Origin of the sequence: Mucilaginibacter ginkgonis (genome assembly GCF_009754905.2) — a bacterium.
GTDB lineage: Bacteria > Bacteroidota > Bacteroidia > Sphingobacteriales > Sphingobacteriaceae > Mucilaginibacter > Mucilaginibacter ginkgonis.
This window is the reverse complement of sequence record NZ_CP066775.1, coordinates 2,993,275-3,108,617: the sequence shown is the minus strand read 5'-3', so window position 1 is coordinate 3,108,617 and position 115,343 is coordinate 2,993,275. Positions and strand designations below refer to the sequence as shown.

The following is a 115,343-nucleotide window of genomic DNA, read 5'->3' as shown; positions in this document are numbered from 1 at the left end:
GGCAAAGCGTAGAACGCCATTTTTATAAAATTCCTCAACATTGTATAGTGCTGAACCGGAGTCGGGCTCACTAACAATCTGAATGATTTCTGCACTGTCTTTTGTAGATACCTCGGATAAACCATCACTTTTATAAAAATAGATGTTATGTGCTTTTTCTCTTATGGCAGGCTTTTGACCGAAACAGAAAAAAGCAAAGAATAATAATAATGTTGTGAAAAGATTTTTCATGTGGTTAACTGTCAACGTTGAATAGTCGTAAATTACAAGCGCGGCGGGCCGTAGCCAAAGCTCAAAGGTGCTGTATAATAAGACGAAACCTTTTTCCCGTAAAGTTCTGCCGGCAACCAATCAGGCGAAGATTTAAAAAAACCAAGAGCTTCCTCATCAACCCCGTTGTCTAACGATTTTACGATCTTAAAATCGCAAAGTTTGCCTGCCGCGGTAATCTCGAATTTAACAGCGACAACACCGTTTCTTTTATTTTGGTAAATAGAATTTCTAAGCCTAGAGCCAACGAACATCGAATAGGATAATGTTCCGCCCGGATATGACGCAGGCTTGATCCGCTCGGTATACTTATAATGCACGCCGGTTGAATCCATTGCATCGCCGGATACCAATTTACCCCTTTCATAAATTTCTGTAAAGGTAAAGCTGTTTTTCTTGTCAATGCCTTTCCACAAACCATTGCGGCGCATATTCTCAATGGGGCCTTCTTCAGTAACCGCTTTAAAATCAGGGCTGTATTTAAAAAAATATCCCTTGCCGTTCTCTAACGTCGCGTTACCCAGTGAATCATACGATGAAACGAAAAGGGAGTCACGTGTAGATTGCGTTGAGCTAAAAATATCAAAAGCTACCTTTTTAGGCTTGTATTCCATTATAGCGTAAAGTCTGCCGTTTGGGTAGTGCTCATATGTTTCGCCTAAAGGTTGGTTGGCTTTAAAAGTCCCGATAAAGTTTTTATGACCATTAGCATAAAATGTTATAGCCGGGCCTTCCAAAGTTAACGGATGAAGAGTAGATGATTTGCCGATAAACCTTGGCCTTTCATTTTTATAGAATTCTTCAACTGTAAAAAGCTTGTAGCCTTCGTCAGGGTCGGTCACAACCTGTATTATATCGGCACTGTCTATGATGGAAACAGTAGCATTGCCGCCAAACTTGTAAAAATATATATGCTGAGATTTTTGGTACACAGGCGTCTGTGAACAACAATTTATATACGCAAAAACCAAGGAAAAAAGATAAAAGCATTTCATAATTGCGCCGGTTTAGCACAACTAAGATAAACAATACTTACATGTTAACTCCAACACCAATTGTTAAAAACTGATAAATCGTTAACGCAAATTCAATCTGCACATTAAGCATATATTTGCAGATTAAGCAAGACCCCTAAATGAAAAGTTTAAACAATATTACATCTGTAAAAAAGCTCTGTCAAATAGCAGTCTTTATCCTGCTCGCTGCAGTAATAATTAGTTGTAAAAAAGTATCGTCTGTACAACTCGCCCAGCAACAACAGATTATTGGTAAATGGAGTATTAAAAATGCGATTGGCAGCTATACCGTTTTAGGATCAAACAGAAAAGACACGACTAAGTATACTGCCTCAGATTATTTTAATTTCAAGGCAGACGGCTCATTGACCATTGTAGAAACCAACACCACTTACAAAGGTAACTGGAAAATAAACAACAATAAATTGTATATCACCAACACCGGTTATATAGATTATGCTTCGGGGTTTGATCTGCCGGTGTTAACAGCCACAGACCTGCAATTATATTATACTGAAACGAATCCCACCAATACGCTAGAGCAAAAGCTTAACCTGTACAGATAGTCTTATTTGATTAATTTATTATCAGAATCAGGAAAAACCAAAAGCGGTTCGTATTTGCGGGCCTCTTCCATTTCCATATGGGCGTAGCTGATAATGATCACAATATCGCCCACTTGAGCCAGCCTGGCAGCTGCCCCGTTAAGACAAATGATACCGCTGCCGCGTTCGCCTTTGATTACATAAGTTTCAAAACGTGCGCCATTGTTGTTGTTAACCACCTGCACCTTTTCATTCGGGATAATGTTGGCGGCATCTATGAGGTCCTCATCTATGGTAATGCTGCCAACGTAATTAAGCTCGGCTTGCGTTACTTTAGCACGATGTATCTTTGATTTTAAAACCTCAATTATCATAGGTGCAAAGGTATAAATAAGTTGTTCCGCATAACATAAGCCATCATCAACGTAGTATCATATTGTCTATCAGCCTTGTGCTGCCAACTTTAGCGGCCGTGAGCGCAACTATATGAGCGGTTTGTTCGTTTGTGGGGCGCAGTGTTTCTGCATCCGCGACTTCAAAGTATTCCAGTTCGACACCGTTTTGGGCAGTAATCATATCCCGGCCTTTATTTAGCAGGTCTTTTAGGGTTTCGCCATTAAAGCTGTCTTTTATATACCACAAAGCTCTGCTAAGTATAAGGGCGTTTTGGTGCTCTTCGGCAGATAAGTGAATATTCCGCGAGCTCATGGCCAAGCCATCCGGCTCACGTAATATCGGGCACATGACAAGTTTGATCGGCAGCCTAAATATTTCTACCATTTTGTTGATCACCAAAAACTGCTGATAATCCTTCTGGCCGAAAAAAGCTTTATCGGGCTCAACCAGTGTAAAGAGTTTATACACAATTTGTGTCACGCCCTGATAGTGCCCCGGCCGAAACTTGCCCTCCAGCAAATGCTCCAGATCTCCAAGTTCTATATGCCATTGCTCATTTGCGGCATACATTTCTTCTATACCGGGCATAAACAATACATCACAATCCGCAGTTTTTAACTTTGCAATGTCAGTTTTTATTGGACGGGGATAGTTTTTAAGGTCATCAGCGTTAGTAAACTGCGTAGGGTTTACAAAAATGGTGCAAACGCTAATGTCAGTTTGCTGTTTGGAAATCTCCAGTAGAGACAAGTGCCCCTTATGAAGGGCACCCATTGTTGGCACCAAGCCAATGGTTTGTCCCTTTTGCTTCAATATCTTAAGATGTTTTTGAAGCGAATCTTTTGTGTAAAAAATTTCCAAGCCTTACGGTTTAAAAAAGTTGGCAAAGGTGTGCATTAGATTAAAATTATCCAAACTTAGTTGCATATATGGTTGATAGTTATTAACATATTGAGTATATTTGCAGACTCAAATTTTTGAGCGAAACTAAATTTAATTCTTAATTAGAGATGGGTAAATCTAAGCTTCTGTTCATAACTCATGAAATGTCGCCTTTTCTCGAGCTCTCAAAAATTTCTGAAATAACCAGGCAATTGCCGCAGGCCATGCAGGATAAAGGATTTGAAATCCGCATCCTTATGCCTCGTTTCGGAAATATCAATGAGCGCCGTAACCGCCTTCATGAAGTTATTCGTCTTTCGGGCATGAACATTATCATCAATGATAATGATAACCCGCTTATTATTAAAGTAGCTTCTATCCCGTCGGCTCGCATGCAGGTATATTTCCTGGATAACGAAGAATATTTTCAGCGTAAACACGTTTTTACGGATAAAGACGGCAAGTTTTATGCTGATAACGATGAGCGTATGATCTTTTTCTGCAAAGGTGCTTTAGAAACTGTTAAAAAGTTAGGCTGGTCGCCAGACGTAGTGCATTGTCATGGCTGGATGAGCTCTCTAGTGCCTGCATATTTAAAGAACACATATAAAGACGACCCTACGTTTAAACATGCTAAAGTTGTTTACTCGGTTTACGAAAATGAGTTCTCAGGTAAACTTGATGAAAATTTTGCGCACAAAGCTGTAATGAGCGATATGACCGAAGAACATACCGAGGTTTATAAAGCAGGTACAAATAACGCGCTGCATAACGGCGCTATATTTTACAGTGATGCAGTGGTATTAGCTAGCGAAAACATTGACGCTGATGTGTTAAATAATGTTAAAAACAGCCAAAAACCTGTATTGGAATTTGATTCGACTACAGATTATGAAAATTATTCCAACTTTTACGACGAAATAACCAGCGAAGAGTTGGTAAACGTTGCTTAAAGATATAGTGTATATGAAATTTTTCCGATTAGACTTATTAACCTTGTTGATAAGTCTTTTTCTTTTAAATAGCTGCAAAAACCAAAACAACCTTGGTTTGATAATCGATCCTTCGCAGCAGGTTAACGGCACGCTAACTGATACCTCGACACTTTGGACCAATACTGTTTCTGAAGATACCGTTGTAACATCCGGCTTAGCCAAAACACCCCTGGCTTATTTTAAGGATCCTATAATTGGAACATCTGAGGCAAATATTGCTGCCGCGATAAGTTTGCCGGGCAACGCCGGATATACGTTGCCATCCGGAACATTAACTATTGATTCAGCGGTTTTGATCCTGCGATATGCTGATGGATTTTACGGAGACTCTTTAACTTCAAAGTATAAAGCAAATATTTACCAGTTAGCAGAGAAGCCATCTGCTACAACTACTTATTACAATAATAAGATCTGGAGTGTAAGCAATGTTTTGCTGGGTTCGCAAACCTTTAATTCGCGTACTCATACGCCATTCAAGATCACAGACATTGTAACCGGTAAGCCGGATACGTTAAAAAGCGTGCCTGCGCAGTTGCGTGTAAAAATTAGTACCAACTTTATTGCAAGTAATTTATTTAATGCCAATTCTACCACTCTAGGTTCAAACACATTATTTCAAAACCAGGTTAAGGGCCTCTACATCACGCTTGACAAAACGCAGGCAGGAAATGGTGGCCGGTTCTTTATCAACGGCGATTCTAGCCGCATAGACGTTTATTATAAAGCCGTTAACCCAACAACGGCCGTTATAGACACCGCGGTAGTTAGTTTGCCTTTAGCACAACGTGCGGCCGAGATAAAACATACTTATACTACTGCGGTAACGGCAGCTCTAAATACTACTGCACCACAGGAAACCATCTATCTTGACGGGCTGGGCGGTTTACGGGCCAAGATCGCGTTTCCTTATATTAAAAACTTTCTAGCGACAGCAGGAGCAAATGCGGTTATCAGTCGCGCTGAATTGGTTATTACGCCGGTACCGGGGTCAAACATCTCTTATAAGGCTTTACCGAGATTAACTATGTACAGGTTTGATATCGCTAAACAGCGCATCGCAATACCTGATGCAACCGGCGGTTCTACAAGTACTCTCACAGATTCACGTTTTATAAGTGCAGGTGTTTTTGGCGGTATTTTTAATAATCTGGACAACAGCTATCATTTTATTATTACGGGATATGTCTCAGATCTCGCCCGCGGTAAAACTCCGGATTATGGGACCTATATTGCGCCAATCGATACAACTTCTCTAACAACCGTTCCTATTGCAGCTACGCCGCAGACCGCTGCGCGTACTTATGCTACAGGTGGCGTTACTAATAAGGCATCTGCAAATTTCCCTTATCGAATGAAATTGAATATTATTTATACCAAGGCTACGCAATAACATATGCGATAACAGCCATAAGCAAAACTTCTGATTTGGCTTGTAAATGCTTAGTTTAGCGAGCGTTTACAAGCCTTTTTGGTTTAAATATTATAATACAGACTACTATGTGCGGAATTGTTGGTTATATAGGTTTTAGGGATGCTTATCCCATTGTGATAAAAGGACTACACAGGCTTGAGTACCGGGGTTACGATAGTGCCGGTGTCGCTGTGCAAAATAATGGCCTCAAGGTTTATAAAAAGGCCGGAAAAGTAAGTGACCTGGAGAACTTTGTAAAGGATATTGATACAGACGGTACCGTTGCCATGGGGCACACTCGTTGGGCTACCCATGGCGCACCGAGCGACCGCAATTCACATCCCCATTCATCGGGCGACAGAAAACTTACCATTATCCATAATGGCATTATTGAAAACTATGCTGTAGTAAAAGAGGCCCTGCTTGCAAAAGGCCACGTCTTTAAAAGCGATACAGATACCGAGGTTTTGATACACCTTGTTGAAGATATCCGCAACGAAACCAATCTTGATCTAAATGAATGTGTGCGTCTTGCTTTAAACAGGGTAGTTGGCGCTTATGCTATCGTAATCATGAGCGTTGATGATCCCGATCAGATCATTGCTGCACGAAAGGGCAGCCCGATGGTAATTGGCGTGGGGAAAGGCGAATATTTCATAGCCTCTGATGCAACTCCAATTGTTGAGTATACCAAAAATGTGATATACCTTAACGATAATGAGATCGCTTACATAAAACGTGACGACTTGTTAATCAAGAGCATTGACAACAAAGTGCAAACGCCGTATATCCAAAAACTGGAGTTGCAGTTAGAGATGTTAGAAAAGGGCGGCTACGATCACTTTATGTTAAAAGAGATATATGAGCAACCACGCTCTGTGGGTGACTGTCTCCGCGGGCGTATTTACCCCGACAGGGGGCTGGTTCAATTAGGAGGGATTAAGGAATATGCGGAAAAACTTAAAAATATTGACCGAATTATAATCGTGGCCTGTGGTACGTCGTGGCATGCAGGCTTAGTTGGCGAATATTTGATCGAAGAATATGCCCGTGTGCCGGTCGAGGTTGAGTACGCTTCTGAGTTTAGATACCGTAACCCGATAATTACTGAAAAGGATGTTGTTATTGCAATATCGCAATCAGGAGAAACAGCTGATACGATGGCTGCTATTGAATTGGCAAAAGAACGGGGTGCCACAATATTTGGTATCTGCAATGTAGTGGGAGCATCAATTCCACGCCTAAGCCATGCCGGCGTTTATACACATGCCGGTCCGGAAATTGGTGTGGCATCAACAAAAGCATTTACGGCACAGGTTACGGCACTTACCATGCTAGCGTTTTATACAGCACAGCAACGCGGTGCTATTACAGAAAGCAAGCTGATTGAATACCTTACAGAGCTAAACAACATCCCTGCGCTGATACAAAAAACCTTTGCGGCGAATGATCACATCAAAACAATTAGCGAAGAATATAAAGATGCTTCAAACTGTTTATTCCTGGGTCGCGGAAGCTCGTTTCCGGTCGCCTTGGAGGGTGCTTTAAAGCTTAAAGAAATATCCTACATTCACGCAGAAGGTTATCCTGCTGCAGAGATGAAGCACGGGCCTATCGCCTTAATAGACGCGGATATGCCGGTTGTGTTTATCGCCACGCAAAATTCTTCTTATGAGAAAGTAATTTCTAACATCCAGGAAGTGAAAGCCCGTGGCGGCCGCGTTATTGCCATAGTAACTGAAGGCGATACAATTGTGCGCGATATGGCAGAACATACCATTGAGATACCGGAAGTGTCAGAAGCATTTGTGCCGCTTTTGGCAACTATCCCGCTGCAGTTATTGTCATATCATATCGCGGTTTTACGTGGCTGCAATGTAGACCAGCCAAGAAACCTTGCAAAATCAGTAACTGTGGAATAGGCATTGTTAATTGTTATAATCAAAATCGATATCTTTGAAAAAAGATATCGATTTTTTTATGACTGTTACCCAGTTAGAGTATGTTGTAGCCGTTGACACCTATCGCAGTTTTGTTGCCGCTGCAGAAAAATGCTTCGTAACCCAGCCTACATTAAGTATGCAGGTACAAAAGTTAGAAGATACGCTTGGCGTCAAAATATTCGACCGCAGTAAACAACCAGTAGTTCCTACTGAAATTGGCGAAGATATCATCGTTCAGGCTCGTGTTTTACTTGCAGAGCACCAGAAAATAAAGGAGATCATCACAGACAGGCAAAAGGACTTGGCTGGCGAATTGAAGATCGGGATCATCCCGACTGTCGCACCCTATTTGCTACCCAAGCTCATCAGCAAATTCATGGCGAAGTATCCTCAGGTAAAACTGATGGTATGGGAACAAACCACAGAACAGATCATTCATCAAATAAAATCAGGTGTGCTGGATTGCGGGATACTATCTACTCCGTTGCATGAGGCATCACTAACAGAAACGCCGCTTTTTTACGAAAACTTCGTGGCCTACGTTGCCAAGAACAGCCGCCTCGCTCCAAAGAAACATATTACTCCGGACGATATAGAAATGAGTGAATTGTGGCTGTTAAACGAGGGCCATTGCATGCGCGACCAGGTATTAAACGTTTGTCAGCGCCGCAAAAGCAGCCGTGGCTTTCAGCATCTGGAGTATAATACTGGTAGTATCGAGACCCTAAAACGTATGGTTGACCAAAACGACGGTATGACTATATTACCCGAACTGGCCTTAAGCGAACTAACGGAAAAGCAGCTCGACAAGGTGCGCTATTTCAAATCGCCGGAGCCAGCCCGTGAAATAAGTCTGGTAACACAAAAGAATTTTGTAAAACGCCGCATGATAGATTCGCTTAAGAACGAGATACTCGATTTTATCCCCAAACGCTTACGAACCAAAAAGAAGAAAGAGATGATAGATATTTAGAAGAATGGGGTCATCCCGAACTTGTTTCGGGATCCCTCCTGACTGGGATGTGAGATGCCGAAACAAGTTGGGCATGACTTGGTTTTTATACGCCCTTTATCAAATACCTATCTATCACTTTGCGCACTTCTGACTTATTTTTAGCTGCATCCCAATGCTCCTTGACAGATCTGTCACCAAGATCAAATAGATGTTCGTAAAGCACCTTTCCATCTTTCTTGCCTTCAATTTTTACTGTTGGATTTGCCGCGTAAACAGAATCCCAAACTAAACGGACATCATTCCAGTAACTTTGCTGGCTTTTCCACCATTGTTGCGCGTAGGAAAACTTAGCAGGGTCTGCCTTGGTAAACTCTTCGTAGCCTTTTTCCTGGGCCAGCAGCTTATCACCAGCAGGTGTGCGCACTATTTTCTTATTGTCCTGCTCAAACATCCAGCCATTACCTGTCAGATAAATGCGGTTGCCGCGGCGTAGAACATTATAATCGCTGCGCTTGGTAAACTCGCGGCGTGGCAAAGGCGAGTCTGTTTCGCTATGCCATTCGTGGCGGCCGTCAACATGTACCCATGTGCCAATTCCTTCATAACGCGGGCTATCATCCACCTGATAAACGCGCTGTACCCAGCGGCCTTTTACATCGGCTGCAGGCAACGTCACCCGTTTTCAAGTGTTGTCTTTATCAAACGATAACATAGCTGGGCTTTCATATTCCCAATCCTCGCGCCAGTGTTTTATTACGGTACTATCGCCAACAACCAGCAGGTGTTGTATTACGATTTTCTTTAGAGAATCTTCTGCAATTACAGCCCATTCATAACCCCATGAATTATATCTCGGATGATATTTGTACGCCGTGTCGGGCGCGAAGGTTTCGGCGTAATTAAACGTTACCTTGTAAAAACCTGCCAGTGCCTCAATGGCTTTGCGGTCTTGCTCAAACTTAGATTGTGCACTTACATAAGCTACTGATAGGCTAAGAATTACAGCAATAATTATTCGTTTCATGATTTTAGTTTAGAATGATTCTAAACACAAATGAACAAATAAAAAACAAATTGTCAAGATGTTATCTGATAGAAAGATAGGTGCATAGCCAAAAAGTCTATAATGCCCTTGTCTGCAAAGCCGGCTTTCTCCAAAACTTTTCTCGACCCGATATTTTCAGGCACAGTGACCGCGTAAACTAAGTCTACGCCTTTTTGATTGAAAGCGTAATCAACAATTCCCTTTGTTATCTCAGTCCCGGCGCCGTTTCCCCATAAAACTTTTCAAGGGAGTAACCCACCTCATGACCTTCTAAACTCTCCCGGCTGGGTAACAGCATAGCATTTGCGACCAGTTTGCCGGTCCGTTTATCTTCTACGCCCCAACGGCCCAGGCCCGGGTTGCTTTTATAAAAATCCAGATTGGCGTTGAAAATTGTTGACCATTCTTCCCTGCTTCGCTGAGGCAGATAAACTTTCACCTCGGGGTCTGTAAGTAAGCGAACGAAATCATCCAGATCTGCCGGAAGATATTCTCTGATTATAAAGCGTTCGGTCTCAAAAATGATTGCCATAATTGCTAAGCTAACCATTTAGCCGATTAACCTGTCAAATTTTTACCTTTGCCGCATGGCTGCTGTAAAACCAACCGTACCCAAAGGGACCCGCGATTTCTCGCCTGCCGAGATGGTGAAGCGTAATTATATTTTCGATACCATTAAAAGCGTTTTCCGCAAGTACGGCTATCAGCAAATAGAAACCCCAACGATGGAAAACCTTTCGACATTGACAGGTAAATACGGCGATGAAGGTGATAAATTGATTTTTAAAGTCTTGAACAGCGGCGATTATTTAGCCAAGGCCGATGCGGCGGCGCTTGAAACACGCAATTCTAACCAGGCCACCTCTTCAATTTCAGAAAAAGCCTTGCGCTACGATCTTACTGTTCCTTTCGCGCGCTATGTGGTAATGCATCAAAACGAGATCACGATGCCGTTCAAGCGTTTCCAGGTGCAGCCTGTTTGGCGGGCCGATCGCCCGCAGAAAGGCCGTTACCGTGAGTTTTATCAATGCGATGCTGATGTGGTAGGATCTGATTCATTGCTCAATGAAGCAGAATTTGTCATGATCTACGATGAAGCCTTATCAAACCTTGGACTTCAAGATTTTACCATCAAGATCAATAATCGAAAAATACTGGCAGGCATTGCAGAGATCATCGGCAAGCCCGGGCTGATCGTTGACATGACGGTTGCCATAGACAAGCTTGATAAAATTGGATTGAATGGTGTGGTAGACGAATTGCTTACAAAGGGTTTCACCAGAGAAGATATAGACAAGCTTGAACCGATCATCTTGTTAGAAGGCGGTAATTACGACAAACTAAACAAGCTTAAGCATGTGCTTGCAGCATCAGCAACTGGGCTAAAAGGTTGTGAAGAGATTGAAGAGATTCTTGAGTATATCAACAATATAAAACTAAAACGGGCTACATTGGAATTGGATATCACCCTTGCCCGGGGATTGAATTACTATACCGGCGCCATCTTCGAAGTGAAAACGAATGAGACGACTATGGGGAGCATAGGCGGTGGCGGCCGTTATGACGACCTTACCGGCATGTTTGGCTTAAAAGGCTTAACAGGGGCAGGTATCTCTTTTGGTGCCGACCGTATATATGACGTGTTGAAAGAGCTCGGCTTGTTCCCTGAAGGCAGCACCCAAACTACAAAAGTATTGATCTGCACATTTGACAAAGGCGGCGAGGTTTATGCGTTGCCGCTCTTGCAGCACCTTCGTGCCGAAGGTGTGAATGCGGAACTTTACCCGTCGGGAACTAAGATCAAAAAGCAATTCGACTACGGTAATGCTAAAAACATTCCCTACGTTATCGTAATAGGCAGCGACGAAATTGAAAGCGGCCATCTCACTTTCAAAGACATGCAGAGCGGCCATCAGGAAAAGCTGACTAAAGAGCAGATATTGGCGAAGGTGAAGTAATTAAAATATAATTTGTCATCATGAGTGAAACGAAGGATCTTATGCGTTTATGCAGTTACGCATAAGATCCTTCACTACGTTCAGAATGACAACAATTTCTATCTACAACCCGTTATGCCTTTCTTTTTCCTGTGCGTTTTGTACTAGCTCTACCGCATTATCTACAGCATCGCTTAGCGTGGTGATAAACGCGCCGGGTTTAGCCAGGCTTATGGTATATGCGATCGGATCCTGGTCAGCAGTGAGCCATTCAACAGGTATGTCGGGTTTTACCGAGCGTATACCTTCTTCCATCAGCCCTAAAATATTTTCACGCGTACGGCCTCTGGTATGATTTTCCTGACGAAGCAAGATATGGTCAAACATATCTGCTGCGATAACGCCCAACTCGCGAATATCGTCGTCGCGACGGTCGCCCGTGCCGGCAATCAAGCCTATCTTTTGCGGCGAATCAACTGACTTTAAAAACTCTTTTACACCGTGATAACCATCAGGATTGTGCGCAAAATCGACCATAAAGCGGAAGTCTTTAAAATTAAAGATGTTCATGCGGCCCGGGGTTTGCGCCGCGGACGGGATAAATGTAGTTAAGGACGTCTTTATCTCTTCAGTCTTGATGCCCCAAAGGTAGGCAGCGAGCGTTGCCGCCATCACATTTTCAATCATGAATGACACTGTACCGCCAAATGTAAGCGGGATAAGCCCTGTACGTTGTACGCGTATCTTCCAGTCGCCGCGTTGAATGGTTATGTATCCGTTTTCGCAGATACAAGCGATACCGCCCTTGGCGCAATGCGCTTTTATTACCGGGTTACTTTCGCTCATGCTAAAATAGGCCACCTTACAATCTGCACGCTTGCCTATCTTCACACAATAAGGATTGTCTGCATTTAATACACCCCAACCATCTTTTTTAACGGCGTTGATCACTACTTCCTTAACACGGGTAAGGTCATCCAGGTTATGAATGTCTGATATACCCAAGTGATCTTCCTGAATGTTGGTAATTACGCCGATATCGCATTTGCTAAATCCAAGGCCATTGCGCAGAATGCCGCCACGAGCCGTCTCTAAAACGGCGAAGTTTACGGAAGGATCTTTTAAAATAAACTCAGTGCTTTTTGGCCCGGTAGTATCACCTTTTAGCATCATGGTGTTTTGCACATAGATACCGTCCGATGTGGTAAAGCCGACCTGATAGCCCCCATTTTTAATGAGGTGCGCAATTAAGCGCGTTGTAGTGGTCTTTCCGTTGGTACCGGTGGTAGCAATGATAGGTATCCTGGCCGATTTGCCCGGCGGGTACAGCATATCTATTACATGGCCCGCAACATTTCTCGGCAGGCCTTCGCTCGGGGCGATATGCATCCGGAAGCCCGGGGCTGCATTTACTTCCAGCACCACGCCGCCATTTTCTGTTAGCGGCTCTTCCAGGTTCTCGGCCATGATGTCTATGCCGCAAATATCTAACCCTATTACCTGTGAAATGCGCTCACAAATGAACACGTTAAGCGGGTGTACATGGTCAGTAACATCTACAGACGTACCGCCTGTGCTCAAGTTAGCAGTTGATTTTAAGAAAACGATCTCTCCTGCCGGCGGAATGGTTTCCAAAGTATAATCCCTCTTTTTTAGGAGATCGAGTGTATCCCGGTCTACAGCAATTTCGGTCAGCACATTTTCATGGCCATAGCCCCGGCGCGGGTCAGAGTTTTCTTTGTCTATCAGCTGTTGGATAGTAAGTGCGCCATCGCCTTGCACATGAGCTGGTTTACGCAGCGCCGCGGCTACCATCTTATTATCTATCACCAGCACCCGGAAATCATATCCGGTGATAAACTTTTCGACTATTACCCTGCGCGAAATGCGGGCAGCATATTCAAAAGCTGCAATGGCCTCTTCTTCTGTTTTTACGTTGATCGTAGCGCCGCGGCCGTGGTTGCCATCCAATGGTTTAAACACCAATGGGAAACCAATTTTACGGATTGCCTGCGGCACTTCGTGGGCCGCGGTAATGGTCATGCCTTTGGCAACCGGGATGGCGTGTTCCTGTAAAATGCGTTTTGTCTCGTCCTTATTGCCCGCCAGATCAACGGCTATACTGCTGGTTTTCTCTGTCATCGTCGCTCGGATGCGTACCTGGTTTTTACCGTAGCCCAATTGTACCAGCGACTGATTGTTGAGTCTTATCCAGGGGATGTCTCTTGCAATAGCTTCCTCTACGATAGAACCTGTACTCGGACCGAGGCGTGTATGCTCGCGTATCTCGCGCATTTGCTGGATGTCTTTTTCCAGATCATATTCTTCGCCTGCGATCAGTGCTTCTGCGATTCGCACTGCCGACTCGGCCGCGAAAATACCCACCTTCTCTTCCAGGTAATTAAATACTACATTGTAAGTACCGGGCGTATGCGTTTCGCGGGTGCGGCCAAAACCCGTGTTCATACCCGCCAGGGTTTGTGTTTCCAAAGCAATATGCTCTATCACATGGCCCATCCAGGTGCCCGACTCGATCCGCTGAAAAAATCCACCAGGCACCCCGGGAGAACAACGGTGATTATATAAAGAAGGAATAAGCGCTTTAAGCCTTTCATAAAAACCATCTATCTTGTTGGTAGGCTTGTGCTCCATCTCTTCGAGATTTAGCCTCATTTGAATCAATTTTTTTCGGCTGGTGCTCCAGATGTTTGGGCCGCGAAGTACCTGTATATTTTCAATTTTCATAGTAGTTTGACAAGTGATGGTAGTAGTTATAATTCTAAAGCTACTAATTGGCGTAACGCGATAAAAACTTTTAAGCCAGAATTGCAATATTTGTTTTAAAACCGGCTGCTTTACCCGCTTTTTTTGTTAATTTGTAATAGAGGACAACAAAATGGCAGCACCCAAAGGGAAATTAATCATAATTGGCGGTGCGGTTGACATGGGTAGTAGTTTAGGCGCGCTTGAATACACCAATCAGCCGCTTAATAGACTTAAATTTTTCGAGCGCGGGATACTTCGCCGCATTATAACAGAATCCGGCAAAGAAGAAGGCGTACATGTGGAAGTAATTACCACGGCTTCGCAAATACCCGAACTGGTTGGCGTAGAATATATCCAGGCTTTTAATCAGTTAAACGTCATCAACGTAAATATCCTCGACATCCGCACACGCGAAGATGCCGGCAAAGAGGAATACCTTGAACGTATCCGCAAAGCAGATGTAGTGATGTTCAGCGGCGGCGACCAGCTGCGCCTCACCTCTATATTTGGCGGCACGCAATTTCTGCAGATATTAAAACAGCGCTACCAGGACGAAGCTTTCGTTATAGCAGGCACATCTGCCGGCGCCGCGGCCGCGTCAGCGAATATGATCTATCGCGGGCAAGCTAACGAGGCTTTGATAAAAGGCGAGGTTCAGATCACCGCAGGCCTTGGTTTCATAGACTCGGTCTTTATTGATACACACTTTGTACAGCGCGGCCGCATTGGCCGCTTATTTTATGCGGTTGCCAGTAACCCGGGTATCCTGGGCATTGGTTTGGGTGAAGACACAGGCTTGCTCATAACCGAAGGTTACATGATGGAAGCAATAGGTTCCGGGTTGATTATTTTGGTTGATGGACGCAACATTGTAGAAACCAATATTTATAATGTCGAATTGGGTTCGCCAATTTCTATAGAAAGCTTGCGCGTGCATGTGATGTCCATTTTTGACAAATACGATCTGGAGCAGAAAAAACTATTTATTAAAAAAGCTGTGCTTGTAGAAGACGGCGTTTATTTGCAGGCACCTGACAGGTAGCCTCACCCAACCCTCTCCAAAGGAGAGGGCTTGAGGTTGGGGATGTTAGTAAATTTTAGTTCCCTCTCCTTTGGAGAGGGTTAGGAAGAGGTTAAATGAAACTCATTATACACGGCGGATTTTTTAGCGAATCGCTTACCAACCAGGAAGTCAAAAAGGCGAAACAGGAGGCTTTGCGTGATATCGTGACCAAAGGTTACGAGTATTTACAAACACATACTGCTACGGAAACCGTGGTTTACACAGTTTCTTTGTTGGAGGACTGCGACCTCTTTAATGCAGGTACAGGCTCGCAGATACAAAGCGATGGGAAGATCAGGCTTAGTGCCGCATTAATGGATGGAAAAACGCAAAAGCTGTCCGGCGTGATAAATGTTGAGGACATAAAAAACCCCATCCAGGTTGCGGAAAAGTTGATGGCATTCCCTGACCGCGTGCTGAGCGGCACAGGCGGACAAGATTTTGCACGAGAACATGGCTTTGAACATTACAACCCCGAAATTTCGCAGCGCAGGCAGGAATACGAAAAGAAGCTTAGCGATTCCATCCGCTTGGGAACGGTTGGCTGTGTGGCGCTGGACGCTGAGGGGAATATTGCAGCCGGAACGTCGACAGGCGGCAAGGGATTTGAAATGCCTGGGCGCGTGAGCGACTCAGCGACAACGGCAGGTAATTATGCTAATCAATTTGCCGGAATCTCTTGCACGGGCGTGGGAGAGGATATTGTAAGCGCTTCCGTAGCGTCTACCATTGTAACCAGGGTTACCGACGGATTTACTATTGAAGCGGCGACTAAGAAAACGCTTGATGAAATGAAGCCTTACGATGGCTTTGCCGGCGTGATAGGTATTGCGAAGAATGGCGATGTTTTTCATGCCGACACACATCCGTACATGGTGTGGGCAAGTCATGATGGCAACGTGCAGGTTTTCAATTAGTAACTGCTATATTTACGTGTTGATGATAATTAATTAAGCAAACGATTTATTATATTTGCTTACTAATTAATTTGATTAAACCCAGGGCAAAAAATTTATGAAGGCAATCCTACTTGTTTGTTTTTGTGCTTTAACTATGTCTGCTTCGGCAAAAAATGAGCGTTACCCTCAGCTCAGCCCGGTTACGGATAATACCATTAAGGGATTTTCTAAAAAGGTAAATAAGGTCGTTAAATTAAAACGGACTTACCTTGCGCAGAGCGAGTACAGCTTAGAGCTTGCCGAAAATACAGTGATGAAAACCGCTCAGCATAATATGCGCTTTAGGGTTTATGACTTGGCTAGTTACAATTTTAGCGAGCTTGCACAATTGTATATTCAACAAGGCAGGTACTCAGAAGCCAAGTGGTTCTTTTTGCAAAGCAACATGTTATCGCGTCAGCAAAACAACGATAAGCTAACCATCAGTAACCTGCTTAATCTCGCTGAAGTTAAATCGAAGATAGGCGATTTCGTCCTTGCCCAGGACGACCTGTTCGAGGCGCGCGACATGGCATCGGCACATGGCTGGTTGACAGACGTGATCAGCGTAGAAAAAAAGTTGAAAGCCATTCAGCTTAGCCGTGTGCTCAACACCAAAACAGAGTTACGCTACGCCAGCAACGCCAAAGCAGAAACAGCGTCAGTAAACTGATAGCCATTGCTGCGCCACCGGCAATGCTTCTTGACAATATTTGAAACATTATAACGTAATATTGTATTAGTAAAAATGAGAGACAGCTTTGTGGCTGTCTCTTTTTATATACTTTAGCGTTTCATAGTTTCTTATCAATGTTTGATAACACCCTCGGTTTAAATACAGTAAAAGATATGTTCAAGAGATTTTATATGCTGGTTGTGCTGGGCGCCGCTCTGGCCTGCAATGCCGCTCCAAGCCAAAAAGTGCCTGTTACTACACCCGGAGATCTGCAGCCCGATGCGCAACAAAGCGTGGTATTAAAGGAAGTGGCTAGCCTCATCAGCCGTTATAATTATAAAAAGGTTCCGCTTGATGATTCTTTGTCCAAGATCATTTATAACCGTTACCTCAAATCTTTAGATGAAAACCACAACTACCTGTTAGCATCAGATGTAAAACAATTTGAAACTTATAAATTGAAACTGGACGATGACATTCAGGAAGGTAATCTCAATGATGTATTCCAAATGTTTAACGTGTACAAGAAACGTTATAACGATCGCATCAAATATTCACTTTCGCAATTGAACAACAAATTCGATTTCAACCAGAATGAGGACTTTGTTTACGACCGTGATAGCCTGCCTTTTGTCGCTTCAGAAGCAGACATGAATGTCTTGTGGACAAAACGTGTAAAATACGACTTGTTAAATCTTAGGTTGGCCAGCGCAGATGAAGCCAAAAATAAAGAGACGCTCAAAAAGCGTTACGAGAACCTGATAAGTCAGTTTAATAAACTGAACAACCAGGACGTTTTTCAATTCTTTATGGACGCGGTGACTAATTCTATCGATCCGCACACAACCTACTTCAACCCGGCAAATGCTGCGCAGTTCAATATTGAGATGTCTAAGACACTGGAAGGTATTGGGGCTACACTCGCATCGGAAAATGATTATGTAACTATAAAAAGTATTGTTCCGGGCGGGCCGGCAGACAAGAGCAAGCAGATCTATGTTGACGACCGTATAGTCGCGGTAGCCCAGGGCGCCAACGGCGAGTTTCAGGATATTATTGGCTGGAGGGTTGATAACGCGATAACGTTAATACGTGGCGCGAAGGGAACCTTGGTTCGATTGAAATTATTGTCAAAAGGAAAAAGCCTGGCAGATAAGCCACACGTGGTAGAGTTGGTTCGCGAAAAAATTGTGGTGCAGGATCAGTCGGTAAAGAAAGAAATTAAAACTTATAACGAGAATGGCCGCACGTATAAAATAGGCATCATAAATGTACCGGCGTTTTATATTGATTTTGCCGCTTACAAAGCCGGTGACCCTAATTATAAAAGCACCACCCGTGACGTTAAGCTAATCCTGGATACATTAAAGAGGCAAAACGTTGATGGCGTAGTAATGGACCTTCGCCAAAATGGCGGCGGCTCTTTGGTGGAGGCAATCGATCTAAGCGGCTTGTTCATTAAAACAGGTCCGGTTGTACAGGTTAGGGATGTAAAAAATAAAATTGAAGTTGACCAGGACGAAGATCCGGCAATAGCATGGACAGGTCCGATGGCAGTTTTAACAGACCGATTCAGCGCATCAGCATCAGAGATATTTGCAGGTGCCATGCAAGATTATGGGCGCGCTTTAATTATCGGAACCCAGACTTACGGTAAGGGCACTGTACAAAGTGTAATTGACCTTGACCAGGTGATCAGCCCATCGGTTAGCGACATGATCGCCCGTGTAACCAATAAACAAAAGGTTGCAGGCTCACAGTCTAAATTTGGTCAGTTGAATTTGACAATGGCCAAGTTTTACCGCATCAGCGGCGGCAGTACGCAGCATAAAGGTGTTACACCTGACATTAGCTTCCCGGCAATTATCCCATTGGATAAATATGGCGAAGATACCGAACCATCCGCGTTACCATACGATATGATACAGCCAAGCCCGTACAGCAAAGTGGGCGACTTTAGCGCCGTATTGCCAACTTTAAAGCAAATGCACAACAGCCGTATGGCAAACAACGTGAGCTATAAATATTTGCTGGAAGATATCGCCGATTTCAAAAAACGGGATGCTGAAAAAAGCATCACCCTTAATGAACAGCAATTGAAGCAAAAACGTGATGCCGACGAAGCACGCAGCCTTGAGCATGATAATCAGCGCCGGGTTGCGATGGGCTTACAGCCATTGAAAAAGGGAGCTCCGCGCCCTAAGAATGAAGACCTTGATTTCTTAAAATATGAAGCGGGCCAAATCGTTACTGATTATGCCAGCATGGGAAATAAGATGACCGCTGCACCAACAAAGGTCGATCCATAATAATAGTTTAACATAAACGAACACAGCCCGCAACTTGCGGGCTGTGTTCGTTTACAAGAAATTGGTTATAAAACTTCTTTGATCTTTTTCATCTGGTGGATGTGCCTTTGCGTATGCGCACTGGTAAAATTGAGCATTTCGCTGCGCGTAAGCTGACCTATGGTAGGGAATTCAAAGCCGGTACACAATTGAGTAAGGTCTTCTGTCGCGGCGATTTCTGCAAGTTTATCCAATATAGAAACGATCTTCTGCTCCAGATCATCTTTGTCATGATGGTCTGTCGATGGTTGCAATGCCGGCGCTGCCTCATACTTCGCCTCAAAATCAAGAAACATGTCCCGCAAAGTTTTTACATGCTGCTCCGGTTCGCGTGTTGATGGCACGGTATTGCGCATTAGTAACAGCGGAAGTCCGCGCATCGATTTATGGATGTGCTCAGCGGCCTGGCCCGCCGTCCAGCCGCCTATGCCCGGCACTTTATTAAACTGCTCGTCATCGAAATTATGGATCGTTTGTTTCAGATCTAAACTTACAGCTTTAAATTCTTTTGCTAATTTATTCATGGTGTTATGGTTTTGGCATGTTTGCTATATCCATCCAGGCAACTTCCCAGATGTGTCCGTCAAGGTCATTAAATCCCCAACCATACATCCAGCCGTAGTCTGTTGGTTGCCGCGTTGTTTTGCCACCTGCGTTCACCGCTTTCTCTACCATGCTATTCACCGCGTCTTTGCTTTCCGCAGAAAGGCAAACCAGCACTTCTGTAGTTTGGGTAGCGTCCGCAATGGCCTTATCGGTAAAGGTAGCAAAGAAAGGATGTGTTACCAGCATAGCATAAATGGTATCGCTGATCACCATACATGCTGCCTGGTCATTAGTGAACTGCGGATTAAAGTGATAGCCCAGGGCCTCAAAAAAAGACATTGACTTGTCAAGGTCTTTAACCGGCAGGTTAACAAAAATTTGAGTTGCCATATTTTTATTGTTTGGTATGATACAAATGTAAGTTGAGACCGATAATCGTGTAAGTATTGAACCCGACAAAATAACGGGTGATTTACGACATCAATAATGTGTTCATCGCCGCTTTAAAACTAATGTGCGTAAGCGCCGTTATTGCTATATGCCAAGAGCACCTTTGCTTGAATTTACGGACAGGGGCATCTATTGCGCTAAAGGGAAGTTTTACGTTGACCCGTGGAAGCCTGTTGATGACGCGGTGATTACTCACGCCCATGCAGATCACTCTTATCCCGGTCATAAGCGTTACCTGGCTCACCACTTATCGCGCGAAGTAATGCTCCACCGGCTTGGCGAGATAAACCTGCAAACGGTTGAATACGGTGAAAAGGTGATGAAGAATGGCGTGGAAATTTCCATGTTCCCGGCAGGGCATGTCATTGGTTCGGCACAAATAAGAATAGAATACCAGGGCGAGGTTTGGGTGGTTTCCGGCGATTATAAAACCGAGGACGATGGTGTTTGCGCGCCGTTTGAACCTGTACGGTGCCATCAATTTATATCAGAATGCACGTTTGGGATGCCGGTTTACCAATGGAAGCCTCAGGCGCAGATTTTCGATGATATGAACAATTGGTGGCGGCATAACGTGGAACGGGGGTTGGCTACCGTTGTAGCGGGTTACTCGCTTGGTAAGGCGCAGCGCATCTTACAAAACCTTGATCTCAGCATCGGCAAAGTATATACCCATGGTGTAATTGAAAATACCAATGAGGCGCTGCGAAGAAATGGTATCATTTTAAATCCTACGGAGCGCATCACCAAAGAGTCTATAAAAGATGAAGTACGTAAAGGTATCATCCTGGCGCCGCCTTCGTCTGTTGGTACGCCCTGGATGCGTAAGTTCGGGCCGTATAGTTTTGGCTACTGCTCGGGCTGGATGGCCATTCGCGGCGCGAAGCGCCGCCGAGCTGCCGACCGAGGCTTCGTGTTGTCTGACCATGCCGACTGGACCGGGCTTATCAGTGCCATTGATGCTACTGACTGCGAGTGTGTGTACCTCACCCATGGCTACACCGCCAGCTTTACGAGATATTTAAGTGAGATTGGTTTTAACGCCCGCGAGGTGCATACACTTTACGGCGCAGAAGATGATGAAGGTGAGCCTCCTCAACCTGCTGAAGGAGAACAAAAAGAAAGCACTGAATCTGATGTTGAACAAAAAGAGAGGGCCGGGGAGAGGTCGGGGATCGCATGAAAGCTTTCGCCCAACTTTTTCTCTCACTGGATGAGACCAACAAAACCAATGAGAAGGTTAAGATCCTGAAGGATTACTTTAACCGTGTGCCCGATACGGATAAGATGCACATGCTGGCATTGTTTACCGGGCGCAAACCACGCAGGCCAATTAACAGTACCAATGTGCGGTTGTGGGCTATTGAGTCGCTCAATATCCCTGCCTGGTTGTTTGAAGAGAGTTACCATGTTGTAGGCGATCTTGCCGAAACCATGGCATTGCTTTTTCCGCAGAATACAGAATCGACAAACAGTAAAACGTTAACTGAATGGATCGCGGAGATAAATGCCATCGCTGCAGCAACCGACGATGAGAAAAAAGCCTGGCTGCAAAACGCCTGGAATAATTTAGATACGCAAGAACGCTTTGTATTTAACAAATTGCTTACGGGAAGCTTTCGTGTGGGGGTATCACAAAACCTGGTGGTTAAGGCATTGGCCGACATTGCAGGCCTTGATACCAATGTAATGACCCACCGCATTATGGGTAACTGGGCGCCTGAGGACTACACTTATGCCCAATTGGCTGAGCCGCAGCAAGCCGCAGACGACATCTCCAGGCCTTATCCGTTCTTTTTGGCTTATCCCATCCAGGAAACTTCAACCGTGCAGAAATCCGTAGAGGATCTGCAAAACTCACTGGGCGATGCTGCCGACTGGCAGGCAGAATGGAAATGGGACGGTATACGTGCACAATTGATCAAACGCGATGGGCAATTATTTATTTGGAGCCGGGGCGAAGACCTGGCTACCGAAAAATTCCCCGAATTGCATCCTTTTATGCAAGCCTGGCCCAACGGCACAGTGATAGATGGTGAGATACTAAGTTTTAGGGATGGCTTGCCCCTGCCCTTTGCTGTTTTGCAAACGCGTATCGGGCGGAAGAATTTATCAAAAAAGATATTGGAAGACAGCCCGGTTTCGCTCATCGCATATGATTGCGTGGAATATGCAGGTGAGGATATTCGCTACAAAACCCAATCCGAAAGACGCGTGCTTTTGGAAGAGCTGCACGGCCAAACGCCTCATCCCAACATCTTCAATATATCACCGCTGATTACTTTCAATTCGTGGGATGAGTTGGCAGTAATCCGTGGACAATCGCGCGAGAAAATAGCCGAAGGTATCATGCTGAAACGCAAGAGCGCCACCTACCAGGTGGGCCGCCGCCGCGGGGATTGGTGGAAGTGGAAAATAGACCCGCTATCAGTAGATGCGGTGATGATCTACGCGCAAAAAGGCCATGGCCGCCGTGCAGACCTCTACACTGATTACACCTTTGCCGTATGGGACGGCGACAAGCTGGTGCCGTTTGCCAAAGCTTATTCAGGTTTGACTGATGCCGAGATCAACAAGGTGGATTATTTCATCAAACGTAATACGCTGGAGAAGTTCGGGCCGGTGCGTACAGTAAAACCCGAGTTGGTTTTCGAGATAGGATTCGAGGGTATTAATAAATCCAACAGGCATAAATCTGGCGTGGCGTTGCGCTTTCCGCGTATCTTGCGCTGGCGGCAAGATAAACCCAAAGAAGAGGCGGACAGTATAGATACGCTGAAAGCTTTATTGGGGGAATAACTATATCCATGAATTCTCAAACCTTACACATTCTCAACGGCGACGCAACCTTACCCGGTTTTATAGATTGCGGTATTGAGGGCGATACCCTCATCTGGCGGGAAACTTTGTCCGAAGGGCCGGTTGCAAACACACTGGATGCCGGGTTTTGGAAAATGCGTGCGCAATGGATCAGCAATACGTATAATGCTTCTGAGCAGGAATATTTTAACTGGGAAGCAACGGAACTGGCAAAGATCAATGAGCCATACGATGAGATAAACCTATGGTTCGAGTTTGATTTATTTTGCCAGGTGAACCTGCTGGGCGTAATGCAAATGCTTAACCAGCAAACCGACCTGTCAGAACGCGCGGTACACCTAATTTGCCCTGATACCGTTCCGGGCGTTGACAACTTCCGCGGACTTGGTCAGCTTAGTGGCGGGCAGTTAGAAACGTTATTCGATGACCGCATTCAGCTTACGGATTACGACTTTAAACTCGCTGCTGAAGCCTGGCAATTATATATCGCGGGCGATGCAGAAAATCTAAAGACCTGGCTTATCACGAATTCATTCTGGGGCAGCTTGCATGCGCTTAAACCGGCTATGGAGGCACATGTAAAACGCTTAGAGGTTAACGCTGCTGGGTATAACTACATCGAGCAAACGCTGCTGGAGATTTATAATAGCGGAATTACATCCCGGCCCGCCATCTATGAGGCATTTTGGAAAGATAACTCGATATACGGGATGGGCGATAAACAGATTGATATCTATCTCGATAAACTGGGGCTGTAAATGCTCAATTCACTAATCCGTCAGCTGATGGACGGGTGTAACATGTGACAGATTCTCTACCAAATACTGACTTATTGGTATCTGACGCTATCATGTCAGCGTTGCAAGAAGCTGATAATCAACCATGCATGATAATGTCATTGTTTCACTTTTGCCAAAATTCGTCAAAAAGTGTCACACATCTGTAACAGGTGTTACACTGGCAAATCAATGCCACTACCCTTCACAGACCTTCTGTCTTGTCAAACTGCTTTTTCTACCAGAGTGCGGAGCAGTTAGGCCATACCTGCTGACATTATTTAAAACGCATCTAAATAACGATTGCGCAAACCCAATATCCCTTTTGCCTGTTAAATTTTGTACATTCGCCGAATTAGTCCGATTGGAACTTTCCTGCCGGATTTTCTACGTTTTACTTTTAAAAATCAAATACAATGGCTTTTGATTTAGACATGATTAAAAGGGTTTACGATCGCTACAACAGCCGCATTAACGCGGCCCGCCAGGCGACCGGTAAATCACTAACCTTAACCGAAAAGATATTATACGCCCACCTTTCCGGCGGCGAAGCTTCACAGACTTACCAGCGCGGTACAGACTATGTAGACTTTGCACCAGATCGCGTGGCCATGCAGGATGCTACCGCGCAAATGGCGCTATTGCAGTTTATGCAGGCAGGCCGCCCGCAGGTTGCCGTACCATCTACAGTGCATTGCGATCACCTGATACAAGCCAAAATTGGCGCAGATACAGATCTTTCTACCGCGAAGGACATCAATAAAGAAGTTTATGATTTCTTGTCGTCGGTTTCTGATAAATATGGCATCGGTTTCTGGAAACCGGGTGCAGGTATTATTCACCAGGTAGTATTAGAGAACTATGCTTTCCCGGGTGGTATGATGATCGGTACTGACTCACATACACCTAACGCAGGTGGCTTGGGTATGATCGCTATTGGTGTTGGCGGTGCCGATGCCTGCGACGTAATGGCCGGCTTACCTTGGGAGCTAAAATTCCCTAAACTGATAGGCGTCCACCTCACAGGTAAATTATCAGGCTGGGCATCAGCTAAAGACGTTATCCTGAAAGTAGCAGGCATCTTGACCGTTAAAGGCGGTACCGGCGCTATTGTAGAATACTTTGGCGAAGGCGCGCGTTCACTGTCTGCGACAGGCAAAGGAACCATCTGTAACATGGGTGCAGAGATAGGTGCAACTACGTCGATCTTCGGTTATGATGAAAAAGCGGAAGCTTACCTGCGCGGTACCAAACGTGCTGAGATAGCAGACGCGGCTAATGCCATAAAAGAACACCTTACAGGCGACGAGGAAGTTTACGCGAATCCTTCCGCTTATTTTGACCAGGTAATAGAGATCAACCTGAGCGAATTGGAGCCACACGTTAACGGTCCGTTCACCCCCGATTTGGCTTGGCCGATATCAAAATTCGCGGCAGCGGTTAAAGAAAACGGCTGGCCCGAAAGGTTGGAAGTGGGCCTGATAGGTTCATGTACCAATTCGTCTTACGAAGACATCACCCGTGCGGCGTCTATAGCGCAGCAGGCAACAGATAAAAACCTGAAAGCACAGGCTGAGTATACCGTAACACCAGGTTCAGAACTGGTACGTTACACCGTGGAACGCGACGGATACCTGAACACCTTCGAGCAGATCGGCGGTGTGGTTTTGGCTAACGCCTGCGGACCTTGTATCGGTCAGTGGGCACGTCATACCGACGACCCTACCCGCAAAAACTCCATCATCACATCGTTTAACCGCAACTTTGCTAAACGCCAGGATGGTAACCCAAATACACACGCGTTTGTAGCCTCTCCGGAAATTGTCACCGCTTTCGCTATCGCGGGCGATCTAACTTTCAACCCGTTGACAGATACCCTGACCAACCAAAACGGCGAGCAGGTGAAATTTGACGAGCCGATGGGTATAGAGCTGCCGGTAAAAGGTTTCGCGGTTGAAGATGCCGGCTACCAGGCACCTGCAGAAGACGGCAGCACGGTTGAAGTGATCGTTGATCCGAATTCTTCACGTTTGCAACTGCTTGACCCGTTTGCGCCCTGGGAAGGTACAGACATTACAGGCCTTCGCCTGCTGATCAAAGCCAAAGGCAAATGTACTACCGACCACATTTCTATGGCCGGCCCGTGGTTGAAGTTCCGCGGCCACCTGGACAACATTTCTAATAATATGCTGATCGGTGCGATCAACTACTTCAATAACAGTCCTGACTCGGTTAAAAATGAACTGACCGGCGAATACGGACCGGTTCCTGCAACTCAGCGCGATTACAAAGCGCATGGCATTGGTACCGTTGTTGTGGGCGACGAAAACTACGGTGAAGGTTCATCTCGCGAGCACGCGGCAATGGAGCCACGCCACTTAGGCGTACGTGCCATATTGGTAAAATCATTTGCCCGTATCCACGAAACCAATTTGAAAAAACAAGGTATGCTGGGCATCACCTTCGCCGATACGGCAGATTACGAAAAAGTACAGGAAGATGACGTGATCGACATCCTGGGCTTGACCACCTTTACGCCTGGCAAACAGTTAGAAGTTGTATTGCACCATGCAGACGGTTCAACGGATTCATTCCCGGTTAACCATACCTACAATGCACAGCAGATAGAATGGTTTAAAGCAGGCGGCGCGTTGAACATTATCCGCAGGCAGCAGGCTTAACCCCAAATCGACCTCTCCCCTCCCGATAGCTATCGGGACTTCCGAAAGAGAGGGAACTAAGAATATCAAGCGCCTTTGCGAAAGCAAGGGCGCTTTGTTTTTAGGAATATGCCGCCGTGTTGCATTGGGGGCAAGTATAATCACCCGAATCAAAATCTCTATAAAATACTTCACGGCAAGAGGCAATTCTACATCTATAAGCCTTGGACCGAACAAACTCCTCAATTGTTAGCGTTGGGCAGGCCATATAAGCAAGTCTTATATCTTGAAAAGCATATTCATTTACCGCTTTTGCGTGCTTTCTACTTTGAAGACCGATTTTTTTTAAATAGCCAGCCGTCGTCCATGGATAAATTATGTTTCGCACTGCCGGTGAATCAGAAGCGACCTTATTTTTCACCAAATCTTCAATGGTAAAGGATACCCTGTTTGTTTTAGTTAAATACCGCAAATTGTTAGCGTTTGTAATCAGTTCTTGCGCTTTTTCTTTACAAAATATTTCCAATGATTGATTAATTACATCTTCAGTAAAAACCTTTGATGTTGGATCTGTTTTAAATTGTTCTGAAAGTATACGATTGCAAATTCTTATGCAATCTCTTGGGGAGAGTTCGGAAAACAAGATGATTCTTCCAAGCATTTTGGTTGAAGGTACCAATGACAGAAACTCAGTCACCTTACCTTTACTGTATGATTTAACCCTTTGGTTTAGCATTTCCTGCATTTGGCTCCACGTCCACTTTAAATCATATGGAAAAACTCTATCGGGACGGGCTGCTACCACAGTGTATTGTTTGATTGCATCCCACAAAAAAAATTTAAATGACACAAACGGCGTTTCAATCAACTCTAAATCCTTTAGCAGTACCTCAATTAGTTTAAAACTGGCTTCTGGGTTGTTTCCTGTTAGGCTCTGTTCATCAACCTTATCAATTAACACCATCAAGCTTTTGTAGCCAACTCTTCTAAGTAGAGAGGATATATTCATAAAGTTGTCTTTATGACTCATCACTAGTTTTTTATCAATCTCTACTTTTGATAAATCTATTTCTATACCCTTGGCCTTGGATATTTGTCTGATAATGTTAGCAATGGGTTCTTTAAAATTATTCCATAATCCAATTGCGTGATCACTAATTGTCTTCAGAGATGCTATTGCCTGATTCGGAAAAGATGCAGGTGTTTCATAAAGGTAGATCCGTGCTAGCTTATATATGTATTGTCTTTCAGTAAGGTTAAAAGCGAATGCAAATTTTAAATCGTCAGTTTCAATTCGACTGAAAAACGCAAGTAACATGAGGCGGTTTAGATAAGTCAAATGATATTGCAAATCAACGTGATTGATATCGACAACCTGACTTAAATCATGATTCGTATAGGTAATCGTTAAAATATCGTCCGTTAATTTCGCGCGTTTTTCAATCATAATGCGTTGGGCAGTTTTACCGCCACCCCTTGGAGCGTAAATTATATTAGAGACTGGATTATAAGGGTCTCCCCAAACATCTTCAAAGTAGTCTGGTTTTATAAAATATTCACTTAAAAATTCTACTTCCTTATCAGCATTTGAAAACTGAAAAGGATTAGATAGAAAGCCAAGCGATTTCCAATATTCTTCTAACGACATAAGTGTTTTATAAATTTAAATATACGAAGACACTTTTATAATCCATTAATGGCCTTTTCCAAATCCCTGATCAAATATTCAGGTTCTTCTAAACCTACGTACATGCGTATCAATTGATGCCGGCGGTTAGCAGGATCATAATCTTTAGCGGGCACCCCGGCAATGGACGGGATCACCAGACTCTCGTGCCCGCCCCATGATACGGCCATAAGGATATGCTGCAAACTGTTGCAGAATTTCTCGATCTTATCGAAAGATGAATCCTTCAAAATAAAGCTGAACAACCCACCGCAGCCATTCATTTGCTGGCGCGCAAGATCTGCCTGTGCAAAGCCATCCGCGAAAGGCCAAAGCACTTCGGCAACCGCGGTGTGTTTGCTTAGCCATTCAATAACAATCTTGGCCGACTCGAAGCTACGTTGCAGGCGTAGCGGGAGCGTGCGCAACCCGCGTATGAGCAGCCATGCCGCATGTGGCGACAGTGACGGGCCGATATTCATAAACTCATTATGAAATATCTTAGTAATGATTTCCCGGCTGCCGGTGACAACGCCCGCCACCACGTCTGAGTGGCCGCCGATATATTTTGTTGCCGATTGCGCTACCAGGTCGATCCCTAATTTTATGGGCTGCTGATATAATGGCGTGCAATAACTGTTGTCGATCATTGTCAGTATCCCACGCGGCTTTGCCAGCGCGGCAATAGCCGCCAGATCTTGAATATCGTAACTAAAAGTATTCGGGCTTTCCAGGTAAATGAGCCGGGTGTTGGGTTGTACGGCTTGCTCAAAGTTTGCTACATCCCGTCCGTCAATAAAGGTAGTGGTGATGCCAAATTTGGGCAGAAAATTATTGAACAGCTTTATCGTCCAGCTGTAGGGGTTTTCTACCGATATAACATGATCACCTTGCTTTAACAAGGAAAGGATCGGCACGGAGATAGCACCAATCCCGCTGCTGAAGACTAAAGCATCCTCGGCACCATCCAATGCGGCCAACTTTTTACGCAAGATATTCAGCGTAGGGTTATTGCCGCGCGAATACAGATCGGCATCAAACTCATTTCCTAAAGCCTTACGGAAGTCGGCAACGGTTTTAAACGCGAAATTGCTGGTTTGTATAATTGGCGGTGCGACAGCGTTAAAGTATTGGTCCCTGTCTTCGCCAAGTTCATTTAAAATATAAGAGAGTTCCATAGGCGTAATTAAGCCGCGTTGGCTTTCCTTTTAAAATACGTGCTGATGTAGTAAATGATCAATCCGGCCACGAAAACGCTTAAACAGATTAGCGCGGCAAAAGGATTGTCGGCAAAAATGTTGATGGTCACAAACCAGTAGCTGATGATAAATATAAGCGGTATAAGCGGAAACCATTTGATGGTATAAATTCCGGTGCCATCCAGTTCTTTTGTTTTGTTTCGCAGGATGAATATCGATACCGCGGCCATTGACAGACCTATGGTATCAAAAAACATTACATAGTTCAGCATCTTAGAAAAAGAGACGTTAAGCAGCAGCACGATGAGGATAGCCGCCACAAAAAAGCTCATGCCAAATTCCTGTATCTGGGTGCGTGGGTTTACGCGCATAAAGATCTTCGGCAGTACGCCGTCTTCGGCCATGGCGTAATAAACGCGCGGGTTAGACATCACGTTCACGTTAATGTAAGCCAGCACAGAGCCAAACATCATGATGGAGAAGAACTTATAACCGATGTTGCCGAACAACACCCCCGCCAAATTTGCCGCTAAGGCTGTGGTACTCTGCATACCGCCTAATCCTAAAACATGATAGTACGCGTAATTGATGCTCAGGTAAAGGAATATCACAATTAACATCCCTGCGGTTATCGCTTTCGGAATATTGCGTTTGGCATCTATGATATCCCCGCCAAAGTTGATGGTTTGCTGATAGCCGCCATAAGTAAAGAATATAGCGACCAGACTTAAGCCGAAGGATGTGATCAAACTGCCGTGATGTATCAACGGCTTAATGGCATTCGGCGTAACATTGCTTTTAAAGATCAGTGTACACAGCACTACGATCATGGCCACCTTTAAAATGGTGAGCACATTTTGTGTACGCGCGCTGGTTTTTATACCCAGAAAGTTAACGACATATAGAATAAGTACCGAGCCTATGGTCATGATCTTTACACCGGTATCATTTTGTAAGCTTGCCGGCATGATCATGGGGTTGATGTACTCTGCGCCAATGATGGCCACCGCCGCTACAGATGCAGCGTTGCTGATCACCAATACCCAATTGATCATAAAGGCGAACGCCGGGTGATAACAGTAAGAGAAAACTTTATAAAAACCGCCGGTATTCGGATAACGGGCGCCAATCTCTGCAAATGTTAACGCGCCGCAAAGGCTTACCAGCCCGCCGAAAATCCAGGCAGCGAAAAACACCCAGGTTTGGCCGGCGCGGTTGGCAACTTCATTGGCAGATTTAAAGATGCCCATGCCTATAATGAGGCTGACAACTATTATGGTAAGGTCAAACCGGTTAAGCCGTGGTTTTATACCCATTTATCAAATTGGTTAAAAATTAAAGTTTGTAAGAAAGTATTGCGAAACATTAAAACACTTATATTCGTTAAGGCTTTTGGCTCGCAGCCGATTACCTGAAAGTGCAATGAGACCTACTCTGAGGCAATTTAAACAAATATTTGTTATAGTGACCCTGCTTGTTACAGCAGGCATTGCCCGTGCACAAACCCAGCCGCTTAATCAAAGCAGGCAATTAAAATCTTTTATCAAGGCAACTACAGAAGCCGGCATTACTTTTAATCTTCCCGAAGGATTTAAAGAACTGAACAACCGTTTGCCTGATGATAATGAAATGGACTATGGAATGGCACCTGTAGGTTCTGATTTCGAAATATGGTTTGCAGTGCGTTCTTATAAAAAACTAGCCCGGCATTACAGAGGAATGGCCGACTCGGCTTATTTAAGCCTTGCCAAAGACCAGATCAGCAACTTTAGCGCTGATAATGATTATTTTGTGCGTAACCTTAGTCCGCGTATATTGAACCAGTACCAGGCAGATGAGGGCAAATCGTATCTGGTAAACTTGAACGATTCGGCAGAGACCCGCCATTACCGTTATGCGCTGATCATTGTACTGCAAAAAAACCGCACGGGTGCCATCACCGCTGTCTGCTTAACCAACGACAAAGGGGCTGAATTTTTTAAGGCGATAGATAAAGCGCGCGGCTGTATAAAATTCAAATCGTAAGCGCTGCCTAAGTTCGCCAAAGACCAACGGCAAACCGATTTATTTTCTAAATTTACCCGTTTTATATACCATTAGAATCTGCGCATGATAGTTGTTGGACAAGGTAAATTGCCCTTACAAGATTTTTCTGAAATAATTTTTCATCAACAAGGAGTAACATTAGACAAGGCCGCTCTGGAAGAGGTTGAAGCCAACTATAATTTTCTTAAAAGTTTCTCGTCAAACAAACTTATCTATGGCATAAATACGGGCTTTGGCCCAATGGCCCAATATAAAATAAGCGATGACAGCTTGCTGCAACTGCAATATAATTTGATACGCAGCCATTCATCCGGCAGCGGAAACTTATTGCCCACCCACTTGGTTAAAGCGCTGATGGTAGCCAGGCTAAACAGCTTTATTAAAGCCCGATCAGGGGTGCCGGCAAGGGTTTTGGAATTACTGACCCAGCTCATTAATAACGACGTGGCACCGTGTGTCTTTGAACATGGCGGCGTGGGTGCCAGCGGCGATCTGGTACAATTAGCCCATTTAGGTCTGGCACTTATCGGCGAAGGCGAAGTTATCTATAAAAATGAAGTGAGGCCAACAACGGAGGTTTTCGCCGAGCTGAATATCGCTCCGCTTGAGATTGAGGGCCGCGAAGGGTTGGCCATCATCAACGGTACCTCTGCTATGACCGGCATCGGGATGGTAAATATACTGCGTGCGCAGAAGTTGCTGAGCTGGTCGGTGTTGCTGTCATCAATGATGAATGAGATCGTCGAGGCTTATGATGACCATTACTCCTATGAGCTGAACGTGGTAAAACTGCACCCAGGTCAAAGTAAGATAGGCGCGCAGATGCGCGCGATATTGAAAGATAGTAAACTTATCCGCAGCCGGTCAGAACATCTATATAATCCCGATAACCTTAACCAGGAAGTGTTTGAAGACAAGGTGCAGGAATACTATTCACTTCGTTGCGTTACCCAGATATTAGGTCCTGTTTATGATACTATCCACAGCGCGGGCGTTGTGTTAGAGAATGAGATCAACTCGGTAAATGACAACCCGGTTATAGATCACATTAATAACAATGTATTTCACGGCGGTAACTTCCATGGCGATTATGTGTCCCTGGAAATGGACAAGCTTAAAATAGCTATAACCAAATTGTCTATGCTTTCCGAAAGGCAGTTGAATTATCTGCTAAATCAAAAGCTGAACCAGAAATTCCCGCCGTTTGTGAATTTAGGCGTGTTGGGATTGAATTTTGGTATGCAAGGCGTACAGTTCACCGCCGTATCTACCGTGGCAGAAAATCAGACGCTGTCTTTCCCGATGTATGTGCATAGCATCCCGAACAATAATGATAACCAGGACATGGTGAGCATGGGCTGCAACGCTGCTATTATGACCAAGAAAGTGATAGACAATACGTTCGAGGTTTTGACCATTCAATTGATGTCTATTCTGCAAGCGATCGACCACATGGGTTGCCGCGACCGGTTATCGACAGCATCTGCAGAAATTTATGACCGCGTGCGCGAAATATTCCCTGTTTTTGTTGAAGACGCACCGCAATACAAGACACAGAAAAATGTGCGCGAGTTTTTAGAGACAGCCACACCATTTATAGCACCAATAACCAACTAAGAAATGAAGTGCGCATTGGTAACCGGCGGATCGAGGGGGATTGGCAAGGCGATTTGCCTGCGCATGGCGGCGATGGGTTATCACGTGCTCGTCAATTTTAAAAGCAATACCACAGAAGCAGAGAGTACACTTAGCGCCATTCAACAAAATAACGGCACAGGCGAACTATTGCAATTCGACGTAGCCGATAAAGAAGACATTCGCGGTAAACTAGGTGGCTGGATAGAAGCGCATACAGGTCATCACATAGAGGTGCTGGTTAATAATGCCGGCATCCGTGGAGACAGTTTGCTGACCTGGATGACAGATGAGCAGTGGAGTGGCGTAATGGATACCAACCTCAACAGCTTTTTCTACACAACCAAACTTGTTCTGGAAAATATGATGATGAACCGTTACGGTCGCATCATCAACGTGGTTTCACTATCAGGTTTAAAAGGTCAACCGGGGCAAGCCAATTATTCGGCTGCGAAGGCCGGTGTCATCGGTGCCACCAAGGCACTTGCGCAGGAAGTAGGCCGCCAGGGAATCACGGTAAACGCCATTGCGCCGGGATTTATCAAGACTGATATGACCGAAGGCCTGGACGAAAAGGAGTTAAAAAATTTAATACCTGTAAGGCGCTTTGGTACGCCGGATGAAGTGGCCCATGCTGCGGTTTTCCTGGCTTCGCCCGAAGCAGGCTACATCACAGGTCAGGTGATCTCTGTAAACGGCGGACTATATTCTTAAATTATGTTTCCACAAGATGCCACTACTCTGATTCCGCAGCAGCAGCCATTTGTGATGGTTAACGGGTTGGTTTTTGCTGATGATAAAAGCGCTAAAACTTCGTTTGAAATTATTGGCGATAATCCGATGTGCATCAATGGCATTTTTCAGGAAGGCGGATTGCTAGAAAATATGGCGCAAACTGCTGCCGCATATGCCGGGTTCATTGCTAGTCAAAACAACGAGCCGGTTAAAAAAGGGTTTATCGGCGCGGTAAACAATTTTGAGGTTTTAAGATTACCTACACAAGGAGATCAACTTTTAACAGAAGTTAATGTAGTTGATGAGGTTATGGGTGTAACGGTTGTTTGGGGCAAGGTTTTTTGCTATAGTGAATTAATTGCGAGTGCAGAACTAAAAATATTTATTTCCGACTGATAGATGGCAAAGCACGTATACCTGGTTGCCGACAATATTTTCTCGCCCCTGGGCGACACCACCGCTGTAAACTTCGTGAGTATAAGAAAGGGCATCTCCGGCGTTCAGGTTCATGACCGCCCCGACCTTTCCGATGTTCAGCTCGCGGCATCTTTGTTCCCCAAAGAGCGGCAAATATTAAGCAGTAACGTTAATTACACCAAATTTGAACAGCTGCTGATCGCTTCGGTTCAACAAGCGTTAAGCGGCACAGGTATCGACCCCAAAAGTTCAACAACAGGGTTGATCATTTCTACAACCAAAGGCAACATCAGTCTGCTCGAGACAAACGATAATACGGCCGAACTTCAGCAACGCATATCCTTAAATACGTCTGCCAAGTTAGTGGCCGATTATTTCGGTTTTGGAACTCAACCCATCATAATTTCAAACGCGTGTATTTCAGGCGTGATGGCTATTATTACAGCCGCGCGGCTGATCAAATCCGGTGTTTATCAAAGTGTGGTTGTTACCGGGGCAGATGTTGTATCAAAGTTTGTTGTGTCGGGGTTTCAATCTTTCCAGGCTTTGAGCAGCGAACGCTGTAAACCATTTGATGCCAGCCGCAACGGATTAAATTTAGGCGAGGGCGCGGCAACGGTTATTTTATCCGGAGATGAAAAGTATGCAGGCTACATCAGGATAACTGGCGGCGCAGTATCTGACGACGCTAACCATATTTCAGGACCGTCGCGTACCGGAGAGGAATTGGAGTTTGCCATACAACAAGCCATGAACGAAGCAGAGTTAGCAAGCTGCGACATCGATACGATATCGGCCCACGGCACAGCTACACCCTATAACGATGATATGGAAGCAAAAGCCATTACCAACGCCGGTTTACAGCACGTGCCTACCGTCGGTGTTAAAGCTTTTTATGGCCATACGCTTGGTGCAGCAGGGTTGATCGAAAGCATACTTGCCGCCGAAAGTATGCGCCATAGCTTAATCACCGCGACTTTAGGTTTTGAGGAAACCGGGACATCGCCTATAAGCATCAACACGACTAACAAGACGGCAGAGATAAAACACGCGTTAAAAACGGCATCAGGTTTTGGAGGATGTAACGCTGCTTTAATCCTTAGTAAATAATGATGTCCGGCCAGCCACATATCACCGATTCCTGTACTATCAGCAATAGCACTGTTGTGAAAAAAGATGCTGTGGTCTTTGAGGAGATGCCAACCAGCACACATGAGTTTTTAGCGTCCCATTATAAAAGCCTGGGTATCAATTATCCAAAGTTTTATAAGATGGACAATCTGAGCAAGTTGGGTTTCCTTGCGGCGGAGGTTTTGTTGAGCGATACCAATATTAAATTTTACGCTGCAGAAGAGGTTGGTGTAATCTTATCCAACGCGAATTCGAGCCTCGACGCGGATATCAAGTACTGGCACTCTGCACAGGACGTACCAAGCCCTGCACTGTTTGTTTATACATTGCCCAATATCGTTATTGGCGAAATTTGTATCCGTAACGGTTTTAAAGGCGAGCATGCCTTTTATGTGACACCCGAATTCGACCAACAATTTATCTTTCAGCAAGCGCAATATCTTTTAAAAAGTGGCAGACTTAAAGCGTGCATTTGTGGTTGGGTTGAGGTGCTGGGTGATGTTTATGAAGCGAAGGTTTTTTTGGTGGAGAATAAAACCTAATAAGTTATTATCGCCAGTATTAATGAAGGTAAACGTAACGCTCGCGTATTTAAAGCTTGGCGTAATGGACAATGTAAATGCCGATGCTTGAGTACCTCAGCATGACATTTGTTAAATCTAACTTTTTGTCTCCTCTTCAGGTTCAAAGATCAGCGTAACCATCTTAGACTCATCGAGCAGTTCGTTGCTGATCTCCAGCAATTCATCGGCAGTGACAGCATTTATTTTAGCCATAACTTCGTCCAAAGAATCTACCCGGTTAAAATCAAGAAGGCTTTTGGTCATGGAAATCACCAAGCTCATTCGGCCCTCTTCGGCCAGCGCTATTTGTCCGCAAAACTTTTGTTTAGCCTGCTGCAACTGTATTGTCCCTAACTTATTGTCGCGCAGCTTTTTCAATTCTTTACCCACCAGTTTCAATGCCCTTTCTGCTTTTTCGGCATCTGTGCCAAAGTAAATGTTAAAGATGCCGGTATCTGTAAAAGGCACGTAAGACGATTCAATAGTATAGGCAATTCCGTATTTTTCGCGGATCTCCATGTTCAAGCGGCTGCTCATACCCATACCGCCCAAAAGGTTGTTCAACAGCAGCAAAGCGCTTTTAAGCGGGTGATTTGATGGGTATGCCTGCAAACCCATAATGCAATGCGTCTGATTGATTGGCTTTGCCGCCTTTACAAGCTGGGGCTTTGAAACCGGCGGGGCGACGCGCTTTTTATCAGGAACTGAGGAAGCCAGGTGACCGAAATATTTCTCTGCCAACTTAGTGAGTTTCGCAGGCGGGTATTTACCCGATACACCTATCACTATCTGCGACGGAAGGTAATTCTCTGCAATAAAGTCTTTGATATTTTGCTGCGATAGTGCAGACACACTTTCGGGCGCGCCTAATATATTGCAGCCCATGCTGTGCCCTTCAAATAAAAGGCCTTCGAAATCGTCCTGGATGGCTTCTTCGGGCTGATCAAGGTAAGACGCTATCTCATCAAGGATCACACCGCGCTCTTTTTCAATTTCATTTTCGGGGAAGGTAGAATGGAAAACAATGTCCTCAAAAAGGTCGAGCGTACGCTCTAAGTGCTCATTTAAAAAAGAAGCATGCACACAAGTGTATTCTTTAGTAGTATAAGCGTTTAAGTCGGCACCAACCAGTTCCAGACGGTTTAAAATCTGCGAAGTATTCCGTCGTTTGGTGTGTTTAAATATCAGGTGTTCAATAAAGTGCGCCAGACCGTCCTGGCCCGGCTTTTCATCGCGCGAGCCGGCATTGATAACGATGCAGCAATGGGTGATGTTAGAATTTACGGGATGATGCAGTAAACGGAGCCCATTCGGCAAGGTATAAACCTGGTATTCCATAATAAGAGTGTAAAGATACAGTTAATTGAGGGTGCAGGTTTATTTAAATAATAGCTTTGAATTATGAAAGTAAAGGTAGCCGACCTGGAGTTTGAAACGCTGATCACCCAATTAGAAATACAAAACCGTATAGAGGCTTTGGGCCGCGAATTGAGCCGCGACTATAATGGTAAAAGCCCGTTATTCTTAGGCGTGCTTAATGGGAGCTTTATATTTATGGCAGATTTGCTGCGTGCTGTGGATATCCCTTGTGAAGTTACGTTTACCAAACTCGCTTCTTACTTTGGCGGCACCACTACAACCCGGAACGTGCGCAGCGATATTGAACTGGCCGTAGATATTCGCGACCGGCACGTCATTGTTGCAGAAGACATTATCGACTCGGGCAATACTTTGGCTTACCTGGTAGAGCGGCTAAAAGTTTTAAAACCGGCATCCATCAAAGTTTGCACTTTATTGTCCAAACCCGATGCTATCGAAATACAAATACCTGAATTGGCCTACACCGGATTCGAGATAGCCAATGAATTTGTGGTTGGTTACGGCCTGGACTATAAAGAGCAAGGGCGAAATTTAAAGGAAATCTACAGGTTGGTTGGGGAATAGTTAAGCTGTTACTTCGCCCACTATCTCGCTCAACAATCCTACGGCGTCTGTAATGCTCATTACACCTTCTATACTAATGCGGAGCGTGTTTTTAACTTCTTTCATATTCACCCGGCGCGGGTTGTACTGCACATAGTTTAGCACCTGCTTAAAAGCTTCAGTTTCAAAATATGGCGACTGCTGGTTGCTGATGAAATAACCCCGCAGTACGTTTTTTTTAAGCGATATCTTTTCAAAGCCGATGGCTTTGCCCAGCCATTGCAACCGAACGGTGTTTAACAGATCCGTTACCGGTTGAGGTATCGGCCCGAAACGGTCATGCAACTGTTGCTCAAATGTCACAAGTTCGGCCTCGTTCTCCAGTTTAGATATTTCTGTATATAGATTATACCTCTCCGAAAGATTGGTCACATATTCGTTCGGGATCAATATCTCCAGGTCGGTGTCTATCTGCGTAAAAGAAATGAAAGGGCGCGGCTTCTCATCGGCAAATACCTCTTTAAACTCCTCGTCCTTCAACTCGTGAATGGCTTCGTCGAGGATCTTATGATACATCTCAAAGCCAATTTCTGCAATAAAGCCGCTTTGTTCTGCACCCAACAAATTACCGCTGCCGCGGATATCTAAGTCGCGCATGGCCACGTTAAATCCGCTACCCAGATCGCTGAACTCTTCGATAGCGCTCAAACGCTTGCGCGCTTCGGGTGTCAATGTTGAAAGCGGCGGACTTAGCAAATAGCAATATGCTTTTTTATTGCTTCGGCCCACACGGCCGCGCATTTGGTGCAGGTCGCTTAAGCCAAACATGTGCGCGTGGTTAATAATGATCGTATTAGCGTTAGGTATGTCAAGCCCGGCTTCGATAATGGTTGTAGCCACCAGTACATCATACTCATGCGCCACAAATTTGAGCATTACGTCTTCCAGGTCATCGCCCTCTAACTGGCCGTGCGCAATACCGATGCGCGCCTTGGGCACCAACTTACGTATCATGCCGCCTAATTGAGGCAGGTCGGCTACGCGGTTATGAATAAAGAAGATCTGCCCACCGCGGTCGATTTCCTGTTCAACCGCTTCTTTTATCAGCTTATCATTAAATACGTGCAGTTCTGTAACTACAGGCTGGCGATTTGGCGGCGGAGTAGAAATGATCGATAAGTCACGCGCGCCCATCAAAGAGAAATGCAGTGTACGTGGTATTGGTGTGGCGGTAAGCGTAAGTGTATCTACATTTACACGCATTTGCTTTAGCTTTTCTTTGGTTGTAACACCAAATTTTTGCTCTTCGTCAATGATCATTAGCCCCAGGTCTTTAAACTTCACATCCTTGCTTACCAGGCGATGTGTACCAATGATGATGTCTATCTTTCCATCTGCAAGTTTAGCCAGCGAGTCTTTGATCTGCTTGGTTGTTTTAAACCTGTTGATATAATCAATATTGCAGGGAAATCCTTTGAGCCTTTCTGTAAAAGTTTTATAATGCTGGGCAGCAAGAATTGTAGTGGGTACCAATACTGCAACCTGCTTACTGTCTGCAACCGCTTTGAACGCTGCGCGGATAGCAACCTCTGTTTTACCAAAGCCTACATCGCCGCAAATGAGGCGGTCCATTGGGTGCGGCGATTCCATGTCTTTTTTAAAATCTGCGGTAGCTTTTTCCTGGTCGGGGGTGTCTTCGTAAATAAAAGATGCCTCCAGTTCTGTCTGCAGGTAGCTATCAGGAAGAAACGCGGTGCCTACCTGCTGCTTTCGCTTGGCGTAAAGCTTTATCAGGTCGCGGGCTATGTCCTTAACTTTTTTTTTTGTTGTTTTCTTCAACCGCTCCCAGGTATCGGTACCTAACTTGTTCAGCTTTGGCACCGCCCCTTCTTTACCGCTAAACTTCGAGATCCGGTTTAGTGAGTTTATGTTTACATACAACAGGTCATTATCAGCATACAGCAAGCGGATCATCTCCTGCGTTTTGCCGTTCACTTCCACTTTCTCTAAGCCATTGTACTTGCCAATGCCATGGTCTATGTGGGTCACAAAGTCGCCGGGCTTTAATTCGCGCAGTTCTTTTAGCGTAATGGCCTGCGTGCGCTGATAACCTTTTCGTAGTTTGTATTTATAATAGCGGTCAAATATCTGGTGGTCTGTGTAGCAAGCCAGTTTTTGTTCGCGGTCTACAAAGCCCTCCCGAATAGAAATATTTATTGGCGTAAACTTAACCGATTTATCAAGGTCATCAAAAATGGCATATAAACGCTCTACCTGCTTGGCCGAATCCGTCAGGATGCAATTTTCAATATGATCTATCTCGTTATTCTTGATATTATGGATCAGCAGGCTGAAGTCTTTATTGAACGATGGCTGCGGGCGTATGTCAAAATTGATCTGCGCTGCATCGTTGTAAAAAAACTGTTTGCCAAATTCAACCACAGCAAAATCGCGAAGCTGGTCTGCAATCAATTTTTCGTCAGTGAAGCCATATTTAGGGTCGATCCACTCGGGGTTTTTTGCCTTTTCATCAGCATCTAAAGCTTTCCATAATTGAGTGGCTTTTTTATAACCATCCTGGATAATATCCAGCGTAAACTGCACATCCTTTATCCAAACCTGTGTAGACGGGTCGGCATATTCGAGCAAGGAGATGTTGTTCTGAGTTAAAAACTTCGACTGTACGTTAGGTACAATGGTGATGCTTTTGATCTGTTCTACAGATAGCTGGCTTTCAATCTCGAAGGTCCTTATCGATTCAATAAAATCCCCAAAGAACTCTACCCGGTATGGCAGATCGTGTGAAAATGAGAAAATATCGACTATCCCGCCGCGAACAGAAAATTGCCCGGGCTCATAAACAAAGTCGACGCGCTCAAAGTCATACTCGACTAAAAACTCGTTGATAAAATCGATGCTCAGGTTATTGGTGACGGAAATCTCCAGCGTGTTTTTTTCGAGTGATGCGCGGTCGATCACCTTTTCGGCAACAGCTTCGGGATAAGTGACGATCAGTTTGCCGTACTCTGACGTATGGTTCAGGTCATTCAACACCTCGGCACGGGCCAAAACGTTGCTGCTGTCGGGCTGGGTAAACTCAAAAGGCTTACGGTATGACGAGGGGAACAATAAAACTTCCTGACCAATAAGATTCTCAATATCAGCCTGAAAATACGCTGCTTCTTCGCGGTCGGGCAGCACAAAGACCATGTGCCGGTGCTGTAGAAACCACAAAGCTACCGCCACCGTTGCATCGCTTGATCCAACGAGCCCGCGCAGCTGAACCCGGGGATTTTTCGCTGCATTCAACGCTTTTGCCAGCGTTTGTACGCGCTCATCACCCTTGTAGCGCTCTAATATATCACGGATATTCAATTCGGTGCAAAGATACGGTTATCAGTTGTAGCAACAATAAACCGGCGTTTTTGTCTGTGGAAAATTGCAATTCATAAGTCCTATCTTTAACCAACCATGAAAATCATCAAATGCTTTATAACCATTTCATTGTTGTTCGGCGGCTTATTCACTGCTTCTGCCCAAACCAAAACCTCAGGCAATCCCATATTTCCGGGTTGGTATGCCGACCCGGATAACCTGATCGTTAACGACCAATATTGGATCTTCCCTACCTACTCCGGCGACACGATGAAGACCATCCAGCAAACAGGGCTCAATGGACAACAAATGATGCTGCAGAAAAACACCATTAACAAAGGCTATTTGAAGCAAACATTTCTGGACGCGTTCTCGTCTCCCGACCTGGTGACCTGGCAAAAACATTCGCATATATTGGATATTAAAGATTTTAAGTGGGCAGCCTACGCCATCTGGGCACCGGCTATCGTTCACAAAGGCAATAAATATTACCTGTTTTTCGGCGCTAATGATATTCAGAATGATAACCAGCCGGGCGGTATCGGTATCGGCGTTGCTGACAAACCTGAAGGCCCTTACCGCGACTACCTGGGCAAGCCATTGGTTGACAAGTTTTACAATGGCGCCCAACCTATAGACCAATTTGTTTTTCACGATACTGATGGCAAATACTACCTCATCTACGGCGGCTGGCGCCATTGCAACATTGGCCAGTTAACGCCGGACTTTACAGGTTTTGTGCCTTTTGCTGATGGCAGCATTTTTAAATCTATTACCCCGGATAACTATGTTGAAGGGCCTTACATGATCAAACGCAAAGGTAAATACTACCTGATGTGGAGTGAAGGCGGCTGGACAGGCCCCGATTACAGTGTTGCATATGCCATAAGCGATTCGCCGATGGGCCCGTTCAAGCGAGTTGGGAAGATCCTGAAACAAGACCTTGCGATAGCAACGGGTGCGGGGCATAATTCTGTAATGAACATACCCGGAACGGATGACTGGTACATGATCTATCATCGGCGGCCGCTAGGTGTAACTGACGGCAACCACCGCGAAGTGTGCATAGATAGAATGTATTTCGACAAGCAGGGCGACATACAGCCGGTTAAGATCACAATGGAGGGTGTGCCGGCGCGACGGTTAAAAATGAAGAGCAGATAAAACAATCTGTAAGTAAAAATTCTTTTTAGTGTATAATTTAACCTGCAACCTATAAATTGCATTAACTAACCACTACTTTACCATGAAAAACGCTATCATTTACGGTTTAATTATAGGCATTTTAAGCGGCGGCTGGCTGTTTGCCATGCACTGGGCCGGTTACGATACCCAGGCAGATAAAACCGCACCTTTTGAATATTTCTCTATTCTGATACCTGTTATTGGCTTATACTTTGGCGTACGCAGCTACCGCGAAAATGAAACAAACGGCAAGTTTGGTTTCCTGCAGGCTTTCGGTCAAAGCTTTAAGATACTAATTGTTGCAGGCGTTGTAGCCATTGCAATGGGAATTTGGTATGTAAGTTATATCGGCGGTCAGAAAACTAATACGCAAGATTTCTCGGGTCGTATATTCGCGGCGTTACTTATTGGTGTGCTTAGTGCCCTGGCAGCCTCGCTATTGTTAATGACCAAACCGGAGCAAGTTGATTAAACTGCTGAAAAATAATTTCGAACTGATATTCTGGCTAATGGCTATCGTGGCATTGGGAGTAACTAACCCCGGCAGCGATAGCCATTTCGTTTTATGCCCGCTGCGGTTAATGGGCATTACCTGGTGCCCAGGCTGTGGCATAGGCCACGCCATAAGTTACTTGATTCACGGCGACATAGGCAATTCGCTTAAAGCACATTGGCTGGGTATACCCGCACTTTTTGTAACATTTTATCGCATATGGTCTCTAATCTGTATACAAATCTTTAAATTTAAAGAACTTAAAACCTACAGCCATGAATAATAACCCATATGCTTCATTCCCCGGAGTAACCTTTGAAGAGATTAGTTTTTTAAGGCAAATGACAACCGGCTTAACCGAGTCGCAAAATCAAACGTTTTTAAATCTTTACTACGGTCGCCGTAAAAGTCCGCAAGACATATTGATATTCACGCTGATTGGTTTTATTGGTATTGCCGGCGTACAGCGATTTGTTGTAGGGCAGATTGGTATGGGCATCATTTATGTTTTCACCGGTGGTTTTTGCCTGATAGGCACTATCATAGATCTGATAAACCACAAAAGTCTTGCTAACGAATACAACCAAAAAATGGCTTACGAAAGTATTGAGATCGCCAGGATGGGTGTGTAATACCGGGTTTGTTTAATGAAACTTTCAGAACTAATCAATTACCTTGAAACCCTCGCGCCGCCGCAATACCAGGAAGAGTATGACAACTCGGGATTGATCGTTGGCAGGCCTGACATGGAGATCAGCCAGGCATTGATCTCGCTCGATTGTACAGAAGAGGTTGTTGACGAGGCCATAGCAACCGGCTGCCAGGTCATCGTATCGCACCACCCTATTGTTTTCAAAGGCTTAAAAAAGTTTAACGGCAAAACTTATGTAGAACGTGTTGTAGAGAAAGCCATTCGCCGTAACATTGCGCTTTACGCTATACATACCAATCTGGATAACGTTACCGATGGTGTAAACCGCCGCATTTGCCAGCGGTTGGGGCTCACTAACTGCCGTATCCTGTCGCCAAAACAAGGCATCCTCAAAAAACTTGTAACTTATGTACCACAGCTGCAAGCCAAACAAGTTCGCGAAGCATTATTTAAAGCAGGTGCAGGGCAGATAGGCGATTATAGCGAATGCAGTTTCAACGCGGATGGTACGGGCACCTTTAAACCCGGGGATAATACAGATCCGTTTGTGGGTACACCGGGCGAGCAACACCATGAAGCAGAGGTGCGTGTCGAGACGATCTATCCTGCAAGGCTGGAAAGTAAAATATTGATGGCTTTATTCCTGGCGCATCCTTATGAAGAGGTTGCTTACGACCTTTATCAGCTGACGAACCAGTACCAGGATATCGGTTCGGGGATGATCGGAGAAATAGAGCATGGCATCTCTGAAAGTGACTATCTGCGGCATATTAAGAACAGCCTCGACGCCACTGTGATTCGCCATACAGAACTCCGTGGCAAGCCGGTAAAAAAGGTGGCCGTTTGCGGCGGCGCCGGAGGCTTTCTGTTAATGCAAGCCATTGCCGCGGGTGCAGACATTTTTATTACTGCAGATTACAAATACCATGAGTTTTTTGATGCCGAGAAAAAGATAGTGATAGCAGATGTGGGGCACTTTGAAAGTGAGCAGTTTACGCAGCATTTATTGTATGAAAAAATTAAAGAAAAATTTGCTAACTTTGCCCTCCGCTTAACAGAAATAAATACAAACCCCATAAAATATTTTATTTGATGGAACAAACCGTAGAACAAAAGCTTAAAGCTTTATACGAACTACAAACTATACACACCAAAATTGACAGGATCCGCCAGGTACGCGGCGAGCTGCCAATGGAGGTTGCCGATTTGGAAGACGATGTTGCACAATTAGAAACACGTATCCAAAAAAGCAAAGCCGAGCTTGATGACCTTGAGGACGACATTGTTACCCGCAAAAACCTGATCAAAGATGCGCAGGCTAATATTAAAAAATACGAAACCCAGCTTAACGAGGTAAAAAACAACCGCGAATATGAGGCGATCTCTAAAGAAATAGAGATCCAGGGCCTTGATATCCAGGTGAGCGAAAAGAAGATTCGCGAGTTTGAATATGAGATAAGCAACAAAACGCAGGTTTACGAAAAAGCTGCTGCTGATCTAGAGGCACGCAAAACAGACCTTGACGTTAAGAAAGACGAGTTAGGTACCATTACTGCTGAAACACAAAAAGATGAAGAAGCTTTAAATGTTGAAGCAGAGAAAGCTACCGCTAATATTGAGCCCCGTTTGTTGACTGCTTACACCCGTTTACGCCAGAATGCAAAAAACGGCCTGGCTGTTGTAACTATTCAGCGCGATTCATGCTCAGGCTGCTTTAACCAGATCCCGCCTCAGCGCCAGTCGGACATCCGTCAGCGTAAAAAAATAATTGTTTGCGAACATTGTGGCCGTATTTTGGTTGATGAGCAGACAGCTCTGGAAACCGAAGCCGTATAATTAAAAAAATTATAGATTTAAGGCGTCCGTTAGCTAACGGGCGCCTTTTTTGTTTTCAAGTGGTTTGTCATCCCGCGCAGAGCGAGGGAGCTTATTCAGCTATGTCATGCTGAGCCTGTCGAAGCGCTACACGTATTCTTCGGCATCTCAAATTGCCCGGCCTTTATTAATATCTGCATGCCCAAAAAACTTTTAGCCCTTTTACTTTTTCTTGCAAGCACAACAACCGCCTTTGCCAACTTTGATTTTAACGCCAACTGCCAGCAAGCCTATACCAACATTTTAAGTCTTAAACTTAAACGCGCCCGTGTGCTTATCGATCAGGAAAAGGCCGCGCGCCCCAATAATGCCATCACCGTCCTGCTTGATAATTATTACGATTACTTCTGGCTGCTCACATCAGAAAGCAAAGCCGATTTTGACAGGCTAAAAGACAATAAATCTAAACGCTTGAACTTGTTGGAAGACGAGGACGACCATTCGCCTTATTACAATTTTTCATTAGCGCAGGTAAACTTGCAATGGGCATTGATCCACTCGCGCTTTGGCGAAAACACAACGGCAGGTTTTGAGATCAATCGCGCCTGGAAACTATTGAACGCGAACAATAAAAAGTTCCCCGGCTTTTTACCCGACGATATCCCAAGAGGCCTCGTTAACGTATTACTGGGTGCTTTGCCCGATGGCGCATTAAAAAGCGCGCTTAGCTTTTTCGGCGTAAAAGGCAATATTAATACGGGCTTAAATAGTCTGCAGCAACTGGCTTCAAAGTTGCCGCACACAAGCTATGCTATGTACTACGACGAACTGGTATTCTATCTTACCTATGTACAATCGTATGTGCTGAACGACCCGGCAGCGTATATCAAAATGCATCAATACATTGCACAGATGGATAGCGGCAGTTTGCTTAAAACTTATGTGCGCGCGTTTGTGAGCCTGCGCACCGGTCACAGTTCCGAAGCTATAAAGTGTTTGAACGAACGTCCCGACGGCGGGGAGTATCAGCCTTACCCTTACCTGACCTATCTGGAGGCGGTGGCTAAAATGAACCGGTTAGATAATAATGCCGACGATTACTTCCGCAGGTTTTTAGCAGAGAACAAAGGTGTCAGTTACGTAAAGGACACTTATTTGCATTTAGCATGGGACGCCGCGCTGCACGGCGATAACAAAGGCTATCAGAGCTATATTCAACAGGTAAAAGCAAAAGGGTATTCTTTCAATGACAAAGACAAGCAAGCATTAACAGAGGCCGCGAACCCTACGCCTAATGCCGACCTGCTTAGGGCGAGGTTATTATTCGATGGTGGATATTATGATAAAGCGCTGGATATCCTTGACGGTAAAAACCCCGAAAGCTACCCTTCAGCAGGCGAAAAGGCTGATTACTATTATCGTTTAGGCCGGGTTTACGAAGCTATGGGCAAAAATGCTAATGCCTTGCAGAACTATCAGCAGGCTATAAACACCGGCAAAGGTACGCCTTACTATTACGGGCCTATGTCTGCAGTAAAAATGGGTAACATCTACGAAGAGCAGAAAAATAAACCCGAGGCCACGCACTACTACAACATGGCTATTGCCTTTAAGAACCATCAGTTTGAAAACAGTGTGGAACAAAAGGCCAAAGAGGGCTTGAAGAGGTTGGGGTACTAATACGGACTGCCGCGTATTGGTGTCCTAAACTCAGGGCTAACATATCCAACCTTAGAACGTCAGCGCGCAGCTTCGGTGATAAATTGCTGCAGGGACTAGGCCTGCGGGGTTGAGGGCCGAAGCAGCAATTTTGCAGGGCGAAAGCCTTGTGCGGCAAAAGAAGCCTTGCGCTGACTTGGCACTTTTGGTTCTTTTGTTGCTAAGACAAAAGAACATAGCCTCACGGCGAATGAGCTCCAACTATATCTAAAATAGTAATCTCCGTCTTCGTACAGTTTAAAGTAATCCATTATATTTAGCCATCAATCATTCCTCGTCATGAAAAAAGGCCTGCTTATTTTTTTTATTTCCTTAACGGTACTTGCAACCAAAGCGCAGCAAAACAGCCAGTATATCCAGGTTAAAGATATGACTAAGATAAAACAACTGCGTGGTGCTACCATTTCACACAGCGGCAAATGGGTTGCTTTTACCGTTACGTCCATTGTACCTGATGAGAATGATAAAAAGGAATACAACTATCGCAATCAGATTTACCTCGTCCCTGTTGATGGTAGCGCCCCAGCAAGGGCCTTAACGGCGATCAGCAATAATAACAACCAACCAGCCTGGTCGCCGGATGATAGCAAGCTGGCATTTGTTCGCCTTACTAAAAACAAAACGCAGGTATTTATTATGCCGCTTAACGGCGGCGATGCCATGCAGCTGACTAACGACAGCCGCGGAGCCAACGCGCCGCAATGGTCCCCAGATGGTAGCAAGATATTGTATTCTGTAAATGTAAGCTATCCCGAAATGCTTAAGGATTCGGTCCTTAATCCGGGAAAAAAAGTACCGGGATGGTCTATGGAAATGCCGGGTTATAAAACAAACCCGCTGTCAACAAAAGCTAAACAAAACCCCGACGGCAACCTGGACGAGATACGTGCTTTCTTGACCCAGGACGAAGCTGATAACAAAGTAAAGGTGTTCAACAAACTCAACTTTGAAGGTGAAGCCTCAACGGAACCATACTTCGATTTTGGCCATTATATGCTCATAGACGCTAAGCCGGGCGCTGTAGCTAAACCGCTTACCTTCGGTTTCCATAGTTACAATTCGGCTTATTTTACACCTGACGGCAAAAACATCATCATGACCGGCGACGCGGACACGCTGGCCAATCCAGATCGTAACCGTGACAATACTGTTTACATGATGTCGCTTGCCGGCGGCACGCCTAAAGCGCTGATCAGGGAAGAAGGATCTACTGTAAGCAACGGCAGTGTTTCGCCATCCGGCAGGTATTTGGTGTACCAGGTTGGCAAAAATATGCAGATCAATGTCGCTAAATTAATGGTCTATGATTTTGAGAATCCGGGAAAAAAGATGGAGATACCTGTCGACAGGTCCGTCACCCAAACCGTTTGGGCCGCCGACAGTAAAAGCCTTTATTTTACCGCACAATCTAACGGTGGTATCCCAATTTATAAAGCCAGCCTGGCAAACCTAAAGCCTGAGCAACTATCATCTTTCGAAGCAGGTATGAGCAGCCTTGACATCGGCAAAGACAAAATAGTCTACGTAAAAACCGAAGTAGCTAACCCATTCGAACTGTATACCGCAGGCTTAAACAATGCATCGCCGAAAAGATTGACGTCCCTTAATGCGGAATGGCTGGCTGGCAAAAAACTCAGTTATCCCGAAAAGAAAATTTATACCAACAGCAAGGGTATGAAGGTGGAATATTGGGTGATGAAACCTACAAATTTCGACCCGGCTAAGAAGTATCCGGTAATGCTGCAGATCCACGGTGGGCCAACCGCCATGTGGGGACCGGGCGAGAGCACCATGTGGCATGAGTATCAATTCTTTTGCGCGCATGGTTACGGCGTAGTTTATTCAAACCCGCGCGGCTCCGGCGGTTACGGCATCGACTTTTTAAAAGCCAATTACCAGGACTGGGGCACAGGCCCTCAGGAAGATGTACTTGCCGCGCTTGATGGCGCGCTTGCCGAAGGCTGGGGCGATAAAGATAAAACTGTTGCTACAGGCGGCTCTTATGCCGGCTACCTAACCGGTTGGCTGGCGGGGCATACCAAACGCTTTACAGCGATATCGTCGCAGCGGGGTGTTTATGATCTCACAACGTTCTTCGGTGAGGGCAATGCATGGCAGCTGGTGCCGATGTACTTCGGCGGTTATCCCTGGGAAGAGAGCATCAGGCCGATATTAGCGCGCGAGTCGCCATTCACTTATGTGAACCAGATCACTACGCCATACTTAATGCTGCATGGCGAAACAGACTTACGCACAGGCATTGTTCAGGGCGAGATGATGTACAAGGCGTTAAAGGTTTTGAACCGCCCTGTTGAATATGTGCAGCATCCGGGCGGTACGCATGAGTTGGTACGCAGCGGTAATGTGCGCCAGCGCTTAGACCAGATGCTGCGTATTTATGAGTTCTTTGGAAGATATATTCCTGAGACAGTTAAGGCTCAATAACCTGCTATGTAACAATTAAATTGCGTGTGCGCCACAAGTGACACAACTGTTTAACTTGCATTCCCTTTTTAACATAATCTATATGAGGAAAATCTTTACCCTGGCTTTATGTGTAACCTGCGGAACTTCATTTGCGCAAACGCTGGGCAAACTTACTGTCGAAAAAATAATGCGCGACCCAAAGTGGATGGGTACGGCGCCATCAAACATCCGCTGGAGCGATGACAGCAAAAAAATATATTTTAACTGGAACCCCGAGAATGCCGACCGCGACGCGCTTTACAGCATCACCCCCACAGACATTAAACCGCAAAAAGTAAGCATTGATGAGCGCCGGGATGCCTTGCCCGGCAACGGTGTGTGGAATAAAAACCATACAGTTAAAGCCTACGAACACAACGGCGACATTTACTTAAGCAATTACAAAACGGATAAAACCACGCAACTAACCCGCACAACAGACCGCGAAAGCAACGCAGTTTTCAGCGGGGACGAAAGCCACATTATCTTCGTGAAAGCAGACAATTTGTATTCGATAAGCCTTGCAAACGGCCAATTGATACAGCTGACCAACTTCACCAAGAACGGGCCTACCGTTGCTGCGACTGCTGATGTCGTACAGGGACGCCGTGGCGGTGCAGGTGGTTTTGGTGGTGGCGCTGCCGGCGGGCCCCGCGCGGGCGCAACTGCTGCTACAGCAGGTGGAGAGACCCAGCAATCGAGATGGTTGAAGGCTGAACAACTTGAACTATTCGATGTGATCAAAGAAAAAGCGAAGCTGGATAAAGAAGAAGCTGCCGACCGCCGAAGTTTGCGGCCTAAACAGCTGCGCGAAATAGGCGTTGGCGACCAAACTGTTAATTCTGTTTTCGTTAGTCCTGATAATCGCTATATCACCTACCGTTTGATCAAACAGGCCGAAGGCGCTCGTATCACAGAAGTGCCTAATTATGTCACCGCAAGTGGTTTTACAGAAGATATTCCTAACCGTACCAAGGTTGGTTCGCCGCAGGCAACATCTGCATCATTTGTTTTTGACACACAGCGGGACACCGTTTACGCGATAGACACTAAAGACGTACCGGGCATAAAAGATCTGCCAGATTATGTTAAAGATTATCCAAAGCAGTTAGAAGAGCGCACTAAACGCAATGAAGACCGCAAGGTAGTTGTACATGGCCCTTATTGGAGTGAGGACAGCAAAAACGCCGTCGTTATTGTAACGGCACAAGACAATAAGGATCGCTGGATCATGAAACTAGATCCTGCTACCGGCAAGCTTACCCAGTTAGACCGCCAGCATGACAATGCATGGATAGGCGGCCCCGGTATTGGCGGTGGCGGATTCTCAGGCGGAAACGTTGGCTGGATAGATGATAACCGGTTCTACTTTCAAAGCGAAGCGAGTGGTTACTCACATATTTACACGATAAATGTCGCGACCGGTGAAAAGAAACAGCTAACCACCGGTAAATGGGAAGTGCAGCAGCTTGACCTGTCAAACGACCGTAAGTCGTTTTACTTCGTTGGTAATATGGAGCATCCGGGCATTACCCACTATTATAAATTATCTGTAAATGGTGGCACGCCCGTTAAGATCACCACTATGAAAGGCGGTAATGAGGTATCGGTTTCTCCCGATGAAAAATGGCTGGCTATCCGCTATTCGTATTCAAATAAGCCCTGGGAACTATACATCCAGCCGAATAAAGCGGGTGCAAAACCCATGCAGGTAACCAATTCTGTCACTGCAGAATTTAAGTCGTACCCATGGCGCGATCCGCAAATGATCACGTTTAAAAACCGTTATGGCAGCGATGTTTACGCGAGACTATATGTACCGGCAAACCCTGACCCGTCGCGCCCGGCAGTAGTGTTTGTTCATGGCGCAGGTTACCTGCAAAACGTGCACTATTGGTGGAGTTCATACTCGCATGAGTATATGTTCAATAACCTACTAGCCGACCAAGGATATACTGTGCTCGATATCGACTACACCGGCAGCGCAGGCTATGGCCGCGATTGGCGGACCGGTATTTATCGCCACATGGGAGGTAAGGATTTGACTGACCAGGTAGACGGTGTAAAACTATTGGTTGATAAATATGGCGTCAATCCGGCTCATGTGGGCTTGTATGGTGGCTCGTACGGCGGATTCATCACGCTGATGGCCATGTTCACTACACCCGATGTTTTTGCCGCGGGAGCAGGTTTGCGTTCTGTAACAGATTGGGCGCATTATAATCATGGCTACACAGACAATATTCTCAATGAACCATATTTAGATGAGAACGCCTATAAGGCAAGCTCTCCTATCTATTTCGCGAATGGTTTAAAGGGCAAGTTATTGATGTGCCACGGTATGGTAGACCAGAATGTGAATTTCCAGGACATTATAAGATTAACCCAGCGGTTGATAGAGTTGCATAAAGACAATTGGTCGCTGGCGCCATACCCGGTAGAGGACCACGGCTTTGTACAACCCAGCAGCTGGACGGATGAGTATAAGCGCATACTCAACATGTTTGACGAAACGCTAAAAAAATAATCATACGAAAAAGGCCGCCTCGATAAGGGCGGCCTTTTTAATATCTGATCAAAAACGATTAGCAGTACTGGTCAAACGCGTGAACAAGGTTATCGGCGATCATTTGTGCCGGGCGGCCTTCAATTTGATGGCGCTCGATAATGTGCACCAGTTTACCGTCTTTAAACAACGCCATAGATGGCGAAGACGGCGGGTAAGGCAACATATAATTGCGGGCAGCATCAACAGCGTCTTTTTCCATACCCGCAAAAACTGTAACTAATTTGTTCGGGCGTTTGCCATTCTTAGCTGCCATGCGCGCAGCAGGGCGGGCGTTCGCGGCAGCACAGCCACAAACAGAATTCACCATAACAAACGTAGTGCCTTCGCTTTCAACGGCTTCTTTTACAGCATCGGCATTCAAAAGTTCTTCAAAACCTTCGTTTGTCAACTCGGCCCTCATCGGGGCCACTAAATATTCTGGATACATCATCTTTTTTTATATTTGGAATACAAAAGTAACTAAACCGCTAATAAATATTTTTAGGCGCTAAAATATTAACATTAAGTTGACGTTATTTTTGAGCTTGCCCGGCAATGTGCAAGCGCCCCCTGATTAAAAATTTAGATTATTGTATGAACTTAAAACGAAGAGATTTAGGTGTGGACGGAGTATTTGATGAAAACGGATCTAACGCCAAAGTACTGCAAGTAAAAGCCAAGCATTTTAACAGATTAAGATTTACGCTGGTTATAGCATTTAGTTTAGCTGCCGGATTGACCTATAGTGTAAAACGTTTATATGATAACGGCGTAGCACAGGCCGAAGAAAATTACAGGCTTTCAACTCAGGTTGTGGCCCTGCGCAGCCAGCTGGATGCAGGCACTACACGCCTTGAGGCCTTGACAGCCGCTACAGATAGCAGCAACACAAAAGCATTAAGCTACATAGACGGTATACAAGGAAAGCTTAAAAAGATAAACGATTACCTGGGTCGCCGCGGATTAAAGAGCGTTTCTTTCAGAGGTGTAACGGCAAGTATATCAGCAAACCCTTCTAAGAAGGCATCAAACATACAGCTATATGCCAAGTATAACCGTTACCTGGAGCTATTGGTAAACAACGTTGCAATGGTGCCAATGGGTTATCCGCGTATCAGCAGTTTTACTTCTTTCTTTGGCTATAGAGGTAACCCATTTGATTTTGGCCGTAATGAATTTCACCCCGGTCTGGATTTCCGCGGGCAGGTAGGCGACCCGGTTAAGTGCACGGCAAGCGGCCGCATTGTCTTTACAGGTCGTGCGGGCGGATACGGTAATTGCGTGCGCATTCAGCACGCAAATGGTGTGCAAACATGGTATGGGCACCTGTCGCGTATTAGCGTTCATGAAGGTCAAAGTGTTACCGTTGGCGAGGTAATTGGCAAAGTTGGTTCAACAGGCCGCTCAACAGGTCCCCATTTACACTATGAAGTAAGGCGTAACGGCCGGGCAGTAAACCCGCAGCAATATCTTACCCTAAGCGAATAAATTGCGCTGCTTTGGCTGATGGTTTTATTTACAGCATGTTAATAACTAATTTTGCGGTAATTAAAATTGAAAAATCATGTCATCAGTAGAGACAACATTTGTAAAAAGTAAAGTTAAGGACCCGTCATTAGCTTCATGGGGCCGTAAAGAAATTGAACTGGCCGAGGCAGAAATGCCGGGCTTAATGGCGCTTCGTGCAGAATATGGGCCGTCACAGCCGTTAAAAGGTGCGCGTATTGCAGGTTGTCTGCATATGACCATCCAAACCGCTGTTTTAATTGAAACGCTTAAAGCTTTAGGCGCAGAAGTTACCTGGTCTTCTTGTAACATTTTTTCAACCCAAGACCATGCAGCTGCAGCTATTGCCGACGCAGGTATCTCTGTTTATGCCTGGAAAGGTATGAATGAGGAGGAGTTTGACTGGTGTATCGAGCAAACTTTATTCTTTGGCGAGGACCGCCAGCCGCTAAACATGATCCTTGATGACGGCGGCGACTTAACCAATATGGTTCTTGACCGTTATCCTGAATTAGTTGCAGGCATTAAAGGCCTTTCTGAAGAAACTACTACCGGTGTACACCGTTTATATGAGCGCGTTAAAGCAGGTACATTGCCAATTCCGGCTATTAACATCAACGACTCTGTAACTAAATCAAAATTCGATAACAAGTACGGCTGCCGCGAGTCATTAGTAGACGCAATTCGACGCGCTACTGACGTAATGATGGCTGGTAAAGTAGCTGTTGTTTGTGGTTATGGTGATGTTGGTAAAGGTTCTGCAGATTCTTTGCGCAACGCGGGTGTACGTGTTATCGTAACCGAAATTGATCCTATCTGTGCTCTACAAGCAGCTATGGAAGGTTATGAAGTTAAAAAACTGGATACCGCTATAGCTGAAGCAGATATAGTTGTAACTGCTACAGGTAATAAAAACATCGTTCGTGAAAAACACTTCCGCGCGTTGAAAGATAAGGCTATCGTTTGTAACATCGGTCACTTTGATAATGAGATCGATATGGCTTGGTTAAACGGTGCTTATGGCTTAACTAAGGTTGAGATCAAACCGCAGGTTGATAAGTACAACGTTGAAGGTAAAGACGTGATCATATTGGCCGAAGGCCGTTTGGTAAACTTAGGTTGTGCTACCGGCCACCCAAGCTTTGTAATGAGTAACTCATTCACCAACCAAACCTTAGCACAATTAGAGCTTTGGACAAACCCGGGCAAATATGAGAACCAGGTTTATGTATTGCCTAAACACCTTGACGAGAAAGTTGCCCGTTTACATCTGGCTAAAATTGGTGTAGAGCTGGAAGTACTTGATCAGGATCAAGCTGAATATATCGGCGTAACTGTAGAAGGTCCGTTCAAACCGGAATACTACCGTTACTAAGTAGAAATTGAAAATTCAAAAAGCGCGTCGGGAAACCGAGGCGCTTTTTTATTGGATGCAATTAACTTTCCAATTCCTTTTTTGTTGTCGGTTTCCCTATGCCTGTGGTTATCAGATATTTTAAGCTGTTTTGTATATACCCTGTCCAGGCATTTGAGCAGGCATCATAGCACTCGACGTATGGTTGTAATCCAACCTGCGTAAAGCGCATCTCCGTTCCATCTTCATGCGGGTTGATATCGAAAACAATGCGGCTGCCGGTCCATTCATTTTCATCCTCAATAAAAGTAAGTTTGCTGTCTGTTACCAGCCATACCACTTTATGATTAGGGGTCACTTCAACGATTTTTTGGTTTGAGTAATGTACATCCCAAAACCGGACGGAAAACTCATCGTTTAAATTTTCCGTTTGCCCGGTAACACCTTCGGTCCACCAGCCACGCACATTATTTATGGCGTTAAATACTTCTTCCGGACTTTGCTTAACTATAAATGCTGTTGTAAAATCGGCACTGCTCATTAAATTTTACTTAAAGTCAGCGGTATAAGATTTTGCGAACTGTTTAAGATCTGCCACCTGTACAGATTTGGTGCCGTGCATTAATGCAAACCTGGACGCACCTCCAAACACGTAAAGTTTATCCCCAACAACGGCTGCACCGGCAGCACGGCGCCCCTCAAAGTTAGAGTGCAGCTTGGTAAATGTTTTACTTTCAGTATCGTAATAACCCAGAAAGTTTTCCTTATCGTATCCGCCTATCACAAAAATGAGGTTTCTATACACAGCAACACTATTCGCTGATACGGCATCGGGCAGTTTACCCACGACAGCCCACTTGTTAGCTTTAATGTCATAAGCTGATATGGTGGTCGACATCCGTTTTAAGAACTGATCGTATCCGCCAAAAGTGTAGATCACACCGTTTACTAGCGCCCCGGCCGTTTCCAGGCTCTCGGGCATATCTGCCAGCTTGGTAAATTTCTGCGTAGCTGGCTCAAATTTGTAAGTCGAATTAATGGTGTGTTTGTCATCAGCCGTGCCACCCAAAATATAAATGTTGCCATCATATTCCAAGGCGGTGCCATAGGCGGACGCCATTGGGTTAGAGATGTGCAGCGTTGTAATTGCGCCGCTCGCCATATCTATCTTTTGCACTTCGCGGTAAACGGAGTTGCCGCCGAACTTTACCCCGCCAAAAACATAAGTAGTGTTGGTAGATGAGACATAAGCTGCCTCTGACTGCGCTTTATAACCCATACCGTTACTTACGGTTTTCCACTTTTGGGTTGCAGTATTAAATTCAAGGATATTTGAACTATACCCGCCTGCGTAAACAGCATAGCCGTTTATGGCGTAAATACTCGGTCCGCTGTTTACCACTGCCGGCCAAAGCAGTCGGTAAGGCATATTTGGCGCATCGTCAAATTTCAAAAAGGGTTGTGCCGGTTTTTGCGCAAAGCCTATTTGTACGATGCTAAAAAGCAAAAGTGCCGCGAGTGTTAATTTATGCTTTTTCATGAAGTATGGATTTATAAAGGTTACGCTCCTGGTTGATTATCAAGGAGCGTCTTCTAAATAAATTTAGACACCAATGCCGGCATTATCAAGTTTATATAGTCATAAAAAAGTCCGAAATACTAAAATTTCGGACTTGTATTCAGTTATCGTAAATCGGGAAGCGTTATGCCTTCCCCACCACTACCGCGGTACCGTAGGCAAGCACTTCGGTAACACCCTGCATAATTTCATTGGCATCGTAACGCATATTTATGATGCCATTGGCACCAATAGCTTGCGCGTGTTGTATCAGTAACTGGTATGCTTCTTCGCGGGCATTTTCGCAAAGCTCTGTATAAATAGATAGCTGCCCGCCAAACAGAGCCTGGAAGCCGCCTGCCATATTACCCAAAACACTGCGGCTGCGTACTGTTATGCCGCGTACAACGCCTAAATGTTTAATAACTTTGTAACCTTCTAAACCTGTACTGGTGGTTATTAATGTATGGTCCATGTTATGATTGTTTTTTATTTAGACAAGCAGCCTGTCAATATGTTACAAATCAATGGCTTCCTTCAAACTCCTCGTCTACCGTCTCGCGCAAGTCGTACAACAGCCACTGTTTTTTTGCGATGGATGGTGCTTTTTGTTGTAGCAATTTTATGAATTCTGCAACGCCTACGGGTTCATTCCCATTGCCATGTATCAATACAATGCTGCCTGCCTGTGGATGCTGGCCCTTGGCAAGCCATGCGTCTGTCCCTATTGGGATCAACCCGAAATTTGTGATCGCGTAAACCAGTTGCTGGTCTGATACCAGACCCGGGAAACGAAAGAATACAGATGGAAGCAATCCCTCTTTAAGCATCAGTTTTTCTGTTTCTAAAACTTCGTAGCTGATGTTGGTGCCCGGCTCTAGCAGGAAATTCTCTTTTAGCGGGCGGCTCGCACTTACCCTGTGCGTAAAAGAGTGGTTTACCCAAGTGATATAGATCTCTTGTTTTTGCTGTAACTGTTTAAGCCACTGCAAATCTGCCTGATGTCGCTGCATCCAGACGCCCGAAATAGACAGCGCAATGGGTACCGGGCGCTCAACTTTTTGAAAGCCGCTGATCATGTCTGTGAATATCCGCTTGTCCAGCGGCCTGTGAGACGGGCAAAGGTCTGCCGTAAGACTAATGCCCATCTCTGTAGGGATACCGCGCTCAATACCGGCATTCTGTATCATCACGGATTTTTTCTCTGCTTCGCCAAGTGCCCTTGCATACGCCGAATTCTTAAACATGCCGCGCAGTTGAGGCAAAGTCATCGGTTTGAATTGATAGGCTGCCGGCTCGTCGACTTTAGTTTGCAGCGTTTGAGGGTTGACCATCAGAAAATAAGGCTTCCCACGGTTCTCGAATTTTCTTAAAACAACCCAATCCTGCGGGGCATTGTGCGCCCACCCGTAATACACACTGTAATTAATTATATGCTCAAAATTGGCCTGACCACGGGCGTTTGAGAATATAAAAAATAGGACTAATAATAGTAAACATTTAAATCGCATAAGCTTGGATTGGTGTCATTTTCAAATAAACCAATCAGAAAAATGTTTGCGATGTTATATACTTGCTAATACATCAACCTTAAAAAAATTTCCGATGCCGATGACTCGCCTTTCTGTAAATGTAAACAAGATCGCCACGCTTAGAAATTCACGTGGCGGAAATAACCCCGATCTTTTAAAAGTTGCCCGCGATTGCGAAGCCTTTGGTGCGCAAGGTATAACAGTTCACCCCCGCCCCGATGAACGCCACATTCGCTATGCCGACGTTTATGCGCTTAAAGATATTGTAACTACAGAATTTAATATAGAGGGCAATTGCCAGGAACAGAAATTTGTAGACCTGGTGCTCAATATAAAACCGCATCAGGTAACATTGGTGCCAGATGCGCTTGGCCAGCTAACATCAAACCATGGCTGGGACACGATAGCCAATAAAGTGTATCTGACAGAAACCGTAAAGAAATTTAAAGATCAGGGAATCCGGGTTTCGCTGTTTGTTGACCCGCAAACAGAAATGGTAGAAGCTGCCGCCGAAACGGGTACCGATCGCATTGAACTGTACACAGAGGGGTATGCTACCAAATACACCGAGGGCAAAGAGGCATCCATTGCTGATTATGTTAAGGCGGCGCAAACGGCACAGAAAGTAAACCTTGGGCTTAACGCCGGCCACGACCTGGATTTAAACAACCTTGCGTACTTTGCAGAAAACATACCCGGTTTGCTGGAAGTAAGCATAGGCCATGCTTTGATAAGCGATGCCCTATATTTTGGGTTAGAAACTACCATTCAAATGTATCTTGCGCGCTTGTCGGGCATTAAAACTGCAGAAGAAATACCCGCCGAAGGCGAAGTGTAAACACATGGCAATAACTATGGTATTGTGACATAGCCAATTGCCTTTACCCTTGCAAAAACTTACATTTGCACTTTAAATTCAGAGGGTAACCCGCACATGAGTATTAACATCAATTATCAGGAAAAATTTCAGGGCAGGCATATTGCGCCAAACGAGGCTGACACCGCCAAAATGTTAAAAGCCGTTGGTGCAAGCTCGCTTGACGACCTGATAGATCAGACCATACCTGCAAAGATCAGGCTTAAAAAGCCATTGAATTTGCCTGCTGCTAAAAGCGAGTTCGATTACCTGAACACACTTAAACAAACCGCGTCGAAAAACCGGGTGTTCAAGAGCTACATAGGCCAGGGGTATTATGATGTAATAGTTCCGGGTGTTATCCAGCGAAACATCTTGGAAAACCCGGGATGGTATACGCAGTACACCCCTTATCAGGCCGAGATAGCCCAGGGCCGTTTACAGGCATTGTTGAATTTCCAGACAATGGTGATCAGCCTTACGGGAATGGAAATAGCCAATGCGTCTTTACTGGACGAAGGCACTGCCGCCGCCGAGGCCATGTTTATGCAGTACAGCTTGCGTAAAAATCAAAAAGCGAATGTGTTCTTTGTTTCCGAAGAAGTTTTCCCGCAAACTATAGACATCCTTAAAACCCGTTCAGAACCCTATGGCATCAAACTGCAGGTGGGCGACCACCGTACGGTTGAACTGACCGAGGATATGTTCGGTGCTATTGTACAATATCCGGCAGGTGATGGCGTAGTATATGACTATAAAGATTTTGCCGCTGCCGCTCATAGTAAAAACATCAAGTTAACTGTTGTTGCCGACCTGATGAGCCTGGTGCTGTTAACGCCTCCGGGCGAATGGGGTGCCGATATCGTGGTTGGTACTTCACAGCGTTTTGGAGTGCCAATGGGCTTTGGTGGCCCGCATGCCGCGTTTTTTGCTACTAAAGAAGAATATAAGAGGTCGATACCGGGCCGTATCATTGGCGTAACCATTGATAGCGCCGGCGACTATGCTTTGCGCATGGCTTTACAAACCCGCGAGCAGCACATCCGCCGCGATAAAGCAACTTCAAACATTTGTACCGCACAGGCCTTGCTGGCTATCATGGCCGGCATGTACGCGGTTTACCACGGTCCGCAGGGTGTAAAATTGATCGCCGAACGTATACATGGTTTATCTGTTTTGCTGGCCAAATCGCTAAACGCGCTAGGCTATCAGCAGTTAAATGATGCCTATTTTGATACATTAAAGTTTGACCTGGGCGATCTGGCAGGTCCTATCCACAGTGAGGCATTGAACAATGAGGTGAACCTGCATTACAAAGGTTCTGTAGTCACCATCTCATTGGACGAGACCACCAGCGTAAAGGACGTTGAGACCATAGTGCGCTTCTTTGCCAAAGTTAAAGGTAAAACCCTTAATGATGCCGGTTTTGAAAGCCTGCAGGCTAATATTGATACCATTATCCCTGCCGGCTTGCAGCGTACAAGCGAATATCTTGATCACCCGGTATTCAATTCGCATCACTCAGAGCATGAGATGCTGCGTTATGTCAAATCGTTAGAAGCTAAAGACCTTTCGCTTTGCCACTCTATGATAGCATTAGGTTCTTGTACCATGAAACTGAACGCCACAACAGAGATGGTGCCGGTTACCTGGGCAGAGTTTAGCAAGATGCACCCCTTTGCGCCGGCCGACCAGGTTGGAGGTTATATGCAACTGTTTAGCGAGTTGAATGACTGGCTGAGCGAGATCACGGGCTTCGCCGCCATGAGCTTGCAGCCAAATGCCGGCGCTCAGGGCGAATACGCAGGCTTAATGGTTATCCGCGCCTACCACCACAACCGTGGCGATACCCAACGTAACATTGCCTTGATCCCGTCTTCGGCGCATGGTACCAACCCTGCTTCGGCGGCAATGGCCGGGATGAAGATCGTTGTTGTAAAATGTGACGAGAATGGCAACATTGACGTTGCCGATCTTAAAGCCCGCGCCGAGCAATACAAAGACGAGCTGTCTTGCCTCATGGTGACCTACCCGTCAACCCATGGTGTGTTCGAAGAGTCTATCATAGAAATATGCGAGATCATTCACCAAAACGGCGGACAGGTTTATATGGACGGTGCTAATATGAACGCGCAGGTTGGCTTAACCAGCCCGGCAAATATTGGTGCCGACGTTTGCCACCTTAACCTGCACAAAACGTTCTGCATACCTCACGGCGGCGGTGGCCCAGGCATGGGTCCAATCGGCGTAGCAGCGCACCTCGTGCCTTACCTGCCCGGCCATGCCGTGGTAGATATTGACAAAGGCAAATCCATCCCGGCTGTATCCGCAGCGCCATGGGGATCTGCATCTATATTGATAATCTCGCACGCCTACATCGCCATGATGGGCGGTGACGGTCTTACTAACGCTACACGTTACGCCATCTTAAACGCTAACTATATCAAGTCGCGTTTAGAGCAGCACTACCCTGTATTGTACACCGGCTCGCATGGCCGTTGCGCTCATGAGATGATCCTGGATTGCCGCGCGTTTAAAAACTTTGGCATAGAGGTTACCGATATTGCTAAACGTTTGATGGACTACGGCTTCCACGCGCCTACGGTGTCCTTCCCGGTTGCAGGGACTGTGATGGTTGAGCCGACCGAATCTGAACCTAAGCACGAGTTGGATCGTTTCTGCGACGCGATGATCGCGATCCGTCATGAGATAGATGACGTTCAGAAAGAAGTGTCAGATAAAACCGATAACCCGTTGAAGAATGCACCACATACAGCTGCTGTAATTACGGCAAATGAATGGGAGCATCCTTATACCCGCCAGAAAGCCGCCTTCCCGCTGCCTTATGTGGCGCAGTATAAATTCTGGCCGTCTGTAGGCAGGGTAAATGACACTTACGGCGACCGTACATTGATCTGCTCTTGCCCGCCGTTGACAGATTACGAATTTGAAGAAAGCGAAGTTACCACGCCAGAATACGGCACCTGAAATCACCATATTATTTGCATAGCTCCCCTGCACAGGCGGAGCTTTTTTTGTGACACGATTTCGCGGGTGTTTCACTGTTTCAGGTGAAACAGTTGAAACAGGCGTTCCTTACTTTTAAGTATATGACAAGGTTTCGCTCTTTATTAATTATCAGCCCGTTACAGCGTTTACCTGCAAGCACTATTTTGTCAGTAGGCTGCTTTTTAGCTGACAAATTGGTGCCACTGAAACAGGTAAATTGCAAGGCAATTGTAGGGTACGAAGGATTTGTTGTTATCACATTATATTATGCTTTCGACAGGCTCAGGCTGACATGACGTATTATCGAGTTACACTTATTCAAATTGAATTAGTTATTTAAACAAGTCATTATGCTAACTTTAAATATGGGTTGCATATCTTATGATTTTTTAGCGAATAGTTTTTTTTTCGAAGAGACATTTTTAACAAGCAGTTTTAAAAATTATTCAGATAATGAGATAAAAAGGGAACTTGAAAATTATCGTAATTACATACTGTCGCATAAAAATGAAATCTTCCTTGACATTGTTTCAAAGCAATCATCTTTAAAGGTATTTTCTACAATAGACGATATTCCAGAAAAAACATTAACGAAAAGCGCTTTCTATATTGAACAATTTATTCTTGATGATCCGTTGTTTAAACTCGCTTATGAGAAAAGTGCGCAAAGTATTGTCATGGGATCCTATCTCGGCTATAAGAATGAAAATAGCCTTGATAGGAATAGCCTTGTAAAAGCACTTTTAAAGCTCAAAAAAATAACTCCAATGGTCTCAGGAGATTACGTAAAACTAATTCCTGCAAGTTGGGTATTTGAGCCTCAAGAGCATACTCCGGTTTATTATTCACCAGTTTTCTTTGAAAATGATTTGCCTCCAGCAATCCACCAGTTTTGCAAAGAAAATGCTGTTGTTAATTCAATGAAGGCAACTAGTAAAGGAGGCTGGCAGTTATTACATGAATTGGATTTTACGCCAGGCATTCACATTGGATTTGGTGACGATAAATTTAAAAATGGAATGATTTATCATTATTTCCTCCAAGAGTATCTTCCAACAGAGAAACCCAATGTTTTTGAAACAAGAATGCGATTGGCCGATTATCCTGTTAGTAAAGAAGAGTGGCAAGGATGGGTTAAGCAATCTATTAATAGAACCGCTATAAATCTAGTTGATAGAGTATATCAAGAGATTGGTATTGCTGAGAGTTTAAAGGCAACATATATTACCGAACAACAATTTACCGCCGATCTACTTATTAAGAGCTTTGATCACAAAGAAACACCGCAGTCTGTAACTGCCAAGCAGGTATTAAATCTAGATTTGCCTTTTATTGATAATGTTGATGTTCAGAAACTCATGGACATTCGCAACTACGATCAGGATGTTTTTACCAATTTTAGAATTGAGCTAGAACGCCAATTTCGCGAACTTCGCTTTGTTTCCGATGATAAGGAATTAAAAGAACGACAGGAAAATATTTTACATGAGTTAGGTGAAACCGGCGTAAAAAAGATTAATGGTAAATTATCTGCACTAAAAAAGAAATCATTACTAGACGGGACAATTTTAATAGGGGGACTGACTGGCTCTGTAATGACTGGTGGTTGGAGTCTTCTTGCGGCGGCAATTGCTGGCGCATCAGGATATAAAACCTATTTAGAGTATAAACAAAGCCTTAAAGAAAACCCATCCTATTTGCTATGGAAAGTTCTAAAATAATCTAAAGTGCACAATAATCCCCAATGTTCTTTTGCCTTCATTTATAGTGAGTGGTTAACTCTTTTCGCTGTTTAAAACGTCGACCCCATATTAAGCATGAGATACAATCGCGCGCAAGCCCATTCAGCCTACTGCTTATAAATATTCATCAGTTTTAGCAGCACACCATTGGTCCAGCCGAAACCGTCTTGCAAAGGGTATTCACCCCCGCCGCCTACTGATACGTCAACGTTTTCGATGTTATATTTTTCCAGCAGCTTACCTGTACTCTCAAATGCCGACTTGTTAAGCTTGATCCAGCGCAGGGCGGCAACTTCTGCTAATTTGTCTTTTCCATAAGCGCGCAGCCCCATTATGGCCATAAACTCCAGTGGTGCCCAGCCGTTCGGCCTGTCCCATTGCTCACCGGTATTAAACATGGTACAAGCTATGCCGCCCGGCTGCAGCAGTTTGTTTTCTACAGCAACGGCTATTTTGTCTGCCTGGTGGGGCGTTGCCACGTTGAAAAACAGCGGTGATGTTGTGGCGATGGTTAACCATGGCGATTTCTTGTGCGTTGTCCAGTTATAATCCTGATAAATGCCTTCGGCTTCGTTCCAGCAGAATTTCATCAGGCTCTTCCTACGCGCGTCTGCCCTTGCCAGATAGATCTTGCCGGTGATTGCATCTCCGCGAAGCGAATATGAGCGTGCCAGTACCTGTTCTAAATGATATAGTAAACAGTTTAAATCAACAGGTACCAGTTTAGTAGTTTGTATAGTAGTAAGGTGCTTGCCGTCAACAAACCATCGGCTGCAAAAATCCCACCCCGATTCTGCCGCCGAACGTGCATTCTGGTAATAATCGGCAGCCTTTTGCTTGCTTTGTTGTGCAGCCAGTATATCTTCGCGGTATGATTCTTCCCTTGGCGTGCGGCTTGCGTCACAATAACGGTTCAGGATAGAGCCATCGGGCATTTTAACCACATGCCTCAGCGCGCTATTTACTTTAACCCCGCCAACGCCATCCATCCAGTATTTGTATTCCTTTAATAGTTCCGGCAGATACTTCGTGATGGTTTTGTTGCCCTTGTGCTTGGCCAGTAATTCTACCATCAATGCAAAGAACGGCGGCTGTGAACGGCTGATGTAATACGTGCGCATACCATTGGGGATATGGCCGTAAGTGTCTATCACATAGGCAAAGTTCTTCACCATGTTCTCTATCACATCCCAGCGGCCGCTTTCCTCAAGGCCCTGCATGGTAAAATAGGTATCCCAGTAGTAAGATTCGCGGAAACGCCCCCCGGGAACAATGTAACGGTAGGGCAAATTAATGCGCGACCCTTCTTTGTCTTTATCCGCTTTGCGTTGCAATACGTTCCACAGGGTGTCAATGTGTTTTCTAACCCCAGCAGAAATGTCGCTCACAAAGCCCGAGGTTACTGATAGAGGTATTTCGAAATTCTGGTCGGCAAATTGTTTTAAGTTGAAACCGGGCGAATTTTTCAAACGGTTATAGTCGGCCAGTATTTCTTTGGCAGGTCGTTTAGGCATTGCATCGGCAAATGTTTTACCATCAGGATACAGGTGTGCCATTTGCACGGCGGCAAACAAACCCGGGAAAACCTCCGCAGGCGTCTTAACCTGGGCTTTAACATTAGTTAAAAATATAAAGGCAAAGGCAAGTGGTAATAATTTTTTCATCATTGTGTAATTGGCAAAGCAAAGTAAAAAATTGTTACAACAAATTAACTTAGGTTTATAAATCAACCAATTATGTATTTTAAGAGGATTTGTAACGGCTGGTATAAATAAAAACAAGCCATTTATTTGGTTAAGCCGTTAATTTTATCACTTTTGAGAATAAAACTTTTTAAACATTCTATACGTATAACCGCATATGAATAATGAGCAGCGGCCTGTGAATATTATGCTAGTTGACGACGACGAGATCAACAACTTTATTTCGGTGAAGCTGATCAAAAAAGCGGTTGTCAGCAGTGAGATCAGTTCGGCCCTTAATGGCAAACTGGCCATAGATAAATTGGTAGAACTTAAAAATCAGGGCCAGCAGCTTCCTGACTATATCCTTTTGGATATAAATATGCCTGTGATGAATGGCTGGGAGTTTTTAGACGAGTATAAAGCGTTGGATATCGACCCGGAATCGAAGACCAAAATATTTATCATTTCATCTTCGGTGTTTAGCAACGATATTAACAAAGCAAAATCTTATGCGCTGGTAAAAGATTTCGTATCGAAGCCACTCAACATAGATAAGATCAAAGAGCTTTTTGTAAAAGAAGAGCAGGCTTAAGCTGGTACAACTGTAAAGGCATCGCCTTGCATTTGTACTTTGCCGACAGGCATACGTTTAGCATGGTAAAATAAGCAGGTACGGTTATCCTCTGCAGCCTCATGTCCGTAAATTTCGCGCAATTCCATAGCCTTGCGTCCATTGTAATCATACTTGGCAATAAACTTCCTGATCAGTTGTTCGGGCTCAGGCAGTTCGTCTCCGCCAAAGAAAAATTTTGTATCACCTTCCTCAATCAAAAACACCTGGTGATAAGGGCAGTGTCCGCCTGATAGTTGATAAGTGATACCCGGCTTCAGTTCCCCGTCGCCTTCAACAAAATGCAAATCTGCAGAACGCTGCAAGGCATCAAATATATTTGTGTGGTATGACGATGACTTGCCTGAAAATGCAGTTTCCCATTCGCCCCGTTGTATCACATGCTGAGCCTGCGGAAATGCGGGTTCCAGCCTGCCGTTTTTTTCTTTAACTAATCCGCCCGAATGATCATAATGCAGATGCGACATCAATACGAGTGTAACATCTTCCGGATCGAACCCTGCGTTGCGGATGTGCTTATATAAAAAGAGTTCGCCATCTTCGGCCGCATAACCTAAGCCGCTATCCAAAAGAATAAGGTCTTTTTCTGTTTTGATAAGAAAGGGGTTTACATGTATGAAGATTGAACCCGGGCGGGATTTAAAATCGTCTTTCTCGGGGTCGAAAGGGATAAATTTCTTAGTCGAGTCTACAGAGTATGAACCTTCTTTGAGAGCAAAAACCGCCGCCATATCTTTTATATACTTTTTTGGGCTTACCTTTGTTTTTAATAAACCAGCCGCTAATTATATTTACTAAACCGTGGGCGAAGATATACAAAAACGATGGGCGCGGCTTAAAATGCCCGATGACGACGTGATACAGCAACTGGCTGAAGCACTAAGCATCGATCCCGTTTTAGCAGCCCTGCTTTTACAGCGCGAGATCAAGTCTTTCGAGGAAGCAAAGCATTTTTTCCGGCCGGATATCCGCCACCTGCACGATCCTTTTTTAATGCAGGATATGGAAAAGGCAATCGAGAGGATTGAAACTGCCTTGGAAAAAGAAGAAAAAATTCTGATCTATGGTGACTACGATGTGGACGGGACCACTGCCGTAGCCTTGGTTTACAGTTTCTTCTCAAAGCGTACTACCAACATTAGCTATTACATTCCCGACAGGTATAAAGAGGGCTATGGCATTTCTACTCAAGGAATAGACTATGCTGCGGAAAACAGCTATTCGCTGATCATTGCTTTAGACTGCGGTATAAAATCGGTAGATAAGATAGATTATGCCAACAGTTTAGGGATAGATTTTATTATTTGCGACCACCATCTTCCGGGAGGTGATCTGCCGAAGGCGATAGGCGTTTTAGACCCAAAGCGCGCGGATTGTGAATATCCTTACAAAGAGCTTTCGGGTTGTGGCATTGGCTTTAAACTGGTGCAGGCTTATGCCGAAAAGAATGGGATCCCGTTTGAAAGCATTGCCTGCTATATGGACCTTGTAGCCGTGAGCATTGCTTGCGATATTGTACACATTACCGGCGAGAACCGCACGCTGGCTTACTTTGGCCTCCAAAAGTTAAATAGCGAGCCCTGCACGGGTATAAAGACCTTGATGGAGATTGCAGGTAAGAAAGAACGCGTAAATATATCCGACGTGGTATTCAGCATCGGCCCGCGAATTAACGCGGCAGGCCGTATAGCCGACGCCAAACATGCGGTAGCCCTGCTGATATCCGATGATGTGCTTAACGCCGGCGACATCGGCGCGTTGATCAATGGCCACAATGCCGAACGTAAAGGCCATGACCAGACCATTACAGACGAGGCTTTAAGTATGATTAAAAGCGATGCGGCGCTTGTTGCCAAAAAATCTACCGTAGTATTTAATGAGCGCTGGCATAAAGGTGTGATAGGTATTGTGGCTTCGCGGCTAACCGAAAAATATTACCGCCCGACAATTGTATTAACGCGTTCTAACGGGCATGTGGCCGGCTCCGCGCGTTCTGTTTACGGATTTGATCTATATGAAGCGCTTAGTAATTGCAGCGACTTGCTTACGCAATATGGCGGCCACATGTATGCGGCAGGATTAACCATGCCGCCCGAAAATGTTCTAGCCTTTATAGACCGTTTTGAAGAGGTTGTTGGCGCAACGATAACTGATGAACAGTTGATTCCCGAGATAAAGATCGATGCCGAAATCAAACTGTCGCAAATAAACTCAAAATTTTATAGGGTTTTAAGCCAGTTCGGTCCGTTTGGCCCCGCTAATATGACGCCTGTGTTCTTGTCGAAAGGGGTAAGAATATGCGGACAGCCGTTATTGGTTGGCAGCGAACACTTAAAAATGTTCGTTCAGCAGGATGGTTCGGCAATGTTTGAGTGTATCGCGTTCGGGCAACACTCATGGATTCGCGATTTAAAACAAGACCGGCCATTTGACATTTGTTATTGTATTGAAGAAAATGTTTGGCGCGATAAGCGTACTTTGCAACTCAATATTAAAGGAATAAGACAAGCTGCGCAGCAGTAAACCAATTATGATCCTACGTGCAGAGCACCTTTTAAAAAAATATAAACAGCGCACTGTTGTAAACGATGTGTCTTTCGATGTAGCGCAGGGCGAAATTGTTGGTCTGCTGGGCCCTAATGGAGCCGGTAAAACCACCTCTTTTTACATGATCGTGGGCTTGATAAAACCTAACGAGGGCCGCATTTTTTTAGACGACGAAGATATTACCGGCGATGCCATGTACCGACGCGCGCAAAAAGGCATTGGCTACCTGGCGCAGGAAGCATCTGTTTTTAGAAAACTCACGGTAGAAGATAATATAAAAGCCGTGTTGGAGATGGGCAACATGGACAAGGTGCGCCAGCAGGAGAAACTGGAGTCACTGATAGACGAGTTTAGCCTGCACAAGGTGCGCCGCAACCGTGGCGACCTGTTATCCGGTGGCGAACGCCGCCGCACCGAGATTGCCCGCGCTTTGGCGGCCGAGCCCAATTTCATCCTGCTTGATGAACCTTTTGCCGGCGTAGACCCTATCGCTGTTGAAGAAATTCAAAGCATGGTTGCTAAATTAAAGCACCGCAACATTGGTATCTTAATTACAGACCACAACGTACAGGAAACCTTGTCGATCACGGACAGGGCGTACTTGCTTTTTGAAGGTAAGATACTGGAATCTGGTGTACCCGAGGTGCTTGCAGCAAATGAGATGGTGCGTAAAGTTTACCTGGGCGCCAACTTTGTGCTAAAAAGAAAAACCTTTGCACCTTAATCTTCTCGCTGAATGACCGTACTCAACTCCGTTTTTAACTGGTTGATGAAGAAACGCATTCACCAGATAGAGCTGTTCAAAAAATACCCTAATGAGGTACAGGAAGAGTGGTTTGAAAAGCTGATCTCGGCAGCAGAGCATACAGAGTGGGGAAAAAAATATCATTACAAAAGTATCGAACACCTGCACCAGTTTAAAGAGCGTGTTCCCATACAAACCTACGACACCTTAAAGCCCTATATAGAGCGCATGCTCAAAGGCGAGCAGCAAATTCTGTGGCCGTCGGAAATTAAATGGTTTGCCAAATCATCAGGTACTACTAATGATCGTAGTAAGTTTATTCCGGTAAGTGAAGAGTCGCTCGAAGAGTGCCATTTTAAGGGCGGGAAGGATGTATTCACGTTGTATTGCAACCATCACCCCGACAGCAGGGTGTCTACCGGTAAGATATTAACCCTGGGCGGCAGCCACCAGATCAGTCAGATGAATGCCGACACATTTTTTGGCGATCTGTCTGCCGTGATCATGAAAAACCTGCCACTCTGGGCAGAATTTTATCGCATCCCGAAATTGGACATCGCGCTTATTGAAAACTTTGAGGAGAAGATAGAAAAGATGGCCCGGGCTACCATAGGCGCTAATGTTACGGGTATAAGTGGCGTGCCTACCTGGAACATTATTCTCTTTAAACGCATACTGGAAATAACCGGCAAAAAGAACCTGTTAGAAGTATGGCCTAATTTAGAATTGTACTTTCATGGGGCGGTAAATTTTACCCCTTATTTTGAGCAGTTCAGGCAGCTGATCCCCAAGGAAAACATGTTTTACATGGAAACCTACAACGCGACTGAAGGCTTTTTTGGTATACAGGACCTTGAAGAGCACGGTGAGATGCTATTGATGCTGGATTATGGCATTTTCTATGAGTTTTTGCCTATGGAACATCTTGGCGAAGAGCATCCTGTAACGCTGACGCTCGATGAAGTAGAACTTCATAAAAACTACGCGTTGATCATCAGCACCAACTCCGGGTTATGGCGATATATGATAGGCGATACCGTACGGTTTACATCACTAGCGCCGTACAGGATACAAATAACCGGGCGTACCAAGCATTATATCAACGCTTTTGGTGAGGAAGTAATTGTTGATAATGCTGACCGTGCAATAGATGAAGCCTGTCGCCAAACGGGGGCTGTAATTTCTGAATACACTGCCGGGCCCATTTATTTTTCTGACAATAAGTCGGGAGGGCATGAGTGGATCATCGAGTTTGAGCGGCAGCCTGCAGAGTTTGAGCGCTTTGTTGACTTGCTCGACCAAACACTGCGCAAACTCAATTCGGATTATGATGCCAAGCGTTTTAAAGATCTGGCGCTGCATCGCCCGTTGATACACAAAGCGCCGCAGGGCACGTTTTTAAAATGGATGAAACTGCGCGGCAAATTAGGCGGTCAGCACAAGGTGCCCCGTTTGGCCAACAACCGCGAATATTTAGAAAGTATTCTGGAGCAGATTGGTGATGAGGTGCAATTGAGGAGGGCATGAAGAAATTGGTTATATTATTGGTTTGCCTGGCTGGTTTCTGTCAAAGTTTTGCTCAAACAAGGATTCCTGATTTCCAAGGTAATATCCGACGTAACTCAGGAGATGATTCTTTGATAAGATCGAGTGTGGGTAGTTTTGATTTAACTATTGCTCTAAGATCTTTTTCGTATTGGTCGGGTCAATATAAAGCATATGATGTTTGGGTGGTCAACAACGGCAAGTGGAAAAAGATGGTTGCGGTCATTAACGATTCAAAACTAGCTGCTAAACATGAGCCCATTAAACTAAAAAACATTACAGATATCACAAACGGCGATGAAATCCTGAAAAGTTTTACTGCAAACCGCTTATTCGAAATTGAGGATGATGGTGTTTTTGCAGATTGTCCGCCAAGAGACACTCTTATCAATGGTAAAAGAGAAGCAATCATTCATAGAATATCTGATGCAGAAGAATACTCGTTGTACATCATTACTCAAAAAAAGTCAAGACAACTTTATTTCTACGCACCGGAATATTTTCATACCTATTGCCCGGCTTTTGGTAACAGGAAAGCATTTCTTGCTTTCTTGAAAGCGCTTCACCCCAAGTAAGCCGGGATGTATAAACTGATTGATAGATCACAGGGTGGTTATCTATGTTTTCACCGCCTCAAAAATTTTCACTGCTTCAACTGCTTGTTTCACATCGTGAACACGTAAAATACTTGCGCCGTTCATTAAAGCAATGGTGTTGGCTACCGTTGTTCCATTAAGCGCGTCTTCGACTGGGATATCCAAAGTGCCGTAGATCATACGTTTTCTCGATATTCCGGCAAGGATTGGCAACCCAAGCATCTCAAAGTCGCGCAGTCGGTTAAGCAGCGTAAAACTGTGTCCGGCGGTCTTGGCAAAACCAAACCCCGGGTCGATGACCACATCGTGAACACCTAAATTTTTCAACTGATAATGCTTTTTTTCGAGATAGGTAAACACTTCCGTGAACACATCGTCATAAACAGCAAGGTCTTTCATGGTTTGCGGTGTACCTTTCATGTGCATCAATATATAAGGCACTTGCAGTCGGGCTACCGTTTCAAACATGTGTTTATCCAATTCGCCACCTGAGATGTCATTGATAATATGTGCTCCGGCATTTACGGCCGACTCAGCTATTCCGGCACGGAAAGTATCAACGGAAATTACAGCTTCAGGAAATTTGCTGGCGATGGCTTCGACAACAGGTATCAAGCGGATGGCTTCTTCTTCTTCAAAGATATCAGATGCCCCCGGCCGGGACGAATAAGCGCCGAGGTCTAAAAAAGAAGCACCATCGTTGAGCATCTTTTCGGCCTGATGCAACACGTCCTCCATGATCTGCCGGCGGCTGCTTGCATAAAACGAGTCTGGAGTAAGATTGATGATACCCATCACCTTTGGGTGGCTTAAATCTATAAGTCTGCCGCCTGCATTGAGGGTTGTCTTTTTCTGAAAAACTGTATCTTTAAACATCTTATCTAATAGAGGTACGATAATAAATAAAAGAATTTTAATCAGCTTATTTTGAGCAATACTACTGCCGAGTACAACGCCGTTATTAACGTTTGCAAAACGCTTTTTCTGAAAAAAACCCGCGATTATGGCACGGCCTGGCGCATACTGCGGCCCGCCTCTATAACCGATCAAATATTTATTAAGGCGCAGCGTATTCGCACACTGGAAGAGAAGCAAGTATCAATGGTAGGCGACGGCATTACAGAAGAATACATCGGTATTGTCAATTATTGCGTTATCGCGATGATGCAGCTGGAAATGGAAGCCAACGGTGCGCCGCTGGAGATCCCCGTTGAACAGGTCGAGACGCTTTTTGACGCAAAAGTAAATGAAACCCGCGACTTGATGTTTGCTAAAAACCATGACTATGGCGAGGCTTGGCGGGAAATGCGTATCAGCTCATTAACAGACTTAATTCTGCAAAAAATATTTAGGGTTAAGCAAATAGAAGATAACAAGGGGCAAACTGTAGCCTCTGAAGGGGTAAATGCCAATTACCAGGATATGCTAAATTATTCCGTTTTCGCACTTATTAAGTTAGGGGTGGCATGAAAGTCTTAGTTTGGATATGCCGGATAGCGGTGGGGCTGTTATTCATATTCTCCGGCCTGATAAAAGCCAACGACCCTTTAGGGTTTTCTTACAAACTGCAGGAATATTTCGTAGTGTTCCACATGACGTTTTTAGACGGGTTTGCTTTAATCGCAGCCATCATGTTATGCGCCGTGGAGATGTTGTTAGGTTTCGCGCTGCTTATCGGTACACGCATTAACACTGTGGCATGGGGACTCTTACTTTTGATCATTTTCTTCGCTTTTCTTACATTTTACTCAGCAGCTTTTAAGGTAGTACAAACCTGCGGCTGCTTTGGCGATGCTATTCCGCTTACGCCGTGGCAATCGTTCAGCAAGGATCTGATACTGCTTGTTTTAGTACTTGTTGTTTTTCAGCAACGGCGAGACATTAAGCCCTTGTTTAAAAAAAGAACAGAAGACACGCTGTTGATTTTGGCTATAGTATTCTCTTTCGGCGTTGGTTTATACACCTATAATTTTTTACCTGTCTTAGATTTTTTACCGTATAAAGTTGGCGCTAATTTGCCGCAAGAAATGGTGACCCCACCCGGCGCAAAGCCCGACGAGTTTGAACTAACCTACAACCTTAAAAACAAAGCGACCAAAGCCACAAAGGTGATGACCGACAAGGAATACCTTAAAACTGGTATTTGGAAAGACGCTAACTGGGAGGTGGTAGGCAACCCGGAATCGCGCCTTGTGAAGAAAGGGTTTACGCCTAAAATTCCGGATCTGGTGATTCAAGATGCCCAGGGTAACAACTACACAAAAGAGCTGCTGGGAAATCCCTTTTATAACCTGGTGATAGTGGCATATGACCTGCGCCATACAGATGAAGATGCTGTTAACCGCATTAATGCCCTGGCGTTAAACCTGACCGAAAACTACAATGTCCGCACGGTATTTTTAACATCCGCGTCAGCAACAGACGCCACAGCATTCGCAAAAAAACATCACTTGGTTTCTGAGATCTACTATGCCGATGGCGTTCCGCTGAAAAGCATGGTAAGAGCTAATCCGGGTGTAATGCTGATGAAAGAGGGCACCGTTATCGGCAAGTGGCACTACCATACCTTGCCTAAGTATGATTATTTTGTTGAGCACTACTTTCGCAAGCAGCCATGAAGATCTTTTTGATAGGCTTTATGGGCTGCGGCAAAACAACGCTTGGCCGTAAACTTGCTTCCCGTTTGAGTTATGATTTTATTGATTTAGACCAGGTATTAGAAACTCAAGAAGGAATCACTATTGCACAATATTTTGCCACCTATGGCGAAGAACGGTTTAGAACAAAGGAATCTGAGGTGCTTAAATCGGTAATTACGGGTGATGATCAGGTTATATCGACCGGGGGCGGTTTGCCCTGTTTTTTTGATAACATAAATTGGATGAAGGCTAACGGCAAGGTAGTGTACATTAACCTTCCGCCGGCGGCTCTTGCCAGCCGCCTTGAAAACGCGAAAGAAGAGCGCCCTTTATTGCAAGGCAAGCATGGCAACGAATTGGTAAAATTTATTGCGGAAAAATTAGCTGAACGCGAGCCTTTTTACTTACAAGCGAACATAGTAGCTGATGGCTTAAGTTTGACGGCCGAAAGGTTGCAGTCAATTATTTTTAAACAGTAGACGATAGTCATGCCGAACTTGTTTCGGCATCTCAGAGGATAATTAAATTTGGGAATAGATATGGGGTGCCGAAACGAGTTCGGCATGACCTTTTATTATAAATTATCCCAGATAAACCGCGTCACCTTCGCCGGTTTCGGTTAGTACTACATCAACATGTTCTTTTAAAAGTGTCGATAAGGCAATGCCGGAGTAATCTGTAGTAACAGGGAAGTTTTTATGGTTGCGGTCTACGAGTACAACCGTGCGCAATTTTTTAAGAGGGACATCTAAAAATACCCCAAACCCATAAGCAAGCGTTTTACCGCTGTTGAGTACGTCGTCAACCAGGATAACCACTTTGTTTTTGCAGACTTCTATCGATGTATCAAGCTTGAAATCGAGTTGACTGGCTTGTTTATCCAGTTCGATGTTTATAAAAGTGATCTTAAAATTGGCGATCTTTTCAAGGATGCTTTTTAACCGAAGTGCAATGTTACTCCCTTGCGGCAGTATGCCGGCAATCACAATTTCATCTTCGTCAAAATTATCTTCCAAAAGCTGATAAGCGATCCGGTCGATCTTCTGCTGAATTTGGGCACGGTTTAAAATAAGCAGCCTGCTATCGGTCATGACAATTTAATTGCTTTAAAACTAAGCTTATTCTTTTGAATACGGAAAAAACACAAAGTTGGCACCCTCCGGTACTATCGCGAAAACACACATAAACTCATGCGGGTTTTTAAAGCTGTCAATAAAGCGTTGTTTCAGCTCTTTCTTGATAACCCCGCGTTCAACAAATTCTTCCAGTGTCGAGGCGTTGATATTCCATTCCGTGTTTAGTTCTTCCTTGTTGAAAATTTCTTCGCCCAGTTTCACTTCGTGCTGATGTGCTACAAATATGGGGTAACGCGACAGGCCCTCGACCATTATCTCTACCGCAACCTCGCGCATAGATTCGCTAAATAGTTTTAGGTCGGTTTCCAGGCTTATCAGCGGGCTTTGTTTTGGCCGCTCGCTGTTTTCGTTTAAGAGTTCTTCGGGGTTCATAATAGTAATAAGTCATGCCGAACTTGTTTCGGCATCTCATATGACAATCAATTATAGCAGGCAATTCCTGCATTTGGGATGCCGAAACAAGTTCGGCATGACACTGAGTTGTTTTTATTTCTTCAATTTCAATAACAACACATTTTCCACGTGTTGTGTGTGCGGAAACATGTCTACCGGCTGAATTTTTACTACATCGTACTTTTCATTTAGTACCAGCATATCGCGGGCTTGTGTTGCCGGGTTGCAGCTTACATACACTATCTTTTCTGCCTCAATTTCCATCAGTCTCGCAACCACATCGGCATGCATTCCCGCCCTGGGCGGATCTGTAATGATCACGTCGGGTTTGCCGTGCGTAGCGGTAAAGTTTTGATCAAGCACATCTTTCATGTCGCCTGCGTAGAAATCGGTATTAGTAATATTATTAATATTAGAGTTGATCTTGGCATCCTCAATAGCAGAGGGTACATACTCTACCCCCACCACCTTATTTACATGTTTGGCAATAAAATTGGCAATAGTGCCTGCACCGGTGTACAGGTCATAAACCAATTCGTTACCGGTAAACTCTGCAAAATCGCGGGTTATTTCGTATAAGCGTTTGGCCTGTACCGCGTTTGTTTGGTAAAAGGATTTTGGACCGATACGGAATATCACCTCGTCCATGCCCTCGTGAATATATTGCGGGCCATTCCAGGTAATTACTTCCTGATCAAAAATAGTATCGTTCTTCTTTTGATTGATGATATACAGCAAGGACGTGATCTGCGGGAAATGCCTTTGCACATATTCCATCAACAACTCAACTTGTCCTTCTTCCGGGTATGCGAAAACAACGATCACCATCAGTTCTCCGCTCGACGATGTGCGGATGATAAGGTTACGAAGCGCGCCTTCGTGGTGCTTTAAATTGTAGAAGCTTATGTTGTGCTCTTTCGCAAAATCGCGAATGGCGTTGCGCAGATCGTTCGATGGGTCTTCCTGCAAATAGCAGTGTTTAACATCAAGGATCTTGTCAAACCTGCCGGGGATGTGAAAACCCAGGGCATTCATGTCCAGCGTCTCAGACTCGCGGTTCTCGCCATCGTACAGCCAGCGTTTATCAGAGAAGGTAAACTCGAGTTTGTTACGATAATACCTGTCGTGCGGAGACGGCACAATGGGCAGCATATTGCTTACATCCAATTTGGCCAGGCGGCTTAATGCATCAGCAACAGATTTTTGTTTGAATTGCAGCTGGGCTTCATAGGTCATGTGTTGCCATTTGCAGCCGCCGCAAGTGCCAAAGTGTTCGCAGAAGGGCTCGGTACGATACGCAGAAAGTTGTTTTAGATGGATTATCTTAGCCTCGCCAAAGTTTTTCTTTTTGCGATAAACTTCAACATCAACAATGTCACCCGGCACGGCCTTTTCAATGAAAAGCACCAGGTCGTCAGTCTTGCCTACACCTTTGCCTTCTTCGGCAATGTCAATAATGTTTACATTTTCAAAAACGGCGTTAGCGGGGCGTACTTTCATCAGGCTGCAAAGTTAACCCAATTATTTAAACCCTAAATGCTAATTCCCAAAGCCGGCTTTAAGCAAAAATTGCCCAAAACATATCCCACCAGGTATTGTGGCTTTTTTCTGCCGCGTCGAATTGCTCATCTATCCGGTTCGAGAAATCTATAAGTTCCTTTTTCATGGCGTGTAAATTATTATGCTAACATAGCATTTTTTATACCAAAAACCAAAATGGTATACAGTAAAATTCAAAACTTAACCTCAGGAGCTAAAAATTAACACCCGGCTAACAGTGTGGCAGGCAATTATTAACTTAGCCGGGTATGGCTAAAGGCGGCGCACCTAAAAAGATCAGGTTATTTCAACTGGTCTTTATCATTTTTTTTACCGTTTCCGGCGGGCCGTACGGTTTAGAATCATTGCTCAGTTACGCGGGTTCTCACTACGCTATCATCATACTATTCGTTACGCCTATACTGTGGGACGTGCCTGCCATACTTACCGTTGCCGAACTAAACAGCATGATGCCGATAGAAGGGGGCTACTATCAATGGGTTAAAAACGCACTGGGCCTGCGCTTTGGATTTTACGAGGGCTGGTGGACGTGGCTCTACACTTTTATAGATCTGGCCATTTACCCGGTAATGTTTGTACAGTATGCCTCGTACTTTTTCCCTTGGATGCAGCAATGGCAGTTACCGGTTTGCTTAGTTTTTATCTGGCTGTCAGCTTTGATCAACGTTTGGGGGATAAAGCAAGTAGGCCGCATTTCTGTAATTCTTAGTGTTGCCGTGTTAGGGCCTTTTGTAGTATTGTTCATCGCGGCAATGATGCATCACACCTTTGCACATCCGCAAGTTACAGGCGCTGCAACACCGTTAAAGTTTTCTTCGGTTGGCATGGCGTTGTACATTGTAATGTGGAACTGTCTGGGATGGGACAATATCACAACCTACGCAGGCGAGGTAGAACAACCTGTGCGCACGTACTTAAAAGCGGTATTTATCGCCTTCGCTATGGTGATAGCCATATATCTGGTGACGATATTTGTCGCGCAACGGTCTGGGATAGATTATAACGTCTTAAGTAATGAGCGCTTTCCTGTTTTGGGCGAATTCATTGCCGGCAAGTGGCTTGGCGCACTAATAGCCGCCGGGGGTATGGCCAGCGCGATGGGTATTTACACGGCTGTACTGCTATCGGTTTCGCGCATACCAATGGTTATGGCCGATGATGGTTTACTGCCTGTTGGGTTGACTAAAACACACTCAAAATATGAGACACCTTACCGGTCAATAATCTTATGCTCGCTGGTAATAAGCGTGATGGTACTTTGGTCTTTCGACGAATTGGTGATCATAGATGTTACCGTTTATGGCGCCGGGTTATTTTTAGAATACGTAACGCTAATCGTAACACGGATAAAGCGCCCTGATGCGGTACGACCATTTAAAATCCCCTTAGGGATAACCGGGCTTTGCATTTTTATGGCTTTGCCAACCTTGGTTTATATTGCCGCGTTAGGCGGCACACTCATTGCAGCCGGCTCTGCATTAAAGCCGTTGATCTTCGCAGGTATAGCTTTAATCACAGCCGAGTTAGGCTGGCAACTTGCTAAAAGATACCGTCGCAAAGTGGTGTTAAACGATTGATAATGAAAGATGATACCGGCAGTTTTATTTACCCGCTATAAATCGCATATTTAAGCCAACCTATTTACAACCAGCCTTTTATGCAAGCTGCCAGTTTTGTGAACAAGCAACGCATCGCGTCTATTGATATCCTGAGGGGTATAGTGATGGTCATTATGGCCTTAGATCACGTTCGCGACTTTTTCAGTAATGTGCAATACGACCCGCTGGATCTTACTAAAACATCGCCCCTGTTGTTCTTTACCCGGTGGATCACGCATTTTTGCGCGCCAACTTTTGTAATGCTATCTGGCGTGAGTGCTTATCTATCATTATCAAAAAAGGCATCGAAGAATGAGCGGGCGGCATTTTTATTAAAGCGGGGATTGTGGCTTATCTTTTTAGAGTTTACGCTTATCGGTTTCGGCTGGAGCTTTGACCCGGGCTTTCATGTCTTTGCAGCCCAGGTGATCTGGGCCATTGGCTGCAGTATGCTGTTTTTGTCGCTGCTGATCTTCATTGGCTTAAGGCCGGTGGCAATAGGCATTGTCGGTTTACTTATTGTGTTTGGGCATAACATGCTGGATGGTATCACAGCCGTTTCTTTCGGTAAATATCAACTTTGTTGGTTAGCGATACATCAATTAGGATTTTATGCTACAGGCGTTAACCGCGGCATATTTATGCTGTATCCGGTGCTGCCATGGATGGGCATCATGGCCACAGGATATTTTTTAGGTACGGTGTTCAAGCTGGCACCCGATGTGCGCCGGAAGCTGCTATTCACCATCGGCGGCTTTGCACTGTTTTTGTTTTTATTTATGCGCTGGGTAAACATTTATGGCGACCCGCGCCCATGGTTGCTGCAAGACAATTTTATAAAGGGTGTTGGCGCTTATGTTAGCTGTCAGAAATATCCGCCATCGCTGTTATACACCTTGATGACGTTAAGCATCGCCATAATCTCACTGGCACTGTTAGAAAAGGTTAATAATCCCGTAAGCCGGTTCTTCACCGTCTACGGCCGGGTGCCGTTCTTTTATTACGTGCCGCATATTTACATTATTCACTTAACGCAAGTATTGCTGGCGATAGCTATAGGCTTCGATCTGCACAAATTAAGCGGTATGGGTATCCAAAGCACCACATGGGGTTTTGGCCTGCCGGTAGTTTACCTGATATGGATATTTGTTGTGGCAGTATTATATTTCCCCTGCCGCTGGTTTATGAAAGTGAAGCAACGACGAAAAGATTGGTGGCTAAGTTATTTGTAGATCAGCTGAACGCCTGGCGGAAAGCCACTAATACAGCAAGGAGGGTATCGCGGTCAAGATCGAAGCCTTCGGGTTTTTCGGGACGGATGGGTTTGCCATTTTTAATCTCAACATGAAATAGTTTTACAAAATCATTCTGACTGATCTCATAATGCAGCCACTCGGTGCGCTTATAAATTTCAACCAGTTTCATTTCGTATAGGCGTGCCGCGTATGGATCCATTGGGGCAAAGTTAATTATAAGCCTACGTATGATGGCAAAGTGTGGGCCTTAAATGTTATTTTAGACGCACTACATTGTTAACATGAAAAAACTACTACTCGCTGCCTGCGCTTCTGCAGTATGGGCGTCTTCATTTGCTCAAAACCCGGTTGTTTACGAATTTTCATTCCCGAACATCAAGCATCACGAGGCCGAGATAACTATGAAACTTTCTGCGGTACCAGCCGGGCCGTTAAAGGTTAGGATGAGCCGCTCATCACCGGGCAGGTATGCTACCCACGAATTTGGGAAAAACGTGTATAACGTAAAAGCGTTTGACGGTAAGGGCACGCCTATTAAAATTGATAAAGTAGAGGGCGACGTCTATACCGTGCCTGCTCATGGTGCAGATGTTAAGATCACCTACACGCTGTTTGGCAACTGGACCGACGGTACTTATGTAGGCCTTGATGAAAGCCACGCGCATTTAAACATGCCCGGCACTTTAATGTGGGCTTACGGTTTCGATAAAAGGCCTATCCGCATTCACTTCAACGAGTTGAAAGCAAACAACTGGCGGGTTGCCACGCAATTGAAGCCGGAGGGCAATAATACTTATTCTGGGCCGGACCTTCAATACGTAATGGACAGCCCAACGGAACTTGCCGATTATAAGGAGAACAGCTGGGAGGTAACAAACCCCGACGGCAGAAAGCAAGCCATACATTTGACTATACATAGCGTTGACGGCCAGAACGTAATAGACAATTTTAGTAAAATGTTACAGCGCCTGGTGCAGGAAGAGATGGCCGTGTTTGGCAAACTGCCAAACTATGATTACGGTAACTACACTTTTCTTGATGATGTTTACCCAACCGTAAGCGGCGACGGCATGGAACACCGCAATTCTACCTGTATAGTTCAACCTGCGGCTAAAATAGAGGGTAACGAAAAACGCTTGCTGGGCACTTTCGCTCACGAGTACTTTCACAGCTGGAATGTAGAGCGCATCCGCCCCAAAACATTGGAGCCGTTTAACTTTGAACACGCCAATATGAGTAACGAACTTTGGCTGGCCGAAGGGTTTACTCAGTATTACGGCGGTTTACTGCTGGAACGCGCAGGCTTTGACACACCCGAAGATTTTTACCGATCTGCTGCAGGGCTGGTGAATTCAATACTCAACACGCCGGGCGGCACAAAATATTCGGCAATAGATAACAGCCGATATGCTGTTTTCGCAGACGCGGGTGTGGCGGTTGACGCGACGAATAAAAACAATATGTTTTTAAGCTATTACACCTACGGTGGTGCAACCGCCTTGGCCCTTGATCTGCAACTACGCAGCCGGTTTAACCTGACACTCGACGATTTTATGCGCCGCATGTGGGTGGCTCACCCCGATGTTAGCAAACCTTACACCGTCGCGGATGCGCAAACCGAACTGGCAGCATTAACAAAGGATGCCAAATTTGCGAACGGTTTCTTTCAGGAATTTATTTATGGAAGCGGAAAGCATGATTACGCTGCCTGGTTAGATAAAGCCGGGCTGGTATTAAGGCCTGCACGCCCGAATGTAGCCTGGGCAGGCAGAATTGCCGCGCAAGGCGGCCGCTTTAGTGAAGGCGGTTCGCGTGGTGCAGGCAAAGGCCTGGTAATCGCCGCGAGCACTACATTCGGCACCCCTGTATACAAGGCTGGATTAGATGCCGGTGATGTAATTACTGCGGTAGATGGCAATTCCATTGCAGACGAAGCCGCATTCAACTCGGCAATAAAAGATAAAAAGCCGGGTGACAGGGTCGAGGTAACATACAGCAACCGCACCGGCGAACATAAAACAAGTATCAGGTTAGAAGACGACCCGTTGCTTGAGATAGTTACCTATGAGAAAGCAGGAAAAATGCCTTCGGCGTCGCAATTAGCATTAAGAAATAACTGGTTATCAACCAAAGTAAATTAAGCACATGAAAAAAAACATACTTACCATCGGCCTGCTGTCGCTGGCACTTTACAGTTCTGCGCAGGACGTAAACAAACTGATCAAAGAAGACGACGTCCGGAAAGTTATCAATACGCTGGCTGCTGATGATATGCAAGGGCGCGCCACTTTTACCCCGGGCATAGAAAAGGCTGCAAAGTTTATCGAAAGTGAATTTAAAAAGGCCGGCCTTGAACCGTTGGCAGGCAATGCCGACTATAGGCAAAACTTTAAAATGACGCGTGTTGCCCCAGTCAACAGCAAAGCGACTATTGACGGAGTTTCTATACCGGCAGAGAACATTGTGATACAAAGCGGGACGGCTTTAAACTGGAACAATGACACAACAGTCGCCATTAAGCACATTGCCGCCGGACAGAATATGATCGCTGAATACCGCACGATCAGAAGAAGCGCTAAAAAGGCGATTATTATCGTTGATCCATCGCTCGAAGCTACCTTCAGGCAATTACAGCAAGCATTGGGGCATGGCACCACATCGTTAAAAACGCCAACAGCCACAGGCCCTCAATTGGTATTTGTTTTAGGTGCGTTTCCTAACGCGAAAAACTTGACAGTTAGCTCTGAAATTAAAACCGACATGCTGCCGCTATTCAACGTGGCAGGGATGATAAAAGGTAAAACGAAGCCCGATGAATACGTGATCTTCTCTGGGCATTATGACCATTTGGGCATCATTAAGCCAATGGAAGGCGATAGCATAGCTAATGGCGCCGATGACGACGCTTCCGGAACAACAGCGGTTATTACACTTGCCCACTATTTTAAAAAGCTGAATAACAATGCGCGGTCGATCATATTTGTGGCCTTTACAGCAGAAGAGATCGGCGAATATGGCTCGGCTTATTTTGCAACCCAGGTAGACCCAATAAAAGTATCTGCCATGTTTAATATCGAGATGATTGGCAAAGCGTCAAAGTTTGGACAAAATTCGGCCATCATTACCGGCTATGAACGGTCGGACTTTGGCCCGATACTGCAAAAAAACCTGGAAGGCACAGCCTTTAAATTTTACCCCGACCCGTACAAAGAACAAAACTTGTTTTACCGCAGCGATAACGCTTCACTTGCCCGCGTAGGTGTGCCGGCACATACCATATCTACAGACCAGATAGATATCGATAAATTATATCACACGGTAAAAGACGAAGTTGGCTCACTTGATGTAGCGAACATTACAGCTACGATACGCGCAATTGCCTTAAGTTCTAAAACCATTGTGGCCGGCACAGATACGCCAACAAGGATCCCGCCGGCATCTTTGGAACGCTAAAATACATAACGTCATTGCGAGAAGCGAAGCTACGAAGCAATCTCAGAGATGCAAACTGCTCTGTACAAAGGGGATTGCTTCGTCGTTTAAAACGGCTCGCAATGACGAACTAAATAAGGCTCTTCGCCATTACATAATCATTCAGCACAAATTCGCCGAATGGTATGTCAATTTCTTTTTCGATAACAAAGCCCATTTTTTGGTAAAAGCGCTGGGCATTGTTATGCCTGTTCACATTGAGGTATAATTTTGATGCGCCTTGTTTTAAGGCGATGTCTGCGACTGTATCGATCAGCGCCTTGCCATAGCCTTTGCCTTGGGTAATAGGCAGGCAGTATAACTTATGTAATTTGTAAGCAGTGCTTTGCTCGTCATAAACCGAGTATGCCGCGAATGCTACAGGCTGATCCTTTTCTTTAAGCAGCAAAAACGTTTGCTCATAATTGCTGATCTGTTGCCCGATAGTTTCCTCATTGTAGATCACATCAAGCATGTAACGGATCTGTTCTGGAGAGATGATTCCGGTATAGGTTGGCCACCAGGTTTGTTCTGCAAGCGCACGAATAGCTTGCACATCGCTCTCTGTAGCTTGTGTGATGGTATACATAGATTTAAGTTGATTGATTACAACGATAGGATATCCACTATCTTCAGATAGTCGGGGTTGATATCTACGTTATGTTTAATCGCGTTTTCAAAAGGTGTGTAAGAGATCTCGCCGTTCACAATGCCTACCATCTCGCCGTGCCGGCCATCCAGTAAGCCTTCTACAGCGGCCACGCCTATACGGCTGGCCAAAACGCGGTCCATACAACTAGGCGGCCCGCCACGCTGAATGTGCCCTAACACAGAAACGCGGGTATCATAGTTAGGAAAGCGCTCTTTTATCAGATGGCCATACTCAAACGCGCCGCCGGCTTCTTCGCCCTCAGCAACAATAACGATCTTAGATGACTTATCTCTGCGGCCCTGCTCTAAGCGATGGAATAATGCGTTCAGGTCTGTCTTGCTTTCCGGAATTAATACCGCTTCGGCACCTGCAGCGATTCCCGAGCGTAAGGCAATGAGGCCTGAGTCGCGGCCCATCACCTCAACAATAAACAAACGATCATGAGATTCTGCCGTGTCGCGGATCTTGTCAACCGCGTCAATAACTGTATTGATAGCAGTATCGTAACCGATAGTAAAATCGGTGCCTAAAAGGTCGTTATCTATTGTACCGGGCATCCCCAGAATGGGAATGCCAAATTCTTTCCCGAATATTTTAGCACCTGTAAACGTACCATCGCCACCGATGGCAACAAGCGCGTCGACGTTGTTTTTCTTAAGGTTTTCGTAAGCGATCTTGCGGCCTTCAGGCGTACGGAATTGGTCGCTGCGCGCAGTTTTTAAAATTGTGCCCCCACGCTGTATAATGTTCGCTACCGACTTGCGGTCCATAGAGAACATGTCGCCGGTGATCATCCCCTCATATCCTCGACGGATACCTGTAACATTTAAATCGTAATATAAAGCCGACCGCACAACCGCCCTGATGGCGGCATTCATCCCCGGGGCATCGCCACCCGAAGTATATACACCTACGTTTTTAATTTGAGCCATTGTTATTTTGGAAAGCAGCTTTGCCGCTGTCTAAAAATTTGATGTAATTATCTACGCTATAATTTGCACCCTGTGGTGGTACAAGCACATCGCCTTTGGCGTTGATAATAATGTAATACGGCTGCGAATTTACATTAAATTTCGAAGCTTCGTAATCGCTGTTTTTCTTTCCTATGTCTGTGATCTTCTTACCGCTGAACGTAGATGTGTATTGCTCATTTGCAGGTAGCGCTGTTTTTTCGTCCACATAAAGTTCCAGTAAAATGAAATCGTTTTGCAAAAGTTGTTGAACCGACTTATCGCTCCAAACCTCATTTTCCATTTTACGGCAGTTGGCACAATTCCAGCCTGTAAAGTCTATCATTACAGGTTTATGCAATTCGCGCGAAGCTTGTAACGCCTGATCATAATCATAATATTCATTCAAGCCCGCGTGCTTGCCACGTTTAAACAACTCTTCATATTTTTTTACTGTCGATGAAGCTGCTACCGCGGATGTACCGTTTCCTATGTTGCTATTTAAATAAAAATCCTGGGTGGCAGGAGGCGGCAAAAATCCGCTTATTACTTTTAAAGGAGCGCCCCATAACCCCGGGATCATATAAAATACAAACGCAAAAGTGATCACCGCTAAAAATGTGCGGCCAACAGATAAACCATCCACCGGGCTGTCATGCGGGAATGTTATTTTGCCGATCAGGTAAAGCGTAAGCAGCAACCCTATGGCTATCCAAAGGGAAAGGAATACCTCGCGGTCGAACCAGTTCCAGTGGTAAGCCAGATCTACATTTGATAAAAACTTTAAAGCGAATGCCAGCTCCAAAAAGCCCAAAACCACCTTAACGCTATTAAGCCATCCGCCCGATTTTGGGAGGGAGCTAAGCAATGATGGAAATAATGCAAACAGTGCAAACGGAATGGCCAATGCTGCCGAAAATCCAAGCATACCTACGGCAGGGCCCAGGCGCGCGCCTTTGGTAGCTGCCTCGACCAGTAAACTGCCTATGATAGGCCCTGTACAAGAGAATGATACTACAGCCAGCGTTGCTGCCATGAAAAATATTCCGGCCATGCCGCCTTTATCAGAGTTCTGGTCTAATTTATTAGCGAGCGACGTTGGTAATTGTATTTCGAACGCTCCCAGGAACGATGCCCCAAACGCAACCAAAAGCAAAAAGAAAAAGATGTTGAATATGCCGTTGGTAGCCAGCGAATTCAACCCGTCTGACCCGAATAATAATGTTATGACTAACCCTAGCGCTACGTAAATTACAATTATAGACAAACCGTAAACAAGCGATTGAAATAAGGCCTTTTGCCTGGTGCCGCCTCGCTTGGTAAAAAAGCTGACAGTAAGTGGCAGCATGGGATAGATACATGGCATTAACAAAGCCAGGAAACCGCCGATAAGGCCTTCGATAAATATCTGCCAAAGCGTTTTCGGGATCTCTTTGCTTTTAGTTAAGGTTGCTCCTGCCGCTTTTACCTCGGTGGTTTTGCTGATCTGTTTTTTAGCGGCAGCAATACTGTCAGCCGAGGTTGGAATATCTGTAAATACAACACCGGCGGTATCCGGCTTTTGTGTTGTGGTGGCCGCGTTTGATATACCGGTATTGAAAAACAAAACACCCAGTAATATAACCAGGTGTTTGCAAAAAGATATTCGCTTAATGGATTTCGTCATGTTATGGCGGCGCAATTATTTTATAGCAACGGTAAAGTCGACATCCTCCGGTGGAAGGCACTGCCTGTCGTTGCAGGTCATATACTCCAACTGACCTTTTATGGTAGTATTACCTGCTGTCAGTTTTACCTTTTGGGTAAAAACAACTTCTTTTTCAAAATAAGTAACGTTCATCTTAAAAGCATTTTCAAACTTGCTCATCGGCTTAGGTTCTGTAACCGGACCAACCAGTTTAAAACTTTTGGATGGTTTAAATTTGATGTCGGTTTTGATAGGGCCGCCTTCTTTAACCGTTTGCGAGTAAATGTGCCAGCCATTGTCTATAGTAGCACGGATAAATATGGTTGCTTCTGTGGCGCTGGTCTTCTTTGCGGCATAGCTCCATTTAACGGGGGTTAATATTTGCGCATGTGCCGCGCCAAACAAAAACATGGTCACTATTACTAAAAGTAATCTCTTCATTTATGGATTTATTAAAAATTCTATCTCTTTTAAATTGTACTCTTTAGGCTCGTTATCAGCGTCTATCTTAAGCAAACCACGCGCCGTAACTCCGGTTATTATGCCGTTAAAAACCTCTCCTGCAGACCTGAACATCATTTCTTTGTTGATGCGGTAAAGATTCGACAGGTACTGCTCATTTATCCGCGCCAGCTTGCCGGATTTAAGCTGTAAATAATAGCCTTCTATATGACTGCAAATGTCAGATAATAAAGCCTTCAAATCATAATCCCTATGTAAGATTTTGTATAGCGAAATTGCGCCTGGCAAATGCGGCGGAAAAGTTTCCTGATTGATGTTTAAACCGATGCCAACTACACTATAGTTGATTTTTGTTCCCTGGAGGGAATTTTCGATCAAAATGCCGCCCAGCTTTTTATCACCATAATATATATCGTTCGGCCACTTGATCTTTATGTCGTTACCTGCAACGTTTTGCAGGGCTTTTACGACTCCTAAACTAACTACCTGTGTCAACGCAAATTGCTCGTCAGCCTGCAGGAAGGTGGGCTTTAATAATATGCTGAACGAAAGATTTTTGCCTGCCTCTGTAAACCAGCCGTTTTGCTGCTGCCCGCGGCCGGCAAACTGGTGCTCTGCCATAATGACCGTCCCCTCTGGTACTGGCTTAGAATTTGAGGCCATATTCTTGAGGAAAGTATTTGTAGAGTCAACTTCTTTCAGGATGACCAAATTTTGTCCGATAAATAATCCTGAAAATATGTTATTTTGCACAGTACAATCGTTATTTTAACCAGAACGTTCAAAACTAATTCTTTTTGATGGTAAAAAACAAAGCGAAAAACGGGGCGGCTTACATTTCTGAATTAGCCATACATGGTATGCAAGAAAAAAAAGGCAATGAAATTGTAAGGCTCGACCTTCGAAATATATTCAGTTCGGTGTCAGATTATTTTGTGATCTGTCATGCCGACTCAACCACCCAGGTTAGGGCAATTGCAAACAGTGTAGAAGATGAAGTTTTTAAGGCTACCGGCGAAGAGCCGCGTCATAAAGAGGGCCTCGAAAACAGTGAGTGGATACTGCTTGATTATATAGACGTAGTAGTCCACATCTTTAAAACAGACAAACGTGAGTTTTACGGCGTTGAAGAATTGTGGGGCGACGCCGAGATAAAATATTTCCAAAGCGCTTAAACGTGTCTTAATGTGTTCCGCAACGCACTTAATTGAGACAATTGCGTTTAAGCTTATTCAAAAAATGAAAGAAAATAAAAACGAAAAGCCAAAGGTTATTCGGAAAATTACAAATAGTAACGGTAAGAAGATCACACCAAAACCACCCAGATTTAACATCGTATGGCTTTATGCTATGCTGATAGTGGGTTTAGTAGTTGTTTCTTACTTCATCAATAGCAATACAGGTAAACAAATAAGCACCCAGCGTTTTGTGTCTGAGATGCTTAAGCCTCATGACGTTGACAAGATCGTAGCTTATAAGGATGGCGAGTTGGTTGCAGCAGACGTTTATATAAAAAAGGATAGTCTTCGCAAACCACAGTATAGTGATGTTCGCGATCAGCGCTCAATAAGCGGTTCTACCAACAGCGGCCCTCAATACAGTATTACAGATGCATCTTATGAGAGCCTGAAGCAGACGATCAACAACGAAGAAAAAAACCTGCCCGACTCTCAAAAAACACCGATCCAATATACCCAGCAAAGTAACTTCTTCTCGAGCTTATTGGTACAAAGCATTTTGATCATGGTAGCAGTTGTACTGCTGTGGATGTTCATTATCCGCCGTATGGGTGGTGGCGCAGGTGGCGGTCCCGGCAGCCAGATCTTCAGCATTGGAAAATCTAAAGCTACTTTGTTTGACAAAGAATCGCAGGTGACAGTTACATTCAACGATGTTGCCGGACTTGAAGAAGCCAAGTATGAGGTGATGGAGATCGTAGATTTCCTTAAAAACCCTAAAAAATATACCAACCTGGGTGGTAAAATTCCTAAAGGCGCTTTACTTGTTGGTTCGCCCGGTACAGGCAAAACCCTATTGGCTAAGGCTGTAGCAGGCGAGGCGCATGTGCCATTCTTCTCTTTATCAGGTTCAGACTTTGTGGAGATGTTTGTGGGTGTAGGCGCATCGCGTGTGCGCGACTTGTTCCGCCAGGCAAAAGACAAAGCGCCATGTATCATCTTTATTGACGAGATAGATGCCATTGGCCGTGCCCGGGGAAAGAACAATATTGTTGGTGGTAACGATGAGCGCGAAAATACTTTGAACCAGTTACTGGTAGAGATGGACGGCTTTGGTACCGATTCGGGCATTATTATCCTTGCAGCCACCAACCGCCCCGATGTATTAGACTCTGCTTTATTACGTCCCGGCCGTTTCGACAGGCAGATATCTATCGATAAACCGGACCTGAACGGCCGCGAGCAAATATTTAAGGTTCACCTGGCGCCGGTAAAAACTGCCGATGATGTAGACGCGAAGAAACTATCGGCACAAACACCCGGCTTCGCCGGCGCGGAGATCGCCAACGTTTGTAACGAGGCTGCCCTTATAGCCGCCCGCCGCGATAAACCGGCTGTTGATATGGCCGACTTTCAGGATGCTATTGACAGGGTAATTGGTGGTTTAGAGAAAAAGAACACGCTGATATCGCCCGAAGAGAAACGTGTGGTAGCTTACCACGAAGCAGGCCACGCTATCGCGGGCTGGTTCCTTGAACATGCAGATCCATTGGTAAAAGTATCTATCGTTCCGCGTGGTGTTGCAGCCTTGGGTTATGCGCAATACCTGCCTAACGAGCGCTTCCTTGTAGCTAAAGAAGAGTTGTTTGATGACATGGTACTATCAATGGGTGGCCGTGTTGCCGAAGACATAGTATTTGGTAAAATAACTACAGGCGCCTTAAGCGATCTGGAACGCATTACCCGCCTGGCTTATGGCATGGTAAGGATATATGGTATGAATGATAAGGTAGGTAACCTGTCATTCTACGATCCCCATGGCGAAAATCAATTCAGCAAACCATACTCTGACCATACCGCGGAATTAATAGACTCAGAGGTTCGTACGCTTGTGGATCAGGTTTATAAGAAAACGCATGACCTGATCACGGAGCACCGCGATGGGTTGGAAAAAGTTGCGCAGAAGCTGCTGGAAAAAGAAGTGATCTTCCAAAGCGATTTAGAAGAGATGCTGGGCAAACGCCCGTTTGAAGGCCGTACGGCTTACGATAAATTCGTAAACGGCGAATTGCCGCCGGCAGAACCCACCGCGGATAACAACGCTATTCCGGAAAGTGTATTAAATCCAACAAACGATAATATGGCCGGCGATATCGCCTAAATCCATAAATTATAATTTAAAGCCGTCCGGGGTTACCTGACGGCTTTTTTTATGCGCCATTTTACTGATATTTACCACGCATCGATTTCGGTATGAAGGACATCACCACCAGTAAAGAAAAGTTGTTAAAAAAGATAAGGAAAGCGCTTTTAAACAAAACGCCGGAGCCTTATCGCAACCTGGAGGAGCAGCCGCTTTATTTTAGCGAAGGCGAGGATGAGCCCGAAGTAATGTTTGCAGAGCAATTTACTGCTGCCGCAGGTCAGTTCGTTTTTTGCGAAGATGAGATCGCGTTCATTGAAAACTTGCTGTCTTTGGCAGAAGCGCGTAAATGGCACAAGATCTATTGCTGGGAGCCTGCCCTGCAAGCCATACTGGATCAATATGGATACCCTTATTACGCTACCGACAAAGACTTTGACCAGATAGAAGTTGGTTTCACATTATGTGAGTGTTTGGTGGCGCGTAATGGCAGCATCATGGTTTCCAACGGAAGCGCGGCCGGCCGAAGGTTGAGTATTTATCCGCCGGTACACATTGTCTTGGCTTATACTTCTCAAATTGTGCTGGACATTAAAGATGGGTTGGATCTGGTAAAGAAAAAGTATGGTTACAACTTGCCATCAATGTTGTCATTAGTTACCGGGCCAAGCCGCACCGCCGACATCGAGAAAACTTTGGTATTAGGCGCACATGGGCCTAAAGAGGTTTTTGTGTTTTTGCTGGACGGCTAATCTCGCTGTTAATTTCTGCCGATATTTGTTCAAGCGTACGCTCGTCCAGGACCTTTCGCTTACTTTGCTTGCCCTTGGCATATTCCCATTTTATCAGCCGTATGCAGCCATCAGCGATCTCAATACCGGTAATGTCACCATCGTCAAAACAACAGCAGCCGCTATTAAAATAAGTTGGTTTGTACCCTTTAAAGTTTATTGCGGTATCACCTTTTAAATGTCGCCTGGAAATTTGTTCATCAAGCGATTTTAATTTGGTTTCGTCATTTGCTGCTTTGGCCTTGTCGCGCTGCAAGTACAACGACTCGATATGTGTCAGTGATGCAAATACCGGTTGATGGGTATGGCCGGTGATCAGTAAAGTGTCGTCTTGCTTTCCTGACCATTCATACATCAGCACATTGTGCGTGGTTTTTAAATCGTCGTTGTTAGCCGGTGTATTTGGGTTAATGCGCAGATAAGCCTGTACCGGCCCCCAAATGTTTGAAACAAACCATTTGCTAAACCAATTTCCGTCGCTTTGCAGATCGCCCTGGTGTCCGTGGGTCATAAAGATATCTAAAGGGCGATCTTTTAGTTGTGTACGCAGCACAAGCCCCTCGTTTATTTTTACATCTTCGCCGTAAACATTTTTAAGTGTGACAGGTGCCAGTGGGTCGTTATCCCAATATAGATCATGGTTGCCAAATATCTTAGTGAAAGCGTTCTTGGTCAGAAACTTCTTCTCAGCCTCAAAGGTTTCTTTATTGTGTTTTAAAACCGTGAGCAACAAATTTTCCCAAAGCTCTTCGCTGTCGCCCAGGTTAATATAATAGAAACCCTGCTTATAATAATACTCCAAAGCTGCCAGGTAATTCTTTTCCGCCAAGGCAAAGTCATCTGCAAAATCGCGGGCGCCTTTATGCTGGTCAGACAGGATGATGAATTTGTCTTTCTGCGGATCGAACGGAATGATCTTACCTTTTTTATCTGTAGCAGTAATAATGCCTTTGTACAACCTGGTTAGCGCTTTAAAAACCAGTTGTTTTTTTGGGCGCGAAGAAAGTTTGTTTGAAAGGCGGATGACAGGCTTTGTAAGGAGCCTTTGCAAAAAACGGCGCATGTTTGAATAACATGCACCGTTATGTTGTGTTTGCTTGTGATAAGGTTTAGGATTTTAACACTGGCCTTTTTAAACTAACTTTATAAACATAAAGTTTGTGAATGCTATAAAGGTAAAGCCGTAGATCACGTCTACAGGTAGTTAAAACACCCAAAAAATACCGTGAAAACACGGTATGGAATTTTTCACCGGGGATTTAGATTTAGATCAACAATTTAATCTCTGGTACAATGGCTGGTAAACAAATGCAACTCTCTGCAGCGCAAAAAATGGTAAGCGATTATAACGAAGCTTGTAACGACGGCGATATACATTCATTGCTGATAGACGCGCAATATTTGCAAAATATTATATCGCAAAAAGATTGTAAGTCTGTCCGGTTTTTCATTGCTTTAGAGAACGGTTTACCTAAAGGTCCTGTAGGTTTAGCTCAAGGGCACACACTGGTATTGGTTGGCGTTGATGCTGACGGCAAAAATATAAAGCGTGGCGAAGACGACACACAAGTTTACGAAGAATTGGCACCATGCCCACCGCAGTGCGGTGGCGGGGATGATGGTTCTATACTTTAATATTGAGCAACTTATATTACATAACTATTTTAATAGTTCTACTCGATAGTTTGATAGGGTTGTATGCAATTATAGTCAACAAACTTGAGCGTAACATTGTGCCTTTGGCATTAGCAGTATTATGCTCGTTGCTGGACGAAGTGCTTGCACACTTTTTTAAGGTTAAATTCAGAAACAATCTTCCTGTATATTTTTTAGGGGGCGCGTGTGAGTATGCATTGTTTGCCTGGTTTATTTATCGGAATGTAAATAGCCGGCCGGTTAAGAAATTTATAGCAGGCAGCATCGTACTGTTGGTGGCAGTAACCTTTATGTTAGGATATCCGTTTATCAAAGAAAGTACAGCAGACCCTTACGGCGCTATAGTCCATAATGGCTATAGCACAATAATAAGAGGCTTACTGATCACTATAATTAGCATATTTTATTTCAAGGGAATATTTGACAGTATCTCGCGCTATGAATATTTGAATGTCTACGTGCTTTTGGCGGTGTCCGGCATGTTGTTTTACTACGCGTTCAGCACAGTTTATTTTTCCGCGCAGACTTATATGGTAGGCTTGTCTCTTAAGGAGAACCCAAATTTCCTGACAGACATGCTCCAAAGGAAAGCAGAAGCTTATTCATACGCGGCTGCTCAGCTTCATGGTATGTCTCCGTTTTTATGGCTCACCAATCTGCTTCATTACTTATGCATTTTAGTTGTGTTTGTAAAAAGCGCCTTTGGCAAAAAGACCGTCGGCGAATTACAGTTTTAACAAGTGTCATTTGTTCAGGTAATTCAGTTTTCACTTAAATTATTGTTTTATATTTATGGCAGAGCGGCCGGGCCCCTAATTTCCCGGCACTGCTTATAACTATTGGGTGCTAACGGGTTAGATATTTGGGTGTTGCTTGCAGTCTCGATCGGGATACTTGCCCTTTTCGTTTTATTCATAATAACCATACTGTTCATTTATCAGCGTAAGACGTTTGAACACCGCCGAAAGCTTACCGGTATTGAAGAAAACCGCAAACAGGAAATCCTTAAGACACAAATTGAGGTCCAGGACGAGACGCTTCAATATGTAAGCCGCGAGATACATGACAACATTGGCCAGGTGCTGTCTTTTGTAAAACTCTCTCTTGGTATCGCGGCAAAAGATCCTTCAACATCAGAAGAAAAAATTAAAGAAAGCCGCGAATTGCTGTCTAATGCTATAAGCGACCTGCGCGACCTGTCGAAAAGCATGAGTTTCGATATCATAAAAGCATCAGGCCTGGCTGAGACTATAAAATACGAAACAGAGAAAATTAATAAAAGCGGCCTGCTTTTAGCCAAATTTAATCTTACAGGTATACCGGTGCCAATAGAACCAAAACATGAATTGGTGCTATTCCGGATCTTTCAAGAGTCGGTGAACAATGTACTGAAACATGCCAATGCAAAAAATCTAACAGTGGACTTAACTTATGCGGACGACCTGCGCCTGACGATCACCGATGACGGCGATGGTTTCTATATGGGCATAATCGATCAGCATAAAGGATCAGGCTTAAAAAACATGCAGAACCGCGCCGGGCTAATTGGTGCAAATGCCGATATCGTTAGTGAGAACGGGCATGGCTGCAAGGTTACCTTAAATTATACACTACAACATGAACCCGCTTAATAAGCCGTTACAAATTGCATTAGTTGACGACCATAAGCTTTTTAGAACAGGCATTGCTCAATTAATTGCGCAAATTGAAGGCTTTAATGTGATCTTTGAAGCATCTAACGGGCAGGAATTGATAGACAGGGTAAAACCCAAGACAATGCCCGATATTGTTTTGCTGGATATCAATATGCCAGGCATGGACGGTTTCATCGGTGCGGAATGGCTTAAAAAGAATTATCCTGATGTAAAGATCATTGTGCTTTCTATGCACGGCGACCCCGAAAAAATTACGCGCATGTTAAAATTAGGTGTTAACGGCTACTTGTTAAAAGATGCTGAGCCTGACGAATTCGAGCATGCGTTAAAAAAGGTTGCAGAAAATGATTTTTTCTTTCCGCCTTTCGTGACCAAGTATTTAATGGGTAATTATATTAAAGCTGATGACGGCATTAAACTCAGCCAGCGCGAACTGGACTTTTTGAAACTTACCGGCACAGAACTAACCTATCGGGAAATTGCCGATAAGATGAATGTGAGCGTTCGTACTGTTGACGGATACCGCGACCAGCTGTTTGAAAAACTCGATGTAAAAAGCCGTGTTGGCTTGGCTATGTATGCCATAAAAAACCAATACGTGCAATTGTGATTTGCTAAATTAATTAGCAAATTTGTGAATGCCTTTTGAAGATAACCCCGAATATTTTAAGGGTCGCGGTGCGCAGGTTAATACGCACAATAAGTTTCTTAAATCTAAATATGTTCTAGACCATCCCGAAGGATTGGATGAACCATTTTTAGAGAACGAGGCTACACAATATTATTACGAGAACCCCAAAAAGATCGTAAGCGAAAGCAACAGCCCAGATCTGCAAAATATGCATTCTATAAACCCGTATCAGGGTTGCGAGCATGGCTGCATTTACTGTTATGCACGCAATAGTCATGAATATTTTGGCTTTAGTGCGGGATTAGATTTTGAGCGAAAGATAATGGTGAAGCCTAACGCTCCGCAACTGCTCGAAAAATACTTTAACAAAAGAGGTTACCAGGTTACACCAATTGTGCTTTCTGGTAATACAGACTGCTACCAACCTGTAGAACGCAAGCTGGAGATAACCCGACAGCTGCTTCAAGTCTTTTTAAAATATAAAAATCCGGTGAGCATTATCACCAAGAACAACCTTGTGCTGCGCGACATTGACATTTTAAGTGAAATGGCTAAAATGCAGTTAGCCCATGTTAACGTATCCATCACCTCTCTTAACGAGCAGCTGCGCCAGAAGCTGGAACCGCGCACAGTTACCGCAAGCGGCAGGTTAACGGTAATAGAAAAACTATCAACTGCCGGTGTACCAGTGCGTGTAATGGCTGCGCCTATAATCCCCGGGTTAAACAGCAATGAAGTTGCTGATATCATCCGCGCGGCCGCAGGCCGCGGTGCGGTTGACGCGGGCTTTACCATTGCTAGGCTCAACGGCAGCATCGGGGATATTTTTACAGACTGGATATATAAAGCCTTCCCCGACCGGGCAGATAAAGTGTTAAACCAAATAGCTGAATGCCATGGCGGGCGCATCAATGATACCCAATACGGCAGGCGCATGTCCGGCGATGGCAACGTAGCAGAATCTATACATCAATTGTATAAAATGGCTTGTAACCGTTTCCTGGCAGGCAAAGGTATGCCGGCTTATGACCTGTCTCTGTTTACCCCCTTAGGCGGCAGGCAAACAAGTTTGTTTTGAGTTTAGGTATGTCATCCCGAACTTGTTTCGGGATCTCAAAGGACAATTACCAATACAAAGATTTGCATGTGAGATGCCGAATCAAGTTCGGCATGACAGAAGGCTAAAACAAAAGAAGCCGCTTTATATAGAGCGGCTTCTATATTATTTGCACATCTGCATATCAGCACATCTAAAAAATCAGTCTTCCACCACCTCGCTGTGCGGATGGTTCACCTCTGCTTCCTGGTGTTTAAAGTAACGCTTTTGGTAAAGCAATATCATAATGACACCAATGGAAATGGCCGAATCGGCGACGTTGAATATCGGGCGGAAAAACTCGAACTCCTCACCTGCCCAAAATGGGAACGACTTTGGAAAGGTTCCGTGGATGATAGGGAAATAAAACATGTCTACAACACGTCCCTGGAAGATGGGCGCGTAATGGTATATCATACCGTAGAAAGTAGAATCGACAATATTACCGACAGCACCGGCAAATATCAGCGCCATATTCATGATCAACCCACGGTGGTACCTGTGGCGGATCAAATAGATCAACCCGTACCCTATACCTGCTACTGCGCCAATCCTGAATAAGGTGAGCGCAAGTTTACCCCACTCGCCCCCCAGTTCCCAGCCAAAGGCCATACCGTTGTTTTCGGTATACAGGAGCATGCCGCGGTTTCCCAAAAACTGGATTCGTTCGCCAAGATACATGTGCGAATGCACCCAAATCTTAACGATTTGGTCTACAATAACAATAATAAAAGCAAGAATAAAAGGCCTGGTGTAGCTTGGCTTCATTTAGTATTGTTTCATTTTTGCTTCCATACTCAAAGTAGTATGCGGCACTGCGCGTAAACGCTCTTTTTGGATCAGCTTACCGGTTTCACGGCAAACTCCATAAGTTTTATTTTCTATGCGTACCAAAGCGGCCTCTAACTGCTCTATAAATTTCTTTTGGCGGGCTGCTAATTGGTTTATAGATTCTTTTTCTAAAGTAGCCGAACCATCTTCTAAAGTTTTGTAAGTACCTGCAGTATCATCAGTACCATTGGTGTTGGGGCTGCTTAATGATGATGCCAAAGCGTTCAGTTCTTCGCGTGCACCACGGATCTTATCTAAAATAAGATCTTTAAATTCCTTTAATTCTGCGTCAGAATATCTGGTTTTCTCTGTTTGTTCTGTTTTCATTTATACTTTACTTATCGCAATTCTTATTTCAATATCGTCTATAGTGATTACATCACCGCCAGCTAAGCTACTGTCAAACTGAATGGTATCGGCTAAAATTTCGGCGCAAATATAGCCTAAATTGTTTTGCAGCGCCCCCGCGATAACGGGGTTATCACTTATGACAACCTTTATTTTATCAGTAACTTCAAAACCTTTGGTTTTACGCAGGTTTTGTACACGGTTTATTAACTCGCGCGATGTACCTTCCTGCTTTAGCTCGTCGCTGATATGGATATCCAATGCAACGGTGAGTTTGCCTAAAGAGGCTACCTGCCAGCCGGGTACATCTTCGGCAATGATCTCCACCTCTGCCGTCGTGATCGTGTAACGCCCATCAAGCACAGCTACCTCGCCGGTTGATTCTAAAGTTGATATATCAGCCTGCGTTAATTGTGTGATCGCTTCAGAAACCGACTTCATATCCTTGCCTACTTTAGGGCCCAAAGCTTTAAAATTGGGCTTGATCTTTTTAGTGATGAGGCCGGCAGTATCTGTAATGTATTCTATGTCTTTAACATTGGTTTCAGAAAGGATGAGTTCTTTAACCAAATCTACCTGCGATTGAAAGGTATTGTCTAACACCGGCAGCAACACCCGACTTAAAGGCTGACGGACGTTTATGCCCACCTTTTTACGCAACGACAGCACAAGAGATGAAACATCCTGCGCCAGGTGCATACGCTCTTCCAGTTTTTGATCAACTAAGTCGGCGTGGTAAGTTGGGAATGTGGCTAAATGAACCGACTCTACGTTTTCCTTTCGGGTTGCGCTGTTCAGGTCGGTGAACAAACGCTCTGCAAAGAACGGAGCAATAGGGCTCATTAATTTGCTTACGGTTACCAGACAGGTATACAAGGTTTGGTATGCCGATATTTTATCCTGCGAGTTGTCTGATCTCCAGAAACGACGGCGACTTAAACGCACATACCAGTTGCTTAAGTGCTCGTCAACAAACTCCTGTATCGTGCGAGCTGCCTTAGTAGGTTCAAAATCGTTGTAAAAACCGTCGACTTCTTTGGTCAGCGTATTTAGAACAGAGATGATCCAGCGGTCTATCTCTGGCCTGTCCACAGCATTAAAGTCGGCCTCGCTGTAATTAAAGCCATCGATATTGGCGTACAGCGAAAAGAAGGAGTAAGTGTTATATAGTGTACCGAAAAACTTACGGCGCACCTCGTCAACACCCTCGATATTAAATTTAAGGTTGTCCCAAGGCGAAGCGTTGCTGATCATATACCAGCGGGCCGCATCTGCACTGAAAGTATCGATAGTTTCGAACGGATCGACAGCGTTGCCTAAACGTTTAGACATTTTGTTGCCGTTCTTGTCGAGCACCAAACCATTTGACACTACGTTTTTAAATGCTATACCCTTGTTACCCACCTTTTGGTTTACAGCTTTCACGTCATTGCTTGCTTCGCTTAGCATAACAGCTATGGCATGCAGGGTAAAGAACCAGCCGCGGGTTTGATCCACGCCTTCGGCGATGAAATCTGCCGGGTAGGCGTTCTCAAATGCTTCTTTATTTTCAAAAGGGAAGTGCCATTGCGCGTAAGGCATTGCGCCCGAATCGAACCAAACGTCTATAAGATCGGGTTCGCGCAGCATGCGCCTGCCACCGCTCGATACCAGCACCACATCATCAACATATGGGCGGTGCAGGTCCGGAATGTCAAAGCCCTCCGGCATCATGCCTGCGGCTATCGAGCGTTCTATTTCTTCTTTAAGTTCTGCTATAGAACCGACACATTTTTCTTCGGTGCCATTTTCTTCGCGCCAGATAGGCAGCGGTGTACCCCAAAAACGCGAACGCGAGAGGTTCCAGTCGACAAGATTTTCCAGCCAGTTGCCAAAACGGCCTGTACCTGTGCTTTCCGGCTTCCAGTTAATGGTTTTATTGAGCTCCACCATCTTATCCTTCACAGAAGTGGTGCGTACAAACCAGCTATCCAGCGGATAGTAAAGTATCGGCTTGTCGGTACGCCAGCAATGCGGATAGCTGTGCTCATATTTTTTAACGTCGAACGCTTTGTCTTCTTCCTTAAGCTTTATCGCGATGAGTACATCGGTAGGCTTAAAGTTCGGATCGTTGCGTTCCTCATCGCTGTAATATTCTTCCTTAACATAACGACCTGCAAAATCGGTCACCTCATCAACAAACTTACCTTGCTTGTCAACCAATGGTACTTCCTTGCCGGTTTCGTCATGCACCATTACAGATGGTACATTATTTTCCTTACATGCCCTAAAGTCATCCGCGCCAAAAACAGAGGCGGTGTGAACTATACCGGTACCATCCTCGGTAGTAACAAAGTCGGCAGGGATCACACGGAACGCGTTGCGCTCCAAATCTTCATTGGTAACGTACGGCATCAACTGGTGGTAGCGCAGGCCTAAAAGGTCTTTACCCTTAAAGTCGGCGACTTTTACCCAGGGCGCGCCGCCTTTGCCATCCCACGTAACAGGTAAAGAAGCCTCACCCCGGCGCTCCCCGAGGGAGAGGGAGTTAGGAAGCTCTTTATCGGCTTTAAAATATTTGCTAACCAGGTCCTTCGCCAACACCACGCTTACCGGGTTAAAGGTGTACGGGTTAAAGGTTTTGATCTTTACGTAGTTGATGTTATCGCCTACGGCCAGCGCACAGTTAGATGGTAAGGTCCACGGCGTAGTGGTCCACGCCAGGATCACGGTGTCCTCATCTTTCGACTCGAATAACGTATCCATCAATAGATGCTGCTGGTCATTTTTGAGGTGGAACTGAGCTACTATAGATGTGTCCTTCAGCATGCGGTAAGTTCCCGGCTGGTTAAGCTCGTGCGAGCTAAGCCCGGTACCCGCCTTTGGCGAATATGGCTGCACGGTATAACCTTTGTACAGCAGGTCTTTATTATAAAACTGCTTCAGGATCCACCAAAGTGTCTCGATGTACTCGTTCTCATAGGTAACGTAAGGGTTTTGCAGGTCTACCCAGTAACCCATCTTTTCGGTCAGGTCGTTCCAAACATCGGTATACTTCATCACCTCCTTGCGGCAGGCAGAGTTGTAATCTTCAATGGAAATTTTTTTGCCTATATCGTCTTTGGTAATGCCAAGCGATTTTTCAACGGCAAGCTCTATTGGAAGGCCATGCGTATCCCAGCCTCCTTTGCGTTTTACCTGGTAACCCTTAAGCGTTTTGTAACGGCAAAAGATATCCTTTACAGAGCGGGCCATCACGTGGTGGATGCCGGGCATACCGTTAGCAGAAGGCGGGCCTTCATAAAAAGTATATGGATTGTCCGCAGGGCGGCTGCTGATGCTTTTCTCGAAAATGTTATTTGATTTCCAAAACTCCAGTACCTCTTTACCTATGCGCGGCAGATCTAGTTGCTTATATTCTCTGTACATTAATAAGTTAGCCCCAATTTTAGGAGTGCAAAAATAGGCAAATTTTAACTAATAGACGAGTGTGGAATATCTTTAGAATTCAATATTGCTGTTTGATTATATTTACGATGTATGCAGCTAAGATCTATCGTCATCTCACTCATTTTCATCGTCGTCCATGTGGTCTCATCAGGTGCAGAGCGGCCGCACCTGGATATCAGGAAAACCAGATCAAAGGCGCTTGAAGTATCAAGATACAACCGTAAACATCATCTTAATAACAAATATTGCCTGTTAGCGGATATGGGCCTGCCATCTGGTATGAAACGATTTGTAGTTTGGGATTTCGCTAAGAACGACACATTATTTACCGGACTAGTAAGTCACGGCTGCGGTTCGGGGCCATGGTCGGGCATGTGGTCAAAAGACAAACCAGCTTTTAGTGATGCACCAAACAGCCACTGTACGGCTTTGGGAAAATACAAGATCGGCGCCCGCGCTTACAGTCAATGGGGTGTACACATAAAATATTTACTTTCCGGGCTGGAGACGTCGAACAAAAATGCCATGAGGCGGCAGGTGGTATTTCATTCATGGAATCAGGTTTCTGATGCAGAGCCTTATCCAAATGGCACACCTGAAGGTTGGGGCTGCCCTGCAATTTCTAATAATACCATGATCAAAGTTGACGCGTTGCTGCGCAAACAAACCACACCGGTATTATTGTGGATATATCATTAGTCAGCCGTGATTATCTGTCAGCTACTTTCGTCAACCTCAACCTGATATACTGTTGCAAAAGGTTTGGTAAGACATTGTAAATGATGTTCGCAACAAGCAGGGTAACCGCCCAAAACCACAAACCATGGCAACCGGCATAAACTGCCAGTAAAAAGAAATAAATAGACAGCCCCAGATGGAATTTCTCGAACATATACGTTTGAGCAATTAGTCTTTTGATGGCTTTGGTGCCGGGTTTTACCGACTGGTAATTAGGTCGAATTGTTTTAATGCGCCTGTTGACTACGCTTCCGTTTTGCGTAAGCGCGTTAACCCAATCCACTTTTAGCTTTTTGTAGAAAGATGCCCTGCTGCTGAGGCTGAGCTTGTCGATAAATTTTCCCGGTAGAAAAAAGCAGATTATGCATGCACCTATAAAACAATAAAGCATGGTCGGCTTAAGAAATTGCCATGAAAACATGCCGACGGGATAAAGGCATAACACAGACCAGCCAACGGTAAACAAGGCATTGTACCAAGAGCGGATACGCCTGACTTTTCTGTCAATATGATCGTTTGGGTCTGCCACCATCAAATATAATATTGTTTTAAGTTCGGGGCAGCCTGCAATTGCCATCGTGAAACCGGTATGGCGATGGGGTGGCGATGCTATGGCGATGAAGGGGCAATAATGGCTCTTATGTGGCTAGGGATACCTATTTACAAAATCGGTAGATTTGTAAATTCCATAAAATCAGCCATTTATGATGTTTCCCAAAAATGGCTTAACATAATGTATGCCCGCCCCCCTGGCCATCGCCACCCCCGGGTAATAACGCGGTTTACACCTATGTTCGCGGCAGCGCTAATAAATATTCCGCCCGGCGCCGCCGTCAACCTGTATGGTTTGGCCGGTAATGTATGATGCCTGGTCCGATGCCAGAAATGCCAGCAAGCCGGCAAATTCTTCGGGCTTTCCGATACGGCGTAACGGTATTGCGGCGGCTTTTTCGGCAAGCGCGGTGTCGTAATCTTTGTCTTTCGGTAATGTATCTTTTATACGCTCTGTAAGGATCAAACCCGGGCCAACGCAATTCACAGTAATGTTGTATGGGCCAAACTCGTCTGCCATTAACTTAGCCATACCTATGATGCCCAATCGCATACTGGTAGACAGCACAGAATTTGCCAGGACAGATTTAGCCGACCCGCTTACAATGTTGATGATACGCCCGCTGCCTGCCTGCTTCATATGCGGTAAAACCAGGCGGCAGTTGCGCGCGAAAGCCAGCAAAATATCATCGAATGCTTTGCGCCATTGCTCGTCGCTAAAGTTTTCAAACTTGTCGAACGGCGGGCCGCCGGTGTTATTGATCAAAATGTCTATGCGGCCAAATTGATCTGCAGCCTGTTTTATCAATACGCCAATTTCTTCTGGTTTGGATACATCCGCCACAATACTGTGGACGGTACGGCGGGTTGCCTGCTTGATCTCTTTAGCGGCGCTGTCTAATTGTTCTTTATTGCGCGAGCTGATGACAACTTCTGCACCTTCATTAGCGAAAGCCAATGCAGTTGCTTTGCCTAAGCCTTTACTGGCAGCCAGTACAATAGCAACTTTGCCGGTTAATTTGAGATCCATAATCAGACGATTTAATGCTAACAAAAATGAGTAAATAAAGAATTATTTTTGACGCTGATGAAGAAATTTCTCAAAGGATTTACTTTCGCTTTCAACGGCCTTAAATATGCCTTTACTACCCAGGTCAACTTCAGGGTGCACACTTTTGCTACCATAGTTGCAGTTGCTCTAGGCATATACTTTCATATTTCACCATCAGAGTGGTGCTGGATAGCCGCTTGCATTGCTGTTGTATTGATCACAGAACTGCTAAATACTTCGATTGAAATCCTTACCGACATGGTTTCGCCTGGATACAATGTTAAGGCAGGCCACATTAAAGATATCTCTGCCGGGGCGGTACTGGTTACTGCCATCTTTGCTGTGATTGTAGCAGGTATAATCTTTATCCCTAAACTGTAATATGCTCCACAAAACACGCGGCATAGTTTTCAAGGTCACAGACTACCAGGAAGCCAGCGTCATAGTGCAGTTGTTTACAGAAAAGTTTGGCATACAATCATACATCATAAACGGCGTTCGCAAGCCAAAGGCAAAAGTGACCCGCAATATGCTGCAGCCTTTGCATCTGCTAGACCTGGTGGTATATCACAAAACCGGCGGCGGTGTACAGCGTATTAAAGAGATCAAAAGCAGCCCGCTGTTGCAGACCATCCCTTACGATATTGTTAAAAGCAGCATTGCGCTATTTTTAAATGAAGTGCTGTACAAGGCAGTAAAGCAGCAATCGCCGGATGAGCACCTGTTTCATTTTGTATTTAACTCGATAGAACTATTAGACCACCGCGAAGATGGCCTTAACAATTTTCACCTGGTTTTCCTGATACGGCTAAGCCGTTACCTTGGATTTTATCCGCATAGTTTACCGGGCGAAAAATCCATCGCCTACTTTGACATGATCAATGGCGTATTTTCCGGCAATAAACCCGACGGGCCGTTCCTCCCCGCAGAACATGCGCGGCACTTTTATGATCTGCTTGCTGCAGGGTACGAGCACCTCTCAGAAATTAAACTAGGTAACGATGAGCGCAGATACCTGCTCAACCGTTTGCTCGATTATTACAGCCTGCACGTTGAGGGTTTCGGCAACATCAAATCGAACTCTGTACTCGAAGAAATATTAAGCTGACGGCTGATCGTTATTCAACGAACTGCCGGTAGCATCATGGCCCAACACACGTTTGCGAATGTAGTCCACACTTGATAACGGCAATTCGGGGCCCGATATCTGAACCAATGAGCCGTCTTCTTTTAATTCAAGGTCGGCATCAATATTATTATCTACATGTAAATGAAAAATGTTGCCTTCGCGGGTTACTGTAGATGAAAGTTCCTGGCCTGAGTATTCAAGTTTAAATTCGGTGGTTTGTTCTATTGACATGGTTACATCGGTTTGTAAGGATTAAACATCGCCGGCGGCGGGATGTTTTACCAAACCACAGGGTAAACAAAATTTCTTACCTTGCCGCTAATGAACCTAAGTAGCTTCGGCCTGCCTAAATTTACCATCTTCAGCGCGCTGGACATTATACTGGTGGCCATTATCATTTACCAGTTGTACAACCTCATTAGGGGTACAATTGCTGCCAACATATTCATTGGCCTGGCTATTATCTGGCTTTTATACAGCATCACGCCGGCTAAGAAGATGCCGCTCCTGGCCGGCATATTCGACAATATCAAGAACGTTGGTATCATCGCCATAATCGTGCTTTTTCAGCAGGAGATAAGACGGTTTTTGTTGCTGGTGGGTAAGAATGCATCACTGCAGCGCAACAAAGCGTGGTGGCAATATTTTTTTGGAAAAGCCGACAGCGAGCGTAATAACCTGGCACGAATAAAACCCGTTATAGATGCCTGCAAAAGTTTAAAGGAAACCCGTACCGGCGCATTGATCGTTTTCGCTAAATTTTACGACGAGCAGTTTTACCAAAACAGCTGCGAAGTGATGGAAGCTAAAATTTCCAAACGGCTGATCGAAAGCATATTCCAGAAAACAAGTCCGCTGCATGACGGCGCCGTTGTGATAGCAGACAACAAGATCAAGTCTGCCAGCTGTATCCTGCCTTTGACAGATAACACTGATCTGCCGGCACAATTTGGTCTCCGACACCGCGCAGGCATAGGTGTTACCGAAGCTAATGACGCTACTGCGATCATTATCTCTGAAGAAACCGGACAACTGGCCTATGCCAAACAAGGACGGGTACGAATGAACATTAGTTTTGACGATTTAGAGAAGGCTTTAAACAGGGATTTTTAAGATTTCACTTTTATTAGTTCCACCCCCGATTTGCTAAACTCCTTTAGCTTTTCATCATCCGCATTGGTGATTATTACGTTAATCGATTCCAATCCCGCGAATTTTAAATAGGTTTCCTTGCCGATTTTGGTTTCATCGCATAACATATAGTTGCGCTTACTTTGACTCATCATGGCAAGCGTGTTTGCTGCTTCTTTTTCTGATTGGGCAAAAAGGCCATTAACGGAAACTCCATCCACACCTAAAAATGCTTTTGTAGCACGGTAGCGCTTAATATGTTCTTGGGCAATTATGCCGTGTATGGCTTGCCGGTCAGTGTCAACCTCGCCGCCAATAAGATTTATGGCTACCTGTGTGCCATGAAGTTCGGTCACCACCGGTAAAGAGTTGGTGATCACTTTAATTTTCTTTTGCTTGATGAATTGACAGAGCCTGAAAACAGAGCTGCCGCAATCCATAAAGATGATATCGCCGTCGACAATCTCCTCAGCGGCTCTGCGGCAAATGGCGTCTTTAGCAGCGACGTTTGTTGCTGACTTTCCTTTAAAGGATTTGACGCTCAGCAGCGGATCTGTCATAGTGGCACCGCCATGTGTGCGGTAAAGCAGACCATCTTGCGCCATCAGTTTTAGATCACGGCGAATGGTTATTTCAGAGACCGATAGTTTTTCTCTAAGAAACGCAATGTCGGCTTCTTCTACTTCATCCAGCAGGGCCAATATTTTTTGCCGCCTTTTTTGATAACTCATGCAAATGACTACTTTTGGTCAAATATAAACAAAACCAATCATTTTCAATCATGGGCAATATCAACATTTTGTCGACCGACATCCTTTCTGACAACTGGTATACACTTAAGCGTGTTAATTTTGAATTGACTAAAAAAGATGGCAGCGTCATCAAACAAAGCCGCGAAGCTTACGACCGTGGGAATGGCGCCGTGATTCTGCTATTTAATAAGGATTTCGGAACTGTCGTATTGACAAAGCAGTTCAGGCTGCCGACGTATATCAATGGCAACGAAAGCGGTTACCTCATTGAATGCTGCGCCGGTTTATTAGACCATGACAATCCCGAAGATTGTATAAAGCGGGAAACAGAAGAGGAAACCGGTTTCAGGATAAATAATGTGACAAAGATCTTTCAGGCTTATATGTCGCCCGGGTCTGTCACAGAGATACTGCACTTTTTCATCGCCGAATATAAACCGCATATGAGAGTGAGCGATGGTGGCGGGGTTTCGCACGAGGAAGAAAACATCGAAGTGCTTGAAATGCAATTTGACGCCGCATTGCGAATGGTCGCCGCAGGCGAGATATGCGATGCCAAAACCATTATGTTACTGCAATACGCGCAACTCAATAATCTGTTGGAGAAATAACTCTAACAGCTTGTACACCGGTCAGCTTATCGTTGGCCTTTATAAACTTTGCCTTCTTTCATCACAAATGCCATTTTGCCCATAGCGCTAATGTCGGTCAACGGATCGCCGTCAATCGCTACAATATCCGCGAACTTGCCAACTGAAACACTGCCGGTGACCGCGGTTATGCCTAACAGATCGGCGGCGCTTTTGGTAGCGGACTTGATCGCGTCCATTGGCGGCATACCTGCTTCTACCATGTAGCCAAACTCCATCCAATTTTTTCCATGCGCGTATACCCCCGCATCTGTACCGAAAGCGATCTTAACCCCATATTTATAAGCCTTGCCAAAGGTTTTTTGTATTTGCGGCCCAACTTCCATGGCCTTTCGCGCTATAACCGGCGGAAAGAAACCTTTGATCTTGGCCGAGTCGACAACAGAGCGTCCGGCTATAATAGTCGGCACATAATAAGTGCCCGCCTTTTTCGCCAGCGACATGTCTTCGTCGTCCATAAAAGTGCCGTGCTCAATAGAGGTAACGCCGCCTAGTATGGCCCGACGGATACCCTCGGCACCATGCGCGTGGCAGGCCACCCGCATACCATAATCTTTTGCGGTCTCCACTACGGCTTTAATTTCTTCTACGGTGAATTGCGCCCCGGCGCCATCTTCGCTCAGGTCTAACACCCCGCCTGTCGAGGCGATCTTAATCAGGTTAGACCCGCGCTTAAATTGCAAGCGCACCGCTTTTACAAGTTCATCTTTTCCATCGGCAATGCCCTCATCCGGCCCGGGGCGGTGCTCAAAAACATCATCACGGAAACCGTCAGAATCGTCCATGTGGCCGCCGCTTGCAGATATGGCCCTGCCTGCGGTATAAATCCGCGGACCGTCTACCATTCCCTGGGCAATTGCCTTGCGTAAACTGATGTTCACCCCGCTGCCACCGCAATCGCGCACGGTAGTAAAACCTGCCATAAGCGTGGTTTTAGCATAACCTTCGGCTTTGTAGGCAACATCTGCATCTGTTAAACGGAAACGATCTATAGCGGAGGTTTTACTGCCCTGACTTTCCAGGTGTACGTGGCAATCTATCAGGCCGGGCATTACAGTTTTATCTTTTAACTCGATAACGCGGTCGCCCGCTGTGCCGTTGGTGTACCCTTTTTGAATTGCGGAAATTTTGCTGCCATCAACTACAATCGTCATTTCCTGTTGTGCCGCGTTGGCAATGCCATCTATCAGTCTACCACAGTGGATATATGTTTTTTGAGCGAAAGCCGCCTGGCCGAGAACTAACGCCAGCGGAAGTAGAAGTTTTTTCATGATCTGTTAATTAGGTTGAAAGAGCAGCAATTTATCCAAAATAGCCGAGAGTGTAAATGCCTGTGCGGCAACCATCAACAATAAAAGAAAAGATTTTATGTTATTGAGTTTTGTATAATTGTAAATTCAATCGTTATTTCGCAACTGACATCTATCACCTGAAATGAAAATTAATAAATCTGCTATAGTCTTGTTGCTTTGCGGTTTGGGATCGGTTACCAGCTATGCCCAGACAGCCAAAGTACAGACCGTTATAACTGCCGAAGAGTCTTTCGATAAACTTGTTGCTAAAAAAGGAATTAAATCGGGCTTCTTAGCCGTTGCCGATCCGGAAGGCATTGTATTTAAACCCGATGCAGTTAAAATATCTGACTTTTACAGCACCGTAAACGCCCAGCCGGGCAAGCTTACCTGGTCGCCAAACTTTGCGCGTATATCTGCCGATGGTGGTTTAGCATTTACTGCAGGGTCTTACGTTTATACCAACAGCACCGAAGACGATGATAAGGTATACGGCGATTACGTTTCTGTTTGGCGCGCCGATGCTAACAATAAGCTGAAACTGCTGATCGATCTGGGCATCCAGCACCCCGAAGCAGAGACTACCCCGGTAAGTGATATTCAAGACCCTGAACCGGTCAGCAAGATCGCCAGCAAGGACCCCTTCTTAGGCAAATCGATCATCCTGAATACGGATAAGACCGTTAACCATACCCTGGAAATATCAGGTTTAGGTACTTATAAAGAATTCTTCAGTCCGGAAGGCCATTTTTATTTCCCCGGCTTTCAGCCGATGGTGGGTATAGATAAGGTGATGAAGTTTATTGATAACGAGGGGGTTAGCATCACTGCCGAAACTACCAATGCCGGACGCGCCGTTAGCGGCGACCTGGCTTATAGCTATGGCCGTGCACGTATCAAAAAAGGCAATATCGTAAGTAATTATAATTATGTACGCATCTGGCAACCCGACGCAAAACACCGCTGGAATATCGTTTTAGAAATCTTCTCTGCGGTAGAGAATGGGTAGCACTCATTCGCCGCTGGACTCGGTACTTTTTTCTTAGATAAAAAAGTACCCAAAAAATCAAGGCAGAAAAAACGCTTCAGCCCGCTCTGCCGTTTCTTAACGCTTTTTCGGTTACGGCCCGAAAAAGCTAAAACGACATTCACCCCAACGCTGGCCCGCCTTTTCTGCCGAGGCCACCCCTCTTTGTCGGTTACCGACTAATGAAAGCGAAATATGTAATAATAGACTGTGCCGGTCCCGGATATTACTCCGCAACTTGCGCAACATTTTCGGTCTCTTTGAATACTTCTTTTAACAGCGTATAAGACTGCAGCCTGTCGTCAAATTCTTCGGCAATGGTAATGGCGATTACCTCATCTACCTGGTAATTGTTGACCAACCTGGTGATCTGCTCTTTTACTGACCGGCTGTTGCCTGCTATAATGCGTTTGCGGTTATAGGCAATTCGCTCTAATTCGGCATCGGTGTATACCTCGTCTTTTATATCTGCATAGCCAACCGGCGACAGTCCTTGGCCGCGCTCGAGCGACAGGAACCTGAAGTCCATCAAAGCCTGGTGCTGTTTAACTTTTTCCGGGTCGTCTGACACGAAAATGAATATAGCCACATTGGCTTGCGGACTTGTAAAATCTGCCGATGGCTTAAAGTGCCGGCGGTAAAGGTCTACCGCTTCTGGGCCGCCATTGGGGTTGATGAAGTGCGCGAAAGAAAAGCCAGTGCCAAAATGCGCGGCGAAGCGTACGCTGCCGCCGCTGCTGCTCAGCAGCCATTGTTTGGGCGCGGTTGCCGCCATGGGTATGGCCTTAACTTTTTCTTGTATAGTGCCTGCCTCTGCGGTATTGTGAAAGTAAGCTTGCAGATCGAATAGTTGGTTTACAAAATCCTGATCGCTGAAGTTATTGTTGGGCGCCAGTACAGAAGCCGTTAGCCTGTCTGTGCCAGGTGCGCGGCCCATGCCCAGGTCTATCCGGCCGGGAAATAGTGCCTCCAGCAGTTTAAAATTTTCGGCCACCTTTAGTGCTGTATGGTTTGGCATCATTACGCCGCCGCTGCCAATGCGGATGTTCTTTGTTTGCCCTGCCAGGTGCGCCATCAATACTTCGGGCGCGCTGCCGGCTAGGCTGTCTATATTATGATGCTCTGCCACCCAAAAGCGGTGGTAGCCCAAATGGTCGGTATGTTTGGCCAGTTCGAGTGTTTCCTGCAATGCCTGCTCGGCAGTTACCCCCTTGCGCACCGGCGACTGGTCTAAAACGCTTAACTTAATGTTGCTTAATTCCATGATTGCCTCCCGTACAAAAATGAGGCAAGGTTGTGGCTTTGTCAGTAAGCCTGGCGTTTTATGATGCGGCGGTGATATTTGGAGCCTCACCCCGACCCTCTCCGAAGGAGAGGGGGTTTGAATTAGCCCCGAATATTGTCGCGATTATCAGATTTAAGAATTGGGAGAATTGATAAATAGCTGGTCCGTCAGCCAGCGGACGGGTGTTTCACTGTTTCAGCTGAAGCAGTTGAAACAATTGCTCCTTACTTTTAAGTATCTGACAGGATCTTGCTCTTTCTTGATCATCAGGCCGTTGCAGCGTTTACCTGCAAGCACTACTTTGTCAGTGTTTCAATAAAAACAGTGACCTGTCCTAAAAAAAGTTGACACTTTTAATTGTTAATACTGAATTGAATTTACACTTTTTATTTTAGTCCTTAAAGGGGTTTACACTTGCTCTGTTATTTGTTGATGATTGGGATAATAGTTTCGCCATCGCCGCCTGAGGGGTCCGGATTCCCGGTGTGCTGCCTGTGGTGTCATCATATCTATACTGCTGTGCGGCCTTAAGTTGTTGTAAGTATTTATAGCGCTGCGTACCGCACGTGTTGCACCGCTCAGGTTTTTGTAAGCCTCATTTAACAGTTCAAGTTTAAGTATACCGTTTACACGTTCTGCAATGGCATTATCACGCGGGTTCCCGCTTTGGGTCATACTGATACCAATGCCTTCTTTGATCAAAAGTGCTGTATAGGTACCGCTGCAATATTGCGTGCCGCGATCCGAATGATGGATCAGCGGGGTGTCGGGTTGCTTTTGTGATAAGGCCATTTCAAGTGCTGTAAGGCAGCTGCCGGTAGAAAGATCATGGCTCAGACAGAAGCCAATGATCTTTCGGCTGTAAGCATCCGTGACCAGGCTCAGGTAAGCAAAGCCCTGCCCCACGCGGATGTAAGTGATATCGCTCACCCACAGCCGCCCCGGCGCTGCAGGCACCAGGCCGCCCGTCAGGTCGGGGTATTTCTTAAAGCGGTGGCAGGAAAAGGTGGTACGCGTACGGTATATTTTCCTGCGCACCAGCAAGCCGTTTTCTCTCAAAAGCTCAAAGAATGCATCCCGCCCTATGCCGGGCCGTATCAGTTCAAGCAGTTTCCTTGCACCCAGCCGCGGCTGGCGGCGACGGTGTGCCATTACTTGCTGAATGATTTCTTCTTGTTTAAAAGTCCGCATTTCTGTGGACCGGTGATGCTGGTAATAGGCTTGTGAACTGTAACCAAGCAGTCTGCATAACTCGCGCAGCCCGCGGCTGCGTTTTTGCATGCTTACTCCGACTGCCTGGTGCCAGACTTTTTTCTGATGTTGGTACCCAGCTCCTTATCTGCTATATCTATGATGTTATTCAGCAGCTCATTCTTTAGCTGCTCTGTCCGTAACATCGCTTTCAATAAAGACACATCATCGGGAAGAACTGTCTTCTTCGAACTTCTCAATGCCTTTTCGTTTAACTTGTCCTTGTTCACTATGCGGGAAATAGTTGTGGGTGATACGCCGTACTTTTTTGCTAAGGTACGCAAACTCTTACCCATGATCTCACGCTCATGTATGATACGCTCCGCTTTCCATTTGTCCATCTTGTTCCTCTACTTTTCTGTAAACTTATTTCAGGACAAGTCACAGGCTAAAAAGCCATAAAAGTGTTTCAGGGTGAAACAGCGATACGCTTAACAGATGAGGCGAAGGAAGCAAGGATTGCGCCCCCAATCTCTGTCTTGTCCTTTGTGATAAGTCCCGATAGTTATCGGAATGGTGAGGTCCAGATTTAAATCTGGACCAGGGCATAAATTCGATTTTTTAAATAAAGCGACGAATCCTATTCAGTTTCAACGCTAATTCGCCGCGGTGGCTTCGTTCTTTTGTCTTAGCCACAAAAGAACCAAAAAGGCCAAGCCAGCGAAAGGCTTCTTTTCCGCACAAGCCCTGCGCTGCAAAACACTCGCAAGGCCCTCATCACGCTAACCCTCAGTAGCGGCTCGTGCTTTCATCCGAAGCTGCCCGCTGGCGGGGAAAATATTACTTGAGTTAACTAAGGGGGCAACAAACTGAAAGTTTGCGTTAATGACAGGAGCGGCATCCTGCGCAGCAGATATAGCGGATGGCATGACCCAAGCGAAGCGAGGGTAAGGCCCAGACAAAACAGGTGTTATTTGTAATTGATTAGACTTTTCAAAGAGCGCAAATATTGGTTATATCTATCAAATGAATAATGCACCGAATTCTCTTTATCTATGGGAGACTCGCCACATATCATTATTATTTTGAGAGCAGTTTCAAAAAGACAATTAATAAGTTTAAGCCGATCAAAATTAAACTTTATAGTTGCTGGAATTGCTTCAAAGTCGTAGTGGGCAATTTCTTTATCACGTAACCTTATAATTTCTTCAATATTATCTTTCTGAGAAGCTATTAAATCGCGTATTGTAAGAACAGCTTCACGTTTAAGTGAATTTGAATATTTGCTATTAGAAATAATCTGATTGAAATTATTCTTATGTGTGTTTTTCTTATCACTAAATAATGCTCCCAAATCAACAATTATTGATCTGTATAAGTTATGAGCTGTAAAATGCAAGAACCTATTATTCATCAATACAGGTGCATTGTTATCATAACCTTCTTTTATGTAATTCACTATTTCCAGTTTTTGTTGGATAAAACCAGTTATAATAAATTGTCTTCCCACTAATGCGTGCAACTCATTTTTTTCCATTTTCCTAATAAAGTTTTAATAGAGATATGTTTATAGCGTTGTGTAAAACGCATTACAAAAATCTGCCCAACCACTTGTAACTTAACCCAAAAGCTGTATCTTTGCAGTCCCGAAAAATGCGGGGTTAATAAAAGTATTTATAAATTAATTAAAAGCAAGTGAATACGTTAAGTTACAAAACTGTCTCTGCCAACAAAAAAACCGTTAACAAAGAATGGGTTGTTGTTGACGCAAATGGCGAGATTTTGGGGCGCTTGTGTACTAAGATCGCTATGATGATCCGCGGTAAGCACAAGCCAGGGTTCACCCCAAACGTAGACTGTGGTGATAACGTTATTGTTATCAATGCAGACAAGGTAAAGTTGACCGGAGATAAATTTGCCACCAAGCAATACATCTCTTACACCGGTTACCCGGGCGGTCAGCGTTTCATTTCTCCTAAGGAGTTAATGGCTAAACATCCCGAGCGTGTGGTTGAAAAAGCTGTACGCGGTATGTTACCTAAAAATCGTTTGGGCCGTGCCTTATTTGGTAATCTGCATGTTTATGCAGGCGCCGAGCATCCTCATGCAGCACAAAGCCCTAAAACCGTTTAACTTTTTATTTTAAAGGAGAAAAAAAATGCCAACAACAAACACTTCGGGCAGAAGAAAAACAGCTGTTGCACGCATCTACTTAAATGATGGCAACGGCGCGCTTACCGTTAACGGTAAAGATTACAAAGAGTATTTCCCTACTTTGCCTTTACAATATGTGGCTACCCAGTCTTTACTCGTTTCGGGTTCAGAGGGTAAGTTCGACATTGTTGTAAACGTAGCAGGTGGTGGTGTAAAAGGACAGGCAGAAGCCGTTCGTTTAGCTATTGCTAAAGCTATTGTTGAACTTGATGCTGAAAAGAAACCTGCATTACGCGCTAAAGGTTTAATGACACGTGATGACCGTATGGTTGAGCGTAAGAAACCGGGCCGCAGAAAAGCACGTCGTAAATTCCAATTCAGTAAACGTTAATCATTTAAGGAGGACACAACAATGGCAAGAACAACATATCAGGATTTACTGGATGCAGGTGTACACTTTGGTCACCTTACCCGCAAATGGGATCCAAAAATGTCTCAGTACATTTTTATGGAGCGTAACGGTATCCACATTATAGATCTTAACAAAACCTTATCTAAGGTAGAAGAAGCCGCTTCGGCTATAAAACAAATTGTAAAATCGGGCCGTAAAGTGCTTTTCGTTGCTACTAAAAAGCAAGCTAAAGACATCGTTGCCGATTACGCGAAAAGCGTGAATATGCCTTACGTAACCGAGCGTTGGTTAGGTGGTATGTTAACCAACTTCGCTACCGTACGCAAGTCTATCAAAAAGATGTCTAACATCGACAAGCTGACTAAAGACGGTACTTACAGCATCCTTTCTAAAAAAGAGCGTCTGATGATACAGCGCGAGCGTGTGAAGTTAGAAACCTTGTTAGGTGGTATAGCAGATCTTAACCGCTTACCTGCTGCGTTATTTTTGATAGACGTTAAGAAAGAGCACATCGCGGTTGCAGAATCTTTGAAGCTGAACATCCCAACCTTTGCAATGGTTGATACGAACTCAGACCCTTCAAACATCGATTTCCCTATCCCGGCGAATGACGATGCTACTAAATCTATCTCTTTAATAACCGGTATTATTATCCAGGCTATACAAGAAGGTTTAGACGAGCGCAAACGCGAGAAAGAGGACGAAGCAGAGAAAGAAGCAGTTGCAGCAAAATCTAAAGTTGACGCTCCGGAAGCAGCGGCTACAGCAGAAGGCGGCAAACGTGCACGTAAAACTGCATCTGCAGATGCAGAACCTGCTACAAAAGAATAATATTTAGTGAATTAAGAGTGGTGAATTGTGAGTGGTTTTCCATTTTACAACTCATCACTTTTTTACTTAACAGAAAAACATAACCGGGTGTAGAATTGCTGAACTATTCACAACTCACAATTCACCACTCACTAAATTAAAAACATGTCAACAGTACAAATTTCTGCAGCCGACGTAAACAAACTACGCCAGCAAACAGGTGCAGGTATGATGGATTGCAAAAAAGCTTTAACAGAAACCAACGGAGACTTTGAAGCAGCGATCGACTTTTTAA

Annotated in this window: 109 protein-coding genes and 1 pseudogene (2 of these 110 only partly in view); 65 read left to right on the top strand and 45 right to left on the bottom strand. The window is 45.0% G+C overall.

The annotated features are described in order from the left end of the window. Both GO620_RS14440 and GO620_RS14435 read right to left on the bottom strand, forming a co-directional pair. Window positions 1-231, bottom strand: partial view of a toxin-antitoxin system YwqK family antitoxin gene (locus tag GO620_RS14440; protein ID WP_157524473.1) — the beginning only. 327 nt of this gene lie to the left of the window's left edge; only the first 231 of its 558 coding nucleotides appear in the window; it begins with the start codon at window positions 229-231; its stop codon lies beyond the left edge, outside the window. 32 nt (window positions 232-263) lie between these two features. Beyond that, window positions 264-1,202: an energy transducer TonB gene (locus tag GO620_RS14435; protein ID WP_198173534.1), complete on the bottom strand. Its 939-nt coding sequence runs from the start codon at window positions 1,200-1,202 to the stop codon at window positions 264-266. A 203-nt stretch (window positions 1,203-1,405) separates the two neighbouring features. Between GO620_RS14435 and GO620_RS14430 the strand changes: the two genes are divergently transcribed. Beyond that, the gene (locus GO620_RS14430) at window positions 1,406-1,852 is read left to right on the top strand and encodes a hypothetical protein (RefSeq protein WP_157524471.1); all 447 of its coding nucleotides are present in this window, start codon (window positions 1,406-1,408) and stop codon (window positions 1,850-1,852) included. A gap of 2 nt (window positions 1,853-1,854) precedes the next feature. On the opposite strand, the gene panD is transcribed toward GO620_RS14430, so the two are convergent. Beyond that, on the bottom strand, window positions 1,855-2,205 hold the full coding sequence (gene panD / locus GO620_RS14425; RefSeq protein ID WP_157524470.1) for an aspartate 1-decarboxylase: 351 nt from the start codon (window positions 2,203-2,205) through the stop codon (window positions 1,855-1,857). A 46-nt stretch (window positions 2,206-2,251) separates the two neighbouring features. Further along, window positions 2,252-3,088, bottom strand: a complete 837-nt coding sequence (gene panC, locus GO620_RS14420; RefSeq protein ID WP_157524469.1) for a pantoate--beta-alanine ligase — start codon at window positions 3,086-3,088, stop codon at window positions 2,252-2,254. Window positions 3,089-3,237: 149 nt separating this feature from the next. On the opposite strand from panC, the gene GO620_RS14415 reads away from it, so the two are divergent. The 4 genes from GO620_RS14415 to GO620_RS14400 all read left to right on the top strand — a co-directional run bounded on the left by GO620_RS14415 (window position 3,238) and on the right by GO620_RS14400 (window position 8,431). Further along, window positions 3,238-4,062, top strand: coding sequence for a glycogen/starch synthase (locus GO620_RS14415; protein ID WP_157524468.1), 825 nt, complete (start codon window positions 3,238-3,240; stop codon window positions 4,060-4,062). Window positions 4,063-4,075: 13 nt separating this feature from the next. Beyond that, window positions 4,076-5,494: a DUF4270 family protein gene (locus tag GO620_RS14410; protein WP_157524467.1), complete on the top strand. Its 1,419-nt coding sequence runs from the start codon at window positions 4,076-4,078 to the stop codon at window positions 5,492-5,494. A gap of 107 nt (window positions 5,495-5,601) precedes the next feature. Continuing rightward, the gene (gene glmS / locus GO620_RS14405) at window positions 5,602-7,437 is read left to right on the top strand and encodes a glutamine--fructose-6-phosphate transaminase (isomerizing) (protein ID WP_157524466.1); all 1,836 of its coding nucleotides are present in this window, start codon (window positions 5,602-5,604) and stop codon (window positions 7,435-7,437) included. 58 nt (window positions 7,438-7,495) lie between these two features. Further along, on the top strand, window positions 7,496-8,431 hold the full coding sequence (locus GO620_RS14400) for a hydrogen peroxide-inducible genes activator (protein ID WP_157525123.1): 936 nt from the start codon (window positions 7,496-7,498) through the stop codon (window positions 8,429-8,431). 85 nt (window positions 8,432-8,516) lie between these two features. On the opposite strand, the pseudogene GO620_RS17385 reads toward GO620_RS14400, so the two are convergent. The 3 genes and pseudogenes from GO620_RS17385 to GO620_RS14380 all read right to left on the bottom strand — a co-directional run bounded on the left by GO620_RS17385 (window position 8,517) and on the right by GO620_RS14380 (window position 9,990). Further along, window positions 8,517-9,437: pseudogene (locus tag GO620_RS17385) on the bottom strand (DUF6607 family protein). Between the two features lie 53 nt (window positions 9,438-9,490). After that, complete coding sequence (locus GO620_RS17510; protein WP_394368562.1) at window positions 9,491-9,655, bottom strand: GNAT family N-acetyltransferase; 165 nt, start codon at window positions 9,653-9,655, stop codon at window positions 9,491-9,493. Window positions 9,656-9,663: 8 nt separating this feature from the next. After that, the gene (locus GO620_RS14380) at window positions 9,664-9,990 is read right to left on the bottom strand and encodes a GNAT family N-acetyltransferase (protein WP_198173533.1); all 327 of its coding nucleotides are present in this window, start codon (window positions 9,988-9,990) and stop codon (window positions 9,664-9,666) included. A 55-nt stretch (window positions 9,991-10,045) separates the two neighbouring features. Here GO620_RS14380 and hisS point away from each other — a divergent pair, with 55 nt between their 5' ends. Next, window positions 10,046-11,416, top strand: coding sequence for a histidine--tRNA ligase (gene hisS, locus GO620_RS14375; protein ID WP_157524462.1), 1,371 nt, complete (start codon window positions 10,046-10,048; stop codon window positions 11,414-11,416). A 102-nt stretch (window positions 11,417-11,518) separates the two neighbouring features. On the opposite strand, the gene cphA is transcribed toward hisS, so the two are convergent. Beyond that, window positions 11,519-14,140 carry a cyanophycin synthetase gene (gene cphA, locus GO620_RS14370; RefSeq protein WP_157524461.1) on the bottom strand — a complete coding sequence of 874 codons (2,622 nt, stop codon included), beginning with the start codon at window positions 14,138-14,140 and terminating at the stop codon, window positions 11,519-11,521. A gap of 151 nt (window positions 14,141-14,291) precedes the next feature. On the opposite strand from cphA, the gene GO620_RS14365 reads away from it, so the two are divergent. From GO620_RS14365 to GO620_RS14350, 4 genes are all read left to right on the top strand, one after another. Further along, window positions 14,292-15,203 (top strand): cyanophycinase, encoded by a 912-nt coding sequence (locus GO620_RS14365; RefSeq protein WP_157524460.1) that lies wholly within the window; start codon window positions 14,292-14,294, stop codon window positions 15,201-15,203. A 95-nt stretch (window positions 15,204-15,298) separates the two neighbouring features. Beyond that, entirely contained in the window at window positions 15,299-16,141 is an 843-nt protein-coding gene (locus GO620_RS14360) for an isoaspartyl peptidase/L-asparaginase (RefSeq protein WP_157524459.1), read from the top strand. 136 nt (window positions 16,142-16,277) lie between these two features. Next, entirely contained in the window at window positions 16,278-16,835 is a 558-nt protein-coding gene (locus GO620_RS14355; RefSeq protein WP_157524458.1) for a hypothetical protein, read from the top strand. A gap of 176 nt (window positions 16,836-17,011) precedes the next feature. Continuing rightward, on the top strand, window positions 17,012-19,147 hold the full coding sequence (locus GO620_RS14350; protein WP_157524457.1) for a carboxy terminal-processing peptidase: 2,136 nt from the start codon (window positions 17,012-17,014) through the stop codon (window positions 19,145-19,147). A gap of 65 nt (window positions 19,148-19,212) precedes the next feature. Here the strand turns inward: GO620_RS14350 and GO620_RS14345 are convergent, their stop codons facing one another. Next, window positions 19,213-19,710 carry a DinB family protein gene (locus GO620_RS14345; protein WP_157524456.1) on the bottom strand — a complete coding sequence of 166 codons (498 nt, stop codon included), beginning with the start codon at window positions 19,708-19,710 and terminating at the stop codon, window positions 19,213-19,215. Window positions 19,711-19,714: 4 nt separating this feature from the next. Next, window positions 19,715-20,122, bottom strand: coding sequence for a VOC family protein (locus tag GO620_RS14340; protein WP_157524455.1), 408 nt, complete (start codon window positions 20,120-20,122; stop codon window positions 19,715-19,717). 148 nt (window positions 20,123-20,270) lie between these two features. On the opposite strand from GO620_RS14340, the gene GO620_RS14335 reads away from it, so the two are divergent. From GO620_RS14335 to GO620_RS14320, 4 genes are all read left to right on the top strand, one after another. Beyond that, window positions 20,271-21,365, top strand: coding sequence for a ligase-associated DNA damage response exonuclease (locus GO620_RS14335; protein WP_157524454.1), 1,095 nt, complete (start codon window positions 20,271-20,273; stop codon window positions 21,363-21,365). After that, window positions 21,362-22,981: an ATP-dependent DNA ligase gene (locus GO620_RS14330; RefSeq protein WP_157524453.1), complete on the top strand. Its 1,620-nt coding sequence runs from the start codon at window positions 21,362-21,364 to the stop codon at window positions 22,979-22,981. The genes GO620_RS14335 and GO620_RS14330 overlap by 4 nt, the downstream gene beginning before the upstream one ends. An 8-nt stretch (window positions 22,982-22,989) precedes the next feature. Further along, a complete protein-coding gene (locus GO620_RS14325) occupies window positions 22,990-23,760 on the top strand; it encodes a DUF1835 domain-containing protein (RefSeq protein ID WP_157524452.1) in 771 nt (256 codons plus the stop codon). Between the two features lie 434 nt (window positions 23,761-24,194). Further along, window positions 24,195-26,459 carry an aconitate hydratase gene (locus GO620_RS14320; RefSeq protein ID WP_157524451.1) on the top strand — a complete coding sequence of 755 codons (2,265 nt, stop codon included), beginning with the start codon at window positions 24,195-24,197 and terminating at the stop codon, window positions 26,457-26,459. 100 nt (window positions 26,460-26,559) lie between these two features. Here the strand turns inward: GO620_RS14320 and GO620_RS14315 are convergent, their stop codons facing one another. The 3 genes from GO620_RS14315 to GO620_RS14305 are packed head-to-tail and all read right to left on the bottom strand — an operon-like array spanning window position 26,560 to window position 30,619. Further along, window positions 26,560-28,086, bottom strand: a complete 1,527-nt coding sequence (locus tag GO620_RS14315; protein ID WP_157524450.1) for a P-loop ATPase, Sll1717 family — start codon at window positions 28,084-28,086, stop codon at window positions 26,560-26,562. A 35-nt stretch (window positions 28,087-28,121) separates the two neighbouring features. After that, on the bottom strand, window positions 28,122-29,282 hold the full coding sequence (locus GO620_RS14310) for a trans-sulfuration enzyme family protein (protein ID WP_157524449.1): 1,161 nt from the start codon (window positions 29,280-29,282) through the stop codon (window positions 28,122-28,124). Between the two features lie 8 nt (window positions 29,283-29,290). Further along, the gene (locus GO620_RS14305) at window positions 29,291-30,619 is read right to left on the bottom strand and encodes an APC family permease (RefSeq protein ID WP_157524448.1); all 1,329 of its coding nucleotides are present in this window, start codon (window positions 30,617-30,619) and stop codon (window positions 29,291-29,293) included. A 106-nt stretch (window positions 30,620-30,725) separates the two neighbouring features. Here GO620_RS14305 and GO620_RS14300 point away from each other — a divergent pair, with 106 nt between their 5' ends. The 6 genes from GO620_RS14300 (at window position 30,726) to GO620_RS14275 (ending at window position 35,809) form a co-directional block, all read left to right on the top strand. Next, window positions 30,726-31,328: a hypothetical protein gene (locus GO620_RS14300; protein ID WP_157524447.1), complete on the top strand. Its 603-nt coding sequence runs from the start codon at window positions 30,726-30,728 to the stop codon at window positions 31,326-31,328. An 84-nt stretch (window positions 31,329-31,412) separates the two neighbouring features. Then, window positions 31,413-32,966, top strand: coding sequence for an HAL/PAL/TAL family ammonia-lyase (locus tag GO620_RS14295; RefSeq protein WP_157524446.1), 1,554 nt, complete (start codon window positions 31,413-31,415; stop codon window positions 32,964-32,966). A 3-nt stretch (window positions 32,967-32,969) separates the two neighbouring features. Next, window positions 32,970-33,698, top strand: a complete 729-nt coding sequence (gene fabG, locus GO620_RS14290) for a 3-oxoacyl-ACP reductase FabG (protein ID WP_157524445.1) — start codon at window positions 32,970-32,972, stop codon at window positions 33,696-33,698. 3 nt (window positions 33,699-33,701) lie between these two features. Further along, on the top strand, window positions 33,702-34,115 hold the full coding sequence (locus GO620_RS14285) for a 3-hydroxyacyl-ACP dehydratase (protein ID WP_157524444.1): 414 nt from the start codon (window positions 33,702-33,704) through the stop codon (window positions 34,113-34,115). A 3-nt stretch (window positions 34,116-34,118) separates the two neighbouring features. Then, window positions 34,119-35,246 (top strand): beta-ketoacyl-[acyl-carrier-protein] synthase family protein, encoded by a 1,128-nt coding sequence (locus tag GO620_RS14280; RefSeq protein ID WP_157524443.1) that lies wholly within the window; start codon window positions 34,119-34,121, stop codon window positions 35,244-35,246. 56 nt (window positions 35,247-35,302) lie between these two features. Then, on the top strand, window positions 35,303-35,809 hold the full coding sequence (locus GO620_RS14275; protein ID WP_157524442.1) for a 3-oxoacyl-ACP synthase: 507 nt from the start codon (window positions 35,303-35,305) through the stop codon (window positions 35,807-35,809). A gap of 117 nt (window positions 35,810-35,926) precedes the next feature. On the opposite strand, the gene GO620_RS14270 is transcribed toward GO620_RS14275, so the two are convergent. After that, window positions 35,927-37,168, bottom strand: a complete 1,242-nt coding sequence (locus GO620_RS14270) for a M16 family metallopeptidase (RefSeq protein ID WP_157524441.1) — start codon at window positions 37,166-37,168, stop codon at window positions 35,927-35,929. Window positions 37,169-37,231: 63 nt separating this feature from the next. Here GO620_RS14270 and hpt point away from each other — a divergent pair, with 63 nt between their 5' ends. Then, window positions 37,232-37,774: a hypoxanthine phosphoribosyltransferase gene (gene hpt / locus GO620_RS14265; protein WP_157524440.1), complete on the top strand. Its 543-nt coding sequence runs from the start codon at window positions 37,232-37,234 to the stop codon at window positions 37,772-37,774. On the opposite strand, the gene mfd is transcribed toward hpt, so the two are convergent. Then, window positions 37,775-41,128, bottom strand: a complete 3,354-nt coding sequence (mfd, locus tag GO620_RS14260) for a transcription-repair coupling factor (protein WP_157524439.1) — start codon at window positions 41,126-41,128, stop codon at window positions 37,775-37,777. A gap of 96 nt (window positions 41,129-41,224) precedes the next feature. On the opposite strand from mfd, the gene GO620_RS14255 reads away from it, so the two are divergent. The 9 genes from GO620_RS14255 (at window position 41,225) to GO620_RS14215 (ending at window position 51,985) form a co-directional block, all read left to right on the top strand. Further along, window positions 41,225-42,292: a glycoside hydrolase family 43 protein gene (locus GO620_RS14255; RefSeq protein WP_157524438.1), complete on the top strand. Its 1,068-nt coding sequence runs from the start codon at window positions 41,225-41,227 to the stop codon at window positions 42,290-42,292. Between the two features lie 82 nt (window positions 42,293-42,374). Continuing rightward, window positions 42,375-42,785: a DUF4199 domain-containing protein gene (locus GO620_RS14250; RefSeq protein WP_157524437.1), complete on the top strand. Its 411-nt coding sequence runs from the start codon at window positions 42,375-42,377 to the stop codon at window positions 42,783-42,785. Next, entirely contained in the window at window positions 42,778-43,089 is a 312-nt protein-coding gene (locus GO620_RS14245; protein ID WP_244139416.1) for a DUF2752 domain-containing protein, read from the top strand. The genes GO620_RS14250 and GO620_RS14245 overlap by 8 nt, the downstream gene beginning before the upstream one ends. Beyond that, window positions 43,082-43,438 (top strand): TM2 domain-containing protein, encoded by a 357-nt coding sequence (locus GO620_RS14240; protein WP_157524436.1) that lies wholly within the window; start codon window positions 43,082-43,084, stop codon window positions 43,436-43,438. Before GO620_RS14245 ends, GO620_RS14240 begins: the two co-directional genes overlap by 8 nt. A 15-nt stretch (window positions 43,439-43,453) precedes the next feature. Beyond that, the gene (locus GO620_RS14235) at window positions 43,454-44,551 is read left to right on the top strand and encodes a Nif3-like dinuclear metal center hexameric protein (RefSeq protein ID WP_157524435.1); all 1,098 of its coding nucleotides are present in this window, start codon (window positions 43,454-43,456) and stop codon (window positions 44,549-44,551) included. Then, window positions 44,551-45,294 (top strand): zinc ribbon domain-containing protein, encoded by a 744-nt coding sequence (locus tag GO620_RS14230; protein WP_157524434.1) that lies wholly within the window; start codon window positions 44,551-44,553, stop codon window positions 45,292-45,294. The genes GO620_RS14235 and GO620_RS14230 overlap by 1 nt, the downstream gene beginning before the upstream one ends. Before the next feature lie 177 nt (window positions 45,295-45,471). Further along, complete coding sequence (locus GO620_RS14225) at window positions 45,472-46,953, top strand: tetratricopeptide repeat protein (protein ID WP_157524433.1); 1,482 nt, start codon at window positions 45,472-45,474, stop codon at window positions 46,951-46,953. Window positions 46,954-47,271: 318 nt separating this feature from the next. Further along, entirely contained in the window at window positions 47,272-49,437 is a 2,166-nt protein-coding gene (locus GO620_RS14220; RefSeq protein WP_157524432.1) for a S9 family peptidase, read from the top strand. A gap of 82 nt (window positions 49,438-49,519) precedes the next feature. Continuing rightward, window positions 49,520-51,985, top strand: coding sequence for a S9 family peptidase (locus GO620_RS14215; RefSeq protein WP_244139415.1), 2,466 nt, complete (start codon window positions 49,520-49,522; stop codon window positions 51,983-51,985). 58 nt (window positions 51,986-52,043) lie between these two features. Here the strand turns inward: GO620_RS14215 and GO620_RS14210 are convergent, their stop codons facing one another. Further along, the gene (locus GO620_RS14210; protein WP_157525117.1) at window positions 52,044-52,454 is read right to left on the bottom strand and encodes a BrxA/BrxB family bacilliredoxin; all 411 of its coding nucleotides are present in this window, start codon (window positions 52,452-52,454) and stop codon (window positions 52,044-52,046) included. A 146-nt stretch (window positions 52,455-52,600) separates the two neighbouring features. Between GO620_RS14210 and GO620_RS14205 the strand changes: the two genes are divergently transcribed. Both GO620_RS14205 and ahcY read left to right on the top strand, forming a co-directional pair. Then, the gene (locus GO620_RS14205; protein WP_198173532.1) at window positions 52,601-53,494 is read left to right on the top strand and encodes a M23 family metallopeptidase; all 894 of its coding nucleotides are present in this window, start codon (window positions 52,601-52,603) and stop codon (window positions 53,492-53,494) included. A gap of 76 nt (window positions 53,495-53,570) precedes the next feature. Beyond that, window positions 53,571-54,887: an adenosylhomocysteinase gene (gene ahcY, locus GO620_RS14200; protein ID WP_157524430.1), complete on the top strand. Its 1,317-nt coding sequence runs from the start codon at window positions 53,571-53,573 to the stop codon at window positions 54,885-54,887. 61 nt (window positions 54,888-54,948) lie between these two features. On the opposite strand, the gene GO620_RS14195 is transcribed toward ahcY, so the two are convergent. From GO620_RS14195 to GO620_RS14180, 4 genes are all read right to left on the bottom strand, one after another. Then, the gene (locus GO620_RS14195; RefSeq protein ID WP_157524429.1) at window positions 54,949-55,407 is read right to left on the bottom strand and encodes an SRPBCC family protein; all 459 of its coding nucleotides are present in this window, start codon (window positions 55,405-55,407) and stop codon (window positions 54,949-54,951) included. Between the two features lie 6 nt (window positions 55,408-55,413). Further along, complete coding sequence (locus tag GO620_RS14190; protein WP_157524428.1) at window positions 55,414-56,406, bottom strand: Kelch repeat-containing protein; 993 nt, start codon at window positions 56,404-56,406, stop codon at window positions 55,414-55,416. Between the two features lie 163 nt (window positions 56,407-56,569). Then, window positions 56,570-56,899, bottom strand: coding sequence for a YbjQ family protein (locus GO620_RS14185; RefSeq protein ID WP_157524427.1), 330 nt, complete (start codon window positions 56,897-56,899; stop codon window positions 56,570-56,572). Between the two features lie 49 nt (window positions 56,900-56,948). Further along, a complete protein-coding gene (locus GO620_RS14180; protein WP_157524426.1) occupies window positions 56,949-57,935 on the bottom strand; it encodes a polysaccharide deacetylase family protein in 987 nt (328 codons plus the stop codon). Between the two features lie 100 nt (window positions 57,936-58,035). Between GO620_RS14180 and GO620_RS14175 the strand changes: the two genes are divergently transcribed. The 3 genes from GO620_RS14175 (at window position 58,036) to GO620_RS14165 (ending at window position 63,542) form a co-directional block, all read left to right on the top strand. Continuing rightward, the gene (locus GO620_RS14175; protein ID WP_157525115.1) at window positions 58,036-58,794 is read left to right on the top strand and encodes a pyridoxine 5'-phosphate synthase; all 759 of its coding nucleotides are present in this window, start codon (window positions 58,036-58,038) and stop codon (window positions 58,792-58,794) included. 96 nt (window positions 58,795-58,890) lie between these two features. Continuing rightward, entirely contained in the window at window positions 58,891-61,800 is a 2,910-nt protein-coding gene (gcvP, locus tag GO620_RS14170; protein ID WP_157524425.1) for an aminomethyl-transferring glycine dehydrogenase, read from the top strand. 371 nt (window positions 61,801-62,171) lie between these two features. Next, a complete protein-coding gene (locus tag GO620_RS14165; RefSeq protein ID WP_157524424.1) occupies window positions 62,172-63,542 on the top strand; it encodes a hypothetical protein in 1,371 nt (456 codons plus the stop codon). A 128-nt stretch (window positions 63,543-63,670) separates the two neighbouring features. On the opposite strand, the gene treF is transcribed toward GO620_RS14165, so the two are convergent. Then, window positions 63,671-65,227, bottom strand: a complete 1,557-nt coding sequence (treF, locus tag GO620_RS14160) for an alpha,alpha-trehalase TreF (RefSeq protein ID WP_244139414.1) — start codon at window positions 65,225-65,227, stop codon at window positions 63,671-63,673. A gap of 196 nt (window positions 65,228-65,423) precedes the next feature. Between treF and GO620_RS14155 the strand changes: the two genes are divergently transcribed. Then, window positions 65,424-65,840, top strand: coding sequence for a response regulator (locus GO620_RS14155; RefSeq protein WP_157524422.1), 417 nt, complete (start codon window positions 65,424-65,426; stop codon window positions 65,838-65,840). Here the strand turns inward: GO620_RS14155 and GO620_RS14150 are convergent. Next, window positions 65,837-66,610: an MBL fold metallo-hydrolase gene (locus GO620_RS14150; protein WP_157524421.1), complete on the bottom strand. Its 774-nt coding sequence runs from the start codon at window positions 66,608-66,610 to the stop codon at window positions 65,837-65,839. The genes GO620_RS14155 and GO620_RS14150 overlap by 4 nt on opposite strands. Window positions 66,611-66,692: 82 nt before the next feature. Between GO620_RS14150 and recJ the strand changes: the two genes are divergently transcribed. The 4 genes from recJ to GO620_RS14130 are packed head-to-tail and all read left to right on the top strand — an operon-like array spanning window position 66,693 to window position 71,291. After that, window positions 66,693-68,402, top strand: a complete 1,710-nt coding sequence (gene recJ / locus GO620_RS14145; RefSeq protein ID WP_394368561.1) for a single-stranded-DNA-specific exonuclease RecJ — start codon at window positions 66,693-66,695, stop codon at window positions 68,400-68,402. A gap of 7 nt (window positions 68,403-68,409) precedes the next feature. Further along, on the top strand, window positions 68,410-69,150 hold the full coding sequence (gene lptB, locus GO620_RS14140) for an LPS export ABC transporter ATP-binding protein (RefSeq protein ID WP_157524420.1): 741 nt from the start codon (window positions 68,410-68,412) through the stop codon (window positions 69,148-69,150). Between the two features lie 12 nt (window positions 69,151-69,162). Continuing rightward, window positions 69,163-70,698: a GH3 auxin-responsive promoter family protein gene (locus GO620_RS14135; protein ID WP_157524419.1), complete on the top strand. Its 1,536-nt coding sequence runs from the start codon at window positions 69,163-69,165 to the stop codon at window positions 70,696-70,698. Then, window positions 70,695-71,291: a hypothetical protein gene (locus GO620_RS14130; protein ID WP_157524418.1), complete on the top strand. Its 597-nt coding sequence runs from the start codon at window positions 70,695-70,697 to the stop codon at window positions 71,289-71,291. Before GO620_RS14135 ends, GO620_RS14130 begins: the two co-directional genes overlap by 4 nt. A 42-nt stretch (window positions 71,292-71,333) precedes the next feature. On the opposite strand, the gene folP is transcribed toward GO620_RS14130, so the two are convergent. Then, window positions 71,334-72,188 (bottom strand): dihydropteroate synthase, encoded by an 855-nt coding sequence (gene folP, locus GO620_RS14125; RefSeq protein WP_157524417.1) that lies wholly within the window; start codon window positions 72,186-72,188, stop codon window positions 71,334-71,336. 51 nt (window positions 72,189-72,239) lie between these two features. Between folP and GO620_RS14120 the strand changes: the two genes are divergently transcribed. Genes GO620_RS14120 through GO620_RS14110 form a run of 3 tightly spaced genes read left to right on the top strand, consistent with a single transcriptional unit; the run spans window position 72,240 to window position 74,430 of the window. After that, entirely contained in the window at window positions 72,240-72,782 is a 543-nt protein-coding gene (locus GO620_RS14120; protein WP_157524416.1) for a DUF1599 domain-containing protein, read from the top strand. After that, window positions 72,779-73,930 carry a BT_3928 family protein gene (locus GO620_RS14115; protein ID WP_157524415.1) on the top strand — a complete coding sequence of 384 codons (1,152 nt, stop codon included), beginning with the start codon at window positions 72,779-72,781 and terminating at the stop codon, window positions 73,928-73,930. The genes GO620_RS14120 and GO620_RS14115 overlap by 4 nt, the downstream gene beginning before the upstream one ends. Beyond that, window positions 73,927-74,430, top strand: a complete 504-nt coding sequence (locus tag GO620_RS14110; protein WP_157524414.1) for a shikimate kinase — start codon at window positions 73,927-73,929, stop codon at window positions 74,428-74,430. The genes GO620_RS14115 and GO620_RS14110 overlap by 4 nt, the downstream gene beginning before the upstream one ends. A gap of 102 nt (window positions 74,431-74,532) precedes the next feature. Here the strand turns inward: GO620_RS14110 and GO620_RS14105 are convergent, their stop codons facing one another. The 3 genes from GO620_RS14105 to rlmD all read right to left on the bottom strand — a co-directional run bounded on the left by GO620_RS14105 (window position 74,533) and on the right by rlmD (window position 76,980). Next, complete coding sequence (locus GO620_RS14105; protein ID WP_157524413.1) at window positions 74,533-75,042, bottom strand: phosphoribosyltransferase family protein; 510 nt, start codon at window positions 75,040-75,042, stop codon at window positions 74,533-74,535. Between the two features lie 27 nt (window positions 75,043-75,069). Continuing rightward, window positions 75,070-75,459: a hypothetical protein gene (locus GO620_RS14100; protein ID WP_157524412.1), complete on the bottom strand. Its 390-nt coding sequence runs from the start codon at window positions 75,457-75,459 to the stop codon at window positions 75,070-75,072. A gap of 114 nt (window positions 75,460-75,573) precedes the next feature. After that, window positions 75,574-76,980: a 23S rRNA (uracil(1939)-C(5))-methyltransferase RlmD gene (rlmD, locus tag GO620_RS14095; protein ID WP_157524411.1), complete on the bottom strand. Its 1,407-nt coding sequence runs from the start codon at window positions 76,978-76,980 to the stop codon at window positions 75,574-75,576. Between the two features lie 308 nt (window positions 76,981-77,288). Between rlmD and GO620_RS14090 the strand changes: the two genes are divergently transcribed. Beyond that, a complete protein-coding gene (locus GO620_RS14090) occupies window positions 77,289-78,617 on the top strand; it encodes an APC family permease (protein ID WP_157524410.1) in 1,329 nt (442 codons plus the stop codon). Between the two features lie 80 nt (window positions 78,618-78,697). Beyond that, window positions 78,698-79,870, top strand: a complete 1,173-nt coding sequence (locus GO620_RS14085) for a DUF1624 domain-containing protein (RefSeq protein WP_157524409.1) — start codon at window positions 78,698-78,700, stop codon at window positions 79,868-79,870. Window position 79,871: 1 nt separating this feature from the next. Here GO620_RS14085 and GO620_RS14080 read toward each other — a convergent pair whose 3' ends face one another. Beyond that, window positions 79,872-80,093 (bottom strand): hypothetical protein, encoded by a 222-nt coding sequence (locus GO620_RS14080; RefSeq protein ID WP_157524408.1) that lies wholly within the window; start codon window positions 80,091-80,093, stop codon window positions 79,872-79,874. An 82-nt stretch (window positions 80,094-80,175) separates the two neighbouring features. On the opposite strand from GO620_RS14080, the gene GO620_RS14075 reads away from it, so the two are divergent. Both GO620_RS14075 and GO620_RS14070 read left to right on the top strand, forming a co-directional pair. Continuing rightward, window positions 80,176-82,035 (top strand): M61 family metallopeptidase, encoded by a 1,860-nt coding sequence (locus tag GO620_RS14075; RefSeq protein WP_157524407.1) that lies wholly within the window; start codon window positions 80,176-80,178, stop codon window positions 82,033-82,035. A 4-nt stretch (window positions 82,036-82,039) separates the two neighbouring features. Then, window positions 82,040-83,347, top strand: a complete 1,308-nt coding sequence (locus GO620_RS14070) for a M20/M25/M40 family metallo-hydrolase (protein ID WP_157524406.1) — start codon at window positions 82,040-82,042, stop codon at window positions 83,345-83,347. Between the two features lie 109 nt (window positions 83,348-83,456). Here the strand turns inward: GO620_RS14070 and GO620_RS14065 are convergent, their stop codons facing one another. From GO620_RS14065 to GO620_RS14045, 5 genes are read right to left on the bottom strand one after another with little or no spacing between them, the layout of a single operon-like run. Further along, window positions 83,457-83,954 (bottom strand): GNAT family N-acetyltransferase, encoded by a 498-nt coding sequence (locus GO620_RS14065; protein WP_157524405.1) that lies wholly within the window; start codon window positions 83,952-83,954, stop codon window positions 83,457-83,459. A 17-nt stretch (window positions 83,955-83,971) separates the two neighbouring features. After that, window positions 83,972-84,949, bottom strand: coding sequence for a 6-phosphofructokinase (gene pfkA, locus GO620_RS14060; protein WP_157524404.1), 978 nt, complete (start codon window positions 84,947-84,949; stop codon window positions 83,972-83,974). Then, entirely contained in the window at window positions 84,936-86,633 is a 1,698-nt protein-coding gene (locus GO620_RS14055; protein ID WP_157524403.1) for a protein-disulfide reductase DsbD family protein, read from the bottom strand. The genes pfkA and GO620_RS14055 overlap by 14 nt, the downstream gene beginning before the upstream one ends. Window positions 86,634-86,648: 15 nt before the next feature. Further along, on the bottom strand, window positions 86,649-87,095 hold the full coding sequence (locus tag GO620_RS14050; RefSeq protein WP_157524402.1) for a protein-disulfide reductase DsbD N-terminal domain-containing protein: 447 nt from the start codon (window positions 87,093-87,095) through the stop codon (window positions 86,649-86,651). Beyond that, a complete protein-coding gene (locus GO620_RS14045; protein WP_200230219.1) occupies window positions 87,096-87,869 on the bottom strand; it encodes a biotin--[acetyl-CoA-carboxylase] ligase in 774 nt (257 codons plus the stop codon). It lies immediately after the preceding gene. 47 nt (window positions 87,870-87,916) lie between these two features. Here GO620_RS14045 and rsfS point away from each other — a divergent pair, with 47 nt between their 5' ends. The 3 genes from rsfS (at window position 87,917) to GO620_RS14030 (ending at window position 91,189) form a co-directional block, all read left to right on the top strand. After that, window positions 87,917-88,291, top strand: a complete 375-nt coding sequence (gene rsfS / locus GO620_RS14040; protein WP_157524401.1) for a ribosome silencing factor — start codon at window positions 87,917-87,919, stop codon at window positions 88,289-88,291. Between the two features lie 64 nt (window positions 88,292-88,355). After that, the gene (ftsH, locus tag GO620_RS14035; protein ID WP_157524400.1) at window positions 88,356-90,455 is read left to right on the top strand and encodes an ATP-dependent zinc metalloprotease FtsH; all 2,100 of its coding nucleotides are present in this window, start codon (window positions 88,356-88,358) and stop codon (window positions 90,453-90,455) included. A 92-nt stretch (window positions 90,456-90,547) separates the two neighbouring features. Continuing rightward, window positions 90,548-91,189, top strand: a complete 642-nt coding sequence (locus tag GO620_RS14030) for a LutC/YkgG family protein (RefSeq protein WP_157524399.1) — start codon at window positions 90,548-90,550, stop codon at window positions 91,187-91,189. On the opposite strand, the gene GO620_RS14025 is transcribed toward GO620_RS14030, so the two are convergent. Then, a complete protein-coding gene (locus GO620_RS14025) occupies window positions 91,155-92,291 on the bottom strand; it encodes a metallophosphoesterase (RefSeq protein WP_157524398.1) in 1,137 nt (378 codons plus the stop codon). The two genes, GO620_RS14030 and GO620_RS14025, sit on opposite strands and share 35 nt — an antisense overlap. 230 nt (window positions 92,292-92,521) lie before the next feature. Between GO620_RS14025 and GO620_RS14020 the strand changes: the two genes are divergently transcribed. From GO620_RS14020 to GO620_RS14000, 5 genes are all read left to right on the top strand, one after another. Further along, on the top strand, window positions 92,522-92,863 hold the full coding sequence (locus GO620_RS14020; RefSeq protein ID WP_157524397.1) for a hypothetical protein: 342 nt from the start codon (window positions 92,522-92,524) through the stop codon (window positions 92,861-92,863). Window positions 92,864-92,865: 2 nt separating this feature from the next. After that, window positions 92,866-93,621: a hypothetical protein gene (locus GO620_RS14015; RefSeq protein ID WP_157524396.1), complete on the top strand. Its 756-nt coding sequence runs from the start codon at window positions 92,866-92,868 to the stop codon at window positions 93,619-93,621. 102 nt (window positions 93,622-93,723) lie between these two features. Further along, window positions 93,724-94,515 (top strand): sensor histidine kinase, encoded by a 792-nt coding sequence (locus GO620_RS14010; protein WP_157524395.1) that lies wholly within the window; start codon window positions 93,724-93,726, stop codon window positions 94,513-94,515. Continuing rightward, a complete protein-coding gene (locus tag GO620_RS14005) occupies window positions 94,502-95,149 on the top strand; it encodes a response regulator transcription factor (RefSeq protein ID WP_157524394.1) in 648 nt (215 codons plus the stop codon). Before GO620_RS14010 ends, GO620_RS14005 begins: the two co-directional genes overlap by 14 nt. Window positions 95,150-95,177: 28 nt before the next feature. Beyond that, window positions 95,178-96,248 carry a PA0069 family radical SAM protein gene (locus tag GO620_RS14000; protein WP_157524393.1) on the top strand — a complete coding sequence of 357 codons (1,071 nt, stop codon included), beginning with the start codon at window positions 95,178-95,180 and terminating at the stop codon, window positions 96,246-96,248. Between the two features lie 180 nt (window positions 96,249-96,428). Here the strand turns inward: GO620_RS14000 and GO620_RS13995 are convergent, their stop codons facing one another. The 3 genes from GO620_RS13995 to ileS are packed head-to-tail and all read right to left on the bottom strand — an operon-like array spanning window position 96,429 to window position 100,853. Beyond that, window positions 96,429-97,034 (bottom strand): lipoprotein signal peptidase, encoded by a 606-nt coding sequence (locus GO620_RS13995; protein ID WP_157524392.1) that lies wholly within the window; start codon window positions 97,032-97,034, stop codon window positions 96,429-96,431. Then, window positions 97,035-97,424 (bottom strand): TraR/DksA family transcriptional regulator, encoded by a 390-nt coding sequence (locus GO620_RS13990; RefSeq protein WP_157524391.1) that lies wholly within the window; start codon window positions 97,422-97,424, stop codon window positions 97,035-97,037. It abuts the gene before it with no gap. Next, window positions 97,425-100,853, bottom strand: a complete 3,429-nt coding sequence (gene ileS, locus GO620_RS13985) for an isoleucine--tRNA ligase (RefSeq protein ID WP_157524389.1) — start codon at window positions 100,851-100,853, stop codon at window positions 97,425-97,427. 111 nt (window positions 100,854-100,964) lie between these two features. Here ileS and GO620_RS13980 point away from each other — a divergent pair, with 111 nt between their 5' ends. Beyond that, the gene (locus tag GO620_RS13980; protein ID WP_157524385.1) at window positions 100,965-101,573 is read left to right on the top strand and encodes a murein L,D-transpeptidase catalytic domain-containing protein; all 609 of its coding nucleotides are present in this window, start codon (window positions 100,965-100,967) and stop codon (window positions 101,571-101,573) included. A 10-nt stretch (window positions 101,574-101,583) separates the two neighbouring features. On the opposite strand, the gene GO620_RS13975 is transcribed toward GO620_RS13980, so the two are convergent. Then, window positions 101,584-102,189 carry a glycosyl-4,4'-diaponeurosporenoate acyltransferase CrtO family protein gene (locus tag GO620_RS13975; protein ID WP_157524383.1) on the bottom strand — a complete coding sequence of 202 codons (606 nt, stop codon included), beginning with the start codon at window positions 102,187-102,189 and terminating at the stop codon, window positions 101,584-101,586. Window positions 102,190-102,417: 228 nt separating this feature from the next. Next, a complete protein-coding gene (locus GO620_RS13970; RefSeq protein ID WP_157524381.1) occupies window positions 102,418-103,194 on the bottom strand; it encodes an SDR family oxidoreductase in 777 nt (258 codons plus the stop codon). Between the two features lie 57 nt (window positions 103,195-103,251). Here GO620_RS13970 and GO620_RS13965 point away from each other — a divergent pair, with 57 nt between their 5' ends. Both GO620_RS13965 and recO read left to right on the top strand, forming a co-directional pair. Further along, on the top strand, window positions 103,252-103,596 hold the full coding sequence (locus tag GO620_RS13965) for a diacylglycerol kinase family protein (RefSeq protein ID WP_157524379.1): 345 nt from the start codon (window positions 103,252-103,254) through the stop codon (window positions 103,594-103,596). A 1-nt stretch (window position 103,597) separates the two neighbouring features. Continuing rightward, entirely contained in the window at window positions 103,598-104,323 is a 726-nt protein-coding gene (gene recO / locus GO620_RS13960; protein WP_157524377.1) for a DNA repair protein RecO, read from the top strand. On the opposite strand, the gene GO620_RS13955 is transcribed toward recO, so the two are convergent. Beyond that, window positions 104,315-104,575, bottom strand: coding sequence for a hypothetical protein (locus tag GO620_RS13955; protein ID WP_157524375.1), 261 nt, complete (start codon window positions 104,573-104,575; stop codon window positions 104,315-104,317). The genes recO and GO620_RS13955 overlap by 9 nt on opposite strands. A gap of 90 nt (window positions 104,576-104,665) precedes the next feature. Here GO620_RS13955 and cdaA point away from each other — a divergent pair, with 90 nt between their 5' ends. Further along, window positions 104,666-105,457, top strand: coding sequence for a diadenylate cyclase CdaA (cdaA, locus tag GO620_RS13950; protein ID WP_157524373.1), 792 nt, complete (start codon window positions 104,666-104,668; stop codon window positions 105,455-105,457). Here cdaA and GO620_RS13945 read toward each other — a convergent pair. Further along, on the bottom strand, window positions 105,454-106,206 hold the full coding sequence (locus GO620_RS13945; protein WP_157524371.1) for a DeoR/GlpR family DNA-binding transcription regulator: 753 nt from the start codon (window positions 106,204-106,206) through the stop codon (window positions 105,454-105,456). The genes cdaA and GO620_RS13945 overlap by 4 nt on opposite strands. Window positions 106,207-106,256: 50 nt before the next feature. Here GO620_RS13945 and nudK point away from each other — a divergent pair, with 50 nt between their 5' ends. Next, the gene (gene nudK, locus GO620_RS13940) at window positions 106,257-106,838 is read left to right on the top strand and encodes a GDP-mannose pyrophosphatase NudK (RefSeq protein WP_157524369.1); all 582 of its coding nucleotides are present in this window, start codon (window positions 106,257-106,259) and stop codon (window positions 106,836-106,838) included. Window positions 106,839-106,864: 26 nt separating this feature from the next. On the opposite strand, the gene GO620_RS13935 is transcribed toward nudK, so the two are convergent. Continuing rightward, window positions 106,865-108,148: a metal-dependent hydrolase family protein gene (locus GO620_RS13935; protein ID WP_157524367.1), complete on the bottom strand. Its 1,284-nt coding sequence runs from the start codon at window positions 108,146-108,148 to the stop codon at window positions 106,865-106,867. Window positions 108,149-108,311: 163 nt separating this feature from the next. On the opposite strand from GO620_RS13935, the gene GO620_RS13930 reads away from it, so the two are divergent. Continuing rightward, entirely contained in the window at window positions 108,312-109,178 is an 867-nt protein-coding gene (locus tag GO620_RS13930; protein WP_157524365.1) for a Cif family virulence factor, read from the top strand. 244 nt (window positions 109,179-109,422) lie between these two features. Here the strand turns inward: GO620_RS13930 and GO620_RS13925 are convergent, their stop codons facing one another. The 4 genes from GO620_RS13925 to GO620_RS13910 form a co-directional block, all read right to left on the bottom strand. Next, entirely contained in the window at window positions 109,423-110,460 is a 1,038-nt protein-coding gene (locus GO620_RS13925; protein ID WP_157524363.1) for an LLM class flavin-dependent oxidoreductase, read from the bottom strand. 429 nt (window positions 110,461-110,889) lie between these two features. Then, complete coding sequence (locus GO620_RS13920) at window positions 110,890-111,762, bottom strand: IS3 family transposase (RefSeq protein ID WP_157527017.1); 873 nt, start codon at window positions 111,760-111,762, stop codon at window positions 110,890-110,892. 2 nt (window positions 111,763-111,764) lie between these two features. After that, complete coding sequence (locus GO620_RS13915; RefSeq protein WP_200229806.1) at window positions 111,765-112,073, bottom strand: helix-turn-helix domain-containing protein; 309 nt, start codon at window positions 112,071-112,073, stop codon at window positions 111,765-111,767. Window positions 112,074-112,642: 569 nt separating this feature from the next. Further along, window positions 112,643-113,209 carry a hypothetical protein gene (locus GO620_RS13910; RefSeq protein WP_157526968.1) on the bottom strand — a complete coding sequence of 189 codons (567 nt, stop codon included), beginning with the start codon at window positions 113,207-113,209 and terminating at the stop codon, window positions 112,643-112,645. Window positions 113,210-113,367: 158 nt separating this feature from the next. Between GO620_RS13910 and rplM the strand changes: the two genes are divergently transcribed. The 4 genes from rplM to tsf form a co-directional block, all read left to right on the top strand. After that, window positions 113,368-113,805, top strand: coding sequence for a 50S ribosomal protein L13 (gene rplM, locus GO620_RS13905; protein WP_200230209.1), 438 nt, complete (start codon window positions 113,368-113,370; stop codon window positions 113,803-113,805). Window positions 113,806-113,830: 25 nt separating this feature from the next. Beyond that, on the top strand, window positions 113,831-114,217 hold the full coding sequence (gene rpsI / locus GO620_RS13900) for a 30S ribosomal protein S9 (RefSeq protein ID WP_157526969.1): 387 nt from the start codon (window positions 113,831-113,833) through the stop codon (window positions 114,215-114,217). Between the two features lie 21 nt (window positions 114,218-114,238). Next, on the top strand, window positions 114,239-115,069 hold the full coding sequence (rpsB, locus tag GO620_RS13895; protein WP_157526970.1) for a 30S ribosomal protein S2: 831 nt from the start codon (window positions 114,239-114,241) through the stop codon (window positions 115,067-115,069). Between the two features lie 144 nt (window positions 115,070-115,213). Then, window positions 115,214-115,343, top strand: partial view of a translation elongation factor Ts gene (gene tsf / locus GO620_RS13890; protein ID WP_157526971.1) — the 5' end (the start) only. Its footprint extends 722 nt past the window's final position; the window shows 130 of its 852 coding nt (coding positions 1-130); its start codon is at window positions 115,214-115,216; its stop codon lies beyond the right edge, outside the window.

Excerpts from the sequence above, each read along its gene's own strand:
- panD (WP_157524470.1), bottom strand. The coding sequence starts at position 2,205 with ATGATAATTGAGGTTTTAAAATCAAAGATACATCGTGCTAAAGTAACG.
- gcvP (WP_157524425.1), top strand. The coding sequence starts at position 58,891 with ATGAGTATTAACATCAATTATCAGGAAAAATTTCAGGGCAGGCATATT.
- GO620_RS13975 (WP_157524383.1), bottom strand. The coding sequence starts at position 102,189 with ATGGCAATTGCAGGCTGCCCCGAACTTAAAACAATATTATATTTGATG.
- GO620_RS14360 (WP_157524459.1), top strand. The coding sequence starts at position 15,299 with ATGAAACTCATTATACACGGCGGATTTTTTAGCGAATCGCTTACCAAC.
- GO620_RS14085 (WP_157524409.1), top strand. The coding sequence starts at position 78,698 with ATGCAAGCTGCCAGTTTTGTGAACAAGCAACGCATCGCGTCTATTGAT.
- GO620_RS14210 (WP_157525117.1), bottom strand. The coding sequence starts at position 52,454 with ATGTATCCAGAATATTTAGTGGCCCCGATGAGGGCCGAGTTGACAAAC.
- GO620_RS13920 (WP_157527017.1), bottom strand. The coding sequence starts at position 111,762 with ATGCAAAAACGCAGCCGCGGGCTGCGCGAGTTATGCAGACTGCTTGGT.
- GO620_RS14195 (WP_157524429.1), bottom strand. The coding sequence starts at position 55,407 with ATGAGCAGTGCCGATTTTACAACAGCATTTATAGTTAAGCAAAGTCCG.
- GO620_RS14325 (WP_157524452.1), top strand. The coding sequence starts at position 22,990 with ATGAATTCTCAAACCTTACACATTCTCAACGGCGACGCAACCTTACCC.
- rlmD (WP_157524411.1), bottom strand. The coding sequence starts at position 76,980 with ATGAAAGTACGCCCCGCTAACGCCGTTTTTGAAAATGTAAACATTATT.
- GO620_RS14305 (WP_157524448.1), bottom strand. The coding sequence starts at position 30,619 with ATGGGTATAAAACCACGGCTTAACCGGTTTGACCTTACCATAATAGTT.
- GO620_RS14320 (WP_157524451.1), top strand. The coding sequence starts at position 24,195 with ATGGCTTTTGATTTAGACATGATTAAAAGGGTTTACGATCGCTACAAC.
- GO620_RS14185 (WP_157524427.1), bottom strand. The coding sequence starts at position 56,899 with ATGGACCATACATTAATAACCACCAGTACAGGTTTAGAAGGTTACAAA.
- GO620_RS14415 (WP_157524468.1), top strand. The coding sequence starts at position 3,238 with ATGGGTAAATCTAAGCTTCTGTTCATAACTCATGAAATGTCGCCTTTT.
- GO620_RS13980 (WP_157524385.1), top strand. The coding sequence starts at position 100,965 with ATGCAGCTAAGATCTATCGTCATCTCACTCATTTTCATCGTCGTCCAT.
- GO620_RS14350 (WP_157524457.1), top strand. The coding sequence starts at position 17,012 with ATGTTCAAGAGATTTTATATGCTGGTTGTGCTGGGCGCCGCTCTGGCC.
- cdaA (WP_157524373.1), top strand. The coding sequence starts at position 104,666 with ATGAACCTAAGTAGCTTCGGCCTGCCTAAATTTACCATCTTCAGCGCG.
- GO620_RS13910 (WP_157526968.1), bottom strand. The coding sequence starts at position 113,209 with ATGGAAAAAAATGAGTTGCACGCATTAGTGGGAAGACAATTTATTATA.
- GO620_RS14000 (WP_157524393.1), top strand. The coding sequence starts at position 95,178 with ATGCCTTTTGAAGATAACCCCGAATATTTTAAGGGTCGCGGTGCGCAG.
- GO620_RS13990 (WP_157524391.1), bottom strand. The coding sequence starts at position 97,424 with ATGAAAACAGAACAAACAGAGAAAACCAGATATTCTGACGCAGAATTA.
- GO620_RS13930 (WP_157524365.1), top strand. The coding sequence starts at position 108,312 with ATGAAAATTAATAAATCTGCTATAGTCTTGTTGCTTTGCGGTTTGGGA.
- GO620_RS14315 (WP_157524450.1), bottom strand. The coding sequence starts at position 28,086 with ATGTCGTTAGAAGAATATTGGAAATCGCTTGGCTTTCTATCTAATCCT.
- GO620_RS14250 (WP_157524437.1), top strand. The coding sequence starts at position 42,375 with ATGAAAAACGCTATCATTTACGGTTTAATTATAGGCATTTTAAGCGGC.
- GO620_RS14225 (WP_157524433.1), top strand. The coding sequence starts at position 45,472 with ATGCCCAAAAAACTTTTAGCCCTTTTACTTTTTCTTGCAAGCACAACA.
- GO620_RS13970 (WP_157524381.1), bottom strand. The coding sequence starts at position 103,194 with ATGGATCTCAAATTAACCGGCAAAGTTGCTATTGTACTGGCTGCCAGT.
- GO620_RS14025 (WP_157524398.1), bottom strand. The coding sequence starts at position 92,291 with ATGCGCCGTTTTTTGCAAAGGCTCCTTACAAAGCCTGTCATCCGCCTT.
- GO620_RS13955 (WP_157524375.1), bottom strand. The coding sequence starts at position 104,575 with ATGTCAATAGAACAAACCACCGAATTTAAACTTGAATACTCAGGCCAG.
- GO620_RS14285 (WP_157524444.1), top strand. The coding sequence starts at position 33,702 with ATGTTTCCACAAGATGCCACTACTCTGATTCCGCAGCAGCAGCCATTT.
- hpt (WP_157524440.1), top strand. The coding sequence starts at position 37,232 with ATGAAAGTAAAGGTAGCCGACCTGGAGTTTGAAACGCTGATCACCCAA.
- GO620_RS14110 (WP_157524414.1), top strand. The coding sequence starts at position 73,927 with ATGAAGATCTTTTTGATAGGCTTTATGGGCTGCGGCAAAACAACGCTT.
- GO620_RS14255 (WP_157524438.1), top strand. The coding sequence starts at position 41,225 with ATGAAAATCATCAAATGCTTTATAACCATTTCATTGTTGTTCGGCGGC.
- GO620_RS14355 (WP_157524458.1), top strand. The coding sequence starts at position 16,278 with ATGTCTGCTTCGGCAAAAAATGAGCGTTACCCTCAGCTCAGCCCGGTT.
- GO620_RS14100 (WP_157524412.1), bottom strand. The coding sequence starts at position 75,459 with ATGAACCCCGAAGAACTCTTAAACGAAAACAGCGAGCGGCCAAAACAA.
- GO620_RS13915 (WP_200229806.1), bottom strand. The coding sequence starts at position 112,073 with ATGGACAAATGGAAAGCGGAGCGTATCATACATGAGCGTGAGATCATG.
- GO620_RS14345 (WP_157524456.1), bottom strand. The coding sequence starts at position 19,710 with ATGAATAAATTAGCAAAAGAATTTAAAGCTGTAAGTTTAGATCTGAAA.
- ileS (WP_157524389.1), bottom strand. The coding sequence starts at position 100,853 with ATGTACAGAGAATATAAGCAACTAGATCTGCCGCGCATAGGTAAAGAG.
- GO620_RS14080 (WP_157524408.1), bottom strand. The coding sequence starts at position 80,093 with ATGGATCCATACGCGGCACGCCTATACGAAATGAAACTGGTTGAAATT.
- GO620_RS14070 (WP_157524406.1), top strand. The coding sequence starts at position 82,040 with ATGAAAAAAAACATACTTACCATCGGCCTGCTGTCGCTGGCACTTTAC.
- hisS (WP_157524462.1), top strand. The coding sequence starts at position 10,046 with ATGGCTGCTGTAAAACCAACCGTACCCAAAGGGACCCGCGATTTCTCG.
- GO620_RS14300 (WP_157524447.1), top strand. The coding sequence starts at position 30,726 with ATGAGACCTACTCTGAGGCAATTTAAACAAATATTTGTTATAGTGACC.
- GO620_RS14310 (WP_157524449.1), bottom strand. The coding sequence starts at position 29,282 with ATGGAACTCTCTTATATTTTAAATGAACTTGGCGAAGACAGGGACCAA.
- folP (WP_157524417.1), bottom strand. The coding sequence starts at position 72,188 with ATGTTTAAAGATACAGTTTTTCAGAAAAAGACAACCCTCAATGCAGGC.
- GO620_RS14340 (WP_157524455.1), bottom strand. The coding sequence starts at position 20,122 with ATGGCAACTCAAATTTTTGTTAACCTGCCGGTTAAAGACCTTGACAAG.
- GO620_RS13995 (WP_157524392.1), bottom strand. The coding sequence starts at position 97,034 with ATGAAGCCAAGCTACACCAGGCCTTTTATTCTTGCTTTTATTATTGTT.
- GO620_RS14075 (WP_157524407.1), top strand. The coding sequence starts at position 80,176 with ATGAAAAAACTACTACTCGCTGCCTGCGCTTCTGCAGTATGGGCGTCT.
- GO620_RS14130 (WP_157524418.1), top strand. The coding sequence starts at position 70,695 with ATGAAGAAATTGGTTATATTATTGGTTTGCCTGGCTGGTTTCTGTCAA.
- GO620_RS14230 (WP_157524434.1), top strand. The coding sequence starts at position 44,551 with ATGGAACAAACCGTAGAACAAAAGCTTAAAGCTTTATACGAACTACAA.
- GO620_RS14365 (WP_157524460.1), top strand. The coding sequence starts at position 14,292 with ATGGCAGCACCCAAAGGGAAATTAATCATAATTGGCGGTGCGGTTGAC.
- GO620_RS14175 (WP_157525115.1), top strand. The coding sequence starts at position 58,036 with ATGACTCGCCTTTCTGTAAATGTAAACAAGATCGCCACGCTTAGAAAT.
- fabG (WP_157524445.1), top strand. The coding sequence starts at position 32,970 with ATGAAGTGCGCATTGGTAACCGGCGGATCGAGGGGGATTGGCAAGGCG.
- GO620_RS14065 (WP_157524405.1), bottom strand. The coding sequence starts at position 83,954 with ATGTATACCATCACACAAGCTACAGAGAGCGATGTGCAAGCTATTCGT.
- pfkA (WP_157524404.1), bottom strand. The coding sequence starts at position 84,949 with ATGGCTCAAATTAAAAACGTAGGTGTATATACTTCGGGTGGCGATGCC.
- GO620_RS14155 (WP_157524422.1), top strand. The coding sequence starts at position 65,424 with ATGAATAATGAGCAGCGGCCTGTGAATATTATGCTAGTTGACGACGAC.
- GO620_RS14020 (WP_157524397.1), top strand. The coding sequence starts at position 92,522 with ATGGCTGGTAAACAAATGCAACTCTCTGCAGCGCAAAAAATGGTAAGC.
- ftsH (WP_157524400.1), top strand. The coding sequence starts at position 88,356 with ATGAAAGAAAATAAAAACGAAAAGCCAAAGGTTATTCGGAAAATTACA.
- rpsI (WP_157526969.1), top strand. The coding sequence starts at position 113,831 with ATGCCAACAACAAACACTTCGGGCAGAAGAAAAACAGCTGTTGCACGC.
- GO620_RS14165 (WP_157524424.1), top strand. The coding sequence starts at position 62,172 with ATGCTAACTTTAAATATGGGTTGCATATCTTATGATTTTTTAGCGAAT.
- recO (WP_157524377.1), top strand. The coding sequence starts at position 103,598 with ATGCTCCACAAAACACGCGGCATAGTTTTCAAGGTCACAGACTACCAG.
- GO620_RS14030 (WP_157524399.1), top strand. The coding sequence starts at position 90,548 with ATGAAGGACATCACCACCAGTAAAGAAAAGTTGTTAAAAAAGATAAGG.
- GO620_RS14135 (WP_157524419.1), top strand. The coding sequence starts at position 69,163 with ATGACCGTACTCAACTCCGTTTTTAACTGGTTGATGAAGAAACGCATT.
- GO620_RS14240 (WP_157524436.1), top strand. The coding sequence starts at position 43,082 with ATGAATAATAACCCATATGCTTCATTCCCCGGAGTAACCTTTGAAGAG.
- GO620_RS14055 (WP_157524403.1), bottom strand. The coding sequence starts at position 86,633 with ATGACGAAATCCATTAAGCGAATATCTTTTTGCAAACACCTGGTTATA.
- GO620_RS14220 (WP_157524432.1), top strand. The coding sequence starts at position 47,272 with ATGAAAAAAGGCCTGCTTATTTTTTTTATTTCCTTAACGGTACTTGCA.
- GO620_RS14205 (WP_198173532.1), top strand. The coding sequence starts at position 52,601 with ATGAACTTAAAACGAAGAGATTTAGGTGTGGACGGAGTATTTGATGAA.
- glmS (WP_157524466.1), top strand. The coding sequence starts at position 5,602 with ATGTGCGGAATTGTTGGTTATATAGGTTTTAGGGATGCTTATCCCATT.
- GO620_RS14050 (WP_157524402.1), bottom strand. The coding sequence starts at position 87,095 with ATGAAGAGATTACTTTTAGTAATAGTGACCATGTTTTTGTTTGGCGCG.
- GO620_RS14150 (WP_157524421.1), bottom strand. The coding sequence starts at position 66,610 with ATGGCGGCGGTTTTTGCTCTCAAAGAAGGTTCATACTCTGTAGACTCG.
- GO620_RS14215 (WP_244139415.1), top strand. The coding sequence starts at position 49,520 with ATGAGGAAAATCTTTACCCTGGCTTTATGTGTAACCTGCGGAACTTCA.
- treF (WP_244139414.1), bottom strand. The coding sequence starts at position 65,227 with ATGAAAAAATTATTACCACTTGCCTTTGCCTTTATATTTTTAACTAAT.
- GO620_RS14235 (WP_157524435.1), top strand. The coding sequence starts at position 43,454 with ATGAAACTTTCAGAACTAATCAATTACCTTGAAACCCTCGCGCCGCCG.
- GO620_RS13965 (WP_157524379.1), top strand. The coding sequence starts at position 103,252 with ATGAAGAAATTTCTCAAAGGATTTACTTTCGCTTTCAACGGCCTTAAA.
- rpsB (WP_157526970.1), top strand. The coding sequence starts at position 114,239 with ATGGCAAGAACAACATATCAGGATTTACTGGATGCAGGTGTACACTTT.
- GO620_RS14190 (WP_157524428.1), bottom strand. The coding sequence starts at position 56,406 with ATGAAAAAGCATAAATTAACACTCGCGGCACTTTTGCTTTTTAGCATC.
- nudK (WP_157524369.1), top strand. The coding sequence starts at position 106,257 with ATGGGCAATATCAACATTTTGTCGACCGACATCCTTTCTGACAACTGG.
- GO620_RS14105 (WP_157524413.1), bottom strand. The coding sequence starts at position 75,042 with ATGACCGATAGCAGGCTGCTTATTTTAAACCGTGCCCAAATTCAGCAG.
- GO620_RS13935 (WP_157524367.1), bottom strand. The coding sequence starts at position 108,148 with ATGAAAAAACTTCTACTTCCGCTGGCGTTAGTTCTCGGCCAGGCGGCT.
- GO620_RS14330 (WP_157524453.1), top strand. The coding sequence starts at position 21,362 with ATGAAAGCTTTCGCCCAACTTTTTCTCTCACTGGATGAGACCAACAAA.
- GO620_RS14295 (WP_157524446.1), top strand. The coding sequence starts at position 31,413 with ATGATAGTTGTTGGACAAGGTAAATTGCCCTTACAAGATTTTTCTGAA.
- GO620_RS14280 (WP_157524443.1), top strand. The coding sequence starts at position 34,119 with ATGGCAAAGCACGTATACCTGGTTGCCGACAATATTTTCTCGCCCCTG.
- ahcY (WP_157524430.1), top strand. The coding sequence starts at position 53,571 with ATGTCATCAGTAGAGACAACATTTGTAAAAAGTAAAGTTAAGGACCCG.
- GO620_RS14005 (WP_157524394.1), top strand. The coding sequence starts at position 94,502 with ATGAACCCGCTTAATAAGCCGTTACAAATTGCATTAGTTGACGACCAT.
- GO620_RS14180 (WP_157524426.1), bottom strand. The coding sequence starts at position 57,935 with ATGCGATTTAAATGTTTACTATTATTAGTCCTATTTTTTATATTCTCA.
- GO620_RS14090 (WP_157524410.1), top strand. The coding sequence starts at position 77,289 with ATGGCTAAAGGCGGCGCACCTAAAAAGATCAGGTTATTTCAACTGGTC.
- GO620_RS13925 (WP_157524363.1), bottom strand. The coding sequence starts at position 110,460 with ATGGAATTAAGCAACATTAAGTTAAGCGTTTTAGACCAGTCGCCGGTG.
- GO620_RS14410 (WP_157524467.1), top strand. The coding sequence starts at position 4,076 with ATGAAATTTTTCCGATTAGACTTATTAACCTTGTTGATAAGTCTTTTT.
- cphA (WP_157524461.1), bottom strand. The coding sequence starts at position 14,140 with ATGAAAATTGAAAATATACAGGTACTTCGCGGCCCAAACATCTGGAGC.
- GO620_RS14335 (WP_157524454.1), top strand. The coding sequence starts at position 20,271 with ATGCCAAGAGCACCTTTGCTTGAATTTACGGACAGGGGCATCTATTGC.
- GO620_RS14400 (WP_157525123.1), top strand. The coding sequence starts at position 7,496 with ATGACTGTTACCCAGTTAGAGTATGTTGTAGCCGTTGACACCTATCGC.
- lptB (WP_157524420.1), top strand. The coding sequence starts at position 68,410 with ATGATCCTACGTGCAGAGCACCTTTTAAAAAAATATAAACAGCGCACT.
- GO620_RS14115 (WP_157524415.1), top strand. The coding sequence starts at position 72,779 with ATGAAAGTCTTAGTTTGGATATGCCGGATAGCGGTGGGGCTGTTATTC.
- GO620_RS14380 (WP_198173533.1), bottom strand. The coding sequence starts at position 9,990 with ATGGCAATCATTTTTGAGACCGAACGCTTTATAATCAGAGAATATCTT.
- GO620_RS14430 (WP_157524471.1), top strand. The coding sequence starts at position 1,406 with ATGAAAAGTTTAAACAATATTACATCTGTAAAAAAGCTCTGTCAAATA.
- GO620_RS14270 (WP_157524441.1), bottom strand. The coding sequence starts at position 37,168 with ATGGAATACCAGGTTTATACCTTGCCGAATGGGCTCCGTTTACTGCAT.
- GO620_RS13945 (WP_157524371.1), bottom strand. The coding sequence starts at position 106,206 with ATGAGTTATCAAAAAAGGCGGCAAAAAATATTGGCCCTGCTGGATGAA.
- rsfS (WP_157524401.1), top strand. The coding sequence starts at position 87,917 with ATGGTAAAAAACAAAGCGAAAAACGGGGCGGCTTACATTTCTGAATTA.